The organism is Streptomyces griseobrunneus, assembly GCF_046713465.1.
GTDB lineage: Bacteria > Actinomycetota > Actinomycetes > Streptomycetales > Streptomycetaceae > Streptomyces > Streptomyces microflavus.
On the sequence record NZ_CP177080.1, the window covers coordinates 6,020,187 to 6,133,806 of the forward strand.

103 protein-coding genes, 1 pseudogene and 1 riboswitch (2 of these 105 only partly in view) are annotated in these 113,620 nt (G+C 71.5%); of the genes and pseudogenes, 50 read left to right on the forward strand and 54 right to left on the reverse strand.

Features of this window, described 5'->3' with window-relative positions:
- Positions 1-692, reverse strand: the 5' portion of a protein-coding gene (locus tag ACK8N7_RS27405) for a PDR/VanB family oxidoreductase (protein WP_500444407.1). The gene continues 385 nt to the left of window position 1, outside the view; 692 of the gene's 1,077 nt are visible here — the first part of the coding sequence; its start codon is at positions 690-692; its stop codon lies off the left edge, out of view.
- Between the two features lie 3 nt (positions 693-695).
- Positions 696-1,601 (reverse strand): metal-dependent hydrolase, encoded by a 906-nt coding sequence (locus tag ACK8N7_RS27410; protein ID WP_500444408.1) that lies wholly within the window; start codon positions 1,599-1,601, stop codon positions 696-698.
- A 95-nt stretch (positions 1,602-1,696) separates the two neighbouring features.
- Between ACK8N7_RS27410 and ACK8N7_RS27415 the strand changes: the two genes are divergently transcribed.
- Both ACK8N7_RS27415 and ACK8N7_RS27420 read left to right on the forward strand, forming a co-directional pair.
- Positions 1,697-2,464, forward strand: a complete 768-nt coding sequence (locus ACK8N7_RS27415; RefSeq protein WP_403208729.1) for a class I SAM-dependent methyltransferase — start codon at positions 1,697-1,699, stop codon at positions 2,462-2,464.
- 27 nt (positions 2,465-2,491) lie between these two features.
- Positions 2,492-2,989 carry a hypothetical protein gene (locus ACK8N7_RS27420; protein ID WP_500444409.1) on the forward strand — a complete coding sequence of 166 codons (498 nt, stop codon included), beginning with the start codon at positions 2,492-2,494 and terminating at the stop codon, positions 2,987-2,989.
- Between the two features lie 101 nt (positions 2,990-3,090).
- On the opposite strand, the gene ACK8N7_RS27425 is transcribed toward ACK8N7_RS27420, so the two are convergent.
- The 3 genes from ACK8N7_RS27425 to ACK8N7_RS27435 form a co-directional block, all read right to left on the reverse strand.
- Positions 3,091-4,668, reverse strand: a complete 1,578-nt coding sequence (locus ACK8N7_RS27425) for a DUF1996 domain-containing protein (RefSeq protein WP_500444410.1) — start codon at positions 4,666-4,668, stop codon at positions 3,091-3,093.
- A 157-nt stretch (positions 4,669-4,825) separates the two neighbouring features.
- Positions 4,826-5,473, reverse strand: a complete 648-nt coding sequence (locus ACK8N7_RS27430; RefSeq protein WP_099127858.1) for a LuxR C-terminal-related transcriptional regulator — start codon at positions 5,471-5,473, stop codon at positions 4,826-4,828.
- Positions 5,458-6,726, reverse strand: a complete 1,269-nt coding sequence (locus ACK8N7_RS27435; RefSeq protein WP_500444411.1) for a sensor histidine kinase — start codon at positions 6,724-6,726, stop codon at positions 5,458-5,460. Before ACK8N7_RS27435 ends, ACK8N7_RS27430 begins: the two co-directional genes overlap by 16 nt.
- A 255-nt stretch (positions 6,727-6,981) precedes the next feature.
- Between ACK8N7_RS27435 and ACK8N7_RS27440 the strand changes: the two genes are divergently transcribed.
- Entirely contained in the window at positions 6,982-9,165 is a 2,184-nt protein-coding gene (locus ACK8N7_RS27440) for an MMPL family transporter (RefSeq protein WP_500444412.1), read from the forward strand.
- Between the two features lie 72 nt (positions 9,166-9,237).
- On the opposite strand, the gene ACK8N7_RS27445 is transcribed toward ACK8N7_RS27440, so the two are convergent.
- From ACK8N7_RS27445 to ACK8N7_RS27460, 4 genes are all read right to left on the reverse strand, one after another.
- Positions 9,238-9,903 carry a winged helix-turn-helix domain-containing protein gene (locus tag ACK8N7_RS27445; RefSeq protein ID WP_403208739.1) on the reverse strand — a complete coding sequence of 222 codons (666 nt, stop codon included), beginning with the start codon at positions 9,901-9,903 and terminating at the stop codon, positions 9,238-9,240.
- 398 nt (positions 9,904-10,301) lie between these two features.
- Positions 10,302-11,336 (reverse strand): glutamine synthetase, encoded by a 1,035-nt coding sequence (gene glnII / locus ACK8N7_RS27450; RefSeq protein WP_403208741.1) that lies wholly within the window; start codon positions 11,334-11,336, stop codon positions 10,302-10,304.
- A gap of 195 nt (positions 11,337-11,531) precedes the next feature.
- Complete coding sequence (locus ACK8N7_RS27455; protein ID WP_500444413.1) at positions 11,532-12,671, reverse strand: ARPP-2 domain-containing protein; 1,140 nt, start codon at positions 12,669-12,671, stop codon at positions 11,532-11,534.
- On the reverse strand, positions 12,668-14,143 hold the full coding sequence (locus tag ACK8N7_RS27460) for a hypothetical protein (RefSeq protein WP_403208745.1): 1,476 nt from the start codon (positions 14,141-14,143) through the stop codon (positions 12,668-12,670). The genes ACK8N7_RS27455 and ACK8N7_RS27460 overlap by 4 nt, the downstream gene beginning before the upstream one ends.
- A gap of 228 nt (positions 14,144-14,371) precedes the next feature.
- On the opposite strand from ACK8N7_RS27460, the gene ACK8N7_RS27465 reads away from it, so the two are divergent.
- Complete coding sequence (locus ACK8N7_RS27465; RefSeq protein WP_500444414.1) at positions 14,372-15,307, forward strand: Gfo/Idh/MocA family protein; 936 nt, start codon at positions 14,372-14,374, stop codon at positions 15,305-15,307.
- 31 nt (positions 15,308-15,338) lie between these two features.
- Here the strand turns inward: ACK8N7_RS27465 and pdxR are convergent, their stop codons facing one another.
- Positions 15,339-16,757, reverse strand: a complete 1,419-nt coding sequence (gene pdxR, locus ACK8N7_RS27470) for a MocR-like pyridoxine biosynthesis transcription factor PdxR (RefSeq protein ID WP_403208749.1) — start codon at positions 16,755-16,757, stop codon at positions 15,339-15,341.
- A 50-nt stretch (positions 16,758-16,807) separates the two neighbouring features.
- Between pdxR and ACK8N7_RS27475 the strand changes: the two genes are divergently transcribed.
- Positions 16,808-17,305: a carboxymuconolactone decarboxylase family protein gene (locus ACK8N7_RS27475; RefSeq protein WP_500444415.1), complete on the forward strand. Its 498-nt coding sequence runs from the start codon at positions 16,808-16,810 to the stop codon at positions 17,303-17,305.
- Positions 17,306-17,323: 18 nt separating this feature from the next.
- On the opposite strand, the gene ACK8N7_RS27480 is transcribed toward ACK8N7_RS27475, so the two are convergent.
- Positions 17,324-17,686, reverse strand: a complete 363-nt coding sequence (locus tag ACK8N7_RS27480) for an ArsC/Spx/MgsR family protein (RefSeq protein WP_403208753.1) — start codon at positions 17,684-17,686, stop codon at positions 17,324-17,326.
- 119 nt (positions 17,687-17,805) lie between these two features.
- Between ACK8N7_RS27480 and ACK8N7_RS27485 the strand changes: the two genes are divergently transcribed.
- The 4 genes and pseudogenes from ACK8N7_RS27485 (at position 17,806) to ACK8N7_RS27500 (ending at position 20,162) form a co-directional block, all read left to right on the forward strand.
- On the forward strand, positions 17,806-18,111 hold the full coding sequence (locus ACK8N7_RS27485) for a hypothetical protein (RefSeq protein WP_015608107.1): 306 nt from the start codon (positions 17,806-17,808) through the stop codon (positions 18,109-18,111).
- Between the two features lie 261 nt (positions 18,112-18,372).
- The gene (locus tag ACK8N7_RS27490; RefSeq protein ID WP_500444416.1) at positions 18,373-18,615 is read left to right on the forward strand and encodes a hypothetical protein; all 243 of its coding nucleotides are present in this window, start codon (positions 18,373-18,375) and stop codon (positions 18,613-18,615) included.
- A 111-nt stretch (positions 18,616-18,726) separates the two neighbouring features.
- Positions 18,727-19,449: pseudogene (locus tag ACK8N7_RS27495) on the forward strand (ATP-grasp domain-containing protein); the annotation flags it as partial.
- Between the two features lie 146 nt (positions 19,450-19,595).
- A complete protein-coding gene (locus ACK8N7_RS27500; RefSeq protein WP_403208755.1) occupies positions 19,596-20,162 on the forward strand; it encodes a GNAT family N-acetyltransferase in 567 nt (188 codons plus the stop codon).
- 115 nt (positions 20,163-20,277) lie between these two features.
- On the opposite strand, the gene ACK8N7_RS27505 is transcribed toward ACK8N7_RS27500, so the two are convergent.
- Together ACK8N7_RS27505 and glnA are read right to left on the reverse strand one after the other, a co-directional pair.
- Complete coding sequence (locus ACK8N7_RS27505) at positions 20,278-21,756, reverse strand: hypothetical protein (RefSeq protein ID WP_500444417.1); 1,479 nt, start codon at positions 21,754-21,756, stop codon at positions 20,278-20,280.
- A gap of 399 nt (positions 21,757-22,155) precedes the next feature.
- Complete coding sequence (gene glnA, locus ACK8N7_RS27510; RefSeq protein WP_015608102.1) at positions 22,156-23,565, reverse strand: type I glutamate--ammonia ligase; 1,410 nt, start codon at positions 23,563-23,565, stop codon at positions 22,156-22,158.
- A gap of 280 nt (positions 23,566-23,845) precedes the next feature.
- Between glnA and ACK8N7_RS27515 the strand changes: the two genes are divergently transcribed.
- Positions 23,846-24,253, forward strand: a complete 408-nt coding sequence (locus ACK8N7_RS27515; protein WP_015608101.1) for an RDD family protein — start codon at positions 23,846-23,848, stop codon at positions 24,251-24,253.
- Positions 24,254-24,388: 135 nt separating this feature from the next.
- On the opposite strand, the gene ACK8N7_RS27520 is transcribed toward ACK8N7_RS27515, so the two are convergent.
- The 4 genes from ACK8N7_RS27520 to lipB form a co-directional block, all read right to left on the reverse strand.
- Positions 24,389-25,096, reverse strand: coding sequence for a DUF4191 domain-containing protein (locus ACK8N7_RS27520; protein ID WP_015608100.1), 708 nt, complete (start codon positions 25,094-25,096; stop codon positions 24,389-24,391).
- Between the two features lie 30 nt (positions 25,097-25,126).
- Positions 25,127-25,327 (reverse strand): SCO2195 family GlnR-regulated protein, encoded by a 201-nt coding sequence (locus ACK8N7_RS27525; RefSeq protein WP_403208759.1) that lies wholly within the window; start codon positions 25,325-25,327, stop codon positions 25,127-25,129.
- A gap of 265 nt (positions 25,328-25,592) precedes the next feature.
- Positions 25,593-26,570 (reverse strand): lipoyl synthase, encoded by a 978-nt coding sequence (lipA, locus tag ACK8N7_RS27530; protein WP_032752931.1) that lies wholly within the window; start codon positions 26,568-26,570, stop codon positions 25,593-25,595.
- A 162-nt stretch (positions 26,571-26,732) separates the two neighbouring features.
- Positions 26,733-27,542, reverse strand: a complete 810-nt coding sequence (gene lipB / locus ACK8N7_RS27535; RefSeq protein ID WP_403208761.1) for a lipoyl(octanoyl) transferase LipB — start codon at positions 27,540-27,542, stop codon at positions 26,733-26,735.
- 291 nt (positions 27,543-27,833) lie between these two features.
- Here lipB and ACK8N7_RS27540 point away from each other — a divergent pair, with 291 nt between their 5' ends.
- Entirely contained in the window at positions 27,834-29,588 is a 1,755-nt protein-coding gene (locus ACK8N7_RS27540) for an NsdA family TPR-like regulatory protein (RefSeq protein ID WP_500444418.1), read from the forward strand.
- Positions 29,589-29,636: 48 nt separating this feature from the next.
- On the opposite strand, the gene ACK8N7_RS27545 is transcribed toward ACK8N7_RS27540, so the two are convergent.
- Entirely contained in the window at positions 29,637-31,088 is a 1,452-nt protein-coding gene (locus tag ACK8N7_RS27545) for an FAD-dependent oxidoreductase (protein ID WP_500444419.1), read from the reverse strand.
- 182 nt (positions 31,089-31,270) lie between these two features.
- On the reverse strand, positions 31,271-32,170 hold the full coding sequence (locus ACK8N7_RS27550) for a TIGR01777 family oxidoreductase (protein ID WP_500444420.1): 900 nt from the start codon (positions 32,168-32,170) through the stop codon (positions 31,271-31,273).
- A 96-nt stretch (positions 32,171-32,266) separates the two neighbouring features.
- Between ACK8N7_RS27550 and ACK8N7_RS27555 the strand changes: the two genes are divergently transcribed.
- Entirely contained in the window at positions 32,267-32,809 is a 543-nt protein-coding gene (locus tag ACK8N7_RS27555; protein ID WP_500444421.1) for a GNAT family N-acetyltransferase, read from the forward strand.
- Between the two features lie 69 nt (positions 32,810-32,878).
- Here ACK8N7_RS27555 and ACK8N7_RS27560 read toward each other — a convergent pair whose 3' ends face one another.
- The 8 genes from ACK8N7_RS27560 to ACK8N7_RS27595 all read right to left on the reverse strand — a co-directional run bounded on the left by ACK8N7_RS27560 (position 32,879) and on the right by ACK8N7_RS27595 (position 44,570).
- A complete protein-coding gene (locus tag ACK8N7_RS27560; RefSeq protein ID WP_043971980.1) occupies positions 32,879-33,400 on the reverse strand; it encodes a DUF4240 domain-containing protein in 522 nt (173 codons plus the stop codon).
- A 62-nt stretch (positions 33,401-33,462) separates the two neighbouring features.
- Positions 33,463-34,446, reverse strand: a complete 984-nt coding sequence (locus tag ACK8N7_RS27565) for a helix-turn-helix transcriptional regulator (RefSeq protein WP_388404880.1) — start codon at positions 34,444-34,446, stop codon at positions 33,463-33,465.
- A 168-nt stretch (positions 34,447-34,614) separates the two neighbouring features.
- A complete protein-coding gene (aceE, locus tag ACK8N7_RS27570; RefSeq protein WP_500444422.1) occupies positions 34,615-37,287 on the reverse strand; it encodes a pyruvate dehydrogenase (acetyl-transferring), homodimeric type in 2,673 nt (890 codons plus the stop codon).
- Positions 37,288-37,554: 267 nt separating this feature from the next.
- Positions 37,555-38,178, reverse strand: a complete 624-nt coding sequence (locus ACK8N7_RS27575; RefSeq protein WP_109166061.1) for a GntR family transcriptional regulator — start codon at positions 38,176-38,178, stop codon at positions 37,555-37,557.
- Positions 38,179-38,327: 149 nt separating this feature from the next.
- A complete protein-coding gene (gene sucB / locus ACK8N7_RS27580; RefSeq protein ID WP_500444423.1) occupies positions 38,328-40,199 on the reverse strand; it encodes a 2-oxoglutarate dehydrogenase, E2 component, dihydrolipoamide succinyltransferase in 1,872 nt (623 codons plus the stop codon).
- Positions 40,200-40,261: 62 nt separating this feature from the next.
- Positions 40,262-41,650, reverse strand: coding sequence for a dihydrolipoyl dehydrogenase (lpdA, locus tag ACK8N7_RS27585; protein WP_031122147.1), 1,389 nt, complete (start codon positions 41,648-41,650; stop codon positions 40,262-40,264).
- A gap of 365 nt (positions 41,651-42,015) precedes the next feature.
- Positions 42,016-43,569, reverse strand: coding sequence for a leucyl aminopeptidase (locus tag ACK8N7_RS27590; protein WP_403208776.1), 1,554 nt, complete (start codon positions 43,567-43,569; stop codon positions 42,016-42,018).
- Positions 43,570-43,787: 218 nt separating this feature from the next.
- Complete coding sequence (locus ACK8N7_RS27595; RefSeq protein ID WP_500444424.1) at positions 43,788-44,570, reverse strand: adenosylcobinamide-GDP ribazoletransferase; 783 nt, start codon at positions 44,568-44,570, stop codon at positions 43,788-43,790.
- An 88-nt stretch (positions 44,571-44,658) separates the two neighbouring features.
- On the opposite strand from ACK8N7_RS27595, the gene ACK8N7_RS27600 reads away from it, so the two are divergent.
- Positions 44,659-45,423 carry a hypothetical protein gene (locus ACK8N7_RS27600; protein ID WP_403208780.1) on the forward strand — a complete coding sequence of 255 codons (765 nt, stop codon included), beginning with the start codon at positions 44,659-44,661 and terminating at the stop codon, positions 45,421-45,423.
- Here the strand turns inward: ACK8N7_RS27600 and ACK8N7_RS27605 are convergent.
- The 4 genes from ACK8N7_RS27605 to ACK8N7_RS27620 all read right to left on the reverse strand — a co-directional run bounded on the left by ACK8N7_RS27605 (position 45,363) and on the right by ACK8N7_RS27620 (position 50,460).
- Positions 45,363-46,094 (reverse strand): hypothetical protein, encoded by a 732-nt coding sequence (locus tag ACK8N7_RS27605; protein ID WP_500444425.1) that lies wholly within the window; start codon positions 46,092-46,094, stop codon positions 45,363-45,365. The genes ACK8N7_RS27600 and ACK8N7_RS27605 overlap by 61 nt on opposite strands.
- Positions 46,091-47,890, reverse strand: a complete 1,800-nt coding sequence (locus ACK8N7_RS27610) for a phosphatidylglycerol lysyltransferase domain-containing protein (RefSeq protein WP_500444426.1) — start codon at positions 47,888-47,890, stop codon at positions 46,091-46,093. Before ACK8N7_RS27610 ends, ACK8N7_RS27605 begins: the two co-directional genes overlap by 4 nt.
- A 63-nt stretch (positions 47,891-47,953) precedes the next feature.
- Positions 47,954-49,075: a nicotinate-nucleotide--dimethylbenzimidazole phosphoribosyltransferase gene (gene cobT / locus ACK8N7_RS27615; RefSeq protein ID WP_500444427.1), complete on the reverse strand. Its 1,122-nt coding sequence runs from the start codon at positions 49,073-49,075 to the stop codon at positions 47,954-47,956.
- Positions 49,076-49,257: 182 nt separating this feature from the next.
- Entirely contained in the window at positions 49,258-50,460 is a 1,203-nt protein-coding gene (locus tag ACK8N7_RS27620; RefSeq protein WP_500444428.1) for a bifunctional adenosylcobinamide kinase/adenosylcobinamide-phosphate guanylyltransferase, read from the reverse strand.
- A 78-nt stretch (positions 50,461-50,538) separates the two neighbouring features.
- On the opposite strand from ACK8N7_RS27620, the gene ACK8N7_RS27625 reads away from it, so the two are divergent.
- Positions 50,539-50,748 carry a hypothetical protein gene (locus tag ACK8N7_RS27625; protein ID WP_031122139.1) on the forward strand — a complete coding sequence of 70 codons (210 nt, stop codon included), beginning with the start codon at positions 50,539-50,541 and terminating at the stop codon, positions 50,746-50,748.
- A 68-nt stretch (positions 50,749-50,816) separates the two neighbouring features.
- Here the strand turns inward: ACK8N7_RS27625 and ACK8N7_RS27630 are convergent, their stop codons facing one another.
- The 3 genes from ACK8N7_RS27630 to ACK8N7_RS27640 all read right to left on the reverse strand — a co-directional run bounded on the left by ACK8N7_RS27630 (position 50,817) and on the right by ACK8N7_RS27640 (position 53,409).
- Positions 50,817-51,908, reverse strand: a complete 1,092-nt coding sequence (locus ACK8N7_RS27630) for a S1C family serine protease (RefSeq protein WP_500444429.1) — start codon at positions 51,906-51,908, stop codon at positions 50,817-50,819.
- Positions 51,909-52,030: 122 nt separating this feature from the next.
- Entirely contained in the window at positions 52,031-52,723 is a 693-nt protein-coding gene (locus ACK8N7_RS27635) for a class I SAM-dependent methyltransferase (protein ID WP_403209089.1), read from the reverse strand.
- Between the two features lie 89 nt (positions 52,724-52,812).
- Positions 52,813-53,409 carry a DUF3043 domain-containing protein gene (locus ACK8N7_RS27640; RefSeq protein WP_355088268.1) on the reverse strand — a complete coding sequence of 199 codons (597 nt, stop codon included), beginning with the start codon at positions 53,407-53,409 and terminating at the stop codon, positions 52,813-52,815.
- A gap of 299 nt (positions 53,410-53,708) precedes the next feature.
- Here ACK8N7_RS27640 and ACK8N7_RS27645 point away from each other — a divergent pair, with 299 nt between their 5' ends.
- The 5 genes from ACK8N7_RS27645 (at position 53,709) to ACK8N7_RS27665 (ending at position 60,326) form a co-directional block, all read left to right on the forward strand.
- Positions 53,709-54,491, forward strand: coding sequence for a PspA/IM30 family protein (locus tag ACK8N7_RS27645; protein WP_032752896.1), 783 nt, complete (start codon positions 53,709-53,711; stop codon positions 54,489-54,491).
- 13 nt (positions 54,492-54,504) lie between these two features.
- Positions 54,505-54,783 carry a PspA-associated protein PspAA gene (gene pspAA / locus ACK8N7_RS27650; RefSeq protein ID WP_500444430.1) on the forward strand — a complete coding sequence of 93 codons (279 nt, stop codon included), beginning with the start codon at positions 54,505-54,507 and terminating at the stop codon, positions 54,781-54,783.
- A gap of 160 nt (positions 54,784-54,943) precedes the next feature.
- Positions 54,944-56,257 (forward strand): sensor histidine kinase, encoded by a 1,314-nt coding sequence (locus ACK8N7_RS27655; RefSeq protein ID WP_403208792.1) that lies wholly within the window; start codon positions 54,944-54,946, stop codon positions 56,255-56,257.
- Entirely contained in the window at positions 56,254-56,967 is a 714-nt protein-coding gene (locus ACK8N7_RS27660; RefSeq protein WP_319340711.1) for a response regulator, read from the forward strand. The genes ACK8N7_RS27655 and ACK8N7_RS27660 overlap by 4 nt, the downstream gene beginning before the upstream one ends.
- Positions 56,968-57,170: 203 nt before the next feature.
- Entirely contained in the window at positions 57,171-60,326 is a 3,156-nt protein-coding gene (locus tag ACK8N7_RS27665) for an efflux RND transporter permease subunit (RefSeq protein ID WP_403208794.1), read from the forward strand.
- Between the two features lie 75 nt (positions 60,327-60,401).
- On the opposite strand, the gene ACK8N7_RS27670 is transcribed toward ACK8N7_RS27665, so the two are convergent.
- Together ACK8N7_RS27670 and nadA are read right to left on the reverse strand one after the other, a co-directional pair.
- A complete protein-coding gene (locus tag ACK8N7_RS27670) occupies positions 60,402-62,618 on the reverse strand; it encodes an ATP-binding protein (RefSeq protein WP_500444431.1) in 2,217 nt (738 codons plus the stop codon).
- Between the two features lie 223 nt (positions 62,619-62,841).
- Positions 62,842-64,020 carry a quinolinate synthase NadA gene (nadA, locus tag ACK8N7_RS27675; RefSeq protein WP_403208798.1) on the reverse strand — a complete coding sequence of 393 codons (1,179 nt, stop codon included), beginning with the start codon at positions 64,018-64,020 and terminating at the stop codon, positions 62,842-62,844.
- Between the two features lie 251 nt (positions 64,021-64,271).
- Here nadA and ACK8N7_RS27680 point away from each other — a divergent pair, with 251 nt between their 5' ends.
- Complete coding sequence (locus tag ACK8N7_RS27680) at positions 64,272-64,628, forward strand: HesB/IscA family protein (RefSeq protein WP_403208800.1); 357 nt, start codon at positions 64,272-64,274, stop codon at positions 64,626-64,628.
- An 83-nt stretch (positions 64,629-64,711) separates the two neighbouring features.
- Here the strand turns inward: ACK8N7_RS27680 and ACK8N7_RS27685 are convergent, their stop codons facing one another.
- Both ACK8N7_RS27685 and ACK8N7_RS27690 read right to left on the reverse strand, forming a co-directional pair.
- On the reverse strand, positions 64,712-66,145 hold the full coding sequence (locus ACK8N7_RS27685; protein ID WP_500444432.1) for a hypothetical protein: 1,434 nt from the start codon (positions 66,143-66,145) through the stop codon (positions 64,712-64,714).
- 157 nt (positions 66,146-66,302) lie between these two features.
- A complete protein-coding gene (locus tag ACK8N7_RS27690) occupies positions 66,303-66,509 on the reverse strand; it encodes a hypothetical protein (RefSeq protein WP_403208804.1) in 207 nt (68 codons plus the stop codon).
- A gap of 156 nt (positions 66,510-66,665) precedes the next feature.
- Between ACK8N7_RS27690 and ACK8N7_RS27695 the strand changes: the two genes are divergently transcribed.
- Positions 66,666-67,640, forward strand: a complete 975-nt coding sequence (locus ACK8N7_RS27695; RefSeq protein WP_403208806.1) for a carbohydrate kinase family protein — start codon at positions 66,666-66,668, stop codon at positions 67,638-67,640.
- Here the strand turns inward: ACK8N7_RS27695 and ACK8N7_RS27700 are convergent, their stop codons facing one another.
- The gene (locus ACK8N7_RS27700) at positions 67,641-69,023 is read right to left on the reverse strand and encodes a cysteine desulfurase/sulfurtransferase TusA family protein (RefSeq protein WP_403208808.1); all 1,383 of its coding nucleotides are present in this window, start codon (positions 69,021-69,023) and stop codon (positions 67,641-67,643) included.
- Between the two features lie 271 nt (positions 69,024-69,294).
- Between ACK8N7_RS27700 and ctaC the strand changes: the two genes are divergently transcribed.
- The 4 genes from ctaC (at position 69,295) to ACK8N7_RS27720 (ending at position 73,772) form a co-directional block, all read left to right on the forward strand.
- Positions 69,295-70,263, forward strand: a complete 969-nt coding sequence (gene ctaC, locus ACK8N7_RS27705; RefSeq protein WP_031122126.1) for an aa3-type cytochrome oxidase subunit II — start codon at positions 69,295-69,297, stop codon at positions 70,261-70,263.
- On the forward strand, positions 70,260-71,996 hold the full coding sequence (ctaD, locus tag ACK8N7_RS27710; RefSeq protein WP_015608062.1) for an aa3-type cytochrome oxidase subunit I: 1,737 nt from the start codon (positions 70,260-70,262) through the stop codon (positions 71,994-71,996). Before ctaC ends, ctaD begins: the two co-directional genes overlap by 4 nt.
- Entirely contained in the window at positions 71,993-72,391 is a 399-nt protein-coding gene (locus ACK8N7_RS27715) for a cytochrome c oxidase subunit 4 (RefSeq protein ID WP_403208810.1), read from the forward strand. Before ctaD ends, ACK8N7_RS27715 begins: the two co-directional genes overlap by 4 nt.
- A gap of 127 nt (positions 72,392-72,518) precedes the next feature.
- Positions 72,519-73,772: a L,D-transpeptidase gene (locus tag ACK8N7_RS27720; RefSeq protein WP_403208812.1), complete on the forward strand. Its 1,254-nt coding sequence runs from the start codon at positions 72,519-72,521 to the stop codon at positions 73,770-73,772.
- 60 nt (positions 73,773-73,832) lie between these two features.
- Here ACK8N7_RS27720 and ACK8N7_RS27725 read toward each other — a convergent pair whose 3' ends face one another.
- A complete protein-coding gene (locus ACK8N7_RS27725) occupies positions 73,833-74,234 on the reverse strand; it encodes a DNA-binding transcriptional response regulator (RefSeq protein WP_015608059.1) in 402 nt (133 codons plus the stop codon).
- A 187-nt stretch (positions 74,235-74,421) separates the two neighbouring features.
- Between ACK8N7_RS27725 and ctaE the strand changes: the two genes are divergently transcribed.
- The 6 genes from ctaE to ACK8N7_RS27755 all read left to right on the forward strand — a co-directional run bounded on the left by ctaE (position 74,422) and on the right by ACK8N7_RS27755 (position 81,575).
- The gene (gene ctaE / locus ACK8N7_RS27730; RefSeq protein ID WP_015608058.1) at positions 74,422-75,042 is read left to right on the forward strand and encodes an aa3-type cytochrome oxidase subunit III; all 621 of its coding nucleotides are present in this window, start codon (positions 74,422-74,424) and stop codon (positions 75,040-75,042) included.
- Between the two features lie 55 nt (positions 75,043-75,097).
- The gene (gene qcrC, locus ACK8N7_RS27735; RefSeq protein ID WP_403208814.1) at positions 75,098-75,907 is read left to right on the forward strand and encodes a cytochrome bc1 complex diheme cytochrome c subunit; all 810 of its coding nucleotides are present in this window, start codon (positions 75,098-75,100) and stop codon (positions 75,905-75,907) included.
- Entirely contained in the window at positions 75,904-76,956 is a 1,053-nt protein-coding gene (gene qcrA / locus ACK8N7_RS27740) for a cytochrome bc1 complex Rieske iron-sulfur subunit (protein ID WP_403208816.1), read from the forward strand. The genes qcrC and qcrA overlap by 4 nt, the downstream gene beginning before the upstream one ends.
- Positions 76,953-78,599, forward strand: coding sequence for a cytochrome bc1 complex cytochrome b subunit (gene qcrB / locus ACK8N7_RS27745; protein ID WP_403208818.1), 1,647 nt, complete (start codon positions 76,953-76,955; stop codon positions 78,597-78,599). The genes qcrA and qcrB overlap by 4 nt, the downstream gene beginning before the upstream one ends.
- Before the next feature lie 123 nt (positions 78,600-78,722).
- Positions 78,723-79,787, forward strand: a complete 1,065-nt coding sequence (gene trpD / locus ACK8N7_RS27750; protein WP_403208820.1) for an anthranilate phosphoribosyltransferase — start codon at positions 78,723-78,725, stop codon at positions 79,785-79,787.
- 85 nt (positions 79,788-79,872) lie between these two features.
- Positions 79,873-79,990, forward strand: a riboswitch (SAM riboswitch).
- Between the two features lie 205 nt (positions 79,991-80,195).
- Positions 80,196-81,575, forward strand: a complete 1,380-nt coding sequence (locus ACK8N7_RS27755; RefSeq protein ID WP_500444433.1) for an aminotransferase class V-fold PLP-dependent enzyme — start codon at positions 80,196-80,198, stop codon at positions 81,573-81,575.
- Positions 81,576-81,644: 69 nt separating this feature from the next.
- Here ACK8N7_RS27755 and ACK8N7_RS27760 read toward each other — a convergent pair whose 3' ends face one another.
- Together ACK8N7_RS27760 and ACK8N7_RS27765 are read right to left on the reverse strand one after the other, a co-directional pair.
- A complete protein-coding gene (locus tag ACK8N7_RS27760) occupies positions 81,645-81,926 on the reverse strand; it encodes an Lrp/AsnC family transcriptional regulator (protein WP_003969641.1) in 282 nt (93 codons plus the stop codon).
- Positions 81,923-82,675: a rhomboid family intramembrane serine protease gene (locus ACK8N7_RS27765; protein WP_403208824.1), complete on the reverse strand. Its 753-nt coding sequence runs from the start codon at positions 82,673-82,675 to the stop codon at positions 81,923-81,925. The genes ACK8N7_RS27760 and ACK8N7_RS27765 overlap by 4 nt, the downstream gene beginning before the upstream one ends.
- Positions 82,676-82,869: 194 nt before the next feature.
- Here ACK8N7_RS27765 and ACK8N7_RS27770 point away from each other — a divergent pair, with 194 nt between their 5' ends.
- The 5 genes from ACK8N7_RS27770 to ACK8N7_RS27790 all read left to right on the forward strand — a co-directional run bounded on the left by ACK8N7_RS27770 (position 82,870) and on the right by ACK8N7_RS27790 (position 88,445).
- Positions 82,870-83,112 carry a hypothetical protein gene (locus tag ACK8N7_RS27770; RefSeq protein ID WP_015608051.1) on the forward strand — a complete coding sequence of 81 codons (243 nt, stop codon included), beginning with the start codon at positions 82,870-82,872 and terminating at the stop codon, positions 83,110-83,112.
- Between the two features lie 39 nt (positions 83,113-83,151).
- Complete coding sequence (locus ACK8N7_RS27775; protein ID WP_500444434.1) at positions 83,152-84,513, forward strand: NYN domain-containing protein; 1,362 nt, start codon at positions 83,152-83,154, stop codon at positions 84,511-84,513.
- A gap of 291 nt (positions 84,514-84,804) precedes the next feature.
- Positions 84,805-85,830: a C40 family peptidase gene (locus ACK8N7_RS27780; protein WP_403208828.1), complete on the forward strand. Its 1,026-nt coding sequence runs from the start codon at positions 84,805-84,807 to the stop codon at positions 85,828-85,830.
- A 254-nt stretch (positions 85,831-86,084) separates the two neighbouring features.
- Positions 86,085-87,113, forward strand: a complete 1,029-nt coding sequence (locus tag ACK8N7_RS27785; RefSeq protein ID WP_403208830.1) for a C40 family peptidase — start codon at positions 86,085-86,087, stop codon at positions 87,111-87,113.
- A 63-nt stretch (positions 87,114-87,176) separates the two neighbouring features.
- Positions 87,177-88,445, forward strand: coding sequence for a hypothetical protein (locus ACK8N7_RS27790; protein WP_500444435.1), 1,269 nt, complete (start codon positions 87,177-87,179; stop codon positions 88,443-88,445).
- Here ACK8N7_RS27790 and ACK8N7_RS27795 read toward each other — a convergent pair.
- Positions 88,421-89,698 (reverse strand): glycosyltransferase 87 family protein, encoded by a 1,278-nt coding sequence (locus ACK8N7_RS27795; protein WP_500444436.1) that lies wholly within the window; start codon positions 89,696-89,698, stop codon positions 88,421-88,423. The genes ACK8N7_RS27790 and ACK8N7_RS27795 overlap by 25 nt on opposite strands.
- Positions 89,699-89,799: 101 nt before the next feature.
- Between ACK8N7_RS27795 and ACK8N7_RS27800 the strand changes: the two genes are divergently transcribed.
- Positions 89,800-90,942, forward strand: a complete 1,143-nt coding sequence (locus ACK8N7_RS27800) for a glycosyltransferase family 4 protein (RefSeq protein ID WP_500444437.1) — start codon at positions 89,800-89,802, stop codon at positions 90,940-90,942.
- A gap of 67 nt (positions 90,943-91,009) precedes the next feature.
- On the opposite strand, the gene ACK8N7_RS27805 is transcribed toward ACK8N7_RS27800, so the two are convergent.
- Positions 91,010-92,806 carry an AMP-dependent synthetase/ligase gene (locus tag ACK8N7_RS27805; protein ID WP_403208837.1) on the reverse strand — a complete coding sequence of 599 codons (1,797 nt, stop codon included), beginning with the start codon at positions 92,804-92,806 and terminating at the stop codon, positions 91,010-91,012.
- 288 nt (positions 92,807-93,094) lie between these two features.
- Between ACK8N7_RS27805 and ACK8N7_RS27810 the strand changes: the two genes are divergently transcribed.
- The 6 genes from ACK8N7_RS27810 (at position 93,095) to ACK8N7_RS27835 (ending at position 98,207) form a co-directional block, all read left to right on the forward strand.
- A complete protein-coding gene (locus ACK8N7_RS27810; RefSeq protein WP_403208839.1) occupies positions 93,095-93,904 on the forward strand; it encodes a metallophosphoesterase family protein in 810 nt (269 codons plus the stop codon).
- A gap of 109 nt (positions 93,905-94,013) precedes the next feature.
- Positions 94,014-94,463 (forward strand): SRPBCC family protein, encoded by a 450-nt coding sequence (locus ACK8N7_RS27815; RefSeq protein ID WP_403208841.1) that lies wholly within the window; start codon positions 94,014-94,016, stop codon positions 94,461-94,463.
- Positions 94,464-94,468: 5 nt separating this feature from the next.
- On the forward strand, positions 94,469-95,662 hold the full coding sequence (locus ACK8N7_RS27820; RefSeq protein WP_500445858.1) for an ArsA family ATPase: 1,194 nt from the start codon (positions 94,469-94,471) through the stop codon (positions 95,660-95,662).
- A 167-nt stretch (positions 95,663-95,829) separates the two neighbouring features.
- A complete protein-coding gene (locus ACK8N7_RS27825) occupies positions 95,830-96,315 on the forward strand; it encodes a DUF5304 domain-containing protein (protein ID WP_403208843.1) in 486 nt (161 codons plus the stop codon).
- Positions 96,316-96,434: 119 nt separating this feature from the next.
- Positions 96,435-97,376, forward strand: coding sequence for an ROK family glucokinase (locus ACK8N7_RS27830; protein WP_015608039.1), 942 nt, complete (start codon positions 96,435-96,437; stop codon positions 97,374-97,376).
- 78 nt (positions 97,377-97,454) lie between these two features.
- A complete protein-coding gene (locus ACK8N7_RS27835) occupies positions 97,455-98,207 on the forward strand; it encodes an endonuclease/exonuclease/phosphatase family protein (RefSeq protein WP_500444438.1) in 753 nt (250 codons plus the stop codon).
- A gap of 3 nt (positions 98,208-98,210) precedes the next feature.
- Here the strand turns inward: ACK8N7_RS27835 and ACK8N7_RS27840 are convergent, their stop codons facing one another.
- On the reverse strand, positions 98,211-98,969 hold the full coding sequence (locus ACK8N7_RS27840) for an ICP22 family protein (protein WP_403208847.1): 759 nt from the start codon (positions 98,967-98,969) through the stop codon (positions 98,211-98,213).
- Positions 98,962-99,741 (reverse strand): alpha/beta hydrolase, encoded by a 780-nt coding sequence (locus tag ACK8N7_RS27845; RefSeq protein WP_403208848.1) that lies wholly within the window; start codon positions 99,739-99,741, stop codon positions 98,962-98,964. The genes ACK8N7_RS27840 and ACK8N7_RS27845 overlap by 8 nt, the downstream gene beginning before the upstream one ends.
- Positions 99,742-99,969: 228 nt before the next feature.
- Here ACK8N7_RS27845 and ACK8N7_RS27850 point away from each other — a divergent pair, with 228 nt between their 5' ends.
- The 4 genes from ACK8N7_RS27850 (at position 99,970) to ACK8N7_RS27865 (ending at position 103,856) form a co-directional block, all read left to right on the forward strand.
- Entirely contained in the window at positions 99,970-100,743 is a 774-nt protein-coding gene (locus ACK8N7_RS27850) for a lysophospholipid acyltransferase family protein (RefSeq protein ID WP_500444439.1), read from the forward strand.
- A 32-nt stretch (positions 100,744-100,775) separates the two neighbouring features.
- Positions 100,776-102,026, forward strand: coding sequence for a MacS family sensor histidine kinase (gene macS / locus ACK8N7_RS27855; RefSeq protein ID WP_500444440.1), 1,251 nt, complete (start codon positions 100,776-100,778; stop codon positions 102,024-102,026).
- A gap of 92 nt (positions 102,027-102,118) precedes the next feature.
- Positions 102,119-102,763 (forward strand): response regulator, encoded by a 645-nt coding sequence (locus tag ACK8N7_RS27860; RefSeq protein WP_051104635.1) that lies wholly within the window; start codon positions 102,119-102,121, stop codon positions 102,761-102,763.
- A 97-nt stretch (positions 102,764-102,860) separates the two neighbouring features.
- A complete protein-coding gene (locus ACK8N7_RS27865; protein ID WP_500444441.1) occupies positions 102,861-103,856 on the forward strand; it encodes a 2-hydroxyacid dehydrogenase in 996 nt (331 codons plus the stop codon).
- An 11-nt stretch (positions 103,857-103,867) separates the two neighbouring features.
- Here ACK8N7_RS27865 and ACK8N7_RS27870 read toward each other — a convergent pair whose 3' ends face one another.
- Both ACK8N7_RS27870 and ACK8N7_RS27875 read right to left on the reverse strand, forming a co-directional pair.
- A complete protein-coding gene (locus ACK8N7_RS27870) occupies positions 103,868-105,754 on the reverse strand; it encodes an anthranilate synthase family protein (RefSeq protein ID WP_500444442.1) in 1,887 nt (628 codons plus the stop codon).
- 130 nt (positions 105,755-105,884) lie between these two features.
- Positions 105,885-105,953 carry a trp operon leader peptide gene (locus tag ACK8N7_RS27875; RefSeq protein ID WP_106429850.1) on the reverse strand — a complete coding sequence of 23 codons (69 nt, stop codon included), beginning with the start codon at positions 105,951-105,953 and terminating at the stop codon, positions 105,885-105,887.
- 102 nt (positions 105,954-106,055) lie between these two features.
- Here ACK8N7_RS27875 and ACK8N7_RS27880 point away from each other — a divergent pair, with 102 nt between their 5' ends.
- Both ACK8N7_RS27880 and ACK8N7_RS27885 read left to right on the forward strand, forming a co-directional pair.
- Positions 106,056-107,402, forward strand: a complete 1,347-nt coding sequence (locus tag ACK8N7_RS27880; protein WP_031122101.1) for a class II 3-deoxy-7-phosphoheptulonate synthase — start codon at positions 106,056-106,058, stop codon at positions 107,400-107,402.
- A 175-nt stretch (positions 107,403-107,577) separates the two neighbouring features.
- Positions 107,578-107,877: a (2Fe-2S)-binding protein gene (locus ACK8N7_RS27885; protein ID WP_403208858.1), complete on the forward strand. Its 300-nt coding sequence runs from the start codon at positions 107,578-107,580 to the stop codon at positions 107,875-107,877.
- A gap of 46 nt (positions 107,878-107,923) precedes the next feature.
- Here the strand turns inward: ACK8N7_RS27885 and bfr are convergent, their stop codons facing one another.
- Positions 107,924-108,403, reverse strand: coding sequence for a bacterioferritin (gene bfr / locus ACK8N7_RS27890; protein WP_015608028.1), 480 nt, complete (start codon positions 108,401-108,403; stop codon positions 107,924-107,926).
- 152 nt (positions 108,404-108,555) lie between these two features.
- On the opposite strand from bfr, the gene ACK8N7_RS27895 reads away from it, so the two are divergent.
- Positions 108,556-109,188: a sulfite oxidase-like oxidoreductase gene (locus ACK8N7_RS27895; protein ID WP_403208860.1), complete on the forward strand. Its 633-nt coding sequence runs from the start codon at positions 108,556-108,558 to the stop codon at positions 109,186-109,188.
- 3 nt (positions 109,189-109,191) lie between these two features.
- On the opposite strand, the gene ACK8N7_RS27900 is transcribed toward ACK8N7_RS27895, so the two are convergent.
- From ACK8N7_RS27900 to thiO, 5 genes are all read right to left on the reverse strand, one after another.
- Positions 109,192-110,046 (reverse strand): deoxyribonuclease IV, encoded by an 855-nt coding sequence (locus ACK8N7_RS27900; protein ID WP_403208862.1) that lies wholly within the window; start codon positions 110,044-110,046, stop codon positions 109,192-109,194.
- A 28-nt stretch (positions 110,047-110,074) separates the two neighbouring features.
- Positions 110,075-112,003 (reverse strand): Stk1 family PASTA domain-containing Ser/Thr kinase, encoded by a 1,929-nt coding sequence (gene pknB / locus ACK8N7_RS27905; RefSeq protein WP_500444443.1) that lies wholly within the window; start codon positions 112,001-112,003, stop codon positions 110,075-110,077.
- Between the two features lie 104 nt (positions 112,004-112,107).
- On the reverse strand, positions 112,108-112,848 hold the full coding sequence (locus ACK8N7_RS27910; protein ID WP_388262071.1) for a thiazole synthase: 741 nt from the start codon (positions 112,846-112,848) through the stop codon (positions 112,108-112,110).
- Between the two features lie 56 nt (positions 112,849-112,904).
- Positions 112,905-113,126 carry a sulfur carrier protein ThiS gene (gene thiS, locus ACK8N7_RS27915; protein WP_500444444.1) on the reverse strand — a complete coding sequence of 74 codons (222 nt, stop codon included), beginning with the start codon at positions 113,124-113,126 and terminating at the stop codon, positions 112,905-112,907.
- Positions 113,123-113,620: the 3' end of a glycine oxidase ThiO gene (thiO, locus tag ACK8N7_RS27920; RefSeq protein ID WP_403208866.1), read on the reverse strand. 711 nt of this gene lie beyond the right edge of the window; 498 of the gene's 1,209 nt are visible here — the last part of the coding sequence; the start codon falls outside the window, past its right edge — the gene reads right to left on this strand; its stop codon occupies positions 113,123-113,125. Before thiO ends, thiS begins: the two co-directional genes overlap by 4 nt.

Sequence of the window (113,620 nt, forward strand, 5' to 3'; positions counted from 1 at the left end):
GGGGCGATGTCCGCCAGCGCGGCGGCGGTGTCGGGGTGCCCCGCCTCGTCCTGGGCGACCACGGTCACCCGCCCGCCCTCGGCGCCGAGCTTCTCGATCTCGTCCAGGAACGGCATCGATCCCCGCGACCGGCCCCCGTACAGCAGCTGCCAGTCCGCCCCCCGGGCGGCCAGCGAGCGGAGCATCGGCAGGATCGGGGTGATGCCGATCCCGCCCGCGACGAAGACGTACGCCTCCGCCTCCACCAGCGGGAACCGGTTGCGCGGCCCGCGCACCTCGATCTCCTCGCCCTCCTGGAGCTGCTCGTGCACCTCCCGCGAGCCGCCCCGGCCGCCCTCCATCAGCCGGGTCGCGACCGTGTACGTACCGGGGTCGTCCGGATCGCCGCAGAGCGAGTACTGCCGCACCAGGCCGGACGGCAGCACGAGATCCAGATGTGCCCCGGGCTGCCATCGCGGCAACTGCGCTCCCTCAAGCCGGAGTTGTACGACCCCGTCGGCGACGTGAACCCGCTCGGTGATCAGCAGTCGCCGGATGGTGGTCGGCCGCCGCCGGGAGTGGCCGGAGACCGGTTCCGCCAGGGCGGGCATCGGCCACAGCGGGGACCGGGCGATACGGCGCCTCAGGGCCCGCCGGGTGAGCAGGGCGGCACCGGAGACCAGCACGACGGTACGCAGACGGGGCAGGGCCATGGGTCAGGACGTTCCCGTCGTACGGGCCTCGGCGGCGAGCGCCGCGGGCGAGTGGGCGAGGTAGTCGACGGCCTGGGCCGTGCTGCCCTCCTGCGAGGGGTGGTACGACCGGCTGAGGTAGCTGGGGATGGACAGCAGGATCGCGCCCGTGGTCGGCAGCGTCCCCTGCCTGCCGCTGGCGTGGAACGCCTTGAACGAGGCCTTGCCGTCCAGCAGGCTCGGATCGTTGTCCATGAAGAACCGGGTCCCGCGCTGCCAGAGGAAGACCAGCGCCGAGAAGGCCGCCGCCCAGGTCCGCACCCGCCTCCGGTAGCCGCCGTCGACATGCATGAACACCTCGAACGCCACCGACCGGTGCTCCACCTCCTCCGCCCCGTGCCAGCGCAGCAGGTCCAGCATGGTCGGATCGGCGCCCTTGCGGTCCAGCGCCTCCGCGTTGAGGATCCAGTCCCCGAGGAAGGCGGTGTAGTGCTCGATCGCCGCGATCGTCGCCACCCGCTCCATCAGCCACCACTTCGACGCCCGCCCCGGCGGCAGCGTCCGGTCACCGAGCAGCTTCTCGAAGAACCAGTCGACCTGCGCGGTGTACGGGGTCGGGTCCAGGCCCAACTCCCGCAGGTGCGGCAGCACATCGTCATGCGCCTGCGAGTGCACGGCCTCCTGGCCGATGAACCCGATGACGTCCTCGCGGAGCTGCTCGTCGTGGATGTACGGGAGGACCTGCCGGTACACGTGGATGAACCAGCGCTCCCCGGCCGGGAGCAGCAGGTGGAGCACGTTGATGGTGTGCGTGGTGAACGGGTCGCCCGGCACCCAGTGCAGGGGGGTCTTCTCCCAGGCGAAGGAGACCTTGCGGGCCTTGAGCGGCGTCCGCTCCGACGCGACCGCCGCTGGCTGCGTGTTAGACATGGTGTCAATGTACTGACGGGTACCCGGGGGGACCAGAGGCGTGCAACGGATTTCCCGCCGGCGGTACGGGAGGGGGGCCGGGCCATCATGGAGGGATGACGACGAACTCAGCCCGGGCCCGCTCGTTCGACGCGGTGGCCGCCTCCTATGCCGCCAACCGCCCCTCCTATCCGCCCGCCCTGCTCGACGCGATCGAGGAGCTGTCCGGCCGCCCCCTGGCCGGAGCGCGGGTCGCGGACGTCGGCGCCGGCACCGGCATCGCCACCGCCCTGCTGGACGGCAGGGGCGCCCGGGTCACGGCGGTGGAGCCGGGAGACGGGATGGCCGCGCAGCTCCGCCGGGGCCTGCCGCACGTGCCGGTGGTCCGGGGTGACGGCAACCGGCTGCCGCTGCGGACCGGCTCGCTGGACCTGATCACGTACGCCCAGTCCTGGCACTGGACCGACCCCGCCCGCTCGGTCCCCGAGGCGCGCCGCGTCCTGCGGCCCGGCGGGGCGCTCGCCCTGTGGTGGAACGACTCGGACCCGCGCGTGGAGTGGATCGGCGACCAGCGGCGCCGGGTGCTGGACACTTTCGGCGAGGGCCAGGAGGACCACCACGTGGCGGCCTACGACGCCGACGCCCGGCTCCGGGCCGAGCTCCCCGCCGGGGTCGACTTCCGCACCCGGCAGGTCGAGTGGAGCCGGGAGGTCCCGCTCGACCTCCACCTCGCCAACCTCGCCAGCCACTCCGTCTTCCTGGTCGCGGACCGGGCGGTGGCCGGGGACGTCCTGGAGCGGGAACGGGCTCTGCTCGCCCACGCCTTTCCCGGCGGGACGGTCCGGGAGGCCTATGTCACGAGCCTGGCCGTCGCCCGTACCTGAGACCGGTTTTGGGTGCAGGATGGGCCGATGGCGACAGAACCGGAATGGCGAGTCGGAGCCGGCCCCCGGGCCGCGGGCACCCTCCTGGCAGCGCTGCTGCTCCTGACCGGGTGCAGCGCGGACGGCAAACAGAACACGGCCGACGGCGCCGGGAACGACCGTCCCTCGGCACCGCCGACCGCGACGGGAACCCTGGAGCAGCTGGCCGAGAAGGCCGGCTGCGACCCCAACGTACAGACCGACGCCCAGGAGCTCCGGCAGGCCAACTGCAAGGCATCGAACGGGCGTTATGTGCTGACCACCTTCGCCACCGACCGCGGCCAGCGCGAGTGGATCAACGAGGCCAAGGATTACGGCGGTTCGTACCTCGTCGGCCGGCGCTGGGTCGCCGTCGGTGACGCGAAGGTGGTCGCGGCGCTGCGCGGCCGGCTCGGGGGGACGGTGGAGACCACCTCGCCGCACCACTCGGGGGAGAGCGGTGATGGGGGGAGCGAGGAAGGGCACTCCGGTCACCACGGGAGCTGACCGCGCAGGTCGAGGGGGACGGGCCTTACGGGGGTGGTGCCGGTGCCGAGTCAGCGGCACCGGCACCACCCACCGGCGTAGGTTCCGGTCTCAGTGCCGGATCAGCGGCACCGGCGCCCGTCGTTGATGCACCGCACCACCTTCTTCATCAGCTGCTTGTCGAAGACGTTGATGAAGTCGCCGTGGTCGGTGATCGGTTTGTGCAGCTGCTCGGGGAAGGAGTCGACGGCGAAGCCGGGCCCCGGCGGCACGTCGTACACGATCCGCTGGACCAGCTGCGGAACCGCCCGGAACCCGTTCGGGCACCGCCCATCGGGCTGCGCGAACGCCACATGGGTGCGGTGGTTGGCGCTGTCGGTGTTCTGCCCGTCCCAGCAGTTCTGGAAGGCGAACGTACGGACCACCTGGCTGCCCTCGGGGCAGATCGGGTACTTGTCCTTCAGCTGCCGGTTCTCGAAGCCGGTGCAGCTCCAGGAGGCGTTGGCGTTGGCGTCGCCGTTGGTGAACGCCTTCGCGTCCCCGGTGATGATCCGCAGGAAGCGCGGCATCGCGGTGACCTTGCCGACGGGGGAGCCGACGAACTTCAGGGTCACCTGGGACGGTGTCTGGATCTCGCCGGTGTTCTGGTCCTTGCCGCCGCCGTCGGCGTTGACGTCGGCCTCGTCCTGTCCGTTCTGCAGGCGCAGCACGGGCCAGTAGTAGGTCGACCGGTCGCCCTGGTTGCGGCAGGTGGTGGCGCCGTTCGCCAGGTCGTCGTCGCTGGCGAAGGCGTCGTTGGCCTGGTTGCCGATGTAATCGTGCATATGGTGCGCGCCGTTGCTCACACCGGGCGCGACGATGACGTTGTCCGGGTTGAACTTCCCGTTCTCGTTACGGCCGCAGTCGGTGGTGAAGGTGCCCCGCGAGGAGCCGCGCCGCTGACGGGGGCGGTCGACGTTGGGCTGAACGGACTGGATGTCGGCAAAGTCGGACGCCTCGGGGCCGTTGCCGCCCTGGCCCTGGTCCTGCCCGGGGTCCTGACCGTTGCCCTGGTCATCGCCCTGACCCTGGTCATCACCCTGGCCTTGGTTGTCGCCCTGACCCTGGTCATCACCCTGGCCCTGATTCTGGCCCTGGTCCTGCCCCTGGCCGTCGTCCTGGCCGCCGTTGCCGCCGTCACCCGTATCGCCCGGGTTGCCGGGGGCGCTGTCGTCGGCGCGCAGGCTGCACCCGGCGAGACCTTCGATCCCCGCCGGACGCTGACCGACGCGCTCGATCGCTATGCCGATGCGGTCGAGACTCGCCGTCCGCTTGTTCCGCAACGGGCCGAGCACGGCGTTCTCGGCGAGCCCGGGGTCCTGGGATATCTGCTCCTTCCGGTCGGCGAACTGCTGGTAGGCATCGGTGATCTGGGTATCCATCGCCGCGAGTTCGCGGTCGACCTCGGGGCGGGCCTGTTCGGGCACGTCGGGCAGTTCGTTACCGGCATCGGGACAGTCGATGGTGGACATCTGGCGACCCACGCTCTGGGTGCGGGTGGGTGGCGAACCGGACGGCCCTTCCCCCGCGGAGGCGTAGACATTGACCGCCACCAGCCCGCCCCCGCCCAGGATCAGGGCGGCGGAGGCGGCTATGGCCCGATTGGCCAGGCTGGAGCGTTTCTTGCGGGACGTACGGGGTGTACGTGCTGTGTGTCGCATGGGACTCCTCTGCTTCGAGGGAGAAGCGTGACGTCCCATACGGGCGGACCCGGCAGCCCGTTCAGCTCCCCGGCCGATTCGTGGGAAGCTCCAGCAGGAAAGTGGCCCGAATGCTCAACTGCCGGACGAAAAAGGCCAATACGGCATCAATGGGTGCTCAGTCGTGGTCCAGGTACGCGAGCACCGCGAGGACCCGGCGGTTGTCGTCGTCCGAGGGCGGCAGGCCGAGCTTCCCGAAGATGTTCGAGGTGTGCTTGGCGACCGCCCGTTCCGTGATCACCAGCTGCGCGGCGACGGCGGTGTTGGAACGGCCCTGGGCCACCAGCTCCATCACCTCCCGCTCGCGCGGGGTGAGGCCCCCCATCGGCTTGTCCTGCGAACGCCGCGACAGGAGCTGGGAGATCACCTGCGGGTCCATCGCCGTGCCGCCCGCCGCCACCCGCCGTACGGCGTCGATGAACTGGTCGGCGTCGAAGACCCGGTCCTTCAGCAGATAGCCGATGCCCCCGTCGCCGTCGGCCAGCAGCTCCCGTGCGTACAGCTGCTCCACATGCTGGGAGAGCACCAGCACCGGCAGCCCCGGCCGTGCCCGCCGGGCGGCCAGGGCGCACTGCAGCCCCTCGTCCGTGTGGGACGGCGGGAGCCGTACGTCGACGACCGCGACGTCCGGCTCCAACTCGGCCAGTGCCTTGCTCAGTTCGGGCCCGGTCTCCACCGCTGCGGCGATCTCGAACCCGTACGCCTCCAGCATGCGCACCAGCCCGTCACGCAGCAGGAAGAGGTCTTCGGCTAGGACAACGCGCAAGGCAGCTCCATGGTGACCATGGTGGGGCCGCCCGCAGGGCTGCTGACGGCCAGGACGCCGTCGAATGTACCGAGCCGCCGTTCGATTCCGCTCAGCCCGGAGCCCGATCCGGTCCGCGCGCCGCCCCCGCCGTTGTCCGTCACGGAGATCCGGAGCATCCCCTCACCGTGGTGCAGGTCCACCCAGATCCGGTCGCCCCCGGCGTGCTTCACCGCATTGGTCAGGGCTTCGCTCACCGCGAAGTACGCCGCCGACTCCACCGACGCCTCCGCCCGCCCCGGCAGCTCCACCGTCACCTCCGTGGCGACCGGCAGCCGCAGCGCCAGCGCTTTCACCGCGTCGCCGAGGCCCCGCTCGGCGAGGACCGGCGGGTGGATGCCCCGGACCAGGTCGCGCAGCTCGGTGAGCGCCTCCGCCGACGACTCCCGGGCCATGGCCAGCATCTTCTTCGCCTGCGCGGGATCCTTCTCGATGAGCGCCTCGATCGTGCCCAGGTTCATCCCCATCGCGACCAGCCGCGCCTGCGCCCCGTCGTGCAGATCCCGCTCGATGCGCCTCAGCTCGGAGGCGGCGGTGTCCACCGCCTCGTGCCGGGTCTCGGTGAGCCGGTCCACGCGCTGCGCCAGCGTCTGCTCCGGGGTCGGTGCCAGCAGCGGGCGGGCGATCAGGAAATGCAGCCGCAGCAGCGGCTCCGCGGCCTTCAGCCCGATCGCGAAGATCACGGCCCCGAGCGCCAGCGCGGCCAGTGCCGTCACCTGGCTGTCCACGGGCACGAACCCGTACCAGTACCGCTCGTCCTGGAACACGCGCCACAGCCCCGCCGCCAGCACGAGCCCCTCCACCGGGTAGATCAGCAGGGCGGCGGCCAGCAGCGCCACGACCGGGCCGACCGTCATGTCCACCAGCAGCCACTGCAGGTCCCGCCAGGTCGCCGGGTCCTTCAGCAGCAGCGTGGTCCGCTCCACCTGCCCGGTGACACCCCCGCGCAGGTCCGGCGGGAACGGGCGGTACGGGGCCGATATCCGCACACCGGACCAGTCGGCCGCCCAGAACCGCCGCTGATTCGCATGGCGGCGCACCGCCTGGAGCACCACCGGGGTGGTGAACACCCCGATGCCCAGCAGGACGAAGGCGACCGAGACCACCGCGAGGACGAACAGGACGATGGAGACCGCCAGCCCGTAGACCGACAGGACGAGTCCTCGTCCCGCCGCCAGCATCGGCGGCCGTATCCGTGGAGCGAGTGCGTTCATCGTCGTCCCTCTTCCCTCGCAGGACCCGGACCGGCCCCGCCACGGATCAAGTCTCGCCCCCGCCGGCCCTGTCGCGGCAGCCGGTACGCCACCCACCCGGGGGTGCAGCCAGCACCACCCCCGGACCTCGCCCCACCCCCTCGCGAACGGGGGTTCCGACGGCTGGGGCGGGCGGGCCCCCCCTTCCTAGATTCGAAGAGTTCCGGCGTACGTACTGATCCGACGCCTACATCCGGCATCTCTGGGGGAAACCGCATGAAGCGCAGCCGCGCGAGCCACAACCTCGCGGCACGCATCGGTGTGTGGAGCACACACCACCGCAAGACGGCCGTTCTCGGCTGGTTGCTCTTCGTCGTGCTCGCCGCGGGCATCGGCGGGGCGACCGGCATGGTCGAGATGTCCGACGCGGAGAACGGCGCCGGCGACTCCGCCCGTGCCGAACAGATCCTCCAGGACGCCGGCCTCGCCAAGCCCGCCGGCGAGCTGGTCATGGTCTCCGCCACCGCCCCCGGTGACTGGAGGACGGCCGCCGGAGCCCTGGCCGACGCCGTACGCGACACCGGCGAAGTGCGGGACCTGGCCGCGCCCGTCCCCTCCGAGGACGGCAGGGACGCCCTGATCACGTTCGCGATGCGGGGCGACGCACGGACCGCCCCGGACCGGGTCCAGCCGGTGCTGGACGCCGTCGCCGCCGTGGCGAAGGACCACAGGGGCGTCGAGATCCACCAGTTCGGCGAGGCCAGTGCGGGCAAATGGCTCGGCGATCTGCTGGCCGACGACTTCCGGCGGGCCGAGTTCACCGCCGTACCGCTCGCCCTCGGCATCCTGCTCGTCGCCTTCGGCGCCGTGGTCGCCGCCCTGCTCCCGGTCGGCCTCGCCCTCACCGCGTGCCTGGCCGCCTTCGGCCTGCTCTCCCTCGCCAGCCACCAACTGCACCTGTTCCAGACGACGTACTCGGTGATGTTCCTGATGGGCTTCGCCGTCGGCGTCGACTACTGCCTCTTCTACCTGCGCCGCGAACGCGACGAGCGGGCGGCGGGCCGGGACGCCGAGACCGCCCTGCGGATCGCCGCCGCCACCAGCGGCCGGGCGGTGCTCGTCTCCGGCCTCACCGTGATGGTCGCGATGGGCGGCATGTTCCTCTCCGGGCTCCTGCTGTTCAAGGGGTTCGCCCTCGCCACGATCATCGTCGTGTTCATCGCCATGCTCGGCTCGGTGACCGTCCTGCCCGCGCTGCTCTCCTTGCTCGGCGACCGCGTCGACGCGGGCCGCGTCCCGTTCCTCGACCGCAGTGCCCGCCGCGGCGGCCGGGGCAGTGCCCACGGCGGCCAGGGCAGTCCCCACGGCGGCCAGGGCAGCGGCCGCATCGTGGGCCGGGTGCTCGGCCCCGTACTCGCCCGCCCCCGCCTCTTCGCCGTCGCCGCCACCGTCCTGCTCCTCGGCCTGGCCGCGCCCGCGATCGGCATGAAGACCGAAACCCTGGGTCTGGAGAAGCAGTTCGGCTCCGACTCGCAGCTCTCCGTCGCCCACCGCACGATCACCGGGAGCTTCCCCGGCGGCCCCGCCCCCGCCCTGGTCGTCGTCAGGGCGGCGGACATCACCGCCCCGGACGTCGGCAGGGCCCTCGCGAGCTTCGAGAACGTCACCGTCCACCGTGACCGCGACATCGCCGAGATCGAGGTCCCTCTCCCCGACGGCACCGCCGGCCTCACCGAACTGCGCGTCAAGCGGCTCCCCGCCGCCTTCGACGGGACAGGAGCCGAGGCGTACGTCACGGGGGAGACCGCCGGGTCCGTCGACTTCAACGACCAGCTGCGGCGCGGCATCGTCCCGGTCTTCGCGTTCATCACCGCGGTGACCTTCCTGCTGATGCTGTTCTGCTTCCGGTCCTACGTCATCGCCGTCACCTCCATCGCCCTCAACCTGCTCTCCGTGGCCGCCTCCTACGGGGTGATGACCGCCGTCTTCCAGCACGGCTGGGGCGCCTCGCTGATCGGTTCGGAGGGGGTCGGCGCGATCGAGGCGTGGATGCCGCTCTTCGTCCTGGTGGTCCTGTTCGGCCTCTCCATGGACTACCACGTGTTCGTCGTCTCCCGGATCCGCGAGGCCCGCGGTGCAGGCCTGGACAACCGGGGAGCCATCGAGACCGGTATCCGCCGCACGGCCGGGGCGGTCACCGGGGCGGCCGCGATCATGGTGGCGGTCTTCGCGGTGTTCGGCACGCTCTCCATGCAGGACATGCAGCAGATGGGCGTCGGCCTCGCCGTGGCGGTGCTGCTCGACGCCACCGTCGTACGGATGGTGCTCCTGCCCTCCGTGATGCTGCTCCTCGGCGAGCGCAACTGGCGTACACCGAGGGGCCTCTCGCGGCTGCCGAGCCTGGAGGGCGACGAGCCGGACCCGGGGGCGGACACCACCCCCGTAACGCAGACGGTCTGACACACGGCGGCGGCCCCGGACCACGGTACGAAACCGTGGCCCGGGGCCGCCGGACGCGCGGAGGAGCAGGGATCAGGGCGTGTACTTGTACCCCACCCGGCGGACCGTCTGGATCGAACGGCGGTGCTCCGCACCGAGCTTGCGGCGCAGCCGGGCGACATGGACGTCGACGGTGCGGCCGTCGCCCACGTGCCCGTACCCCCACACCGTCGTCACCAGCTGGTCGCGGGTGTGCACCCGGTGCGGGTGCGCCACCAGGTGGGCCAGCAGCTCGAACTCCAGGTACGTGAGGTCCAGGGCGACCCCGTCGACGGAGGCCGTACGCCGGGTCGAGTCGATCCGGACCGGGCCGGGCGACGGCGCCGCCTCGACCGGCTCCTCCACCGGGTGCTGGCTGAAGGGAGCGCGGCCCTGCCGGTCCGGCTGCTGCCGGTGCTGGGAGGCGGCGACCGCACCGGCGAGCGCCGGCTGCTGGTCGGCCGGCACGAGCACCAGGTAACCGATCATCGGCGGCTGGCCGGGCAGGGCGGGAAGCGTGTGCTGGGGCGCGGGCAGCCAGGTCGCGCCCGGCGGCAGGAAGTCGGCCACATCGGACAGCCGGGCGACCTCGTCACGGTCGACGGCGCGCAGACGGTGCCGGTTGGGGGAGAGGGAGCGGGCGGTGGGGTTGGCCGCAGCGGGCGCCGGGGAGGCTGCGGTGGCAGCGGAAGCGGCGGAGAAAGTACGGGTGTTCGCCATGGAGGGTCAGCTCTTTCGCGCGAGGAGTCGTCGAGGACGGACTTACGTCGTGCGCGCGGACCGAAGGCCGGGTGAGCGGCTTTAGAGGGCCTGCGCGTTCCACGCGCGGCAACACACCCGGTCGAAATCATGGTGCTGACGGGAAGGCCAGAACGGCTCAAGGTCGCTGCGACCCGACGCGATGTACTGGAAGCTGGCCATGGCTCCATTGAAGCAGACATTGCGGCTGTGCATCAGACTCCTCTCACCCGTCGATACGGCCTCTTGGCGTTACCTTCCTCACGCTGCGCTTTATCGCGCTCACTTTTCATTCCCCGCCTCCCGAACGAGCGGGAAAAACACGCGTAAGGGGCCCGCCGGCGAACCGGCGGGCCCCTTACGCGTGTGCGGCGTCGGGATCAGACCTGGTCGGCCTTCTCCAGCGCGGTGCAGCAGGTGTCGACGATGAGCCGCGTGACGACGTACGGGTCGACGTTGGCGTTGGGACGGCGGTCCTCGATGTACCCCTTCTGGTCCTGCTCGACCTGCCAGGGGATACGGACCGAGGCGCCGCGGTCGGAGACGCCGTAGCTGTACTCGTTCCACGGGGCCGTCTCGTGCAGACCGGTGAGCCGGTCATCGATGCCCGCGCCGTAGTTCTTCACGTGGTCCAGCGGCTTGGAACCCTCACCCAGCGACTCGCACGCGGTGATGATCGCCTCGTAGCCCTCGCGCATCGCCCTGGTGGAGAAGTTGGTGTGCGCGCCCGCGCCGTTCCAGTCGCCCTTGACGGGCTTCGGGTCCAGCGTCGCGGAGACGTCGAAGTCCTCGGCGGTGCGGTAGAGCAGCCAACGGGCCACCCACAGCTGGTCGGAGACCTCCAGCGGCGAGAGCGGGCCCACCTGGAACTCCCACTGGCCCGGCATGACCTCGGCGTTGATGCCGGAGATCCCGAGCCCGGCGGCCAGACAGTTGTCGAGGTGCTTCTCCACGATCTCGCGGCCGAAGATCTCGTCCGCGCCGACACCGCAGTAGTAGCCGCCCTGCGCGGCCGGGAAGCCGCCCTCGGGGAAGCCGAGCGGCCGGTGGCCGTCGAAGAAGGTGTACTCCTGCTCGATGCCGAAGATCGGGGCCTGGCCCTCGAACTGCTCGGCGACCGGACGGAGCGCGGCCCGGGTGTTCGACTCGTGCGGCGTCATGTCGATGTTGAAGACCTCGCACAGCACGAGGACGTCGTCACCGCCGCGGATCGGGTCCGGGCAGGTGAAGACGGGCTTCAGTACCCGGTCGGAGGCGTGGCCCTCGGCCTGGTTGGTGCTGGAGCCGTCGAATCCCCAGATGGGCAGATCCGCGACGTCCTGCGACGGCGTGCCGTCCATGATCTTCGTCTTGGAACGAAGCTTCGCGGTCGGCTCGGTGCCGTCTATCCAGATGTACTCAGCCTTGAACGTCACGGACGCCATCCTTTGCGGGTGCAGCGGTCTATGCCGCGCAGCTTGGCAAGACGCCATTTCCCGTCCGTTGCCCGAGTGTGAACCCCGTGTTACCGAGGTTCCCTGCGTTAAAAGGGCGCCTTGTAGGGGCTCGTCACGCGTTGCCCTCAACGCTGACACGTCACCCTCTACTGCTCACACGTCACCCTCTACTGCTCACACGTTGCCCTTGAGGAGCTCCGAGAACCCGGCGGCGCGGATCCGCCGCACCAGCTCCTCCCGGCTCGACCCCAGCACCCCGGCCGCCCGGGACAGCTCCCAGTCGGCGCCCGCGAGGACGTGCAGCAGATAGCCGCGCCGGATCTGGGCGTCGGACAGCCGGAACGTCTTGAGGTAGGCGACCCGCCCCTTGTGGTCGGTGATCGTCTCCCCGATGTGCTGCCCGCTGCCGTCCCGGACGAACGGCGGCAGGAACCGCCACAGCGTGAACGACCCCATCCGGTACACCCGGTCGAAGCCGTACGAGGAATCCAGCTCCCGCGCGAAGAGGGCCTCGTGCGCCTCCCCCCACGCCCGCTCCTGCCCCCGCGCCGCCGCCCGCAGATCGGCGAGCGTACGGATGTCCGCACCGTCCCCGAGGTACGCCCCGAACTCCGCCACCGGGGCCCCGTACAGCGCGTACTGGTGCACCAGTTCTCCGTACAGGTCCTCCACCAGCGAGGCGTGCAGCAGCCGGTAGTCCTCCGGGTGCGGCACCACGAACGCGGCGGCGAGCGCGTCGGAGACGTACACCATCACCCCGCACTGGTCCGGGTGGATCTCGAAGATCCGCAGCGAGTCCCCGAGCCCGCGCACCGACCACCCGAGGTACGCGTCCTCCGCGCGCGGCGAGAGCCCGTCGCGCAGCGCCCGGCGCGACCACTCCTCCCAGGCGGTCGACGGGCCGCCGAAGTGCAAGGCGAGGTAGCCCTCCAGGGCCAGGTGCAGCGGCAGGAACCGCAGCCGGTCGCCGGGGCGCCGCTTGGCCATCCGGTGGTGCGCCGGCCGGGGCAGCCGGACGGTACGCGGCGCGTCCTGCCCGCCGCCGAGCTGCGTCCCGTACGCGGCCGACTGCCTGCAGAAGCCCGGCACTCCGGTCTCCCCGCCGGACCAGTCGGCGACCAGCCCATGGGGGATGTACGAGACGTAGTGGCTACGGGGCCCGAGCTCGACGAGCCCCGCACCGAGACCCTCGTACACCTCCCGGTGCAGCCGGAGCCCCTCCACCGGTGTCTCACGCACCAGCGGTACGAGCCGGACGCCGCCCCACACCTGCGCGGGCCGGGTGGTGAGTCCCGTGAGCTCCAGCCGGTTCACGACACGGTCTCCTTCTCTCCCAGGAACAGCGCCACCCGCCGGTCGAGATACGCGTGCAGCTCCGCCGCCCCGGTCCGGCCCTCCGCGAACCGGGCGATCTCCACCAGCGCGGGCAGATCCTCCGCGTCCCGGATCCCGGCCGTCGGAACCCCCGCCGCGAGCCGCCGCACGTCGAAACCGTCCGCGTCGTATACGGGGTTCACATGCACCACGGCCGTCCGCCGCCCCGGGTCCAGCCGCCTCCGCCACACCCGCAGCACCTCACCCGCAAGACCCGCCGGGGCGTTGTCCCACCCGTCAGACACGATCACCAGCCGCTCCGGCGCCAGGCCACCCGGCCCCGGCTCCAGCGCGTCCAGGACCCGCATCCCCAGCGGCGTCGGCCCCCACGGACGTACGAGAAGGGCGTCGCCCCGGCCCGAGGTCCACAGCGCCCGGTAGGCGCCCGGGGCGGCGAGCGCCTCCAGCAGGTGGTGGCCGGCCAGGGCAACGGCGAGCGGCCGCCGCCGCTTCTGCCCCGACCCGGAGGAGGAGAAGCTGTCGTCCAGCACCGCGTGCACCCGGCCCCAACTCCCGGCGTGCCCGCCCGCGGCCCGGCGCGCGGCCGTGCGCAGGGCACCGGTCAGCTCGGTGCGGCGGGCGGCGCGCTGATCGAAGGGGAGCGAGAGCACGTACAGCGCCAGCCGGGTCAGGGGCATCACGGTCAGATCGATCTCCGGCCGCCGGTCGCCCACCACCCGCTGCTCCTGGGTACGCAGCCGCTCCAGCCGCGTCATCCGGGGCGCTGCCCGCTTCAGGAACACCTCGCGCTTCATCCCGTGCCGGGCCGCGAACCCCTCCGCGACGGTGAACGGCAGCTCGGCCACGGCCCCCTGCTCGTAGTGGGCGCGCCGCCAGGCGTCCAGCAGCCGGTGCTCGTAGCGCGGCAGCCGCCCGGGCCGGAACAGGAAGGCCCCGACCTCGGCCAGCGGCTGAGCCCCCTCGGGGCAGCGCAGATGGATGTGCCGGGCGGCCGTCTTCACCCCGCCGCGATACTTCACCGCGTCGTGCCCCAGGTCCGGCCGGGCCGCCAGCCAGTCCCGCATGATCGCCCGGGTGCGCCGGTTGTTGATCCCGGCCCGGCGCACCTCGCCGAAGAGCCGGTAGACCCGCTGCGGCGGAAGCAGCGCCAGCCGGGCGGCGATCAGCCGGCCCTCGGTGCGCCGCTCCTCGGCGCTCGCCTCGCCCGCGGTCTCCAGAAGACCGAGCACGATGCGGACGGCGTTGTGGTCGTTGATGTCCAGGGCCAGGGAAGAGGCGTACACGCGGCGGTAATTGACCCGTACATACGCGTGGAGAAAGTCCAGGGAAAGCTGCTGGCCGACGGCGTCCGAACGGAACTCGCGCTGTCCGGTGGCGGTGATCGCGGCGTTCACGAAGAGCAGGACGTCTTCGGCGGCGACGAGATCGGCGAGGGTCTCGGACGTGTTCATGAACTTCCCCCGTAGAGACTGCGGACGCCGGCCGGGGAATGGAGGCGCGAACAACGAAATCATCGCTTCAAAGGCAAGTCCCGGTAGTCGCAGCCGGAGTCCCGCGGCCGGCCCGGGAAACGTAACGGGCCATGGCCACCCGCCGCCACCGCATTCCGGCACGGGCACCCGGCCCCATGACGTCCGGCGCCGGGCGCACTGGCCCCGGTACCGGGCACACTGACCCCCATGACGACACCCGCCGACACCTCCACCACCGCTTCCACCCCCACCGCCCCCCTGCGCATCGGCCTCCTCGGCACCGGCCCCTGGGCGCGCAACACCCAGGCCCCCGCGCTCGCCGCCCACCCCGGAGTCGAGCTGAGCGGGGTGTGGGGCCGCCGGGCCGAGGCGGCGGAGGCGCTCGCCGCCGTCCACGGGACCCGGGCGTACACCGGGGAGGCGGGGATCGACGCCCTGCTGGAGACGAGCGACGCGGTGGCGTTCGCGCTGCCGCCCGACATCCAGGCCCCGCTCGCGGTCCGGGCGGCGGAGGCGGGCTGCCACATCCTGATGGACAAGCCGGTCGCCACGACGGTCGAGGGGGCCCGGGCGGTCGCGGAGGCCGTCGCGAAGGCGGAGGTCGCCTCGGTCGTCTTCTGCACGCTCCGCTTCGCACCCGAGACGGCCGTCTGGATCGCCGAACAGGCGTCGGTGGGCGGCTGGTTCACCGCCCGCGCCCTGTGGCTGGGCTCGCTCTACGCCGAGGGTTCGGCCAGCGAGTACGCGGACTCCCCGTGGCGGCGCGAGAAGGGCGGCCTGTGGGACGTCGGCCCGCACGCGCTCTCGGTGCTCATCCCCGTCCTCGGCGAGGTCACGGAGCTGACCGCCGCCCGAGGCCCCGCCGACACCACCCACCTGATCCTGCGCCACACCTCCGGGGCCTCCAGCACGGTCACCCTCGGCCTGAGCGCCCCACCGGCCGCGGCGGGCATGGGCATCGAGCTGCGGGGCGAGCACGGGACGGCCGCGATCCCGGAGTGGGACGGCGCGGAGGCCGCGTTCCGGGGAGCGGTGGACGCGCTGTCCGAAGCGGTACGCACGGGGGTGCCGCACGCCTGCGACGCCCGCTTCGGCCTCCACCTCACGGAGCTGCTGGCGCGGGCGGAGAGCCAGGCGGGCTAGTCACCGGGGGGCCCGGCACAGGGCCTCCGGCTCACCCCGGTGGCTCCGGCGGCGGGAGGGCCCGGCACAACGCCTCCAGCGCCTCCGGGTAGGCGTGTTCGGCGGGGGTCGCGTACCCCACGACGAGCCCGTCCCGCTCGTCCGCCGCCCGCTCCGCCCCCGGGTGCCGGTAGTCGGCGAGCCCCTCCACCGCGAGCCCCTGCCAGGCCGCCGCCCGCACCACCGAACGCTCGGTGCCGGGCGGCAGCTCCACCACCGCGTGCAGCCCCGCCGCGATCCCGGTGACCCGGACGTGCGGGGCCCGCCGCTCCAGGGCCGCCACCAACTGGTCCCGGCGCCGCCGGTGGCGCTGGCGCATCCGGCGTACATGACGGTCGTACGCGCCCGAGTCGACGAAGTCCGCGAGCGTCAGCTGATCGGTGGCGCTGGAGAACTGCTCACGCTCGCCCTTCGCCGCGACGACGGGCGCCACCAGCCGCTCGGGCAGCACCATCCAGCCGATCCGCAGGGCGGGGGAGAGGCTCTTGCTCACCGAACCCAGCAGCACCACATGCTCGGGATCGAGCCCCTGGACGGCCCCCACCGGCTGCCGGTCGTAGCGGAACTCCCCGTCGTAGTCGTCCTCCACGACGAGCCCGCCCGTGGACCGCGCCCAGTCGACCACCGCCGCCCGCCGCGCGGGATGCAGCGGCCCACCGGTCGGGAACTGATGGGCGGGCGTGAGGAGTACGGCCCGGTCGCGACGGGTCAGTTCACCGACCCGGGCACCGTCCCCGTCCACGCCCACCGGCCGGGTGCCGACCCCGTGCGAGGCGAGCAGCCCGCGGTGGAACGGCAGCCCGTACGACTCCGCCGCCCACGGTCCCCCCACCACCTCCGCCAGCAGCCGCAGCCCGTGCGCGGCGCCCGAACAGAGCACGATGCGCTCCGGCGAGGCCCGCACCCCGCGGACCCGGGCCAGATAGCCGGCCAGCGCCCGCCGCAGCTCGGGCCGCCCGTGCGGATCGCCGGGCCCGAACGCGTCGTTGGGGGCCGTGGCGAGCGCCCGCCGTGCGGAGGCCAGCCAGGCGGTCCGGGGGAAGGCCGAAGGGTCCGGCTGCCCCTGGACCAGGTCGTGGACAGGGCGGGAGGGGCGCTCCGGGGTGCGCGGGCGGTGGGCGGGTGTCACGGGCGCGGCCCGCTCGGCTACCCGGGTGCCCGAGCCCTGGCGGGCGGCGAGCCATCCCTCCGCGACCAGCTCCGCGTAGGCGTCGGCGACGGTGTTGCGGGCGAGGCCGAGGTCGGCGGCGAGGGAACGGTAGGGCGGCAGCCGGGTACCGGGGGCGAGCCGCCCGCTGCGGACGGCCTCGCGGAGGGCCCCCATCAGGACGGCCCGGCGGTTGCCCGTCCCGGCGAGCTCCAGCGGCAGATCACTGCCGAGGACCTCCGCTGAATTGACCCATGAATCCATCACCGAAATGCACCCCACTACCGGTCGCCCGTCGCCATAGATTCGTACCCATGACGACGACAGAGATCAAGACGAACGACCGCACGGCCACCTCCGCCCCCACCGCTCGGCTCAATTTCGCGAAGGCGGCCCCGAAGGTCTTCCGGGCCGTGATCGGCCTGGACGCGGCGGCCCGCGAGGGGCTGGACCCGACGCTGGTCGAGCTGGTCCAGATCCGCTCCTCGCACCTGAACCACTGCGCGTACTGCCTCCACATGCACACGACGGACGCGCGGAAGGCCGGGGAGAGCGAGGAGCGGCTGCACATGGTCGCGGTGTGGCAGGAGGCGGCCCACTTCTTCACGGAGAAGGAACAGGCCGCCCTGGCCCTGACCGACGCGGTCACCCGGGTCGCGGACGCGGGCGTCCCGGACGCGGTCTACGACCGGGCGGCGGCCCACTTCGACGAGGAGGAGCTGGCCCGGCTGCTGGCCCTGATCCTGGCCATCAACACCTGGAACCGGATCGCCCTCGCCACGGCCAAGCGCGCGGGCACGGACGAGCGCTGAGGGCTCTGTCCCGGCCGGCTACCGGCGCCCCAGCGCGTCCCGCACGGCTTCCTCACTCCGCGCCACAACAGCCGTCCCGTCCTCGGCGGTGATGATGGGCCGCTGGATCAGCTTGGGGTGCTCGGACAGGGCAGTGACCCACCGCTGCCGCGAACCGGCGTCCCGCGGCCACTCCTTGAGCCCGAGCTCCTTGGCCGCCGCCTCCTGCGTCCGCGTGATGTCCCAGGGCTCCAGCCCGAGCCGGTCCAGGACGGCCCGGATCTCCTCGGGCGAGGGCACGTCCTCCAGGTAGCGCCGCACGGTGTAGTCGGCCCCTTCGGCATCCAGCAGACTCACCGCGCTGCGGCACTTGGAACAGGCCGGATTGATCCAGATCTCCATGGGGCCAAGGTTACGCGAGGGACTGCCGAAAACGCCTCTGGCCAGGGGCGATTGTCAGTGGGGGGCAGTAAAATGGAGGGAGTTCGTAAGGGTTCCACCACCCTGCCAGGAGGATGCCGATGGCCGTTGCCGCAGCCACGACCGAGCCGCTCGACCGACAGCTCCCGATGCCCTTCCACCCGCCGCTTCCCGCCCCTCCGGCGAAGAAGCGACTGCCCGCGGGCCGCCCCCGCGAGTGGTACGTCTCGCACAACCGCCGCCTCAAGGCCATGCGCCTGGCGATCGCCCTGCTCGACAGCGGGGTCTACCAGCCGGCCAGCGCCGGAAACCACAAGATACGGACGACCGCCGAGCGCCTGGGCATGCACCCGCCGTCCGACACCACGTGCCGCATGGTCCGCGCCCTGATCCGCTACGGCCGCTGACTCCACCACCACTCGCCCGTCGATCGCCCTGTGCCCCCGGCCCGAACGGACCGGGGGCACAGGCATCCGCGCACGGACGTCAGGCATCCGCGTACGCCACTCCCCGCCTGGCACTCCCGTACGCACACAATCCATCGTTCTCGGGGGTTTGCCGCCACGATCGCCGATAGCGGCCGGGGGCGAACCGTTCGACATGCCTTACTTCCTCCCAGATGTGGTGATCACCGACGCGCCACCCACCAAGGAGGAGGAACAGGAACGATGGTGACGCCGTACGACCGCACCGTCCGGGTGGGGCAGCCCCCGGTGGTCCTCGACGGAGTCGGCGCCGACGAGGGGCTGGCCCTGCTGGGGGAGCGGGTGGACCACGTGGCCTGGCTGGACCGGTCGGCCTTCCTCACCGCCTCCTTCGGGCACCCGGCCCCCTGGCTCCGCCACGTACCGGTCTCACCTCTGTTGCGTACTGGCCCGGTGCCGTTCTCCAGCGCCGGGAGAACAACCTGATCGGCCGGGGCACCCTGCCGGTCACCGACCCCGCGACCCTGGCGGCGGCCCTTGACGCCTGGCCCGGCCATGAGCTCCGGCTCAGCCGCCTGATCCCGGGGGCTCTCGCTCACGGTGAGCGCCTGCGTCGGCGGCGACCGTACGGTGGTCGCCGACGTCTCCCACCAGCTGGTCGGCCTCCCGGAACTGACCCCCGGCTGGGGCACGCACTGCGGCAACCAGCTGCTCGCCCCCGAGGACCTCCCCGCCGGCCTCTACGAACGCGCCCGGCAGACCGCGTACGACGTCGGCGAGGCGCTGCGCGAGCGCGGCTACCGGGGCGTCTTCGGCCTCGACCTGCTGGAGGACGGCGGTGACGTCCTCGCGGTGGAGATCAACCCCCGCTTCCAGACGGTCTCGTCCCTGGTACAGGCCGCCGAACACGCGGCGGGCCTGCTGCCCACCCTCGGCCTGCACATCCTCGCCTCGCTGCTCCCCGGATTCCCCGCGAGCCGCCCCAGCAGGACACCCGTACCCCGCCTCAGCCAACTCGTCGGCCACGCCGACCGGCACACCACCCTGACGTCCGTCCCGCCCCCCGGCCGCTACCGCCTCACCCCGGACGGCCGCCTGTACGGCCCCGACCCCGAAGGACCCGGCCCGCTCACCACCCTCCGCCCCGACGAGGCACTGTGGTGGCCGCACGCCCTGCGCGGACCGGTCGAGCCGGGGGAGGAACCACTGCTCCTGCAGTTCGGCGACCACCTCTGCGCCCCGACCCCGCGCCCGGCACTCGGCCCCACGGCCCACGCGTGGCGGAACGCCGCGGTGGCGGCCTTCGGCGACGGGTCGTGACGGCGGAGGGGTATTGAGGAGGGCGACACCTAAAAGGCGTCGAGCGCTACGGCTGTTGCCTCTACTGTGACCGGGTTCGAGTTGAAGGGCGGCCCGGGCCGCCCGGCGCGCCCGGACGCAGGGCGAGAGAGACGGGGGAGTGTGCGATGAGCGACCTGTGGACCGGCGAGAGGGTACGCCTGCGGGGCATCGAACCGGCGGACTGGGAGGGCTTCCGGGCCCTGGCCCTGCACACCGTGGACGCCCGCAACGCCGATGTGGTCGAGCCCCCGCGCTCGGACGAGAGCTTCCGAGCCTGGGCCACCGAACGCGCAGGCCGCTCCCCGAACCCCGCCGCGTACCACCTGGTCATCGAGACCCGCTTCGAGCACGCCTTCGTCGGCGCGATATCGGTGGGCGAGACGGACCCCAGGGCCGGCCGCTTCCGTACGGGCATCGAGGTCACCCGGGAACACCGCCGCCAGGGCTACGCGGCCGAGGCCACCGAGCTGGTCCTCACCTACATGTTCGCCGAACAGCGCAGCCACAAGTGCGAGGTGGAGGTCTACGCCTTCAACGACGCCTCCCTGGCCCTGTACCGCAAACTCGGCTTCGTCGAGGAGGGCCGCCTGCGCCAGCACGAGTTCTTCGCGGGTGCTTACCACGACGTGGTCCTGCTGGGCATCACGGCGGACGAGTACTGGGCGGGCCGGGCCCGGCCTTCGCTGCGCTGAGGTCGAGCCGGGCCGGGCCGGTACCGGCGGGGCTCCTCCTGGCGAAGCCGGCCTACGCGTGCTGGATCGGAGGCAACCAGGCATCGCGCAGGCCCCATCCCTGCGCCCGGTGAGATCAATGACCGGAGCGGGAGAGCCGCCGGGTGAGGCCGGCGATGACGGTCATGGACAGAAGCCAACCGGCCATGGCACATCCCCAGGCGACCCACGAGGTACTGCCGGACGGGATGAACGCCTTCTCCTGACCGAGGTCGAGGACGGGAAGGATGAGGTCGAGGGCAAAGACGGCGGGTTGGAAGTCGGGACCCCTGGTACCCGCGGGCTGTGGCGGTAGCGCGGCGAAGATGACGGCCACGCATGAGGTGAGGGTGAGGAGCGAGAGAAGAGCACGTCCGGGGCGGTAGCCGTAGCCGACGGTGAGGTCTTCGAAGACCCCCCACATGCGGGCAGGCATCCTTGATGCGCCTCGTCGTCTTCGGTGGCGGGCGAGCTGCACGGATCGGGCGTCGTCATCGTGACCGAGCTGTCGGTAGTGAGTGGCCAGTCGTTCGTACGGCTGGGGGCTGTAACTGCCGCTGCGTTCGAGCCACGCCAGACGTTGGTCAGCCGGCAGTACCGGGCGGAGGTCTTGATAGACCAGTCCGTCGAGTTTGATCCGCTGTGGCCATGAGGCAGGGGAATCGTCGATACGTCCGATGGATGCAGCGCCCAGGTCGAGCACCGAGGGAAGAGGGCGGAGCGATGCCATGTCCAGAGCGCCCACGGTCGCCCCTTGCAGGTCGACGGCCGATGCGTTGGTGAAAGCGGAGCCGGACAACCGAAGGGTTCCCCTGATCTCGGCACGTGACAGGCCGATGCCTCCTGCTACGGCCGCTCCGCCGCCCAGATCGAGGTTGGCCTCGATGCGTGCTCCTGGTGCACGCAGTGCGGGATGGTGCTGCGATATGAGCGTGGAGCCGGACAGTTCCACTGATTCACCGATTGTGGCCGCGAAAAGATTGATACCGCCATCAACCGCCATACTGCGGCCGTAGAAGCCTCCGTCGATCTTTGCCGAGGGGGCGGCAATTGCCCAACCGGTGTCGTTGCGAATTTCGGCATGGTTGAACCAGCACTGACCGCCGATCGTGGCTCCGAACAGAGAGATGCCACCTCCGTCCACAGATACACCGGTGCACCGAAGATCCTGTGCGAGGTCGAGGCCGTCACAGCGGAGAGCCGCATGCTTGGCGCTGCTCAGCCGACCATCGGTCACCTCGACAGTGAAAGCCTGGGCACCCCATAAGTTGAGTCCGCCGGAGGCCTGCACGGACTGCGCGTACAGCCCGCCCCCGACACGCAACTGGGGTGCATGCATGGCGTAGTCGTCCCCTTCGCCGGTGATCTCGGCGCCGTTGAGCCAGACGTCACCAGCGACGTCAGCTCTGAACAGGGATATCGCACCGCTGACCGTCCGGACGAGTGTCAGATCTCCGTCGATCCGCAGCCGGTCCCCGTTCAGGCCGGGGAGAGAGGACCCAGTCAGGTCAACGGCACGGAGCGAGGAGTCACTCAGCTCAATCGCAGCCTCGAACCGGCAGCCGACGAGAGCCACAGGGACCTCGACCGTTGCGTAGGGCAGTCGAAGCTTCCCCGTGATGGTGGCTCCGATCAGATATAACCGTGAGACCACTCCCGGCTCCGGAGGGGGCGGTTGCAACAGGAGGCAGGCGACGGCCTCCGCTGCGATCTCCCGGCTTGCGGAGCGAGCCACTCGGCCGGTGCTCCCCGGCGCGGGCGCGGCGAGATCCAAGGCAACGCCCCTGCGCATCGCATGCCACAACTGCTGCGCATTCGCTGACCATTGAGCCGGTGGTGTGGGCATACTCCATTGCACCACCACCGGACTGTGCCCCAGCGCGGCTGACAGCACGAGCGAGGGCCGCCACCTCCAGAAGGAGGTGGCGGCCCTCGGTGCCTCAGGCATCAGGCGCAGGTGGGTACGGCCCGCGGCTTAGATGTCGAAGTACAGCTCGAACTCGTGCGGGTGCGGACGCAGCTGGATCGGTGCGATCTCGTGCGTGCGCTTGTAGTCGATCCAGGTCTCGATCAGGTCCGACGTGAAGACGCCGCCCGCCTGGAGGTACTCGTTGTCCGCCTCCAGGGCTTCGAGCACGGCCGGGAGGGACGTCGGGACCTGCTGGACGTTGGCGTGCTCCTCGGGAGCCAGCTCGTAGAGGTCCTTGTCGATCGGCTCGGCCGGCTCGATCTTGTTCTTGACGCCGTCCAGGCCCGCCATCAGCAGCGCAGAGAAGGCGAGGTAGGGGTTGGAGGACGGGTCCGGGGCGCGGAACTCGACGCGCTTGGCCTTCGGGTTCGAACCGGTGATCGGGATGCGCATCGCGGCGGAGCGGTTGCGCTGCGAGTACACCATGTTGACCGGGGCCTCGAAGCCGGGGACCAGGCGGTGGTAGGAGTTCACCGTCGGGTTGGTGAACGCCAGCAGCGACGGGGCGTGCTTCAGGATGCCGCCGATGTAGTAGCGCGCCATGTCCGACAGGCCCGCGTAACCCTGCTCGTCGTAGAAGAGCGGCGTGCCGCCCTGCCACAGCGACTGGTGGACGTGCATGCCCGAGCCGTTGTCGCCGAAGATCGGCTTCGGCATGAAGGTCGCGGTCTTGCCGTTGCGCCAGGCGACGTTCTTCACGATGTACTTGAAGAGCATCAGGTCGTCGGCCGCGGCGAGCAGCGTGTTGAACTTGTAGTTGATCTCGGCCTGGCCGGCGGTGCCGACCTCGTGGTGCTGGCGCTCGACCTGGAGGCCGTTCTTGTCCAGCTCCAGGGAGATCTCGGCACGCAGGTCGGCGAAGTGGTCCACCGGCGGGACCGGGAAGTAGCCGCCCTTGTAGCGGACCTTGTAGCCGCGGTTGTTCTCCTCCGACCCGGTGTTCCAGGCGCCGGCCTCGGAGTCGATGTGGTAGAAGCTCTCGTTCGCCGACGTCTGGAAGCGGACGTTGTCGAAGACGTAGAACTCGGCCTCCGGGCCGAAGTACGCGGTGTCCGCGAAGCCGGTCGAAGCGAGGTAGGCCTCGGCCTTCTTGGCGATGTTGCGCGGGTCACGGCTGTACTGCTCGCCCGTGATCGGGTCGTGGATGAAGAAGTTGATGTTGACGGTCTTGTCGCGGCGGAAGGGGTCCACCCGAGCCGTCGACAGGTCGGCGCGCAGTGCCATGTCGGACTCGTGGATCGCCTGGAAACCGCGGATCGACGAGCCGTCGAAGGCGAGTTCCTCGGCCGGGTCGAAGGTCGCTGCCGGGATCGTGAAGTGCTGCATCACCCCGGGCAGGTCGCAGAACCGGACATCGATGAACTTGACGTCGTTGTCCGCTACGTACTTCTGCACTTCGTCGGCGTTCTGGAACATCCAACTCCTCCTACTCCCGGCCCGGGAGGGACGGGGTTGTAGCTCGTGGTGCGGCCAGTGCGGTGGCACACGCTGGACCCGACCATAGGCAGACGGGATTTCTCAAGCATGACCCATTTGTTTCGCCCAAGTTAACCGGGGCGGGGGTGGGTGGCATCTCAGCAGCTGTTTCCGTGCCCCGCCCGGCCAGGCCCAAACCTGGGCGCAGTACCGTGGACGGGTGGACAACAGGCAAGCAATCGGATCGTGGCTCTCGGGGCCCCGCGCGGCCGCCGAAGAGATGGGCGCCGACTTCGGCTACCGCGGCAAGAGGCTCGGGCTGCCCGAGGAGGGGCCGGGGGCGATCGCGCCGCTCGGCCGTCGTTTCGGGGCCATCTTCATCGACTGGTCGATCTGCATGGTGATCGCATACGGGCTGCTCGCTCGCGGTGACCAGCAGGCGGCGGGGAACTGGGCGCTCGGCGTCTTCCTCCTGATGAGCGCCCTCACCGTCGGCACCATCGGCTGCACCCCCGGCAAGCGCCTCCTGGGGCTCCGCGTGGTCTCCGAGGACGGCGGCCGCCTCGGCTTCGGGCGCGTCCTCGTACGGACCGTCCTGCTCCTGCTCGTCATCCCCGCCCTCGTCTGGGACCGCGACGGGCGTGGCCTCCACGACCGCCTCGGCCGCGCCGTACAGGTCCGGATGTAGCCACAGAGCCCGGCGATGTAGCCACAGAGCCCGGAGGAGCACAGCGGCCCCGGACCGTAGAGCCCGGAGAACGCGGCGGCCCCGGACCGTTCCTCGGTCCGGGGCCGTCCGTCTGCGTCGCGTACGCCTCCGCGGTCAGCGCATCTTTCCGCCGCGCGGCATCCGCATGCCCTTGGGCATGGGTCCCTTCGGCAAGGGCATGTTGCTCATCAGGTCGCCCATCGCGCGCAGCCGGTCGTTGGTGGTGGTCACCTGCTGGCCGGTGAGGACGCGGGGGAGCTTCAGCATCTTGGTGCGGACCTTCTTCAGGGGCACCTGACCCTCGCCGTCGCCGACGATGATGTCGTGGACCGGGACGTCCACCACGATGCGGGCCATCTTCTTCTTCTCGGACGCCAGCAGGCCCTTCACCCGGTTCGGATTGCCCTCGGCGACCAGGACGATGCCGGCCTTGCCCACCGACCGGTGCACGACGTCCTGGCTGCGGTTCATCGCCACAGCGGGGGTCGTGGTCCAGCCGCGTCCGATCCGGTCCAGGACGGCGGCCGCCGCGCCGGGCTGGCCCTCCATCTGCCCGAAGGCCGCTCGTTCGGCCCGTCGTCCGAAGACGATCGCCATCGCGAGGATGGCCAGGACGAAGCCCAGGATGCCCAGGTAGACCGGGTGACCGATCACGAAGCCGATGCCGAGGAGGACACCGAACGTGGCGATTCCCACGCCCGCGACGATGAGCCCGATCTTGCTGTCGGACCGCCTGGTCATCTTGTAGGTCAGGGCGATCTGCTTGAGCCGCCCTGCGTTCTCGGCGCTGTCCGCGCCTTCAGTTTTTGCCTTCCTCGCCATGTACCGAAGTTTACGTGGCGTGGAAGCGACCTAGGAACGGTGGTCGGCCACCGCATCCAGTACGTACGGGGACTCCACCCGGTCCTTGGCCCGGCGGCGGTCCTCCAGGACGGCCGTCCAGGCGTTGCGGCGGGCGGTGCGCTGGCCGCTGCTCAGCAGCAGCGACTCGACGGCGCGCAGGGCGGTGGTGACGGACGGAATGGCGTGGGCGCGGACCGGTGCGGCCTGCATGGTGTTCCCCCTCGGAGTGGATGCGCCACCCAGGGCGCGGACTGAGTACGGGAAGCAGTGACGGCGGCGGCGAGAGCCGCCGCTGCACGTGTACCTAGGGTCACTGCTCGGTGTTACCAGCGCGTGACCGGTCGGTCAAACACCAATGAACCCTTCATTCCGGAGCCCCGCACGCGGAGGCGGCCCATACGCGTCCCTCACCTGCGGGGAGCGTACGGGCCGCCTCGGTCGTGCGGTTAGTGCTCGGTGGACCGGGTGAGCGGACTCACACGGCCTGGGCGGTCGGCACAGCGGTGGCGGCCGCGCCGCGCGCCTCCATCGCCTGCTGGAAAAGACGGCCCGCGCGGTACGAGGAACGCACCAGCGGCCCCGACATCACGCCGGAGTAGCCGATCGCGTCGGCCTCGTCCTTCAGCTCGACGAACTCCATCGGCTTCACCCAGCGCTCGACCGGGTGGTGCCGCAGGGAGGGGCGCAGGTACTGCGTAATCGTGATGAGCTCGCAACCCGCGTCGTACAGGTCCTGGAGTGCCTCGCTGACTTCCTCGCGGGTCTCGCCCATGCCGAGGATCAGGTTCGACTTGGTCACCAGACCGGCCTCGCGGGCCCGCGTGATGACTTCCAGGGACCGCTCGTAGCGGAAGCCGGGGCGGATGCGCTTGAAGATGCGCGGCACCGTCTCCACGTTGTGCGCGAGCACCTCGGGGCGCGAGGAGAAGACCTCGGCGAGCTGCTCGGGCTCGGCGTTGAAGTCGGGGATCAGCAGCTCGACCTTGGTCGCGCCCGCCTCCCGCTCCGCCGTCAGCGTGTGGATCTGGCGCACGGTCTCCGCGTACAGCCAGGATCCGCCGTCCTCCAGGTCGTCGCGGGCGACGCCGGTGATGGTGGCGTAGTTCAGGTCCATCTTGACGACGGACTCGCCGACCCGGCGGGGCTCGTCACGGTCCAGCGCCTGCGGCTTGCCCGTGTCGATCTGGCAGAAGTCGCAGCGCCGCGTGCACTGGTCCCCGCCGATGAGGAAGGTGGCCTCGCGGTCCTCCCAGCATTCGAAGATGTTGGGGCAGCCCGCCTCCTGGCAGACCGTGTGCAGCCCTTCCCCCTTCACCAGCTGCTGCAGCTGCTTGTACTCGGGGCCCATCTTCGCCCGCGTTTTGATCCACTCGGGCTTGCGCTCGATGGGGGTCTGGCTGTTCCGGACCTCCAGGCGCAGCATCTTGCGCCCGTCGGGTGCGACAGCGGACACTCCGGCACTCCCCTTTGCTTTCTGCTGCGTGGGATTCGCATGGGATTCTTCGGCGAACACCAGGGTACGCCCGTAAATCAAACGCCCTTACGTCTGGCCAACCTGCGGCCGACAGGGCCTATTCCCCGGCCGGTGGTGGCGGCCGGAGGCTACTGACCGGTACTACGCCGGGGCCGCGGTCTTCGGCTGCTCGACCACCCGCGGGGCGAGCTCCGCGTTCTCCAGGATGTCCCGCAGGTGCTTCTCGGCGACCGGCAGCACCTCCTCGATGGTGATCTCCCGGCCCAGCTCGTTGGAGAGCGAGGTGACCCCGGCGTCGCGGATGCCGCACGGCACGATCCGGTCGAACCAGGTGTTGTCCGGGTTCACGTTGAGCGCGAAACCGTGCATCGTCACGCCCTTGGCGACCCGGATGCCGATCGCGGCCAGCTTGCGGTCCTCGCGGCGCTGGCCGGCGTTGGACGGGGCGTACTCCGGGCCGTTCAGCCGCGGGTCGAACTCCTCGTCCTGGAGCCTGGGGTCGAAGTCCAGCGAGAGCCCGCCGAGCGCGCGGCGCTCCTCGACCGGGTCGCCGAGCACCCAGACACCGCTGCGGCCCTCGACCCGCGAGGTCTCCACCCCGAAGTCGGCGGCCGTACGGATCAGCGCGTCCTCCAGGCGGCGGACGTGCGCTACGACGTCGACCGGACGCGGCAGCTTCTGGATCGGGTAGCCGACGAGCTGCCCGGGACCGTGCCAGGTGATCTTGCCGCCCCGGTCCACATCGATGACCGGGGTGCCGTCCAGCGGGCGTTCGCTCATCGCGGTACGGCGGCCCGCCGTGTAGACGGGCGGGTGCTCCAGGAGCAGGCAGGTGTCCGGCACCAGGTCCTCGAACCGGGCCGCGTGCACCTCACGCTGCTTCTGCCAGGCTTCCTGGTACTCGACCGCCTCCGCGCCGAAGCCCAGACGGACGAACCGCAGCTCGCTCACGACAGATGCCTCCCTAGGTCGGGTGCCGTGTGCCCCAAGGGGTGTCCCCGGGGATGACGGCACCCTGCACTGATCGCGCCCGCAACCACTGTACGACCGCCACCCGGCCGGCCCACCGGCAGGTCGGGAGCGCATGGGTATCCCGATCGCCGCCGTCAGCTCGGTTCGCAATCCTCACACGATCGGATGAACGTGGAGCAAAGGGTGTCTCCGACCGCCCCGGCGGACGCTAAGTTCGCGCCGTTCCCCAGGGGCTGCCCGGGCCCCCGAAGGCAGGAGACCGTACAGCTGATGTCGGAACGACCCCCGCAGCGCACGCCCAACCGCCGCCTCGCCTCACTCATCGCGGAAGCCGGGTTCTCCCATGCGGGTCTCGCCCGCAGGGTCGACCAGCTCGGCCTCGAACACGGACTGGACCTGCGGTACGACAAGACCTCGGTCACCCGCTGGCTGCGGGGACAGCAGCCGCGCGGCACCACCCCCGCCCTGATCGCCGAGGTCTTCACCCGGCGCCTCGGGCGGCGGCTCTCCGCTCAGGACCTGGGTCTCGACGCCTGCGCGCCCGTCTACGCGGGGCTGGAGTTCGCGGCCACCCCCACCGAGGCCGTCGACATCGTCAGCGGCCTCTGGCGGAAGGACTCGGGCACCCACACGGAGCTGCGCAAGATCGCCTTCACGCCCGCCGGCCTCGTCGTCCCCAGCCGGGACTGGCTGATCGGCCGCGCCGACGAGTGGGTGGCCCGCGACGGCGGGGCGGCCCAGCCGCCCGCCCCGCACCGCAGGGGAGGTGCCGGGGCCGCCGGTGGGGCCCCGGCACCCGGCCGCACGGAGACACCTGGCCGCACGGAGACACTTGGCCGTACGGAGGCACCTGGCCGGGGTCCGGAGACATCCGGCCGTACGGACGGGGCCCTGCGCACCGACCTCCGCGGTATGCCCCGCCCCGGCGGAGCCCTGCGCCCGCCGGGACGGCCCGCCCAGCCGTCCGGCCACCCCGTCCCGGCCGCCGCCCAGCCGTCCGCGACGGACCCGGTGGGCGCGGTCCGCCCCGGGACGGGGCCCCTGCCCGGCGTCGGAGCCTCAGCCGGTACGGAAGCGCTCCCCGTGGTCCCGCGCCAGCGGCAGACCGAGCGCGGGCCCGGCCAGCGGGTCGGCAGCGGGGACGTCGCGGCGCTGCGCTCGGTCGGCGAGCTCTTCCGCACCCTCGACCATGCCTACGGCGGCGGCCACGCCCGCCAGGCCCTCGTGCGGTATCTGGAGCACGAGGCCGAGCCGATGCTCCGCGGGAGTTACGGCGAAGCCACCGGGCGCCGCCTCTTCGCCGCGGCCGCCGACCTGACCCGGCTGGCCGGCTGGACCTCGTTCGACATCGCCGCCCACGGCCTGGCCCAGCGGTACTTCGTCCAGGCGCTGCGGCTCGCCCAGGCCGCCGGGGACCGCGGCTACGGGGCGTACGTCCTGATCACCATGAGCCGCCAGGCCGTCTACCTCGGGCACGGCAGGGAGGCCGTACAGCTTGCCCGCGTCGCCCAGCAGGGCATCGGCTCCGCCGCCCCGCCCCTCGTCCAGGCCCTGCTCCACTCGGTCGAGGCGCGCGGCCACGGGATCCTCGGCGAGGCGCGGGCCTGCACCGCCGCGCTGACCCGGGCCGAACACGCCCTGGAGATCGCGCGCCCCGGGGACGAGGCGCCGACGTGGGCCCGCCCCTTCGACGAGGCCGAGCTCGCGCACGAGCTCGGCCACTGCCACCGCGACCTCCAGCAGTACCGGGCCGCCGCCCAGCACGCGGAGCGCTCGCTCCAGCTGCGCGCTCCGGCGTACGCCCGCAGCCGGCTGTTCTGCCGGGTGGTGCTCGCCTCCGCCCGGCTGGGCCTCGGCGAGCTGGAACAGGCCTGCCGGCTGGGGGCCGAGGCGGCCCAGCAGGCGTCGGAGATGCGCTCGGTCCGGGCCGCCGAGTACGTACGCGCCTTCGAGCGCAGCCTGGAGCCGTACCGGGACGCCGCCCCCGTCCGCGGCTACCGCGAACGGGTCGCCGCGCTCGGCTGACTGTCGCGCGGGCTCCGTAGTCGACAGACCGTGGAGCCCGCGCACGCCCTACGCCGCCTCCGACAGCCCCACGCCCCCCAGATGCGCCGGTGCCACTCCCAGGTCCGTCAGGATCGCCCCGGCCGCCCGGCGCCCCGAGTGCAGCGCGCCCTGGACGCTGCTGGTGTCCCGGTGGTCGCCGCAGACGTACAGCCCGGCCAGCACCCGCACCGGCCGGCGCGGGTCGTGCGGGGCCTCCATCGCGGGCACGGCCTCCGGGTCGTGGTGGGCGGCCAGCAGCTCCCAGTCGTCCGTCGGGGTCCCGTACAGCGCCGCCAGATGCGTGCGTACGGAGCGGTCCAGGTCCGGCGGCGGGGTTCCGAGCACCGTCGAGGTGATCAGCGTCCGGCCCTCCGGGGCGCGCGATGGATCCACCTCGCTCATCACCGCCGTGTACGCCACCGGACCCGACCGGTCCCCGTCCAGCACCAGCGACCTGCCGGTCGGCGGCGGTGCGGGCGCCGTGTGGTGAAGGACCGTCACCGGGCGGAACGCCGGCACCCGCAGCCCCGGCAGCAGCTCGGCCGCGGCCCCCGCGCCGGTCGCCAGCAGCAGGGATCGGCAGCCCAGTTCGCCGTGTTCCTTCGTGCGTACGGTGGTGATGTCGGCGGCCGTGACATGCACCCCGGTCCGTACCGTGCCGGGCGGCAGCGAGGCCGCCAGCAGATCCGGCAGCGTCCCCGAACCCCCTGCCGGGACGCAGAGCCCGCCCCGCGCGTAGTCCCGCAGCGCCAGATCCGCGCATCGGCTCGACGTGGTGAGGCCGGGGTCGCCGAGCAGTGCGGAGAGCAGCGGGCGCAGGACGCCGTCCACCGTACGGGCGGGCATCTGGCCCGCCGTCAGGGCCGCGAGCGCCGTCCGCTCGGGGCGGGCCAGGAGCCGGGCCGTCGGGGTGGCGGCCAGCCGGGAGAGCGCGGCGCCGAGCCGGGCCCGGTCGATCGCCTCGGAGACCGTGCCGCTGCTCCTGAGGCCGGTGGTCCTGAGCCCTGCGCCTCGGACTCCTGTGCCTTTGAGTCCTGTGCCTTTGAGGCCTGCGTTCTTGGCGCCGAGGCCGGCCCGCGACACGGTCCGCAGCTGGTTCCCGTACCCGCCCGGCGAGGGCTGGGGGGCGCTCGACCGGGTGCGTACGGCTCTGAGTGCGCCCCTCGCGCTCCGTATGTCGCCGGTGCGATGGCGGCGGCCGTCACTGTGCACCAGCACCCCGGGCGCGAACTCCCGCAGCTCCGGGGTGCCGAGCCCCGGGGTGGAGGTCAGCTCCGGCCAGGAGGTGCAGAGCAGGGGGCCGAGCTGGTCGAGACGGAAGCCGTCCACCTCGTGGGTGGCCAGCCGGCCGCCCACGGTGGAGGCCGCCTCCAGAACACTGACGCCGACTCCGGCGCCGGTCAGCAGATGGGCCGCTGAAAGGCCGGCGATCCCGGCCCCGATGATGATCACGTCCGCGTGGTGTGCCGTGCTGCGCACAAGCCCCTCCCCGAGTCGGTGCGACTGGTGGGGGCTTCTTGCCCCCAACAGGTCCCCGGAATGCCGGAGTTCGCATCGAGGCTAGGAGGATGGCTGATACTGCATCAGACGCGCGTGCCCGGGGGCACCGGGGCACGGGGTCGCACACGTCACCACCGCGTGGCCGCGCGTGCGGGTACGGCTCAGCGCAGCGCCGCGCGGATCGCCGCGTTGATGCCGGGGAACGCGAACGAGAAGCCGGAGTCCAGCAGCTGCCCGGGGATCACCCGCTGGCTGCCCAGCACATCGCCGGCGAACTCCCCGAGCGCGACCCGCAGCGCGGGCGCGGGGGCCGTGAACAGGGTCGGGCGGCGCAGCACCCGGCCCATCGCGGCCGTCACCTCGGCGTTGGTGACCGGGTCGGGCCCGGTCAGGTTCACCGGGCCGGTCAGCGACTCGGTGTCCAGGATGTGGCGCAGGGCCGAGACATGGTCGTGCAGCGCGATGAAACTCCAGTACTGCCGGCCGCTGCCCAGCCGCCCGCCCAGCCCCGCCTTGAACAGGGGGAACAGCCGCCCCCACGCCCCGCCCTCACGGGCCACGACCAGTCCGGTGCGGGCGTGCACCGTGCGGATGCCCCGCTCCTCTGCGGCGGCCGTCGAGGCCTCCCACTCCTCGCACACGGAGGGCAGGAAGCCGTCCCCGGGCGGCGCGCTCTCGTCCACGGCGCGGTCTCCCGTATCGCCGTAGAAGCCGATGGCCGACCCGGAGAGCAGCACCTTCGGCGGGGTGTCGAGCGAGGCCACGGCCTCGGCGATCGTGGCGGTGCCCAGCACTCGGCTCTCGCGGATCTCCCGCTTGTAGTCGTCGGTCCAGCGGTGGTCGCCGACCCCGGCCCCGGCGAGGTGGACGACCGCGTCGCAGCCCACCAGACCGGCCACGTCCACGTAACCCCGCTTGGGGTCCCACTCCACCTCGTCCCCGGACCTGGCGGGCCGCCGCACCAGGCGGGCCACCTCGTGCCCGTCGGCGCGCAGCGAGCGCACGAGCGCCGCTCCGATGAGTCCGGACGATCCAGTGACGGCGATTCGGGAGGTCGGCATGGTGCCATCCTGCCCCACGGATTACGGGAAACACGGCAGCGGTCACGGGGGAAAACACCATGGATCGCGCGGAACCCGGCATGGGACAGTGACGTCATGCCCGCCACCACCCTCCACTCCGTCTCCGTCCGTCCCGCCCTGCCCGCCGACGAGGAAGCGCTCGGTGAGCTCGACCGGTCCACCTGGTCGACGCTCCACGCGGTGATGCCCCGGCCCCGGCCTCCGTACGACCCCTTCTTCGACGAGCGGCACCGGCCCGGGGATTTCCTGGTGGCCGAAGCCGCGACGGAGGCCGGGGCCCCGGCCGGTTCCAGCGGGACGCGTATCGCCGGGTACATACGCCTGGTCCCGCCCACCCCGCTCGCCTGCAACGCCCATGTACGCCAGATACAGGGCCTCGCCGTGGCGGCCTGGGCGCGCGGGGCCGGTGTCGGACGGACCCTGCTGCGGGCAGCGTGCGCCGAGGCGCGGCGCCAGGGCGCCAACCGGATCACGCTGCGGGTGCTCGGGCACAACACCCCCGCCCGGGCGCTCTACGCCTCCGAGGGGTTCGCCGTGGAAGGGGTGCTGAGCGGGGAGTTCTTCCTGCACGGGCGCTATGTCGACGATGTGCTGATGGGGCGCTCGCTGGCCCCCTGAAGACCGACGACGTCCTGATGGGGCGCTCGCCGGCCCCCTGACCGCCGCCGGCCCCTGACCACTGGAGTCTCAGCGCGGTGCGAAACGGTCCGAGAGGTCCGGGTAGCGGGCGGCCAGTGCCGCCTCGTCCTCGAAGTCGACCGGGGACCCGAGCGGCTCGGTGGGCTGCGGCGGCAGTCCCAGATCGGGCGCGACCACACCCGTGAGCTGCTCGTACGCCTCGTCGGCCGCGTAGCCCAGCTCCTCGCCGTCCCCGTCGATCTCCTCGTCGAAGTCGTCCAGCAGCTCGGCCAGACCGTCCGGGTCGTGCAGCGCGCCCTCGAAGACCTCCCGGCCCTGGCCGATCAGCCAGCACCGGAAGTAGTCGAAGGCGTCGTCGCTTGCCCCACCGAGCAGCACGGCGGCCGCGCCCCACAGGTCCCAGCGGTAGGCGCGGTTGTAGCGGGCCTCGAAGTGCCGGGCGAAGTCCAGCACGGAATCGGGGTCGAGCTGCACCAGCCGTTCCACGAGCAGATCGGCCTGCTCCTCGGGGTCGCCATCGGCGGCCTCGCGGGTGCTGTCGATGATCTCCCAGAATTCCGTCTCGTCCATCACGGGTCCAGCATCCAGCCTGCCGGGACCCCCCGCACGCCCAGACGGCGAAAAGAAGCCTTTCAGCGATACAGATCACTCAGGCGTTCGACCGCCCCGGCGAACCGGCTCCGCAGCTCCTCCGGTGCCACGACCTCCAACTCGGGACCCAGCGAAAGGAGCTGGCCGTAGGCGACGTCCAGTGACTCCACGGGAAGGGTGACCGTGCGCCACCCGTCCGGACCGGCGGGAGGGGCCTTCGCGAGGGCCTCCGCGGCGGCCGCCCGGTCCCCGGTGTACGCGAGCTGCCGGGCACCGCTCTCGGACACCCGTACGGTCACCTCGGTACGGAGGAGGGACCGGGCGAACTCGGCGGCCCGCGCCTCCCAGAACGCGGGCAGGTCGAAGGTCTCGTCCCGCTCGAAGCGCTCGTCGGCCGGCTCCACCGAGGTGAACCGGTCGATCCGGTAGACCCGGAAGTCGTCCGCGACCTTGGCGCAGAGGTACCAGACCCCGGCCTTGAGGACGAGGCCGTACGGAGCGAGCTCCCGCGCCACCTCCGTACGCCGGTGCTCGCGGCCCCCGCCCTTGCGGTAGCGGACCCGCAGCAGGCGGTCGTCCCAGACGGCGTCGGCGACGACGGGCAGCAGCCCGGGGGGCTCCGGCTCGTGGTACCAGGAAGGGGCGTCCAGGTGGAAGCGCCGGGCGGCGGAGGCCGAGGCGTCACGCAGGGAGGGCAGCAGCGCGGCCGACACCTTGAGGCGGGCCGCCGACGCCGCGTCCTCCAGCCCCATCTCGCGCAGCGCGGAGGGCAGCCCGGAGAGGAACAGCGCCTCCGCCTCGCCCCGGTCCAGGCCGGTCAGCCGGGTGCGGTAGCCGCCGACGAGCCGGTAGCCGCCCGCCCGGCCGCGCTCCGCCCACACCGGGACGCCCGCCTCGGAGAGCGCCTGCGCGTCCCGGGTGACCGTACGCTCCGACACCTCCAGCTCCGCCGCCAGCTCGGCGGCGGTCATGGCGGGGCGGGACTGCAGGAGCAGCACCATCTTGATCAGCCGGGCAGCACGCATGCGCCCATTGTGGCGGCAGCGAAAACCCCGGGCCGCCCACGCCGTGACGTCCGGACCGCGCATGCCGTGACCCTCCGGCCGCCCACGCCGAAACCCCGGCCGCCGGGGCGGGCGCGTTGTCGGACGCGTCCGCCCCGGTGACCGGGGGTCTCGAAACCGTACGGGAGATCAGAGGCCGTACCGCTCCCGGGCCTCCTTGACCGCCGAGGCCGGGACCTCGCCGCGCTTGACCAGCTGGGCCAGCGCAGCCACCACGATCGACTGGGCGTCGACCCCGAAGTGGCGGCGGGCCGCCGCGCGGGTGTCGGAGAGGCCGAAGCCGTCCGTGCCGAGCGAGGACCAGTCCTGCTCCACCCACTGGCTGATCTGGTCCGGGACCTGGCGCATCCAGTCGCTGACCGCGAGGACCGGGCCCGGCGCACCGGAGAGCGCCTGGGTCACGTACGGGACCTGCACCTCACCGCGCAGGAGCGCCTCGTCGGCCTTCAGCGCGTCGCGGCGCAGCTCGCCCCACGAGGTGGCGGACCAGACGTCGGCCGTGATACCCCAGTCGGCGGCCAGCAGCTCTTGGGCCTCCAGGGCCCAGTGGATCGCCGTGCCGGAGGCCAGCAGCTGCAGGCGCGGCGCGTCCGCCTTCGCGGGCGTGCCCTCCTTGAAGCGGTAGAGGCCCTTGACGATGCCCTCCTCGACGCCCTCGGGCATCGCGGGCTGGGGCTTCGGCTCGTTGTAGACCGTCAGGTAGTAGAAGACGTCCTCGGCGTCGGGGCCGTACATCCGCCGCAGACCGTCCTTGACGATCACCGCGACCTCGTACGCGAACGCCGGGTCGTAGTTGAGCGAGGCCGGGTTGGTGGCCGCGATCAGGTGCGAGTGGCCGTCCGCGTGCTGGAGGCCCTCACCCGTCAGGGTCGTGCGGCCCGCCGTGGCGCCGACGATGAAGCCCTTGCCGAGCTGGTCGGCGAGCTGCCACATCTGGTCGCCGGTCCGCTGCCAGCCGAACATCGAGTAGAAGATGTAGAACGGGATCATCGTCTCGCCGTGCGTCGCGTACGACGTGGAGGCGGCGATGAAGTCGGCCATGGCCCCGGCCTCGGTGATCCCCTCGTTGAGGATCTGGCCGTCCTTGGCCTCCTTGTAGTACATCAGCTGGCCGCGGTCGACCGGGTCGTACGTCTGGCCCAGCGGAGAGTAGATGCCGGCGGACGGGAAGAGGGACTCCATCCCGAAGGTACGGGCCTCGTCCGGGACGATCGGCACCCAGCGTTTGCCGGTCTCCTTGTCCCGCATCAGGTCCTTCACCAGACGGACGAACGCCATGGTGGTGGCCATCTCCTGCTTGCCGGACCCCTTGTACAGGGCCTTGAACGCGCGCTCCTCCGGCTGCGGCAGCGGCGCGGAAGCGTGTATCCGGCGGGCCGGGGCGGGACCGCCCAGGGCGGCCCGTCGCTCCTGGAGGTAGCGGACCTCGGGGGAGTCGACGCCCGGGTGGCCGTAGGGGACCAGCCCGTCCTCGAAGGCGCTGTCGGGGATCGGGAGGCCGAGCAGCTCGCGCATGCCCTTGAACTCGTCGATCGACAGCTTCTTCATCTGGTGGTTGGCGTTCTTGGACTCGAAGCCCTTGCCGAGCGTGTAGCCCTTGACCGTCTGGGCCAGGATCACGGTCGGCGCGCCCTTGTGCTCGACGGCCGCCTTGTACGCCGCGTACACCTTGCGGGCCTCGTGGCCACCGCGCGAGGTGTAGAAACACTCGGCGATCTTCGCGTCGGTGAGCAGCTTCGCCAGCTCGGCGAGGGCGGGCTCGGCGCCGAAGAAGTGGTCGCGGATGTAGGCCACGTCACGCGTCGCGTACGTCTGGAACTGGGCGTCCGGGACCTCGCGCAGGCGGCGCAGCAGCGCACCCGTGGTGTCCAGCTGGAACAGCTCGTCCCAGGCGTTGCCCCAGAGCGTCTTGACGACGTTCCAGCCGGCCCCGCGGAACTGCGCCTCCAGCTCCTGGACCACGCGGAAGTTGGCGCGGACCGGGCCGTCGAGGCGCTGCAGGTTGCAGTTGATGACGAAGGTCAGGTTGTCGAGCTGCTCACGGGCCGCCAGCGCGAGGGCCGCGGTCGACTCGGGCTCGTCCATCTCGCCGTCGCCCAGGAAGGCCCAGACGTGCGAGTTGGCGGTGTCCTTGATGGAGCGGTTGGCCAGATAGCGGTTGAAGCGCGCCTGGTAGATGGCCGAGAGCGGGCCGAGGCCCATCGACACGGTGGGGAACTCCCACAGCCAGGGCAGCCGCCGCGGGTGCGGGTAGGAGGGCAGACCCTCGCCGCCCGCCTCCTGGCGGAAGTTGTCGAGCTGCTGCTCGCTGAGCCGGCCGTCGAGGAAGGCGCGGGCGTAGATGCCGGGGGAGGCATGGCCCTGGATGTAGAGCTGGTCGCCGGAGCCGTCCCCCTCCTTGCCGCGGAAGAAGTGGTTGAAGCCGGTCTCGTAGAGCCAGGCCGCCGAGGCGAAGGTGGCGATGTGGCCGCCCACCCCGTACCGGGCGCCACGGGTCACCATCGCGGCCGCGTTCCAGCGGTTCCACGCGGTGATCTTCGACTCCATCTCCAGGTCACCGTCGAACTCGGGCTCGGCGGCGGTCGGGATGGAGTTGACGTAATCGGTCTCCAGCAGCTTGGGCAGCGCGAGACCGGCGCCCTCGGCGTGCTGCAGCGAGCGGCGCATCAGGTACGCGGCGCGGTGCGGGCCGGCGGCCTTGGTGACGGCGTCCAGGGAGGCCGCCCATTCGGCGGTCTCCTCGGGGTCACGGTCCGGGAGCTGGTCGAGCTCGCTCGGAAGCTTTCCTACGGGGTCGGTCATGATCGCCGCCTTCCGGAGAGGAGGGGGGTGGAGAAGGCTCTATCTGGCAGGACAGAGCGATGGGGCCGGTGGGCCCGCGGAGTGAACTGTAAGTCGCTGATCGATGATCGATCAAAGGATTGAAGGCAAAACTTCTCGATACGAAGAAAAGTGGCATGGGGTGCCTCGAAACAGGGCACGGAGTGACGCGAAAAAGGCCGCAAAAAGGGCGCTGACCTGCACGGAAGAGCAGGTCACACGCCAGATGATCGGAGCTCGCGGAGAAGCTCAGGCCCGGGGCGCGCAGCCCAGCACATGAGCCTTCACCAGGGACCCGATCTGCGGGTCCCCGGCGAGGAACGCGTCGATGAGGGCCTGGTGCTCCTCCGCGTACGACTTCTGCACCGTGCCCAGCCAGCGGATCGACAGGGCCGTGAACACCTCGATGCCCAGCCCCTCCCAGGTGTGCAGCAGCACCGCGTTCCCGGCCGCCCGGACCATCTCCCGGTGGAAGCCCACCGTGTGCCGCACCTGCGCCTCGCCGTCGGCCAGCCGGTCCGCCTCGTACAGCGCGGCCACATGCGGGGCCAGCGCCGAGCAGTCCTGGCCCAGCAGCGGGGCCGCCAGCTCCGCCGCGATCTGCTCCAGGCCCGCCCGCACCGGATAGCTCTCCTCCAGGTCGGCCGCGGTGAGGTTGCGGACCCGCACGCCCTTGTTGGGGGCCGACTCGATCAGCCGGAGCGTCTCCAGCTCGCGCAGCGCCTCGCGCACGGGCGTCTGGCTGACCTCCAGCTCGGTGGCGATGCGGCGCTCCACGATCCGCTCACCCGGCTTCCAGCGCCCGCTGACGATCCCCTCCACGATGTGCTCGCGGATCTGTTCGCGCAGCGAGTGGACGACGGGCGGGGTCATGAGGTGCTCCTTAGGGGGCAGACCGGTGGTGCCTACATCATCACGGTGGCGGGTGGCTGCCCGTGGTGTTTAGACAATACGGCGGCGCCCCCGCCCGGAAGAGTTCCGGACGGGGGCGCCGCTGGTGAGGCTGGTTACAGCCGGAGCGTTCAGAGGCCGAGCTCGACCTCGAACTCACCGGCCTCCAGGATCGCCTTGACCGCCGTCAGGTAACGGGCGGCGTCCGCGCCGTCCACCAGACGGTGGTCGTAGGAGAGCGCGAGGTACGTCATGTCGCGCACCGCGATGGTCTCGCCGAGGTCCGGGTGGTCGATGACCACCGGGCGGCGGACCGTGGCGCCGATGCCCAGGATGGCTGCCTGGTTCGGCGGCACGATGACGGTGTCGAACAGCGCACCGCGCGAACCGGTGTTGCTGATGGTGAAGGTGGCACCGGACATGTCGTCCGGGGTCAGGCCGCCACCGCGGGCCTTGCCGGCCAGCTCGGCGGTCTTCTTCGAGATACCGGCGATGTTCAGGTCGCCCGCACCCTTGATGACCGGGGTCATCAGGCCCTTCTCCGCGTCCACGGCGATGCCGATGTTCTCCGCGTCGAAGTACGTGATGGTGCCTTCGTCCTCGTTGATCCGGGCGTTGATGACCGGGTGGGCCTTCAGTGCCTGGGCCGCCGCCTTCACGAAGAACGGCATCGGGGACAGCTTGACGCCCTCACGGGCGGCGAAGGAGGCCTTCGCCTGGTTGCGCAGCTTCATCAGCTTGGTGATGTCGACCTCGACGACCGAGGTCAGCTGGGCCTGCGAGTGCAGCGCCTTCATCATGTTGTCGCCGATGACCTTGCGCATGCGGGTCATCTTGACCGTCTGACCGCGCAGTGGGGACGCCTCCAGCTTCGGCGCTGCCTTGGCGGCGGCCGGAGCGGCGGCGGGCGCCGGGGCAGCGGCGGCGGCCTTGGCGGCCTCCGCGGCGGCGACGACGTCCTGCTTGCGGATACGGCCACCGACGCCGGTGCCCTTGACCGAGCCCAGGTCCACGTTGTTCTCGGACGCGAGCTTGCGGACCAGAGGCGTGACGTAGGCGCCGTCGTCACCGGAGGGCGCGGCCGGAGCGGCCGGTGCCGGGGTGACGGGGGCGGGCTGCGCCGGAGCGGGGGCCGGGGCGGCCGGAGCCGCCGGGGCCTGGGCGACCGGGGCGGGAGCGGCCGGAGCCGCCGGAGCCGGTGCCGGAGCGGCGGGGGCCGCCGGGGCCTGGGCGACCGGGGCGGGAGCCGCGGGGGCCTCCTGCTTCGGAGCCTCGGCCTTGGGGGCCTCCTGCTTCGGAGCCTCGGCCTTGGGGGCCTCGGCCTTCGGGGCCTCCTGCTTGGGGGCCGCGCCCGGAGCACCGATGACGGCGAGCTTGGCGCCGACCTCGGCGGTCTCGTCCTCGGCGACCACGATCTCCAGCAGCACACCGGCGACCGGGGCGGGGATCTCGGTGTCGACCTTGTCCGTGGAGACCTCAAGGAGGGGCTCGTCCTCCGCGACCTCCTCGCCGACCTCCTTCAGCCAGCGGGTGACGGTGCCCTCGGTGACGCTCTCGCCGAGCGCCGGGAGGGTGACGTCGGTGCCCTCGGCGGACGAACCGCCGGTGGCGGCCTCGGCGGTCGGGGCCTCGGCCGGAGCCTCGGTCTCGGTCGACGGGGCGGTGGGCGCCTCTTCGGCCGCCGGAGCCGGGGTGGCGGCCGGCTCGGTGGACGCGGCCGGCTCGGTGGACGCCGCCGGGGCCTCGGCCTCGGCCGGAGCGCCGGAGCCGTCGTCGATGACGGCCAGCTCGGCGCCGACCTCGACGGTCTCGTCCTCGGCGACCTTGATGGAGGTCAGAACACCGGAAGCGGGGGCCGGGATCTCGGTGTCGACCTTGTCGGTCGAGACCTCGAGCAACGGCTCGTCGGCCTCGACGCGCTCGCCCTCGGCCTTCAGCCAACGGGTGACAGTGCCCTCGGTGACGCTCTCGCCGAGCGCCGGAAGGGTTACGGAAACCGACATGGTTTCAGTTGCTCCTTACGAAAATGCGGAAGTGGTCGGTCGTCGCGCCCGGGACCGGGGGATCAGTCGTGCGAGTGGAGGGGCTTGCCGGCCAGCGCCAGGTGAGCCTCGCCCATCGCCTCGTTCTGCGTCGGGTGGGCGTGGATGAGCTGGGCGACCTCGGCGGGCAGCGCCTCCCAGTTGTAGATCAGCTGGGCTTCGCCGACCTGCTCGCCCATGCGGTCGCCCACCATGTGGACGCCGACCACGGCACCGTCCTTGACCTGGACGAGCTTGATCTCGCCCGCGGTCTTCAGGATCTTGCTCTTGCCGTTGCCCGCGAGGTTGTACTTGAGGGCGACGACCTTGTCCGCGCCGTAGATCTCCTTGGCCTTGGCCTCGGTGATACCCACGGAGGCGACCTCGGGGTGGCAGTACGTCACCTTCGGCACGCCGTCGTAGTCGATCGGGACGGTCTTGAGACCGGCGAGACGCTCCGCCACCAGGATGCCCTCGGCGAAGCCGACGTGGGCGAGCTGGAGGGTCGGGACGAGGTCGCCCACGGCCGAGATGGTGGGAACGTTGGTCTGCATGTACTCGTCGACCAGGACATAGCCGCGGTCCATCGCGACCCCGGCCTCCTCGTAGCCCAGGCCCTGCGAGACCGGGCCGCGGCCGATCGCGACGAGCAGCAGCTCCGCCTCGAAGGTCTTGCCGTCGGCGAGGGTGACGCGGACGCCGTCCTGCGTGTACTCGGCCTTCTCGAAGAACGTACCGAGGTTGAACTTGATGCCGCGCTTGCGGAACGCGCGCTCAAGAAGCTTCGAGCTGTTCTCGTCCTCGACCGGGACGAGGTGCTTGAGACCCTCGACGATGGTGATCTCGGTGCCGAAGGACTTCCACGCCGAGGCGAACTCGACGCCGATGACGCCGCCGCCCAGCACGATCGCGGACTTCGGGACGCGGTCCAGCTTCAGCGCGTGGTCCGAGGAGATGATGCGGTTGCCGTCGATCTCCAGGCCGGGCAGCGACTTCGGCACGGAGCCGGTCGCCAGCAGCACGTGGCGGCCCTGGATGCGCTGGCCGTTCACGTCGACGGAGGTGGGGGAGGAGAGCTTGCCCTCACCCTCGATGTAGTGGACCTTGCGCGAGGCGATGAGACCCTGGAGACCCTTGTACAGGCCCGAGATCACCTCGTCCTTGTACTTGTGGACGGCCTCGATGTCGATGCCCTCGAAGGTCGCCTTGACGCCGAACTGGCCCGCCTCGCGGGCCTGGTCGGCGATCTCGCCCGCGTGCAGCAGCGCCTTCGTGGGGATGCAGCCGTTGTGCAGGCAGGTGCCGCCGACCTTGCCCTTCTCGATCAGGGCGACGTCCAGGCCCAGCTGCGCTCCGCGCAGGGCCGCGGCGTAACCGCCACTGCCACCGCCGAGGATCACTAGGTCGAAAACGGTGCTGGCGTCGTTCGCCACGTCACGTCCTCCATGCATGTGCGCCGTACGCCGGGCCCCGTCGCTGGGGTGTGACCGGCCGGTCGGCTGGTGTTCGGCCGCTTTTGTCATTCGGCCCTGTGGTGGGGGCCCTGTCCTGCCGAGAACCCATCTTCGCACTTGTTGACGGTGGGCGGGACGGGGGGCCCGGGTCCGGGACGGATGATCATCCGTCCCGGTGGGTTACTGCTGCGTAGTTACCTACGGATTCCGTCGATGTTCGTCGAGAGCGAAACCCTGTCTTTCCTTGCCGCTTCGGAAACGAGTCTTGCCGCTTTTGCTGCGTCAACACGTACGGCCCCGGACCTATGCCCGGGGCCGTCAGAGGTGTCCGGCGCGGCGGTCGGTCAGCCCAGGTCGCCGTCGGCGGTCCGCTCGGCGAGGCGCACCAGGGTGCGGACCGCGGAGCCGGTGCCGCCCTTGGGCGTGTAGCCGTACGGAGCGCCCTCGTGGAAGGCCGGGCCCGCGATGTCCAGGTGCGCCCAGGCGATGCCCTCGCCCACGAACTCCTTGAGGAACAGGCCGGCCACCAGGCCGCCGCCCATGCGCTCGCCCATGTTGGCGATGTCGGCGGTGGGGGAGTCCATGCCCTTGCGGAGGTCGGCGGGGAGCGGCATCGGCCAGGAGGCCTCGCCGACCTCCTCGGCGATCTCGTGGATCGACGTACGGAAGGCGTCGTCGTTGGCCATGATCCCGAAGGTGCGGTTGCCGAGCGCCAGCACCATCGCGCCGGTCAGGGTCGCCACGTCGACGATCGCGTCCGGCTTCTCCTCCGAGGCGCGGGTCAGCGCGTCACCCAGGACGAGCCGGCCCTCGGCGTCGGTGTTGAGGACCTCGACGGTCTTGCCGCTGTACATGCGCAGCACGTCACCGGGGCGGGTGGCGTTGCCGGACGGCATGTTCTCGGCGAGCGCCAGCCAGCCGGTCACGTTGACCTTCAGGCCGAGGCGGGCGGCCGTGACGACGGCGGCGAACACGGCGGCGGCGCCGCTCATGTCGCACTTCATCGTCTCGTTGTGGCCGGCCGGCTTGAGCGAGATGCCGCCCGAGTCGTAGGTGATGCCCTTGCCGACAAGGGCCAGGGTCTTCTCCGCCTTCGGGTGGGTGTAGGCGAGCTTCACCAGGCGCGGGCCGTTCGCGGAGCCCTGGCCGACCCCGAGGATGCCGCCGAAGCCGCCCTTGACCAGAGCCTTCTCGTCCAGCACCTGGACCTTGATGCCGTGCTCCTTGCCCGCGGCGGTGGCCACGGCGGCGAAGGACTCGGGGTAGAGGTCGTTGGGCGGGGTGTTGATCAGGTCGCGGGCGCGGTTGATCTCCTCGGCCAGGGCCAGGGAGCGCTCGACGGCCGCCTTGTAGGCCTTGTCGCGCGGTTTGGCGCCGACCAGGGCCACCTCGGCGAGCGGCAGCTTCGGGCCGCTGTTCTTCGCGTCCTTGGGGGCGAGCTTGTTCTCGCCGCCCTGGTAGGCGGTGAAGGCGTACGCGCCGAGCAGGGCGCCCTCGGCGACGGCCGCGGCGTCCTCGACGGACGCGGCGGGCAGCGCGAAGCCGGCCTTCTTGAAGCCGGACAGCGCACGGGCGGCGGTGCCCGCGGCGCGGCGCAGGGTCTCCGCGTCGTACGCGTCCTCCTTGTCCGGGACCGTACCGAGCCCGACCGCGATGACGACCGGGACCTTGAGGCCGGACGGCGCGGGCAGCTTGGTCAGTTCGCCCTCGGCACCCACGGCCCCCAGGGTCGCGAGAACGGCGGCGAGCTTTCCGTCGAACGCCTTGTCCACGGCCTCGGCGCCCGGTGCGAGGACCAGGTCCCCCGACTTGGATCCAGCGCCCTTCGCGACGCCGACGACGAGTGCGTCGGCGCGCAGCGTCGCCGCACCGGCAGTGCTGAGAGTGAGAGCAGTCACGGTGGTGAAATCTCGCTTCCGTTGAGTTCGAGTTCGGTCGAGGGGTGGGCCGACCGTGCCCGGCGCATCGTAGACGCCTCCGCAATGCGCCGGGAATGAGCCTACGCGCGCCGTTCGCCGGGGGTTACGGCGGCGGGCCGTTCCCGACCGGTAAGGCGGTCGGTTCCGGCCGTACGGAGACCGTTCCCTCCGGTGTCGGGTGCGCGGCCGGGGGACGGTCAGGGGCCGAGCGCCAGCGCCACCAGGGCCGCCGTCGCCGCCGTCTCCGCCAGTGCGCCGAACACATCCCCGGTCACCCCGCCGAACCGCCGTACGCAGTGGCGCAGCAGGAGTTCGGCGGCGGCCAGGGCGGCCGCCACCGCGAGCGCGTGGTGCAGCGCCCCGTACGGGCCGGACACCGCACCGGCCGCCGCGCACAGCGCCACCGTCACCACCGCCGTGAGCAGCGCCCACCCGGCCGGGACCGTTGAGGCGACCACCGCGCCGAGGCCCTCCGGCCGGGCCGCCGGGACGCCCTGACGGGACGCCAGGGTGAGGGCGAGCCGGGCGGCGACGGCCGAGACGACGGCCCCGAGCGCCCCGTGCGCCCAGCCCTCCCCGTACAGCTCGAAGAGGACCGCGACCTGGGCCGGCAGGACCAGCAGGAGCGTGATGACACCGAACGGCCCAATGTCGGACTGCTTCATGATCCGCAGTGCGTCCTCGGCCGGTTTCCCGCTGCCGAGGCCGTCCGCCGTGTCGGCGAGGCCGTCCAGGTGCAGCCCCCGGGTGAGGGCGGCGGGCACCGCGACGGAGGCGACCGCCGCGAGCAGCGGCCCCGAACCGGCCAGCAGGGACAGCGAGCCGAGGGCGGCGGCGAGCAGGCCGACGACGAGCCCGGCGAGCGGGGCGCAGAGCATCCCGGAGCGGGCGGTCGCGCGGTCCCAGCGGGTCACGCGGACGGGCAGCACGGTCAGGGTGCCGAAGGCGAAACGGAGGCCGTGGCTGTTCAGGGAGGTCACCGCGGGCAGGTTAGCCGCTCCCGTGCGCGGATAGATTGGCTGAAACGTCAGAAAAGCCGCAGAGCTGAGCAGATCGGGAGCGGGTGGCATGGGTAACTGGTGGCACACCAACATCGTCGAGCCGGGCAAGCTCCCCCTGCTCCTCGCGCTGGCCGCCTTCGTCCTGACCTTCGCCATCACCCGCACCATCACGCGGATGATCCGCGCGGGGAAGGGCCCGTTCCGCAACATCGCCCCGGGCGGGGTGCACATCCACCACGTGGTGCCCGGGGTCGTGCTGACCGTGATCGGCGGATTCGGCGCGGTGGCCGCCGGCCGGCAGGGGATCGCCGCCGGGGTCTGCGCGGTGATCTTCGGGGTCGGGGCCGGTCTGGTGCTGGACGAGTTCGCGCTGATCCTGCATCTGGACGATGTGTACTGGACCGAGGAGGGCCGCCAGAGCGTGGAGGTCGTCGTCCTGACCGTCTCCCTGGTGGTGCTGGTCCTGGCGGGGTTCTCGCCGCTCGGCGTCGACGACGTGGACGCCGAGGAGCAGCAGAGCAGGCTCGGCGTCATCGCCTCGTACGCCGTCAACTTCTGCTTCGTCCTGATCGCACTGTTCAAGGGCAAGACCCGGATGGCGGTGCTGGGCACCCTCGTCCCGTTCGTCGCGCTGATCGGCGCCCTGCGCCTGGCCCGCCCCACCTCGCCCTGGGCCAAGCGCTTCTACCGCAACCGCCATCGCGCCCGCTCCAGGGCGGTGCTGCGCGCCTACCACCACGATGTGCGCTGGGCGGGCCCGCGCCGGAAGTTTCAGGACCTCATCGGCGGCGCCCCGGACCGGGTCCCGCTGCCGCCCTCCCGCAAGCCCTGACCCCGGCCCTCGTGCCGCCGCCCGAGCCACTCCCGTACGGCACACACCACCAGCACGGCGGCGATGGAGGCCAGATGTTCCCGGCCCGCCAGGTTGTCCTTGACGAGGACCTCCACCACCATCGCGACGACCACCAGCGCCCCGGTGAACCAGGCCCGGTAGGCGTGGCACACGTAGACCGCGAGCCCCACCACCGCCGCCGAGGGGCCGGTGTCCACCACCTGCGCGTCCGAGGCGGGCAGCCCGAGGAACGCGTCCGGGCCGAGCGCGATGCCGACCCGGGCGTACAGCGTCCCCGCCAGCGTGGCGACGTACGCGACCGCGAGCGTGCGCCACCGCCCCAGGCACACCTCCGCGATGCCGAACACCAGCAGGATCTGCGCCAGCGCACCCCACACCGGCAGGTCGAGCGCGGGCACGAACAGCGACAGCGGTGTACGCAGCAGGGCGAGCCACACCGGGTCCTCGGCCCGCACCGCCCCCAGGTCCTGCACCGGCCCGTAGCCCCACGCCTGGTTCTGCACCACCTGGACGGCCGCGGTCAGCGCCACCGCCGTCCACGTCAGCGCGAGCGCCCGGACGCCGTGGTCGCGGAGCCCGTTCCGTACGGTGGTGACGAGCGGGCCCCACTCCCGCCGCGCGGCCCGGCGCAGCGCCGGGAGGCGGCTCATCCATGCGCGCCGAGACGCGCGCGGTGCAGCCACTTCGGCAGCCCCGGCGCTTCCAGGAACCCTTCGGCGCGGCCCGCCGCGATGGAGATGCGCGCCAGGTCGGCGCTCTTCTCGAACAGCATGAAACGTGGCTCCCAGATCGGTCGGTACTTGGCGTTGGCCCGGTAGAGCGACTCGATCTGCCACCAGCGCGAGAAGAAGCTCAGCAGCGCACGCCACAGCCTCAGCACCGGTCCCGCGCCGAGCCGCGATCCCCTCTCGAAGACGGACCGGAACATGGCGAAGTTGAGCGAGACCTGAGTGATCCCGATCTCGTCGGAGCGCTGGAGGAGCAGGATGGCCATGAACTCCATGAGGCCGTTCTCCGCCTCCCGGTCACGGCGCATCAGGTCCAGGGAGAGGCCGTGGGGGCCCCAGGGGACGAAGCTGAGGACCGCGCGGAGTTCGCCGGGCGCCCCGGCCTCGTTCCCGGCCGCGTTCCGGCACTCCAGCGTCACGCACTGCCCGTCCGCCGGGTCGCCGAGCCGGCCGAGCGCCATGGAGAAGCCGCGCTCGGTCTCCCCGTCGCGCCAGTCGTCGGCGCGACGGACCAGCTCGGCCATCTCGGCCTCGGGGATGTCGGAGTGGCGCCGGATCGTCACCTCGTAGCCGGCGCGCTCGACCCGGTTGTAGGCCTGGCGCACCCCGCGCATCGCCCGTCCGTCGAGCGTGAAGTCCGCCGTCTCGACGATCGCCTCGTCACCCAGCTCCAGCGCGTCCATGCCGTGCCGGGCGTAGACCGTGCCCGCCTCCTCGCTCGCGCCCATCACGGCCGGGATCCAGCCGTGCTCCCGGGCCTCCGCCAGCCACGGCTCGATCGCACCCGGCCAGCCGTCCGGGTCACCGATCGGGTCGCCGGAGGCCAGGGAGACCCCGCCGACCACCCGGTAGACCACGGCGGCCTTCCCGGTCGGCGACCACACGGCGCTCTTCTCCCGGCGCAGCGCGAAGTAGCCGAGCGAGTCCCGGTCGCCGTGCTTGTCCAGCAGGGCGCGCAGCTTCGCCTCGTCCTCGGGGGTGAGCGCGTCGACGGCCCGGCGGGAGCGGAACGCGGCGTACACGACGGCGATCAGCAGCAGCGTCGAGAGGATGTTGATGACGACGTCGACCCAGCCCGGGGTGGTGATCCCGGGGAAACGCGAATCGTCGGCGGCGACCGAGACCAGCCGCAGCGCCCCGTAGCGCCAGCGGTCCAGGAAGGTGGAGCGGTAGTCGTCGTGGGCGGTGTTGCTGACGGTGACCAGGGCCGTCGCGATCAGCGAGGTGACCAGCAGCCCCACCACGGCGACCAGGGCCGCCAGTCTGGGGTTGGAGCGGTCGCCCTTGGCGTAGAACTCCCGCCGCCCCAGCAGCAGGGCCACGACGAAGGCGGCCGTCAGCGCCATCGAGACCCAGTTCTGGGCGTGCTGCCGGATCTCCGCGAAGAAGAACGCGAGGACCAGCGCGATCAGGACGAGCCCGCCCAGGACCAGGTTCACGATCCACGCGGCCCGCTTGCGCCGCCGCATGGTGACCGCCAGGAACAGGGCGATCACCCCGGAGGAGAACCCCGCGGTGAGCAGGTAGGGCGTGAAGTAGTTCTCGGCGTTGTGGCGCCGCAGGTCCTGGCCGAGGGTGACCCAGACCGCGCTCAGGAAATTGATGAACGAGACGACGCGCAGGTACCAGATGGCGAACGCCGCGCTGCGCCGGGACCGGACGGCACTGCGCCGGGCTGTCTCTTCGGCCGATGAGCCTCTCCCATGAGAGGTGATCATATGGTGCATTACGGACACGGGGGCGGCGGGTGTGAACCGTGGTCCCGCACCGCCCCCGGCCGCTCAGGTCGCGTCGAGCGCCTTCACGTCGGCCTCGGCCCCGTCCTCGGCTGGTGTCTCCGCCTCGTCCTCGTCCTCGGCCGCCACCGGCGCACGCTCCGGCAGCTCCGCCGCGAGCGCGGCCGCCGCCTGCACCAGCGGCAGGGCCAGCAGCGCACCGGCTCCCTCGCCCACCGTGACCCCGTGGTCCAGCAGCGGGGTCAGCGCCATCCGGTCCAGCGCCTTCGCCTGGGCGGGCTCCCCGCTGACCTGCCCGGCCAGCCACCAGTCCGGCGCCCGGAACGCCGCCCGCTGTGCCACCAGCGCACAGGCCGCCGCGACGACTCCGTCCAGGATCACCGGCATCCGGCGCACCGCCGACTGCAGCAGGAACCCCGTCATCGCGGCCAGATCGGCGCCGCCCACCGTGGCCAGCAGTTCCAGCTGGTCACCCAGCACCGGCCGGGCCCGGCGCAGCGCGTCCCGGATCGCCGCGCACTTGCGCATCCACGCCAGGTCGTCGATGCCCGCACCGCCGCGCCCGGTCACCACCGAGGCGTCCGTACCGCAGAGCGCCGCGACGAGGGTGGCCGCGGCCGTGGTCCCGCCGACGCTCAGGTCGCCGAGCACCACCAGATCGGTGCCGGAGTCGGCCTCCTCGTCGGCGATCGCCATGCCCAGACGGACGGCCTGCTCGGCCTCCTCGGCGGTCAGGGCGTCCTCGATGTCGATGCGCCCCGAACCCCGCCGCACCCGGTGACGTACGACGGACTCGGGCAGCAGCTCCGGGTCGCAGTCGATCCCGGCGTCCACGATCCGCACCGGCACCGAGAAGCGCCGGGCCAGCACCGCGACCGGGCTCGCCCCGTCGAGGGCGGCCCGGACCAGCTCGTGGGTGCTGCCCGCCGCGCGCCCGGAGACGCCCAGCTCCGCCACCCCGTGGTCACCGGCGAAGAGCACCACCCGCGGCTGCCCGACGGCCTTGACCGGTACGGACTGCTGCGCGGCGCTGAGCCACTCACCGAGCTCGTCGAGCCGGCCCAGCGCCCCCGGCGGGACGATCAGCCGCTCCCGCCGTTCCTCGGCGTCGCGCCGGACACCCCCGTCGGGGCGTTCGATCAGGTCGGAGAAGTCGTCCAGGTTCACGGAGGTCTGCCTCGCGGGTCGTCACGTCGGGTTCCGGTCCGGGAACCCGGCGGCGGGTCCCTGCCGGGAACAGTACCGGTCGGCCCGGACGGACCGGGGCCCCGAGTACTGACGCCCCCTCACCCCGCAGCACGACCACGACGGCTCCCCTCACCCCCGCACCATGACCAAGGCGGCCCCCCTCACCCCCGTACGACCACCGTCTGCCCCGCCACCACCAGCAGCACCTCTTCGCACTCGGCCGCCACCGCCGCGTTCAGCCGTCCCAGCTCGTCCCGGAACCGCCTCCCCGCCGGGGTCGCCGGGACCACCCCGGACCCCACCTCGTTGGTCACCAGCACCACCTGGCGCCGGGTCCCGCGCACCGCGCCGACCAGCTCCGCGACCCGCGCCCGCAACGCCGTCTCGCCGCCCTCCCGCCACCGCACGTCCTCCCAGGCGTCCACCCGGTCCATCGCGTCGGTCAGCCACAGCGACAGGCAGTCGATCAGCAGCGGCGGCCCGTCCGCGCCCAGGAGTCCCGCGACCTCGCAGGTCTCCTCCGTCCGCCACGCGCCCGGCCTGCGCTCCCGGTGCAGCCCCACCCGGGCCGCCCACTCCGGATCCCCGTCGCGCCGCCCGCCGGTCGCCACGTACACGACCTCCGGGAACGTCTCCAGCCGCTGTTCGGCCTCCAGCGACTTGCCCGACCGGGCGCCGCCCGTCACCAGCACCCGGCGCGGCACGTCCGGCAACACCGGGTACTCGCCGACCACCAGCGTCGTCCCGTCCGGCATCGCCCGCGCCCCGGCGGCCGCGAGGCGCCGCTCCAGTGCCGCGCCCGGCGGGGCGTCGTGGTCCAGGTGGACCGCGATCACCTCGGTGGCCGGACCCACCGCGCCGACCGCCCGCAGCCGTGCCACCGCGTCGGGCCGCCCGATCACATCGCAGACGATGAGGTCGTACGGCCGCTCCGCCCGCCCGTCGAGACCGGAGGGTGCGGCCCCGGGCGGCAGGTACAGCAGCCGCTCGCCGTCCGTGGAGCTCACCTCGTAACCGGTCCCCGGCGCGTCCATCGGCACCGCCCGCACCCGGTGCCCGCTGATCAGCGTCAACACCTGGCCGTCCGGCACCCGCCCGGCCGGCGGCAGCGTGGGCGGCAGCTCGACGGCGGGCCCGTCGTGCGGATGGGTCAGCAGCACCTGGCGCACCGCGCCCAGCGAATGCCCCGCGCGGGCGGCCGCGAACACCGCTCCCGGGGTCAGGTCGAGGAGCAGCGCGTCGTCGACCAGCAGGGCAGTCGCGGCCCGCGCCCATGGGCCGCGGGCCGTCGCACAGGCCGCACAGGGGCAGGAAGGGCGCGGCAGCCCGTCGGGGGCTCCGGTGCCGAGCAGAGTGAGTTCCACACCTTGATCCTCCCGCGTCCCCCCGCGCGGTGCGCGCCCGGCTAGGCTTCGGGCAGCAACGTGACCCAGGAGGCGGACATGGCGTGGACGTGGCGGTTCGAGAAGTCCGACGGTACGGAGACGGAGCCGGCCCTGCAGCCGGAGGAGTTCACCACCCAGGGCGACGCGGAGTCCTGGATCGGTGAGTACTGGAAGGAGCTCCTGGAGGGCGGTGCCGCCCAGGTGACGCTCTTCGAGGACGCGACCAAGATCTACGGCCCGATGAGCCTGCAGGCCGACGGCGCCTAGGACGAAGAAGGAGGGCGGGCGGTACGGGACTCCCCGTACCGCCCGCCCTCCTTCTGTCTCCGGGCCCCTCAGATCTCCCCGAGCGTGACCTCGGCCGTCCTGCTGTCGTCGTCCCGCGTGTACGTCACGGTCGCCTTGTCGCCCGGCTTGTCGCTCGCCAGGGCCTCGGAGAGCGAGGTGATGGTGGTGACCCCGGTGTCGCCGATCTTCGTGATGATGTCCCCGGCCCGCAGTCCGGCCTCGTCGGCCGCGCCGCCCCGCTCCACGCTGACCAGCGCCACCCCGGCGGGCCGGTAGGAGTCGTCGACGACCGTACGGCCGGTGATGTTCAGTGCCGCCCGCCCCGAGTCGGTGACCCGGCCGTCCTTGATGATCTGGTCGGCGACCGTCCTCACCATCGAGACGGGGATCGCGAAGCCGATGCCCGGCGCCGCGCTGTCGCCCATCTGCGGGTCGGTCGCCGCGAGGGTCGGGATGCCGATCACCTCGCTGTCGAGGTTGACCAGCGCCCCGCCGCTGTTGCCCGGGTTGATGGCCGCGGAGGTCTGCACCATGTTGGCGATCGTCGCGCCCGTGCCGCCGCCGGCCCGGCTCTCGCTGACGGTGCGGCCGAGCGCCGAGACGATGCCCTGGGTGACGCTGCTGGAGAGGCCGAGCGGCGAGCCCATCGCCATCACGATCTGCCCCACCTCGACCTTCTCCGCGTTGCCGAACTTCGCGGGCTTCAGTCCGTCGGGCACCTCGTCCAGCTTGATCACGGCCAGGTCCTGCTCCGGGTAGGAGGAGACCAGCGAGGCGTTGAGCACGGCTTCCCCGGTGGCGACGGTGACCTTGAACTTCTTCTCGTCGCCGATCACATGGGCGTTGGTGACGATATGGCCCCTGTCGTCGTAGACGACCCCGGAACCGAGGCCGTCCGACGCGTCGATCTGCACCACCGAGGGCAGCACATCGTTGATGACGGCCTGGTAGGCGCTCTCCAGATCGGTGGTGGCACGGGTCGCGGAGCCCTGGGCCGTACCGGAGGGGCTGGCCTCCGGGGCGGGTGCTGCCGCCGGGTTCGCGCCGGAGCAGCCGGCCGCCAGGGCGAGCGCGCAGGCACCCGCGGACAGGGGGAGCAGCAGGCGCCGCACGGAGCGGCGGGAGGGGGATGCGTCCATATCCGGAGTCTGGTGCCACCACCCTTTCGGGTGCCTGTACTGATGGGCCGAACGAGGGCGCACCTGTACGTACGACACGTACGACGTCCGGCTGCCCGTACGGCACGTACGACATCCGGCTGCTAGCCGCGCACCCCGCACAGATGCAGCAGTGCCGCGACGGAGCGGTACGGATCGGTCCGCCCTGCCCGGTCCTCCAGGGTCAGCACCCGCTCCAGCTCCTCGGCGGGCAGCTCGGTCCCGTCGGCAACGTTGTCCGTGAAGACCCGCACGCCGTACCAGGCGTGCAGCGGGGCGGCGATCCCGGCCAGGGTGGCCCTCAGCGCTTCGAGCCGGTCGGCACGGACCGTGAGGCCGCGCCGGTCGGTGTACGTGGCCGTGTCGAAGGCCTCCAGCGCCGCACCGAAGTCACCGGTGAGCCCGGGGCGCATCGCGAGGGCGTCCGCGTTCCGTACGAGCAGGGAGAGCAGACCGCCCGGCGCCAGCATCCGGGCCAGCCCGGCCAGCATCGGGTCGGGCTCCTCGACGTACATCAGGACGCCGTGGCAGAGCACCACGTCGAAGCTGCCCGGCAGGAAGTGGACGCCGGTCTCCCGGCCCTCGCCCTCGACCAGCTTGACCCGCGCCCGGATGCCCTCGGGCTCGGTCGCCAGAGCCTCGCGGGCCGTACGCAGCAGCTCGCCGTCCGACTCCAGACCGGTCACCGAGTGACCGGCCCGCGCGAGGCGCAGTGCCTGGACGCCCGAACCCGTCCCGACGTCCAGGATGCGCAGCCGCTGACCGACCGGGAACCGCCCGGCTATCTGCTCGTCCAGCTGCCGGGCGACGAGCTCCTGGCGGACCGTGTCACGCACGCCGCCCGGGCTCGCCGGACAGACCCCGGTGGAGCCGGAGGTTTCCGTGCTCAGGGCCGCTCTCCGCGCTTGACCTGCGGCTTCGGGAGCCGCAGACGGCGCATCTGGAGTGTGCGCATCAGGCCGTAGGCGACGGCGCCGCGCTTGGGCGTGTCCGGGAAACGCTCCCGCAGCTGCTTCTTCAGACGGATCGACAGACCGATCGAGTCGATCACGATCAGGATGATCACACCCATCCAGAGCAGCAGCGAGATGCTCTGGATGTTCTGCACCTGGATCACGCTGAGGATCAGGATGACCACGGCGAGCGGCAGGAAGTACTCGGCGATGCAGAAGCGTGAGTCCACGAAGTCCCGGACGAAGCGCCGCACCGGGCCCTTGTCGCGGGCCGGGAGATAACGCTCGTCGCCCGAGGCGAGCGCCTCACGCTGCCTGGCCAGGTCGGCGCGGCGCGCTTCGCGCTGGCGCTTCGTGGCCGCCTTGCGGTCGGTCGGCGCGCTGGAGGCACGCCGGCGCTGCGTCTGGGCCTCGCTGCGCTTGGGGGTGGGGCGGCCCTTGGGAGACTGCGGGTCGCGGGGATGCTTGGAGAGGTCCGCCGTCACCTTGTCGGTGGGGACCTTCTCTTCCTTGGCACGGCTACGGAACACAAAACCCAAGGGTACGGGGTCGGCGGACGGGCTCGTGGACCCGGGCGGGAACGATCCGGCAACGGACCGCCTGCCGAGAAGCGCCCCGACAGGGGCAGAAGGGGCGTTTACCGCCGGTTTCCCCGACCGTCACCTACACCCTGGGCGGGAGCGACGACGGGGTGCAGTCGTCCTTGGGGAGGAGCACATCGGGACTCGAACAGTGCGGTAATAGAGACAGGGCCCGTACTGTGGGTTCTATCGGGAGTGCTGGAGCTCAGTCCGTCAGAAGGGGGCGCGCGAAGCCCATGAGCGGTGTCATGAAGCGTATGGGGATGCTTTTCCGCGCGAAGGCAAACAAGGCCCTTGACCGGGCCGAGGATCCGCGCGAGACCCTGGATTACTCGTACCAGAAGCAGCTGGAGCTGCTTCAGAAGGTGCGACGCGGCGTCGCCGACGTGGCGACGTCCCGCAAGCGGCTGGAGTTGCAGCTGAACCAGCTGCAGGGCCAGTCGTCCAAGCTGGAGGACCAGGGCCGCAAGGCGCTGGCACTGGGCCGCGAGGACCTGGCGCGTGAGGCGCTGTCCCGGCGTGCCGCCCTTCAGCAGCAGGTCACCGACCTGGAGACGCAGCACACGACGCTGCAGGGCGAGGAGGAGAAGCTCACCCTCGCGGCCCAGCGGCTGCAGGCCAAGGTCGATGCCTTCCGCACCAAGAAGGAGACCATCAAGGCGACCTACACGGCCGCCCAGGCGCAGACCCGGATCGGCGAGGCCTTCTCCGGCATCTCCGAGGAGATGGGCGATGTCGGCCTGGCGATCCAGCGGGCCGAGGACAAGACGCAGCAGCTCCAGGCGCGAGCCGGCGCCATCGACGAGCTGCTCGCCTCCGGCGCCCTGGACGACCCGACCGGCACGGCGAAGGACGACATCGCCGCCGAGCTGGACCGGATCTCCGGCGGTTCGGACGTGGAGCTGGAGCTGCAGCGTATGAAGGCCGAGCTGGCCGGCGGCTCCTCGTCCTCGCAGCAGGCGATCGAGGGCGGTGCCCAGGACGGCACGCCGCAGTCGCAGCAGTCTCCGCACAAGTTCGACAAGCAGTAGTGAGGGCGGCGTCATGATCGTACGGATCATGGGGGAAGGCCAGGTCGAGCTGGCCGACAGTCACGTCGTCGAACTCAACGAGCTCGACGACGTCCTGCTCAAGGAGATGGACAGCGGGGACGGCCCCGGCTTCCGCACCACGCTCCACGCGCTCCTCGACAAGGTGCGCGAGCTCGGCACTCCGCTGTCCGACGACTCCCTGGAGCCGTCGGAGCTGATCCTGCCGGGGCCCGACGCGACCCTCGAAGAGGTGCGCGCCATGCTCAGCGACGACGGGCTCATCCCGAACTAGACGTACCTGCTCCACCAGCACTCGCACACCTGTGCCCCGCGTCCGGCCCGCCGGTGCGGGGCATCGTGCTGCGTGCCCCGCCCTCCCCGCAGGGCTCTGTGGTCGTATCGGCACACCGCGGAGACCGATCCGTACGCGACACGCCGTACCGTTGCTGGACGTGACCACCCTCCCCTCCGGGTTCGCGCGCGCCCGCCGCTGGCTTCGGGACCACCCCCTCGCGTTCGACGCGACCCTGGCGTTCTGTGTCCTGATCGCGATGATCTGCGGCTCGTTCGCGGACCCGGGCAAGGGCCACGGGCCGACGTTCGGGACCCGCACCCCCGAGGTCTTCAGCGTGCTGCTGATGGTCCTGGCCGCCTCGGCCCTCGTCCTGCGCCGGCGCCACCCCATGGCGGTCCTCGCGGTGACCGGCGGCCTCACGGCCACCGAGTACATCTTCATGGACCCGCCGGCCCCGGTCGTGATGAGCACCGTCATCGCGCTGTACACCGTCGCCTCGCGCACCGACCGCCCCACCACCTGGCGGGTCGGCCTGCTGACCATGGGGGTGCTGACGGTGGCCGCGATGGTCTTCGGCTCGACGCCCTGGTACAGCCAGGAGAACCTCGGCGTCTTCGCCTGGACCGGGATGGCGTCGGCCGCCGGGGACGCCGTACGGAGCAGGCGCGCGTTCGTCGACGCGATCCGGGAGCGCGCCGAGCGGGCCGAGCGCACCCGCGAGGAGGAGGCCCGCCGCCGCGTCGCCGAGGAGCGGCTGCGGATCGCCCGGGACCTGCACGACGTCGTCGCCCACCACATCGCCCTGGTCAACGTCCAGGCCGGGGTCGCCGCCCACGTCATGGACAAGCGCCCCGACCAGGCGAAGGAGGCGCTCGCCCACGTACGCGACGCCAGCCGCTCCGCACTCAACGAACTCCGCGTCACCGTCGGGCTGCTGCGCCAGTCCGGCGACCCCGAGGCCCCCACCGAACCGGCCCCCGGTCTCGCGGTCCTGGACGAGCTGGTGGCCACCTTCCGCAACGCCGGGCTCCCCGTCGAGGTGGCCGGCGCCGACCGGGGCCCGGGGCTCCCCGCCGCCGTCGACCTGGCCGCGTACCGGGTCATCCAGGAGGCCCTGACCAACGTACGCAAGCACGCGGGCGCCGGGGCCAGGGCCGAGGTGAGCGTCGTACGGGTGGGAGTCACCGCCGAGATCACGGTGCTGGACAACGGCCGGGGGAGCGCTGCCCGGCGCCCGGGGACGGAGAGCGGCGGCGGCGACCCGGAGGACGGCACCGGCACCGGCGCCCCGGACGGCGGAGGCCACGGTCTTCTCGGCATGCGGGAACGGGTCACCGCCCTCGGGGGCGCCCTCACGGCGGGACCTCGCTACGGAGGCGGGTTCCGGGTCCATGCGATCCTGCCCATCGAAGCCCGCACGGGCGAACCGGAACCGCCCGGCCCGGCGGCCGCGACGGGGGAACGCCGATGACACAGTCCGCAGAGACGACGCAGCCACCCATCAAGGTGCTGCTCGCCGACGACCAGGCCCTGCTGCGCAGCGCGTTCCGGGTGCTGGTGGACTCCGAACCCGACATGGAGGTCGTCGGCGAGGCGGCCGACGGGGCCCAGGCGGTGGAGCTGGCCCGGGCGACCGGCGCCGACGTGGTGCTGATGGACATCCGGATGCCGGGCACGGACGGGCTCGCCGCCACCCGCATGATCAGCGCCGACCCGGCGCTGGCCGCGGTCCGGGTGGTCATGCTCACCACCTTCGAGGTCGACGAGTACGTGGTCCAGGCCCTGCGCGCCGGGGCCTCCGGCTTCCTCGGCAAGGGGGCCGAGCCGGAGGAGCTGCTCAACGCGATCCGGATCGCCGCAGCGGGCGAGGCGCTGCTCTCCCCGGCGGCGACCAAGGGGCTCATCGCCACCTTCCTGGCCCAGGGCGGCAGTTCGGGGGAGGGGCCGGACAGCGCGGAGTACGCCGAACGGCTGGCCGCGCTCACCGTGCGGGAACGGGAGGTGCTCGTGCTGGTCGCGGGCGGGCACTCCAACGACCGGATCGCCGAGCGGCTCCAGGTCAGCCCGCTCACCGTCAAGACCCATGTGAACCGGGCGATGGCGAAGGTGGCGGCCCGGGACCGCGCCCAGCTGGTCGTCATCGCCTACGAATCGGGCCTGGTACGCCCTCGGGTGGAGTGACGGGGGGCCGCAGGACGCGGAGGGTGGAGAGACGGCGTACTCCACCTGCGGTATGCGCGGCATAAGAAAGCAGCCCGGGGACCGACGTCCGGGCGGACCGGGTCGGAGATCGTATAAGCGGGCGGTATGTGTCCCCCGCGCGGACCTCAGCTCCCCGCTTTCCCGCCCATCCGTCTCGCACGCCACAGAAGAGAGACCCACCCATGTCCTGGCTGTCCAGATTCAGCCTCGCGCAGCGGGCCCTGATCGGGCTGATCTCGATCGTCGCGCTCGTCTTCGGCGCGATTGCGATCCCGCAGCTCAAGCAACAGCTGCTGCCCACCATCGAGCTCCCGATGGTCTCGGTGCTGGCCTCCTACCCGGGTGCGTCTCCCGATGTGGTGGAGAAGCAGGTCGTCGAGCCGCTGGAGAACTCCCTCAAGGCCGTCGACGGCGTCGAGGGCATCACCTCCACCGCCAGCGAGGGCAACGCCCTCATCATGGCCACCTTCGACTTCGGCGACGAGGGCACCAAGCAGCTCGTCGCGGACATCCAGCAGGCGGTGAACCGGGCCCGCGCCCAGCTGCCCCCGACCGTCGACCCGCAGGTCATCGCCGGTTCCACGGACGACATCCCGACCGTGGTCCTCGCCGTCACCTCCGACAAGGACCAGCAGGCGCTCGCCGCCCAGCTGGACCGCACGGTCGTCCCCGCCCTCCAGGACATCGAGGGCGTCGGCCAGGTCACGGTGGACGGGGTGCAGGAGCTCCAGGTCTCCGTCGTCCCCGACGACAAGAAGCTCGCCGAGGCGGGTCTGAACGCGGGCGCGCTCTCCCAGGCACTCCAGGCGGGCGGCGCCACGCTGCCGGCCGGCTCCTTCTCCGAGGCGGGCAAGAACCGCACCATCCAGGTCGGCGGCGGTTACACCTCCCTGAAGCAGATCGAGGACCTCCAGGTCGTCGCCAAGGACCCGGCGGGCGCCTCGGACGGGCCGGCGAAGCCGGTGCGGCTCGGCGACGTGGCCGAGGTGAAGCAGGAGCCGTCCACCGCGGTCTCCATCACCCGTACGAACGGCAAGCCGAGCCTCGCCGTGATGGCCACGATGGACAAGGACGGCAGCGCCGTCGCCATCTCGGACGGGGTCAAGGACAAGCTCCCCGACCTCCGTAAGGACCTCGGAGCGGGCGCCGAGCTGACGGTCGTCTCCGACCAGGGCCCGGCCGTCTCCAAGTCGATCTCCGGTCTCACCACCGAGGGCGCGCTCGGCCTGGTCTTCGCGGTCCTCGTGATCCTGGTCTTCCTCGCCTCGATCCGCTCGACCCTGGTCACCGCGGTCTCCATCCCGCTCTCGGTCGTCCTCGCGCTCATCGTGCTCTGGACCCGCGACCTGTCGCTCAACATGCTCACGCTCGGCGCGCTGACCATCGCGATCGGCCGGGTCGTCGACGACTCGATCGTGGTCCTGGAGAACATCAAGCGGCACCTCGGATACGGCGAGGAGCGCCACGAGGCGATCACCACCGCGGTCAAGGAGGTGGCCGGAGCGGTCACCTCCGCCACCCTCACCACGGTCGCCGTGTTCCTGCCCATCGGCCTGGTCGGCGGCATGGTCGGCCAGCTCTTCGGCTCGTTCTCGCTGACCGTCACCGCCGCGCTCCTGGCCTCGCTGCTGGTCTCGCTCACGGTCGTCCCGGTCCTCTCGTACTGGTTCCTGCGCGCCCCCAAGGGCACCCCCGAGGACGCGGCGGAGGCCCGCCGCCTCGCGGAGGAGAAGGAAGCCGCCAGCAAGCTCCAGCGCATCTACGTCCCCGTCCTGCGCTTCGCGACCCGCCGCCGGGTCACCAGCCTGGTGATCGCCGCCGCGGTGCTGCTGAGCACCTTCGCCATGGTGCCGCTGCTCAAGACCAACTTCTTCGACGCGGGCGAGCAGGAAGTGCTCACCGTCAAGCAGGAGCTGGAACCCGGCACCAGCCTCCAGGCCGCCGACGAGGCGGCCCGCAAGGTCGAGCAGGTCCTCACCGACGACAAGGGCGTCAAGGACTACCAGGTCACCGTCGGCTCCTCCGGCTTCATGGCGGCCTTCGGCGGCGGTACGGGCTCCAACCAGGCGTCCTACCAGGTCACGCTGAAGGACGCGGCGGACTACGAGGACGCCCAGAACCGTATCGACGAGGCCCTCGGCAAGCTCGACGGCATCGGTGACACCACCATCGCCGCGGGCGACGGCTTCGGCTCCCAGGACCTGAGCGTCGTGGTCAAGGCGTCCGACGGGGACGTCCTGAAGAAGGCCGCCGAGGCGGTCCGCACCGAGGTCGCCACGATCAAGGACGTCACCGACGTCCAGAGCGACCTGGCGCAGAGCGTCCCGCGGATCTCCGTCACGGCCAACGACAAGGCGGCCGCCGCCGGGTTCGACTCCACCACCCTGGGCGGGATCGTCGCCGGAGCCGTACGCGGCACCCCGGCCGGCACCGCGATGCTGGACGACACCGAGCGCGACATCGTCATCAAGTCCGCCCGCCCGGCCGCCACCATGGCCGAGCTGAAGGCCCTGCCGCTCGGCCCGGTGAAGCTCGGCGACATCGCCGCGGTCGAACTGGTCCCCGGCCCGGTCTCGATGACCCGCATCGACGGCCAGCGGGCGGCGACCATCACCGCCAAGCCCGTCGGCGACAACACCGGCGCGGTCAGTACCACCCTCGCATCGAAGATCGACGCACTGGACCTCCCCGAGGGCGCCACCGCCACCATCGGCGGCGTCAGCGAGGACCAGAACGAAGCCTTCATGCAGCTCGGCCTCGCCATGCTGGCGGCCATCGCGATCGTCTTCATGCTGCTGGTGGCCACCTTCCGGTCGCTGATCCAGCCGCTGATCCTGCTGGTCTCGGTCCCGTTCGCGGCGACCGGCGCCCTGGCCCTCCTGCTCATCACGGGCACCCCGCTGGGCGTCCCCGCGATGATCGGCATGCTGATGCTGATCGGCATCGTGGTCACCAACGCGATCGTGCTGATCGACCTGATCAACCAGTACCGCGACCGGGGCCTCGGCATCGTGGAAGCCGTCATCGAGGGCGGCCGCCACCGCTTCCGCCCGATCCTGATGACGGCGCTCGCGACCATCTTCGCCCTGCTCCCGATGGCGCTGGGCGTCACCGGCGAGGGCGGCTTCATCTCGCAGCCGCTGGGCGTCGTGGTGATCGGCGGCCTGATCAGCTCCACGCTGCTGACGCTGCTGCTGGTCCCGACGCTGTACGCGATGGTCGAGCTCCGCAAGGAGCGCCGCGCCAAGAAGAAGGCCGCCAAGCGCGCGGCCAAGGCTGGCGTCCCGTCCCAGCCGGAGCCGGAGGAGGTCCGGGAGACGGAGCCCGCGAAGGCCTGACACGACGACGAGGAAGGGGCCTGTCCCACGCACCCGCGTGGGACAGGCCCCTTCCGTTTCCCGTACGCGCGAGCCTCAGGCGTCCCCGCCGAGGGCCCGGATGATCCGGAGCCATGTCTCCCCGTGCGGCTCGGGGTGGCGGAGGCTCAGGGCGGCGGTCTCCCTCACCAGCCGGGCGCGGGTCTCCTCGTCGGCCTTGTGCAGGAGTGCGGTCAGGTCGTCCGGGTCGAAGCCCTCGGTCTCGCCCGAGAGCACCAGGGCCACCTGGGCGTGGGTGAGGGAGGAGAGCCGGTCGCGGAATACCTGGCCCTCGATGCCTCCGCCGTGCATCAGCGCGGTGCCGTCCCCGGTCTCCAACGCCCGGTCCACGTAAGCCTGGAGGGCGTCACGGTCCTGCACGAGGCGGTAAGCGGCGTCCAGGCCCTCGGTGCGGCCGATGTCGAGCATGGCGACGTGGGCCAGCGGGGTGGCGTCGGGCGGCTGGACGGTCAGGAGGCGCGGGTGCTCCTCCAGGTAGGCCCGCGACTCCGTCCAGTCCGCGCACTCCAGCCACTCCGCCAGCTGCTCCGACAGGATCAGCGGATCGTAGGCGGCGGTCACCCCGTGGGCGAGGACGGCGGCGCGGAGCAGGGCGTGCCGCTGGGCGCCGTGCGGGTCCAGGATCGCCAGTTCTTCGAGGGCCACCGCCGTCTCCTCGCCGCCGAGGACATCGGCGTTCCGGGACCAGAAGTCGCGTGACCGGGGCCAGTTCGGCGCGAACATCCAGGAGCTGACGAGATCCAGGGTCTCCGGCGGCAGGGCGAGCCAGTCCGGTACGGAGGTGAAGGTCTCCTCCTCCCAGGCCGTGTGCACCGCCTCGATGTCACCGTACGAACGCAGCGCCTGCCGGGCCCGTACGGTCACGGTGTCCGTGCTCCCGGTCCCTTCCCCGGGCTCGTCCTCGTCGAGCCGGTTCACCAGCTCGGCCACCCCGGTCGCGGGCCAGGGCGCGGGGCAGCGCAGCAGGAAGGCGCTCCGCTCGACGCCCAGGCGCCGGGCGGTCGCCGGGTCCACCGCGGCGAACTCCTCGACGGTCTCGTCGAACTCCTCGATCGCCGCCGCGTGCTCGCCGGTGAGGGCGAGGGCCCGGGTCAGGTCGTCGAGGGCGGAGACCAGGGAGGCGCCGTAGGTGCCGGGGCTCTCCAGCGCCAGGGACCTGTGGAGGGCCACCGCCTCCCGGAACGCCTCCACGGCCCCCTCGGCATCGCCGTTCCGCTCCAGGTGGGTGCCGAGCGCCTGGAGGGAGTGGGCAAGGTCGGGCAGGAAGGCGTCCCCCTGTTCCCGCAGCAGGTCGACGGCCTCCCGCGCCGGGGGCAGCGCCTCCTTGGGCCCGCCGGTGGAGGCCAGGCTCCGGGCAAGGGTGCGGAGAGCGGCGGCGAGGCCCGGGCGACAGGCCTCGGGGTGCTGTGCGGCCGGCTCGCGGTGCAGGGCGACGGCTTCCTCCGCCGCGCGGAGCCCCGCCGCCACGTCGCCGGCCTTGTCGAGGTGACCGGCCAGGCCGTCCAGAGCCGTGGCCAGCTCCGGACGGAAGGCGCCCGGCCGCCGCGCGGCGAGTTCGCGGAAGCGGCCGCATGCTTCCTGGGCCGCCTCGACCGCCCCGGAGGTGTCGCTCACCGTCGCACGATGGCCGCCGAGGCCGTGGAGGGCGGCGGCGAGCCGGGGGAGGAAGGCCTCCGGATCCTCCTCGGCGAGGCGCCGGAGGAGACCGACCGCCTCCTCGGCCAGGGGCACGGCCTCCACAGCCTCCCCGGCACCCGCCAGATGCCCGGCGTAGCTCAGCAGGTACTCCGCGAGCGCCGGCACGGACGCCCCCGGCTGCTCCTCCTCGACCAGTTCCCGCTGGAGCCGTACGCACTGCTTCGCGAACGGCACGGCGGTCGCCCGGTCCCCGGTGCCGGCGATCCGGTCGCCCAGGGCCCCCATGGCCTGCGCCAGCTCCGCCTGGAAGCGGTCCGGGCGCTTCATGCCGAGCTCGGCGTAGATCCGCGCGGCCTCCTTCGCCGGGGCCAGCGCCCCTTCCCGGTCCCCGGCCTCGGCGCGGAGCGCGGAGAGCTCACCCAGGACGGCGGCCAGGCCGGGCAGGCCGGTGGCGGGGTCACGTTCGGCGTCGCTGCGCCGGCTCCGTACCTCTTCCTCCACCTGAGGCAGACCCCGGCCGGCCACGGCCCCCACCCCCGCACCTCGCGCCTCGTCGCCCATGCCCGCCCCACGGTCCTCGTAACTCATGCCCGCCCCACCGTCCTCGCCGTACATTCCGGTCAGCCTTGTCGGTACCACCCGCGTGAACGTTCGCTGCGGTGAGTAGCAGCGTAGTTACGGGGAGGAGGGGTGTGGGTCGTACGGCGAAGAATCCCTCCGCCCGAAAGGGGCCGGAGGGGCCGTTAAGCAGCGAAAAGCCCCGGTATGCCGACCTGTGGCATACCGGGGCTCCCAAGGCTCCCAGGGCGTCCGGGACTCCCGGCGGGACACGGCACCGCTACGGCAGCGCCAGCATCCGCTCCAGCGCGAGCTTCGCGTACTTCTCCGTCTCCGGGTCGACCTCGATCCGGTTGACCAGCTTGCCCTCGGCCAGCGACTCCAGGGTCCAGACCAGGTGCGGCAGGTCGATCCGGTTCATCGTCGAGCAGAAGCAGACGGTCTTGTCGAGGAAGACGATCTCCTTGTCCTCCGCGGCGAAACGGTTCGCCAGGCGGCGGACCAGGTTCAGCTCCGTGCCGATGGCCCACTTCGATCCGGCCGGGGCCGCCTCCAGGGCCTTGATGATGTACTCCGTCGAGCCGACGTAGTCCGCCGCGGCCACGACCTCGTGCTTGCACTCCGGGTGCACCAGCACGTTGACCCCGGGCATCCGGGCGCGTACGTCCTCGACCGACTCGACCGAGAAGCGGCCGTGCACCGAGCAGTGGCCGCGCCACAGGATCATCTTCGCGTCGCGCAGCTGCTCGGCGGTGAGGCCGCCGTTCGGCTTGTGCGGGTTGTAGAGGACGCAGTCCTCCAGGGTCAGCCCCATGTCCCGCACTGCCGTGTTGCGGCCCAGGTGCTGGTCGGGGAGGAAGAGGATCTTCTCGCCCTGCTCGAAGGCCCACTCCAGGGCCCGCTTCGCGTTGGACGACGTACAGATCGTGCCGCCGTGCTTGCCGGTGAAGGCCTTGATGTCGGCGGAGGAGTTCATGTACGAGACGGGCACCACCTGATCGGCGACCCCGGCCTCGGTCAGCACGTCCCAGCACTCGGCGACCTGCTCGGCGGTGGCCATGTCGGCCATCGAGCAGCCCGCGGCCAGGTCCGGCAGCACGACCGCCTGGGCGTCCGTGGTCAGGATGTCCGCCGACTCGGCCATGAAGTGCACACCGCAGAAGACGATGTACTCCGCCTCCGGGCGCGCGGCCGCGTCACGGGCGAGCTTGAACGAGTCGCCGGTGACGTCCGCGAACTGGATGACCTCGTCGCGCTGGTAGTGGTGGCCGAGGACGAAGACCCTGTCCCCGAGCTTCTCCTTCGCCGCACGGGCGCGTGCGACCAGGTCCGGGTCGGAGGGGGAGGGGAGGTCGCCGGGGCACTCGACGCCCCGCTCGCTCCTCGGGTCGGCCTCCCGGCCGAGCAGCAGCAGCGCGAGGGGTGTCGGCTGTACGTCCAGGGGCTGGGCCGTGGTCACGTCACGCACCCTTTCTTCTCTGCGTTCTGCTCTGCGCTTCTGCGAACGCGCCTTTTCGTCTATTTGACGCTATCTATCATAGCTCCTTCGTGTCACTTTGACGATGCCGATAGCGTCGATGTGACGCATCCCCCGGGCGGCCGGGTGTGCGAGCATGAAAAGGAACAGACAAGCGCTTGGCCCGGAATGAATCCGCGGCGCAGGCGGTTGAACCGTCGGCAAGCAGTCCGTACAACCCGGGAGAGAAGCAGATGTCCGTATCGGACGAGACCACCACCGTGAGCGACGGCATCCTCCTGTCCGACGCCGCCGCAGCCAAGGTCAAGGGCCTGCTGGAGCAGGAAGGCCGCGAGGACCTGGCACTGCGCGTCGCCGTCCAGCCCGGCGGTTGCTCGGGCCTGCGCTATCAGCTCTTCTTCGACGAGCGTTCGCTCGACGGCGATGTCGTCAAGGACTTCGAGGGTGTCAAGGTCGTCACCGACCGCATGAGCGCCCCGTACCTGGGCGGCGCCTCCATCGACTTCGTCGACACCATCGAGAAGCAGGGCTTCACGATCGACAACCCCAACGCCAGCGGCTCCTGCGCCTGTGGCGACTCGTTCAGCTAACCGCTGCGAGCAGGGCATACGAGGGCGGCCCCGGGATCGATTCCCGGGGCCGCCCTCGTATGCCCGTCCTGACCCGTTCCGCGTCAGCTGCGCGGCACCGTCGCCCCGCTCGCCGCGTCGATCACCGTGCGGTCACCCAGCGGAGCATCCAGCGTCACCGTCCGCTTCAGCTCCTTGGCGATCATGATGCAGGCGCCGTCCTTCTGCGACTTCTCCGCGATGGAGATCCGCACCTGCCCCGGGCTCTCCTCGGCGCTCGCCGTGTACGTGGAGCACACACCGCCCCAGAAGGTCACCTCAAGGGTCCGGCCGTCGGCCGCGTACGAGGTCGTCCTCCGGTCGCCCGAAGGTGTCGGCGCCGCGGGCTTCTCGACGAACTCCGGCGCCACCGCGATCTGCGTGACCGTGCTCTCCGGCCCGCCCGCCCCCTGGCGGACGCTGAACAGCCACGACGGTACGAGGGTCTGCCGGCCGTCGACGTAACTCAGGGCCAGACCGAACACCGCGCCCTCGACCGTCTGCGTCACCGGGGCCCGGTTGCCGTCCGGCGGCACGCACTCCGGGACCGAGGGCTTCGGCTCACCCTCCAGGGGTACTGGAGTGGCGCAGCCGCCGATGTCCTTGCCCCCGTCCCCCCTGGCCCCGCTCGCCTCGTTGAGCTGCTTCAACGCCTCGTCGGCCCCGATCGCCGGGTAGGTGTCCCCCTTCTCCAGCGCCTTCAGCTGACCGCTGCCCCCGGCCACCTTGCCGTCCGGGCCGATCTGCACCCCGGTCGACCAGCCGTACGTGGGCAGCCCGTCCACCTTCGGATCGGCGTTCACCACGCGTACGTCGCCCATGAGCTGGCCCGCGTTCAGCGCCGCGTCGTCCTGGCCGACGGCCTTGAGCACGGGTGCCGCCGCGGCCTTCGCGGCCTTCTCGCTCACCGGCTGCCCGTCCGCCTCCGGCGGGCTCTGGTTCGCACACATCGTCCCCTGCTCACAGGGCTTCACGGGGGTGGCGCGGGCGAACGTCCAGGTGCCCGGGGCCTGCTTGGTGACCTTCAGGAGCGCACCGGGCCCGTCCTCGTCACCGACCACCCAGGAGGCGCCCTCGGTGCGCGGGGTCCCCGGAACGCCGAGCACCTTCGCCAGCCGGGCGACCTCCGCCGGGGCGACCGTGCCCGTGGCCCGGTGGACCGCCGCCTCGTCCGGGCCGTCGGGGAGCTGGCCCGCCGCCCGGTAGACCACCGGCGGACCGCCCGGGTCCGGTTCGCCCGGTGCGATGCCCGGGGGAGGTGTGCTCGGGTCGCCGGGCGTGGCCGGACCCGCCTCGGCGGCGTCCAGCGCCAGTACGGGGGCCTTGCCGCGGGCGGCGGCGGAGCTCTCCGCCGCGCCGCCGTCATCGGACGCGGTGGAGGCCCAGTAGGCCCCGCCGCCCCCGGCCAGCAGCACCGCTGCCGCCACCGAGGCCACCGCGAGCGGCGGACGTCGCCGCCGGGGGCCGGTCACGTCGTTCTCGGGTCGCTCGGTGCTCACCGGATCGCTCCTTCGACTGCGTTGCCGTCGCGTCCACTACCGCGTGCCCCCGGACGGGGACACCGGTGGGACGGAGCGGAGGAGCATGCGGTTCCCGCGCGACGGCGAACGGGGCGCGGAGCCCGTACGGGTCAGGCCGAAAAACGCGCCGAAGTGGTCAGTCCCCGTACTCCGACATCGCGTCGATCAGCCGCGCCGACGCGGGCGGCACCGTCACCCCGTGGATCAGCGACGGCTTCACCGGTGTGGCGGCGGTCTTGACGGGGGCGGCCCAGTGCGGAGCCATGCGCGCGCAGTCCCCGCGCAGCTCGGCCAGGCTCACTTCGGACTCTCGGGACTCTCGCGATGCGGTGTGCTTCGACATATCCGCACCGTAACCACGGTCACGCTCAGGTAGAAAGACCTACTATCGGGTAGTTTTCCCTTTTCCCGGCCGGAGAGCTCACCCGGTAGCGTGAACTGTCACGCCGTCCCGGAGGGCGCACCTCGGCCCTTCGCCTTCCGCAGGAGAAGCCTCCCCGTGCGTATTGCAGTCACCGGCTCCATCGCCACCGATCACCTCATGACCTTCCCCGGCCGCTTCGCCGACCAGCTGGTCGCGGATCAGCTGCACACGGTCTCCCTCTCCTTCCTGGTCGACAACCTCGATGTGCGCCGGGGCGGTGTCGCCGCCAACATCTGCTTCGGCATGGGTCTGCTCGGCACCAAGCCGATCCTCGTGGGCGCCGCGGGATCCGACTTCGACGAGTACCGCGCCTGGCTCGACCGGCACGGCGTCGAGACCGGCTCGGTCCGTATCTCCGAGGTGCTGCACACCGCCCGCTTCGTCTGCACCACCGACTCCGACCACAACCAGATCGGCTCCTTCTACACGGGCGCGATGAGCGAGGCCCGGCTGATCGAGCTGAAGAGCGTCGCAGACCGCGTCGGCGGCCTCGACCTCGTCTCGATCGGCGCGGACGACCCGGAGGCGATGCTCCGCCACACCGAGGAGTGCCGCTCGCGGAACATCCCGTTCGCCGCGGACTTCTCGCAGCAGATCGCGCGGATGAACGGCGACGAGATCCGCATCCTGCTGGACGGCGCCACGTATCTCTTCGCCAACGAGTACGAGAAGGGGCTCATCGAGTCCAAGACCGGCTGGACCGACGAGGAGATCCTTTCCAAGGTCGGCCACCGGGTGACCACGCTCGGCTCCCGCGGTGTGCGGATCGAGCGGGTCGGCGATCCGGTCATCGAGGTCGGCTGCCCCGAGGAGGACACCAAGGCCGACCCGACGGGCGTCGGCGACGCCTTCCGCGCCGGGTTCCTCTCCGGTCTCGCCTGGGGCGTCGGCCTGGAGCGCGCCGCCCAGGTCGGCTGCATGCTCGCCACGCTCGTCATCGAGACGGTCGGCACCCAGGAGTACACCCTGCGCCGCACCCACTTCATGGACCGCTTCACCAAGGCGTACGGCCACGAGGCCGCCGCCGAGGTCCAGCAGCACCTGGTGTGATCAGCTGAGCCGGCGGACCACATAGGCCGAGCCGCGGTCCGCCGGCTCCTCGCCCACGTACTCCTGCTCGCGCATCTCGCACCAGGCGGGGATGTCGAGCCGCGCCGCCTCGTCGTCGGCGAGCACCGTCACCGTGGCGCCCACCGGTACCTCCCCGATCACCTTTGCGAGCTCGATCACCGGGATCGGGCAGCGCCGGCCGAGCGCGTCGACCACCAGGGACGCGACGGGCGCGGGGGAGGGGGGAGCGGAGACCGGGGCGCCGAGCCGCTCCCGCACCTCCGCGACCACCCCGGGCAGTACGTCGAGGAACCGGTCCACGTCCGCCTCCGCCGTGCCCATCGGCAGCGAAACCCGGACGTTCCCCTCCGACAGCACGCCCATCGCCTTGAGCACATGGCTCGGCTCCAGGGTGCTGCTCGTGCAGGACGAACCGGACGATACGGAGAATCCGTGCCGGTCCAGCTCGTGGAGGAGAGTCTCTCCGTCGACATAGAGACAGGAGAAGGTGACCAGATGCGGCAGCCGCCGCTCCGGATCACCGACCACCTCGACATCGCCCACCCGCTCGGCCACGACCGACCGGATTCGGCCGACCAGGGCCCGCAGCCGCACCGCCTCGGCCGCCGCCTCGTCCCGTACCGCGCGCAGCGAGGCCGCCGCCGCCACGATCGCCGGCAGGTTCTCGAACCCCGGCGCCCGGCCCGACTCCCGCTCCCCGGCCGGGCCTTGCGGGGCGAACCGCACCCCCTTGCGTACCGCCAGCAGCCCGACGCCGGCGGGCCCGCCCCACTTGTGCGCGCTCGCCGTCAGCACCGACCAGCGGCCCGCCACCGGCCCCCAGCCCAGCGACTGGGCGGCATCCACCAGAAGCGGGATCCCCGCTTCGGCGCAGAGCGCGGCCACCTGCTCCACCGGCTGCTCCGTGCCCACCTCGTGGTTGGCCGACTGGAGGCAGGCGAGCGCGGTGTCCGCCCGCAGCGCTCCGGCGTACGCCGCCGGGTCCACCGCCCCCGACCGCTCCACCGGCACCTCGGTGAACGATCCGCCCGCCGCCTCGTGGGCCGCCGCCGAATGGAGCACCGAGGAGTGCTCGACCGCGGAGAGGGCCAGATGGCGGCCGACACGCCGACGCCCCGAAAGAGCCCCGGCGATTCCAGCGTGCACGGCGGCCGTCCCCGAAGAGGTGAAGACCAGCTCGTCCGGACGGCAGCCGACCGCCTCCGCCGCGGCCTCCCGGGCGGCGTCCAGCAGCAGCCGGGCGCGGCGCCCCTCGCGGTACAGGCGGGCGGGGTCGGCCCAGCCCTCGTCGAGCGCGGCAAGCAGCGCTTGGCGTGCGACGGGGTGCAGGGGGGCGGCGGAGGCGGTGTCGAAGTAGGGCACGCCGCCACGCTAGCCCGCGGCCGGTCTCGCCCCGGCGCCCGGCTGCCCGCCCGGCCGGGAGAGAGGGCGTCAGATGGCCCCCGGAGGCCCGGATTCCACCCCTTCGGGGAGTCGGGCGGCGCGTTGGGCACCCTCCCCGCGCGACCCCAAATAGCGTCCAGTAGGGTTTGGTCCGCATAAACATCCAAACCCCTGCCCGCGACAGGGACGGCGACCGACCAGAGAGACGGGCGCGCCGACCGTGCGGGCGAGACTCTCGGGAAGGCGCTACGTGAGTCCCAACGGCTCCGACCGCTCGTCGCGGCGCCCGATGCGGCGGAAGCTGCCGCAGGTGCTGACTGCGGGCCTGGTCCTGGCGACGGCCTCCGGTTGTTCATACAACTGGGAGGATTTTCCCCGCCTCGGTATGCCCACCCCGGTAACGGAAGAGGCCCCTCGGATCCTCTCCCTCTGGCAAGGCTCGTGGGCGGCAGCGCTCGTCACGGGTGTCCTTGTCTGGGGGCTGATCCTCTGGAGCGTCTTCTTCCACCGGCGTAGCCGGACCAAGGTGGAGGTACCTCCGCAGACCAGGTACAACATGCCCATCGAGGCGTTGTACACAGTGGTTCCGCTCATCATCGTCTCGGTGCTCTTCTACTTCACCGCGCGTGATGAGTCGAAGCTCCTCGAGCTCTCCGACAAGCCCGCCCACACCATCAACGTGGTCGGCTACCAGTGGAGCTGGGGCTTCAACTACATCGAGAAGGTGGAAGGCCAGCCCGCTGCGGGCAGCGAGGTCCCCAAGGAGCTCGCGGCCATCCCGGACAAGTTCCAGAAGGACTTCCCGCAGGACGCCACCGGCGTCTACGACGCGGGCATCCCCGGTACCCGGAACCCCCAGAACGGCAACCCGGGTCCGACCCTGTGGCTGCCGAAGGGCGAGAAGGTCCGCTTCGTCCTCACTTCGCGTGACGTCATCCACTCCTTCTGGGTGGTGCCGTTCCTCATGAAGCAGGACGTCATCCCGGGCCACACCAACGTATTCGAGGTCACTCCCAACAGGGAGGGCACCTTCATGGGCAAGTGCGCCGAGCTCTGTGGCGTCGACCATTCCCGGATGCTCTTCAACGTCAAGGTCGTCTCCCCGGAGCGTTACCAGCAGCACCTCAAGGAGCTGGCTGAAAAGGGTCAGACGGGCTACATGCCGGCGGGCATCGAGCAGACGGACCCGGCCAGGAATGCGGAGAAGAACCAACTGTGAGCATCCTCAACGAACCTCAGGGTGCCGCTCCAGCAGACGACTCGTACGAGGACGAGCTGCCGGTTCGGCGCAAGCAGCCGGGAAACGTCGTCATCAAGTGGCTGACCACCACTGACCACAAGACGATCGGTACGCTCTACCTGGTCACGTCGTTCGCGTTCTTCTGCATCGGCGGACTCATGGCGCTCTTCATGCGCGCCGAGCTGGCCCGTCCCGGCACGCAGATCATGTCGAACGAGCAGTTCAACCAGGCGTTCACGATGCACGGCACGATCATGCTGCTGATGTTCGCGACGCCGCTGTTCGCCGGGTTCGCGAACTGGATCATGCCGCTGCAGATCGGCGCGCCCGACGTGGCGTTCCCGCGGCTGAACATGTTCGCCTACTGGCTGTACCTCTTCGGCTCGCTCATCGCGGTGGCCGGCTTCCTCACGCCGCAGGGCGCCGCCGACTTCGGCTGGTTCGCCTACGCGCCGCTGAACGACGCGGTCCGCTCGCCGGGCATCGGCGCCGACATGTGGATCATGGGTCTGGCCTTCTCCGGCTTCGGCACGATCCTCGGCTCGGTCAACTTCATCACCACGATCATCTGCATGCGCGCCCCCGGCATGACGATGTTCCGCATGCCGATCTTCACCTGGAACGTCCTGCTGACCGGTGTCCTGGTCCTGCTGGCCTTCCCGGTTCTCGCCGCCGCGCTGTTCGCGCTGGAGGCGGATCGGAAATTCGGGGCACATATCTTCGACTCCGCCAATGGCGGCGCGTTGCTGTGGCAACACCTCTTCTGGTTCTTCGGGCACCCAGAGGTGTACATCATCGCCCTGCCGTTCTTCGGGATCATTTCCGAGGTCATCCCGGTATTCAGCCGCAAGCCGATGTTCGGCTACATCGGTCTGATCGCCGCGACGATCGCCATCGCCGGTCTCTCGGTGACGGTGTGGGCGCACCACATGTACGTGACGGGCGGCGTGCTGTTGCCGTTCTTCTCGTTCATGACGTTCCTGATCGCGGTGCCGACCGGGGTGAAGTTCTTCAACTGGATCGGCACGATGTGGAAGGGCTCGTTGTCCTTCGAGACACCGATGCTCTGGGCCGTCGGCTTCCTGATCACCTTCACCTTCGGTGGTCTGACCGGCGTCATCCTGGCCTCGCCGCCGATGGACTTCCACGTCTCGGACTCGTACTTCGTCGTCGCGCACTTCCACTACGTCATCTTCGGCACCGTGGTCTTCGCGATGTTCTCCGGATTCCACTTCTGGTGGCCGAAGTTCACCGGCAAGATGCTGGACGAGCGGCTCGGCAAGATCACCTTCTGGACGCTGTTCGTGGGCTTCCACGGCACGTTCCTGGTGCAGCACTGGCTCGGTGCCGAGGGAATGCCGCGTCGTTACGCGGACTACCTCGCCGCCGACGGCTTCACCGCGCTGAACACGATCTCCACGATCGCTTCCTTCGTGCTCGGCCTGTCGATGCTTCCGTTCTTCTACAACGTCTGGAAGACCGCCAAGTACGGCAAGAAGGTGGAGGTCGACGACCCGTGGGGTTACGGCCGTTCGCTGGAGTGGGCGACCTCCTGCCCGCCGCCGCGCCACAACTTCATCACCCTGCCGCGGATCCGCTCCGAATCCCCGGCGTTCGACCTGCACCACCCGGAGATCGCGGCGCTCGAACAGCTTGAGCACCACTCCGAGTCGGACAAGGCCCTCGCCGGCGGCAAGGAGGCAGGCAAGTGAAGATCCAGGGACAGCTGTTCATCTGGCTGAGCGTCTTCATCCTCGGCATGGCCGTCGTGTACGGCGTGTGGTCGAAGGAGCCGGTCGGCACCACGGCACTCTTCCTGGCCTTCGGGCTCTCGGTCATGATCGGCTTCTACCTGGCCTTCACGGCCAACCGGGTCGACGCCATGGCCCAGGACAACAAGGAAGCCGATGTCGCCGACGAGGCGGGCGAGCTGGGGTTCTTCGCCCCGCACAGCTGGCAGCCGCTCTCCCTGGCCGTCGGTGGCGCCTTCGCCTTCATGGGCGTCGTATTCGGCTGGTGGCTGCTGTACTTCTCGGCTCCGCTGCTCCTGATCGGCCTCTTCGGCTGGGTCTTCGAGTACTACCGGGGTGAGAACCGCACCCAGTGACACCCGCCGGTGGGTGACACCGCACTACCCCACGAGGGGCCCGCGTCGCAGTAGGCGACACGGGCCCTTCGCTCGTTTGCAGTCACAGAACGCGCTGGAACGGATGAATCTTCTTAGCGTGGGCTGTATGAACCACACGCCGCGCATGCGCACCGTAGTGAGCTGCACCCTGCTGGTCGTGACCCTCGCAGCGGGTGCGACCGCCTGTGGCTCGCCCGACGGCCACCCGCTCTCGACGAAGCCGTACGACGCGGGCGACCAGGTCTCCTTCAACGGCCCGTCCAAGAACCAGAAGGCCGACCCGGACAAACCACTGGAAGTCACCGTCAAGGGTGACGACGGCCGCATCACCGACGTGAGCGCCGTGGACACGGGGGGCCGCCACCTGGCGGGCGAGCTCTCCGCCGACGGCAGGCGGTGGCGCTCCACCGCCCCGCTGGCCGCCGGCACCGGATACACCGTCAGGGTCTCCACCGAGAACGGGGACGGCGCTCCCGGCACCCGTACGCTCTCGTTCGACACCTCCTCGCCCAAGAAGCTGCTGAAGGTCGCCTTCGGCCCGGAGACGGGCACCTACGGCGTCGGACAGCCCATCACGGCGGAACTCAGCGCTCCGGTCACCGGCAAGGCCTCCAGGGCCACCGTCGAGCGCGCCCTGAAGGTCCGCTCCACCCCGGCCGTCACCGGCGCCTGGTACTGGGTCGACGACAAGAATCTCCACTACCGGCCCCAGGAGTACTGGCCCGCCAACGCCACCGTCGAGGTCCGCTCCAACCTCACGGGCATCAAGGTGACCAACGCCCTCTACGGGGCCGAGGCCAAGCCCCTGAAGATCACCACCGGCGACCGGGTCGAGGCCCTCACCGACGCCTCGACCCACACCATGACGGTCCTGCGCAACGGAGAAGTGATCAATACCATTCCGGTCACCACCGGCAAGCCCGGCTTCTCCACCCGCAACGGCGTCAAGGTGATCCTCGCCAAGGAGCAGTTCGTACGGATGCGCGGGGAGAGCATCGGCATCGCGGCCGGCTCGTCGGAGTCGTACGACCTGCCGGTCTACTGGGCCACCCGGGTGACCTGGAGCGGCGAGTACGTGCACGCCGCGCCCTGGTCCACCGGCTCCCAGGGCAACGCCAACGTCAGCCACGGCTGCACCGGGATGAGCACCGGCAACGCCGAGTGGTTCTTCGACACCGTGCGCCAGGGCGACATCGTGAAGGTCGTCGGCAGCGCGGGGGAGACCATGACGCCGTTCGACAACGGGTTCGGCGACTGGAACCTCTCCTGGGAGAAGTGGCAGAAGGGCAGCGCCCTCAACGAAGGGGTGCCGGACAGCCCGCAGACGCTCCAGGCCGCACGGCTGCGCCCGCACGTCTGACGGGGCACAGAAGGAGCGCCCCGCAGTGCGGGGCGCTCCTCACGGGCTCACAGGGCCTTCTCAGGCCTCCACGGCGAGCCGGGCGCGCAGCAGCGCCGCCAGCGCGTCGGCGAACTCCACCGGGTCCACCGGCAGCGTCACCGCGGCCTCCGCCCGGCTCCAGGTGGCCAGCCACGCGTCCTGCGGGCGGCCGATCAGCAGGAGGACCGGGGGGCAGTGGAAGATCTCGTCCTTGATCTGCCGGCAGACGCCCATGCCGCCGATGGGAGCCGTCTCGCCGTCCAGGACGCAGACGTCGACCCCGCCGGCGTCCAGCGCCGCCAGGACGGCCGGAAGCGTCGCGCACTCCAGGAACCGCACCGGTGGCACGTCGGCGGCGGGCCTGCGGCCGGTCGCCAGCTTCACCTGCTCGCGGATGTTGGCGTCGTCGCTGTAGACCAGGACCGTGGCGGTCGCCTGCATTGTTCCTCCGTGACATCTGTGTCTTCGGGGCTCTCGGGGCATGAACCGATGCGCGGATCGTACTCCGCCCGACCGGCCGTCAGCACCGGTAAGGACACCGATTCGATGGGCCGTTCGGGCAGGACACACGGGACTGACACACCGAACGGCACCCCCCGGAGTGAGGGCGGGATAAGCGACCGACATAATGTCGGTCGTGGCGACAGCAACGACAGTAGAAACCGGGCACGCGCACCCGTCGGTCAATCGGCCGAACCTCACCAGCGTCGGAACCATCATCTGGTTGAGTTCCGAGCTGATGTTCTTCGCGGCCCTCTTCGCGATGTACTTCACCCTGCGATCGGTGATGGGACCCGATTACTGGAAGGAGATGGCCGGTCATCTGAACTTCCCGTTCTCGGCCACGAACACCACGATCCTGGTGCTCTCCTCACTCACCTGCCAGCTCGGCGTCTTCGCCGCCGAGCGGGGCGATGTGAAGAAGCTCCGCACCTGGTTCATCATCACCTTCGTGATGGGTTCGATCTTCATCGGCGGCCAGGTCCTGGAGTACACCGAGCTGGTCAAGGACGCGGGGCTCTCCCTGTCGTCCGACCCGTACGGCTCGGTGTTCTACCTGACCACCGGCTTCCACGGCCTGCACGTGACGGGCGGCCTCATCGCCTTCCTGCTGGTACTCGGCAGGACATACGCAGCCAAGAGGTTCACCCACGACCAGGCCACCGCAGCCATCGTCGTGTCCTACTACTGGCACTTCGTGGATGTGGTGTGGATCGGCCTGTTCGCAACGATCTACATGATCAAGTAACCGGGCTCGCACCCACCCACCATCGACGCAGAAGATCCTGACACCGGGGTAATCCGTGAAAAAGCTCTCCGCACGACGACGCCATCCGCTGGCGGCGGTCGTCGTACTACTCCTCGCGCTGGCGGCTACCGGGGGGCTGTACGCCGCGTTTGCGCCTGCGGGCAAGGCGCAGGCCGATGAAACCGCCCAGTCCCTCGCCATCGACGAGGGCAAGAAGCTCTACACCGTAGGCTGCGCCAGCTGCCACGGAACCGGCGGTCAGGGCACCACCGACGGGCCGTCCCTCGTGGGCGTGGGCTCCGCCGCCGTCGACTTCCAGGTCGGTACGGGCCGTATGCCCGCGCAGCAGCCGGGCGCCCAGGTACCGAAGAAGAAGGTCATCTACACACAGGCGGAGATCGACCAGCTCGCGGCGTACGTCGCGTCGCTCGGCGCCGGTCCGATCACGCCGACCGACAAGCAGGTCGACCCGGCCGGCGCGGACGTCGCCAAGGGCGGCGAACTGTTCCGCAACAACTGCGCCCAGTGCCACAACTTCACGGGCAAGGGCGGTGCTCTCACCAAGGGCAAATACGCCCCTGACCTCGAAGGTGTGAGCCCGAAGCACATCTACGAGGCCATGCAGACCGGCCCGCAGAGCATGCCCTCCTTCCCCGACACGACGATGCCGGAGCAGCAGAAGAAGGACATCATCGCGTACATCCAGACCGTGAACGGCGAGGAGACGGCGAGCCCCGGTGGCCTCGAGCTCGGCGGTCTGGGTCCGGTCAGTGAAGGCCTGTTCGCCTGGATCTTCGGACTCGGCGCCCTCGTCGCCATCGCCATTTGGGTCGCGGCCCACACCGCTAAGGCCAAGAAGTCATGAGTAGCCAACAGATTCCAGAAGACAACCTGCCCGTGGTGCAGGAGACCGCGCACGGCGCGGTGGAGGGTACGGACGACCCGTTCGCCGACCCGGGGCTGCCGGCCCACAAGCCGCGCATCCAGGACCTCGACGAACGCGCCGCGAACCGCTCCGAGCGGGCCGTCGCGTTCATGTTCGTCCTCTCGATGCTGTCGACGGTGGGCTTCATCGCCGCCTACGTCATCTTCCCGGTGGACAAGATCGTCTACATCTGGCCCTTCGGCCATGTGAGCGCGCTCAACTTCTCCCTGGGAGTGACGCTCGGCTTCGCCCTCTTCTTCATCGGCGCGGGCGCCGTCCACTGGGCGCGCACCCTGATGTCCGACGTCGAGGTCCCGGCCGACCGCCACCCGATCGAGGCGACGCCCGAGGTCAAGGCCCAGGTCCTGGCCGACTTCGCGGCCGGTGCCGAGGAGTCGGCGCTGGGCCGTCGCAAGCTCATCCGTACCACCCTCTTCGGTGCGCTGGCCCTGGTGCCGCTCTCCGGTGTGGTGCTGCTGCGCGACCTCGGTCCGCTGCCGGAGAAGAAGCTCCGGTCCACCCTGTGGGCCAAGGGCAAGCTGCTCGTCAACATGAACACGATGGAGCCGCTGCGCCCCGAGCACGTCGCCGTGGGCTCGCTGACCTTCGCCATGCCCGAGGGCCTGGAGGAGGACGCGCACGACTTCCAGTCGCAGATCGCCAAGGCGGCCCTGATGATCATCCGCATCGAGCCGGACGACATCAAGGACAAGCGCCAGCGCGACTGGGCCCACGAGGGCATCGTCGCCTTCTCCAAGATCTGCACCCACGTCGGCTGCCCGATCAGCCTGTACGAGCAGCAGACACACCACGTGCTCTGCCCGTGCCACCAGTCCACCTTCGACCTCTCCGACGGCGCCCGCGTCATCTTCGGTCCGGCCGGCCACCCGCTTCCGCAGCTGCGGATCGGTGTGAACAGCGAGGGCAACCTCGAAGCGCTCGGTGACTTCGACGAGCCCGTCGGCCCGTCCTTCTGGGAGCGCGGATGAGTACTGAGACAACCAACCCGCCCGCCGGCCAGGCGGGACAGCGCAAGGCACCCGCGGGCGAGCGGGTCGCCGACTGGGCTGACGGCAGGCTCGGCATCTACGGCCTGGCCAAGGCCAACATGCGCAAGATCTTCCCGGACCACTGGTCCTTCATGCTCGGTGAGGTCGCGCTCTACAGCTTCATCATCATCATCCTCACGGGTGTGTATCTGACGCTGTTCTTCCAGCCGAGCATGAACGAGGTCGTGTACCACGGCCCGTACGAGCCCATGCAGGGCATCCGGATGTCGGAGGCCTACGCCTCCACGCTGAAGATCAGCTTCGAGGTCCGCGGTGGTCTGCTCGTGCGGCAGATCCACCACTGGGCCGCGCTGATCTTCCTGGCCGGCATGTTCGTGCACATGATGCGCGTCTTCTTCACGGGCGCCTTCCGCAAGCCGCGCGAGGTCAACTGGCTGTTCGGCTTCCTGCTCTTCGTGCTGGGCATGTTCACCGGCTTCACCGGCTACTCCCTCCCGGACGACCTGCTGTCCGGTACGGGTGTCCGCTTCACCCAGGGCGCGATCCTGTCCGTGCCGATCGTCGGTACGTACATCTCGATGTTCCTGTTCGGCGGCGAGTTCCCCGGCCACGACTTCGTGGCCCGGTTCTACTCGATCCACATCCTGCTGCTGCCGGGCATCATGCTCGGGCTGCTGGTGGCCCACCTGATCCTGGTCTTCTACCACAAGCACACGCAGTTCGCGGGTCCCGGCCGGACCAACAAGAACGTCGTCGGCATGCCGCTGCTGCCGGTCTACATGGCGAAGGCCGGAGGCTTCTTCTTCCTGGTCTTCGGCATCATCGCGATCATCTCGGCCATCGCCACGATCAACCCGATCTGGGCGCTCGGCCCGTACCGCCCGGACCAGGTGTCCACCGGCGCCCAGCCCGACTGGTACATGGGCTTCGCCGAGGGTCTGGTCCGTGTCATGCCGGGCTGGGAGATCGTCTTCTGGGGTCACACGCTCAACCTGGGTGTGTTCATCCCACTGGTCCTCTTCGGCCTGGTGCTCTCGCTGCCCGCGGTCTACCCGTTCCTCGAGTCCTGGATCACCGGGGACAAGCGCGAGCACCACATCCTGGACCGCCCGCGCAACGCCCCGACCCGTACGGCTCTCGGCGTCGCCTGGATCACGGCGTACTTCATCGGCCTCGTCGGCGGTGGTAACGACCTGTGGGCCACGCACTTCCATCTGTCGCTGAACGCCATCTCGTGGTTCGTCCGGATCTTCTTCTTCGCCGGACCGGTCATCGCGTTCATCGTCACGAAGCGGATCTGCCTGGGCCTCCAGCGCCGTGACCGGGACAAGGTGCTGCACGGTCGCGAGACCGGCATCATCAAGCGCCTGCCGCACGGTGAGTTCGTGGAGATCCACGAGCCGCTCTCCCCGGGGCAGCTGCACACGCTCACCGCGCACGAGCAGTACAAGCCGGTCGAGCTCGGCCCAGAGGTCGACGAGAACGGCGTCAAGCGCAAGATCTCCCCGGTCCAGAAGGTCCGGGCCAAGCTCAGCAAGGGCTACTTCGGCGAGGACAACCAGATCGCCAAGCCCACCGCGGAGGAGTACAAGGAGATCAGCGAGGGCCACGGCCACCACTGATCGTCCGAACTGTTCGCCACAGCGGGAGCCCCGTCCATTCGATGGACGGGGCTCTTCGCGGTCCCGGCGGCTGGATAGGGTGGAGCCGACTCTTTACCGGCTGTGGACCCCCTGGAGCGGACCATGAACGTTGTGACCCCGAGCGGCGGCGACAGCGTGGCGGACCGTTCCTGGCCCGGCCTGCTGAACCCCCTGCTGCGCGGCGAGAACCTCTCCTCCGACGAGACCGCCTGGGCGATGGACCGCATCATGAGCGGCGAGGCGACCGACGCGCAGATCGCCGGCTTCGCGGTGGCGCTGCGGGCCAAGGGCGAGACCGTCGAGGAGGTCACCGGTCTGGTGCGCGCGATGTACGCGCACGCCAACACCATCCATGTGCCGGGCCGCACCGTCGACATCGTCGGCACCGGCGGCGACCTCGCCAAGACGGTCAACATCTCGACCATGTCCGCGATCGTCATCGCCGGGACCGGCGCCAAGGTCGTCAAGCACGGCAACCGGGCCGCCTCCTCGGCGAGCGGCTCGTCCGACGTACTGGAGAAGCTCGGCGTCAACCTGGAACTGACCCCGCAACGGGTGGTCGAGGTCGCCGAGGCGGCGGGCATCACCTTCTGCTTCGCCGTGAAGTTCCACCCCGCCCTGCGGTACGCCGCCAAGGCCCGCAGGGAGCTCGGGGCGCAGACCACGTTCAACATCCTGGGCCCCCTCACCAACCCGGCCCAGGTGCGCTCCCAGGCAATCGGGGTGGCCGACGCCCGGATGGCGCCCATCGTGGCGGGCGTCCTCGCGGAACGCGGCAACTCGGCGCTGGTCTTCCGCGGGGACGACGGGCTCGACGAGCTGACCACCACCGCCACCTCGCGGGTCTGGGTGGTCCGTGACGGCACGGTGCGCGAGGAGCCCTTCGACCCGCGCGACGTCGGCCTCCCGCTGGTCCCCGTCGAGGCGCTGCGCGGCGCCGACGCCTCGTACAACGCCGATGTGGCCCGCCGCCTGCTGGACGGCGAGGGCGGCGCGGTACGCGAGGCTGTGCTGCTCAACTCGGCGGCGGCGCTGGTCGCGCTCGACCCGGGACCGGGCACGCTGACCGAGCAGATCGCGGCGAAGATCCTCGTCGCGGCCGAGGCCGTCGACTCCGGGGCGGCCAAACGGGCCCTGGACCGGTGGGTGGCGGCCAGTAACGCCTGAGGGACGCAGAGTGTGACGCAGGGCGCAGTCCGGATGCCGGACTGCGCCCTTGCGCGTCTGCATACATATGGCAAGATGCTGCGCAGGTCATGAGTGACAGCGACTACGGCCCCGGCCCGCTGTCCGGCAACCCTCCGTCCGTGGCGGGGTGCCCCGGGTGAAGACCAGGCCGTAGGCAGCGAGGTCTGCGGCAAGCGCGGGCCCCTCGGCGTCCAGTGGACGCCAGCCCCCGGGGTCCTGGTCCCTAGGGAGCCTCTTGTGAGCAAGCGAATGCGTTAGGGCTCGTCCCAGGGCTTTTCGTGCCCTTGGCTGAACGCCCTCCTTCAGCGCACCCTTTTCCTTCCTTCTCCTGCGCTGCCGCGTACCCGCCGGCGCACGGATTTCGCCTGCCTTTTACGGGAGTTCGCCATGCCTGTCTCCACCGCTGCCATCGACCCGTCGGTTTGTGCCCCGCTGCCCGTTCTGGGCCAGGATGTCACCGTTCCGCTCGTCACCGGCGGTGAAGTCACCTACGCCGCGCTCGACTACGCCGCCAGCGCCCCGGCCCTCCAGCGGGTCTGGGACGACGTCGCCGCGTACGCCCCGTACTACGGCAGCGTCCACCGCGGCGCCGGATACCTCTCGCAGCTCTCCACCGACCTCTTCGAAAACAGCCGCCGCACCGTCGCGGAGTTCCTCGGCTGCCGCGCGGACGACCAGGTGGTCTTCACCCGCTCGACGACCGACTCCCTCAACCTGCTGGCCGCCGCGATCCCGGCCGGCTGCCAGGTCTTCGTCTTCGAGACCGAGCACCACGCCTCTCTGCTGCCCTGGCGCGATGCCCAGGTCACCTACCTCAACGCACCCCGCACCCCGGCCCAGGCCGTCGAGACCCTGGAGCGCGCTCTCGCCGACCGCGACCCCTACGGCCCCGCCCTGGTCTGCGTCACCGGCGCCTCCAACGTGACCGGCGAGCTGTGGCCGGTGAAGGAACTGGCCGCCGCCGCCCACGCGCACGGTGCCCGGATCGTCCTGGACGCCGCCCAGCTCGCCCCGCACCACCCCGTCTCCATCGCCGAACTGGACGTCGACTGGGTCGCGTTCTCCGGCCACAAGCTGTACGCGCCCTTCGGATCCGGCGTCCTGGCCGGCCGCTCCGACTGGCTCCTGGCGGCCGAGCCGTACCTCGCCGGCGGCGGCGCCTCCCGCAAGGTCGCCCGGCGCGCCGACGGCGGCGTGGACGTCGACTGGCACACCACGGCCGCCCGCCACGAGGCCGGCTCGCCCAACGTGATCGGCGTCTACTCCATCGCCTCCGCCTGCAAGGCCCTGACCGAGGCGGGCTTCGACAACCTGGTCGCCCGGGAGCAGGAGCTGGTGAGCCGGGTCCGCGAGGGGCTCGCCGCGGTCCCCGAGGTCCAGGTGCTCTCGCTCTTCGGCGACGACGCCCCCCGGGTCGGCGTCATCTCCTTCGTGGTGCGCGGCTGGAACAGCTCGCACTTCGCCGCCGCCCTCTCCGCGGAGTACGGCATCGGCGTCCGCGACGGCCTCTTCTGCGCCCACCCGCTGGTGCGCACCCTTCTCGGCAGCGACCCGCAGGATCCGGGCGAGTGCGGCGCCCCCGAGGCCGAGCCGGGCGAGCGGTCCCTCAACGCGATCCGGGTCAGCTTCGGCGCCGGTACCCCGGACGAGCACATCGAGCGGTTCCTGCGCGCGGTCTCCGAGCTGGTCAGCGAGGGCGCCCAGTGGAAGTACCGCACCGAGGACGGCCGTTGCGTCCCGGACCGGGGCACCGCCGCCCAGGTCTGAGGACGGACGTACGGAAACACCTCGGCCGGGGACGGGCGCACTGCCCCTCCCCGGCCGAAAGGTGTGGCCCTACGCGTCCAGGCCGATGGCGAACGCCGCTTCCAGGTCGTGCTGGGAGTACGTACGGAACGCCACATGCGTGTCGGTGCCCTCGACGCCCGGGATCTTGCTGATCCGGCCGGGGATGACATCGGCGAGGTCGTCGTGGCGGGCGACCCGGACCATGGCGATCAGGTCGTAGGTGCCGGTGACGGAGAAGACCTCGCTGACACTGTCCAGCGCGGCGATGGCCTCGGCGATCTCCGGAATCCGGTCCACGCTGGTCTTGATGAGCACGATCGCGGTGATCACGGCTGTCTGTCTCCCTCGGTCGCCGTGGCTGGAACCTTCACTCTAGCCCTCCGCCCATACCGCCCCCAGGCGTAGAGGAACCCGGCGGCGAACCCCGCCACATGCGCCAGATACGCCACCCCCGGCCCGGCGTCCGCGGCCTGGGCCGCCGCCCACTGGAGCCCGAACCAGAAGACCAGCACGATCCAGGCGGGGAAGCGCAGCGGCAGGAAGAAGAGGAACGGGAACAGGCTGGTCACCCGGGCCTTGGGGAACAGGTACAGGAACCCGCCGAGCACCGCCGAGATCGCGCCCGACGCGCCGACCAGCGTCTGGCCGGAGTCCGCGTGCACCGCCGCGTAGCAGACCAGGGCCAGGTAGCCGCACCCCACGTAGAAGAGGGCGAACTGCACCCGGCCCATGCGCTCCTCGGCCATCGCCCCGAACACGTACAGGAAGAGCAGGTTCCCCAGCAGGTGGAGCCAGCTGCCGTGCACGAACAGCGCGGTGAACGGCATGAGCAGGGCGCGCGCCGAGCCCTCCCACAGCTCGGCCGGGATCACCCCCCACCGCTCGAAGTACCCGGCCTGCGCGGCGAGCAGCGCGTCCTGGCTCCCGTAGGAGGCGCCGCCGAACCCGGAGAGCGGGCTGATCAGGAAGACCGCGCAGCACAGGGCGATCAGCCCGTACGTCACCGGGGCCCCGCCCGCCGCGCTGTCCCGGACCTTCCCGGCCGTGGCCCGCCAGTCGAACTGCCGCCCGTCGATCATGTACAGAGCATGACGTACCGGGGGAGAACGTGACGGAGCGCCTCGCCGTGCCGATGCCTATACGCGAGGCCGTAGGGTTACGCCAGGAATTCCGCAGTTCGACGGCGCACCGCGAGATCCTTGACGTACGACAGGAAGAGACGCGGCGGCGCGCCCGGCGCGCTCTCCGCCAGACGACGAAAGAGGACGCAACGATGACGACGGTTCCCCTGCCGACCGACGGGACCCGCTGGCGCTGCACCCTGTGCGGCAATCTCACGCGCTTCGACGTGACGCGCTCCTCCAAGGTCGTGGAGTACGTCCATCTCGACCTGGCCGGTGAGTCCAGTGTCGAGGAGCGGGAGGTGGTCAGTGAGACCATCGAGTCGGTCCGCTGCCGTTGGTGCAACGCGGTGGACCAGATCGAACTGGTGGACAGGCCGGGTGCCGCCTCCTGAGGGAGCGCACCGACAGACATATCTATGGGGTGACGGACGGTGGATCAGCCGACCAGCGGCGCCGAACCGGCCGATGCGGCCGACGGCGGTGCAGAGGCGCTCGACCGCCCGCTGCCCGAAGGTGTACGACGGCGGGTCGTCGCCCTGGTCTCGGACGCCTTCGGCGGCCTCACCGTCGCCGAACTCCCCGCCCAGTTGCGGCAGTATGCCCGGTTCACTCCGACCCGGCGGGCCAAGTTCGCCGGGAACGCGATGGCCGCCGCCCTGGAGAGCGACCCCCTCTTCCGGCAGCGCATCGGTGAGCGGCTGAGCCAGACCCAGCCGGAGCTGGCCGGTGCGCTGGAGGCGGGTTCGCCGCCCGCGGCCGCCGACCCCGTCGATGTGGCCGCCGCCGCCTATGTGCTGCGCCCGACGGGCTGGGTCAAGCTGGTCGAGGCGGCCGGCGAGGAGGTCCAGCGCGCCGACGCGGAGCGGGTGGACGAGGAGAGCCGGCGCGAACTGGTGCAGCTGCGCGAGGAGCTGGAACGGGCGCGCGCCCACACCCGCAGCGAGACCGAGCGGCTGCGCACCGAGCTGGACGCGGCCCGCAAGGAGTCCGAGTCGCTCCACCGCAAACTGCGCTCCGCGCTGAGCGAGGTGAAGCGGGGGGAGGCCGCCCTGCGCCGCAGCACCGCCGAGGCCGACGCCCAGCGGGCCGAGGCGTCCGCCCAGCTCTCCGCAGCCGAGAGCGAGTCACGCCGGCTCAAGAGCAGGCTCGGTGAGGCCGAGGCGGCCCTGGAGGCGGGCCGCAGGGCCTCCCGCGAGGGGCGCTCGATGGAGGACATGCGGCTGCGGCTGCTGCTCGACACGGTCCTGGACGCGGCCTCGGGGCTCCGCCGCGAGCTGGCCCTGCCCCCGGTGACGGCCCGCCCGGCCGACAGTGTGGACGCGGTGGAGCCGGGCCGGATGTCGCCCAAGGACATTGCCGCCAGGGCGCTTTCGGACACCGATCCGGCGCTGCTCGACCAGCTGCTGGCGCTCCCGCAGGCGCATCTCATCGTGGACGGCTACAACGTCACCAAGACCGGCTATCCCCAGATGCCGCTGGAGAAGCAGCGGCTGCGGCTGCTGGGCGGTCTCTCGGTGCTCGCCGCGCAGACCGGCGCCGAGATGACCTGTGTCTTCGACGGCGCCGAACTGGCCGCTCCGGTGCTGCTCGCCCCGCCGCGCGGGGTGCGGGTGCTGTTCAGCAAGGCGGGGGTCACCGCGGACGAGCTGATCCGTCAACTGGCCCGCGCGGAACCGCCGGGACGGCCCGTGGTGGTCGTCTCCACCGACCGAGAGGTGGCGGACGGGGTGGCCAAGGCCGGCGCCCGGCCCGTCGCGTCCGTCTTGCTCCTGAAGCGCCTTTCGCGCGTCTAGAAACAGATGTGCGACATGTGTGGCATGCCGGATTTTTGGGAACGTACCGTCAAGTCATCGCTACACGTGGTGCGGTGAGAGTAAAGAAGTGCCTGCTGTGACAAGAAAAATCCTGTGAGGATTTGAACTGATCACAAGATGGTCACTAGGGTCAGGGCTCGAACCTTCGCACGGTAGATCACCCATCCGGGGTGGCAGCGAAGGAACCGCCTAGTCCGTGATGTGTACGGAGCCGGGGATCTCGTCCCCCACAGCCCGGTAGGCGGCTCGAGGAAGAAGGAGCTCGCCTTCGTGGCGTCCCACCGTCGTCCCAAGCAGGCGAGCCGCACCCGCGTGACCGTGCTCACCGCGACCGCCGCCGCGGCCGTGGCCCTGTCCTCCCAGGCCGCCCACGCCGACCCCAAGCCGAGCAAGAGCGAAGTCAAGGCGAAGGTCGACAAGCTCTACCACGAGGCCGAGGCGGCCACCGAGAAGTACAACGGGGCCAAGGAGCAGCAGGACAAGCTCAAGAAGCAGGTCGACGCGCTGCAGGACAAGGTCGCCCGCGGCCAGGACGAGCTCAACAGCCTCCGCGGCGAGCTGGGTTCGATCGCCACCGCGCAGTACCGCTCCGGCGGTATCGACCCCTCGGTCGCCCTCTTCCTCGCCTCGGACCCGGACAGCTTCCTCGACCAGGCCTCCGCGCTCGACCAGCTGACGGTCAAGCAGACGGAGTCGCTGCAGAAGATCCAGTCCAAGCAGCGCACCCTGGCCCAGCAGCGCCAGGAGGCCCAGGACAAGCTCGGCGACCTCGCCGACGTCCGCAAGGCGCTCGGCGAGAACAAGAAGAAGTACCAGGGCAAGCTGGCCGACGCGCAGCGGCTGCTCAACAGCCTGACGCAGGCCGAGCGGGCGAAGATCCAGCAGGAGGAGAACCGCGCCAGCCGCGCCTCCAACGAGCGGGTCGAGCTCGGCAACGAGGCCCCCGCGTCCAATCGCGGTGCCGCCGCCCTCAGCGCCGCCGCCACCCAGCTCGGCAAGCCGTACGTCTCCGGCGGCTCGGGCCCCAACTCCTACGACTGCTCCGGGCTGACCCAGTGGGCCTTCGCCCAGGCCGGCGTCAACATCAGCCGGACCACGTACACCCAGCAGAACGACGGCGTGAAGATCGGCCGCAGCCAGCTCAAGCCGGGCGACCTGGTCTTCTTCAACGGCCTGTCGCACGTCGGCTTCTACGCCGGCAACAACCAGATCCTGCACGCCCCGAAGCCGGGCACCGTCGTCCGTTACGAGTCGATGGACTACATGGGCACCTTCCAGTTCGGCGTCCGCATCTGACGCCACGCCCGCCGAGACGACGCCCGAACGAGGGAATAGCCTCACCCCACGCTGACGCCCTGCCCCGCCGGAGACCGAGGTCACCGGCGGGGCAGGGCTGTTCGACGCCTCTTCCGCCACCGGCGAGGTCTTTGGCCGCCCGGTAGTCGTCCGATTACTGTCTGGCTGCTGTGCGGCTCCCGCTCATCGGTCCGCCCGTCCCGGGCGGCAGGGGTCGCGCGTTACTGCGTCAGCGGAAGGGAGTGCGGCTTCCTGTGGTGTCCCATCGCCGTCCCACACAGTCCGGCCTCAATCGGAGCGTCCGCGTCACGGTCATCTCGGCGGCAGCCGCCACCGCGGCCGCGACGCTGACCGGGGCCCCGGCGAGCGCCGACCCGAAGGACACCCGCGAGAGCGCCAAGGCCGCCGTCGACCGGCTCTACGGCGAGGCCGAGCAGGCCACCGAACTCTTCAACGAGGCCGGGGAGCGGGTGGAGCGGCTGCGCGGCGAGGCGGACCGCGCCCAGGACGCGGCGGCCCGCGGCCAGGACTCCATCAACCGGATGCGCAACTCCCTCGGCGCGATGGCCGGCGCCCAGTACCGCACCGGCTCCATCGACCCGGCGCTCGCACTGCTGCTCTCCTCCGACCCGGACACCTACCTGGAGCGGGCCGCCGCCCTCGACCGGGCCGGCGCACGCCAGGCGCTGACCCTGGACAAGCTCCGGCACACCCAGCGCAAGGTCGCCCAGACCCGCTCCGAGGCCACCCGCGCCCTCACCGAGCTGGAGCTCAACCGGGCCGCAGTGACCCGTCACAAACGCGCCGTCGAGGCCAAGCTCCGCCAGGCCCGGCAGCTGCTGAACTCGCTGCCCGCCGAGGACCGCGCCTCCTTCGACCGGGCCTCGCGCTCCGGCCGCGACGGCGCCCCCGACCTCTCCGGCGTCGCCCCGGGATCGGCCCGGGCGATGTCCGCCGTGGCCGCCGTCCGCCAGGCGCTCGGCAAACCGTATGTCTGGGGCGCCAACGGGCCCTCCGGCTTCGACTGTTCCGGGCTCATGCAGTGGGCCTACGCCCAGGCCGGGGTGAGCCTGCCCCGCACCTCGCAGGCCCAGCGGCACGCGGGCCGCATGATCCCGCTCTCCCAGGCCCAGCCCGGCGACCTGGTCGCCTACCGCGCCGACGCCAGCCACATCGGCATGTACGTGGGCAACGGCCAGGTCATCCACGCCCCCTATCCGGGCGCCCCGATCCGCTACGACCCCGTCGGGATGATGCCCGTCTCCTCGGTCACCCGGATCTGACCACCGCCCGGATCCGGCCGCCGTGCAGACCGCCCGCCCGGATCTGACCGTACGATCGGCAGGGTGGCCGAACGAGGACGACGTGGTGCGCGGGGGAGACGCCCCCATCGGCGTCGGCGTGCGGCGGGCCCGGTGCTCGCCGCCCTGCTGACCGCCTCCGCCTGTGTGGCCCCGGCGGACCATCGGGACGCCGCCACCTCCCTCACCGTCCGGGAGATCGACGCCACCCTGGAGCGCCGCGCCGCCGCCGTCCTCGCCCGGGACCCGGCGGGCTACCTCGACACCATCGCCCCCGACGCCGTGAAGCTGCGGGCCGTCCAGCGCACCGAGCTCGCCAACCTCGCCGACGTACCCCTGAAGTCCTGGACGTACGAGGTCAAGGGCATCACCGAGCAGGACGGCGAGTGGGCCACCACCGAGGTGGAGCTGCGCTACCGGATCGACGGGTACGACACCGCGCCCATCGCCACCCGCCGCACCCTGGAGCTGATGCGGGACGGCGAGCGGTGGTACGTCAGCGCCGACCGGCCCGCCGAGGGCGCCTCCGACCAGCTCTGGCACCAGGGGGAGGTGGAGGTCGTCCGGGGCGCCCACAGCCTGGTCCTGGGCGTCGGACGGCCCGAGGAGGAGCTGCGCCAGGTCGCGGACACCGTGGACCTCGCCGTACCCGCCGTGTCGGACGCCTGGCCCCGGACCTGGGCCCGCCGGGTGGTCGTGCTCGTCCCGGACTCCGTGCAGTCCATGGCGGGACTCCTGGGCTCCCCGGGGACCAGCTACCGGGGGATCGCCGCCGTCACCACCGGCGAGGCCGGCGCCACCGGGAAGCGCCCGGCCCTCGCGGACCGGGTGATCGTCAACCCGCAGGCGTACGCCTCGCTCGGCAGCTTCGGCCAGCGGGTCGTCCTGACCCATGAGACGACCCATGTCGCCACCCGGACCAGCACCTCCACGGCCACCCCGGTCTGGCTCTCCGAGGGGTTCGCCGACTGGGCCGCCTACCGGGGGGAGGACCGCACCCCCGACCTCATCGCCCCGGAGCTGACGCGCGCGGTCCGGGCCGGTGACGTACCCGCCGGACTCCCCGTCGACAAGGACTTCGGCTTCGACGGCGACCCCGCCGAGCTCGCCCGGGCCTACGAGAGCGCCTGGATGGCCTGCGAGCTCATCGCGGAGCGGTGGGGCAAGGAGAAGCTGACCGCCTTCTACGCGGCCGTCGGGGCCCATCCGGGGCGGGACGGGGCGGTGGAGCAGGCGATGGGATCGGTGCTCGCCACGACGCCCGAGGAGTTCACCGTTGACTGGCGCGACTACCTGAGCGCCCGGCTCGGCTGATCCCCGCGCGCCGGACGCGCTCCGGCGCCCGGCCCGGACCGCGCCCCCGGCACCGTCTCCCGCCACAGCTCCCGCGCGGCGAGCAGGGAGGCCGCCACCAGCAGCCCGTTCCGTACGAACAGGAGAGTCACGCCCCACGCGTCGCTCGCCACCACCTCGGCGAAGTACACCGGGAACTCCAGCACCGTCACCCCCGCCGCGACCAGCACCAGCACGGCGGGCCGGACCATCCCACCGCCCCGGAACGCCAGGCAGACCGCCGCGAGCCCGACCAGCCACACCACGTACTGCGGGCTGATCACCCGGCTCGTCGTGGTGAACAGCAGCACCGCCGTGAACGCGGCCTGCGCCGGGGTGTGGGCGGCGAACGCACGGGCCCGCAGCCGCCACACCAGCAGCCAGCCCAGGGCCAGCGCGGCGAGCCCCAGGGCCAGCGTCGAGGCCAGCTCCACGTGCGGGCCGAGGAACTCCATGGAGCCGTAGTGCAGCTCCACCCGCCCCTCCCACCCGAACTGCCGCGCCACATGGAAGACCAGCGCGCCCAGCGACTCGATCTCGGTGCCCCGGTCCCGCTGGAAGGCCAGGAACGCGAACGCTCCCGGCATCCACAGCGCGAAGCCCACACCGAGCCCGGCCGCCGTCAGCGCCGCCGCCGACCAGGCCGCGCGGGTCGGCCGCCCCCGCCGGATCCCCACCAGCACCAGCGCCGGCCACACCTTCAGCAGCGCCCCGAACGCGGCCAGCACCCCCAGCACCCGGGGATGGCGCACCCCCGCCAGCAGCGCCGCCACCGCGACCGCCGTCACCATCAGGTCGTAGCGGGCGTACACGGTCGGCCCCAGCAGTGGCACCCCCGCGATCCACACCCACGCGCCCGCCGCCCTTATCCCCGGCCGCCGCCCCGCGTACAGGAGCAGCCCCAGCACCAGCGCGTCGCAGAGCAGCACGAGGGCGTAGAAGGCGCTCGCGTACTCCCAGAAGGGCAGCAGGGCGGGGGAGAGGACCGCGAGGGCGGCGCCGGGCGGGTACTGCCAGGTGACGTCGTGCAGCGGGTACGTGCCGGAGAGCAGCACCTCGTACCAGCCCCGGTAGATCACCGACACGTCCACCGTGACATCCGGGCCGGGCACGGACAGCACACCGGAAACGCCGAACACGCAGAGCAGCAGCGCCGCCCGGGTCAGCGCCCAGGCCGCGCACGGCAGCAGCCCGTACGGCAGCAGCCGTACGCCGGTGGGTGCCCGTCCCGTCATCGCCGCCGCCCTCACCGTTCCGACCTGGGTCCGGCGGCCCATGATGCCGGGGAGGGAGGGCGTCAGCGGTGAAGCGCGGCCGTTCGGTACTGTCAGCCGCGATGGACAAGACCTTGATCGTGACCAACGACTTCCCGCCCCGCCCCGGTGGCATCCAGGCGTTCCTGCACAACATGGCGCTGCGCCTGGACCCCGACCGGGTCGTCGTCTACGCCTCCACCTGGAAGCGCGGCGAGGAGGGCACGGCGGCCACCGCCGCCTTCGACGCCGAGCAGCCGTTCACCGTGGTCCGCGACCGGACGACGATGCTGCTGCCGACCCCGCGCGTCACCCGCCGGGCCACCGCCCTGCTCCGCGAACACGGCTGCACCTCCGTCTGGTTCGGCGCCGCCGCCCCGCTCGGCCTGATGGCCCCCGCGCTGCGCCGCGCGGGCGCGAAGCGGCTGGTGGCCACCACCCACGGCCACGAGGCCGGCTGGGCCCAGCTGCCCGCCTCCCGGCAGCTGCTGCGGAGGATCGGCGAGGGCACTGACACGATCACCTATCTGGGGGAGTACACCCGCTCCCGGATCGCCGCCGCCCTCACCCCGGACGCAGCCGCCCGCATGGTGCAGTTGCCGCCGGGCGTCGACGAGAAGACCTTCCACCCGGCCTCCGGCGGCGACAAGGTCCGCGCCCGCCTCGGGCTCTCCGACCGCCCGGTGGTCGTCTGCGTCTCGCGCCTGGTCCCGCGCAAGGGCCAGGACACGCTGATCCTGGCCATGCCCGCGATCCTGGCGCAGATCCCGGACGCGGTGCTGCTGATCGTCGGCGGCGGCCCGTACGCCAAGGACCTGAAGCGGCTGGCGGTGGAGACCGGGGTGGCGGACTCGGTGCGGTTCACCGGGCCCGTGCCGTGGGCGGAGCTGCCCGCGCACTACGGGGCCGGGGACGTCTTCGCGATGCCGTGCCGCACCCGGCGCGGCGGGCTCGACGTGGAGGGCCTCGGGATCGTCTACCTGGAGGCGTCGGCGACCGGGCTGCCGGTGGTGGCCGGGGACTCGGGCGGCGCGCCGGACGCGGTGCTCGACGGCGAGACCGGGTGGGTGGTGCGCGGCGGCAGCGCCGAGGAGTCGGCGGACCGGATCGTGACGCTGCTCGGCGACCCGGAGCTGCGGCGGCGGATGGGGGAGCGGGGCCGCGCCTGGGTCGAGGAGAAGTGGCGCTGGGACCTGCTGGCGGAGAAGCTCAAGACCCTGCTGTGAGTACGGAGAAGGGGCCCGCGCCATCCATGGCGCGGGCCCCTTCTCCGTACGTTCCGCTCCACACCGCTCAGGCGCGGTAGATCGACTCCACCTCGTCCGCGAAGTCCTTCGCCACCACGTTCCGCTTCAGCTTCAGCGACGGCGTGATGTGGCCCGCCTCCTCGGTGAACTGGGCGGGCAGGATCCGGAACTTGCGTACGGACTCGGCCTTCGAGACCGCCGCGTTGCCGTCGTCCACCGCCCGCTGCACCTCGGCCAGCAGCTCCGCGTCCTCGCGCAGCGACAGGGCGGTCGACCCGGCCGGCTTGCCGTGCTCCTCGGCCCAGCGGCTCAGGAACTCCTCGTCCAGGGTGACCAGCGCGCCGACGAACGGGCGGCCGTCGCCGACCACCATGCACTCGGCGACCAGGGCGTGGGCGCGGATACGGTCCTCGATCACCGCCGGGGCGACGTTCTTGCCGCCCGCCGTGACGATGATCTCCTTCTTGCGGCCGGTGATCGCGAGGTAGCCGTCCTCGTCGAGGGTGCCGATGTCCCCGGTGTGGAACCAGCCGTCGGCCAGCGCCTCGGCGGACGCCGACTCGTTCTTCCAGTACCCGGTGAACAGGTGCTCGCCGTGGAGCAGCACCTCGCCGTCGTCCGCGATCCGCACCACCGAGCCGGGCAGCGGCTGGCCGACCGTGCCGATCTTCTGCCGGTCCCACGGGTTGAACGCCGTCGCCGCACACGTCTCGGTCAGGCCGTAGCCCTCCAGGACCGTGAAGCCGATGCCCCGGTAGAAGTGGCCGAGCCGCTCGCCCAGCGGGGCACCGCCGGAGATCGCGAACTCGCCCCTGCCGCCGAGGACCGCGCGCAGCTTGCCGAAGACCAGCTTGTCGAAGAGCCTGTGCTTGAGCTTCAGCCCCAGCGAGGGACCCTGCGGGGTGCTCAGCGCCCGGCTGTAGGCGATCGCCGTGTCGGCGGCCCGGTCGAAGATCTTGCCCTTGCCGTCCGCCTGCGCCTTGGCGCGGGCCGCGTTGTAGACCTTCTCGAAGACCCGGGGCACCCCGAGGATCAGCGTCGGCCGGAACGAGGCCAGCTCGTCGGTGAGGTTCTTGATGTCGGGGACGCAGCCGAGCTTGATCGGGGCCATCACCGACGCCACCTCGACCAGTCGGCCGAAGACGTGCGCGGCGGGCAGGAACAGCAGCACCGAGCACTCGCCCGTACGGAACAGCGGCTTCAGCCGCTCCACCACGTTGCCGCACTCCGCGAAGAAGCTGCGGTGGGTGAGGACACAGCCCTTGGGGCGGCCCGTGGTGCCGGAGGTGTAGACGATGGTCGCCGGGTCGTCCGCCTTGGCGCTGACCATCCGCAGGTCCATGGTCTCGTCCGAGACCTCGGCGCCCGCCTTGCCGAGGGCGTCCACCGCGCCCGCGTCGATCTGCCAGACGTGTGCGAGTTCCGGCAGCGCCTCCCGTACGGAGGCCACCGACGCCGCGTGCGCGTCGCTCTCCACGAGCACCGCCACCGCGCCGGAGTCACCGAGGATCCACTGGACCTGCTCGGCGGAGCTGGTCTCGTACACCGGCACGGTCACCGCGCCCGCGCTCCAGATCGCGAAGTCCAGCAGCACCCACTCGAAACGGGTGCGCGACATCAGGGCGACCCGCTCGCCGGGCTGCACGCCCGAGGCGATCAGACCTTTGGCGGCGGCTCTCACCTCGGCCAGGAACTGGGTGGCGCTGACATCCGTCCAGGCACCGGCCACCTTGCGGCTCATCACCGCGACATCGGGATGCTGAGCGGCGTTGCGGCGGATCAGATCCGTCAGATTGCCGTCCGTCGGGACCTCGTACAGGGCCGGAAGGCTGAACTCGCGCAAGACTGCTGCTCCTCATCGGGCTCCGGTGCCACGGCTCTGTGTGACGCACCGGCTGCGGTCCAAGAATGGCGGGTGCTCAGTGGGGTGAGCACGCTGGACTGCCCGGACGTTACCCACCGGTACTAGGTTCCCGATAGGGGGTTCCGGCCAGATGTCTTATGCATCACACATATAAATGGCCCTTTCGCGCACAGTAGTCCACCGGCGCGACGACTTGGAAGTAACCGCAGGTCCGGCCGGTTCACCCGCCTCTACCCGCGCGGGGGCGGGCGCTTTAGGGTGATCCGCATGCGAGGCAGCGAAGCGGACGGGCCGGCGCCGGGCGCACAGCGTTCCACCCGGATCCACGTGGTCAGCGATGTGCACGGCAACACCGAGGCCCTGGCCCGCGCCGGGGACGGCGCCGACGCCCTCGTCTGCCTCGGTGACCTGGTGCTCTTCCTCGACTACGCCGACCACTCGCGCGGCATCTTCCCCGACCTCTTCGGCGAGGCGAACGCCGACCGCATCGTCGCGCTGCGCACCGCCCGCCGCTACGACGAGGCCCGCGCCTTCGGCCGCGAGCTGTGGGCGGGCCGCGACCGCAACGCGGAGATCCTCGGCGCGGTACGCAGGCAGTACGCCGAACTCTTCGCCGCCTTCCCCACCCCGACGTACGCCACCTACGGCAACGTCGACGTCCCCCACCTGTGGCCCGAGTACGCCCGCCCGGGCACCACCGTGCTGGACGGCGAGCGGGTGGAGATCGGCGGGCGGGTCTTCGGCTTCGTCGGCGGCGGCCTCAGGACCCCGATGAACACGCCGTACGAGATCAGCGACGAGGAGTACGCCGCCAAGGTCGAGGCGCTCGGCCCGGTCGACGTCCTCTGCTCGCACATCCCGCCCGAGGTTCCCGAGCTGACGTACGACACCGTCGCCCGCCGCTTCGAACGCGGCAGCCGCGCCCTCCTGGAGGCCATCCGCACCACCCGCCCCCGATACGCGCTTTTCGGCCATGTTCACCAGCCGTTGGTCCGCCGTATGCGTATCGGTGCCACCGAGTGCGTCAACGTCGGTCACTTCGCCTCCACCGGGACGCCCTGGGCGCTGACCTGGTGACCGGAAGGGCCCGGGGCGTGGACCGGAGCGCGGCGGGCACGCGATAGCCTGCACAGCGGCAGGCTTCTGCCGAACGCGACCGGTTACACCGCACTGGAGGGCCACGGCGATGGCTGAACACACCAGCTCGAGCATCACGATCGAGGCGGCACCGGCCGACGTCATGGGCGTGATCGCCGACTTCGCCCGCTACCCGGAGTGGACCGGCGAGGTGAAGGAGGCCGAGGTGCTGGCCACCGACGACCAGGGCCGCGCCCAGCAGGTCCGCCTCGTCCTGGACGCCGGAGCCATCAAGGACGACCACGTCCTGTCGTACACCTGGCTGGGCGACAAAGAGGTCAGCTGGACCCTCGTCAAGTCCCAGATGCTGCGCTCCCTGGACGGTACGTACGCCCTCGCGTCGCTGGCCGGCGGAGAGCGCACCGAGGTCACCTACCGGCTCGCCGTAGACGTCAAGATCCCGCTCCTGGGCATGATCAAGCGCAAGGCCGAGAAGGTCATCATCGACCGTGCGCTCGCCGGTCTGAAGAAGCGCGTCGAATCCGTCCCGCAGAGCTGATGCCGATGCGTACGGTCCTGGTCACCGGTCCCGGCGGCGCAGGCCGTACGACCGTCGCCGCGGCCACCGCCCTGGCCGCCGCCGCGAGCGGCAGCCGCACCCTCCTGGTCTCCGCCGAGTCCATACCCGGCTTCCCCGCCGGCACGGAACCGGCCCCGGTCACCGACCGCCTCGACCACGCCCGGATCGACTCCGGCGAGCACTTCCGCGCCGAACTCACCGATCTCCAGAAGCGCGCGTCCAGCGTGCTGGACCTGGTCGGAGCCGGGCGCCTCGACGGCGAGGAGCTCACCGAACTCCCCGGCTCCCCGCAGCTCGCCCTCCTGCACACCCTCCACCGCGCCGCCGCGGGCGACTGGGCCGCCGGCGGCTACGACACCCTCGTCGTGGACCTCCCGCCGCTCGGCGAGGCCCTCGCCCTGCTGGCCCTCCCCGAACAGCTCCGCCGCTACCTGCGCCGGCTGCTGCCCGCCGAACGCCAGGCCGCCCGCGCCCTGCGCCCGGTCCTCGCCCAGCTCGCCGGGGTCCCGATGCCCGCGCAGTGGCTGTACGAGGCCGCCGCCCGCAAGGACGAGGAGCTGGCCGCCGTCCAGGCCCTGATCGAGGACGGCGCCACCACGCTGCGCCTGGTCGCCGAGCCCGGACCCGCCGCCGAGGACGCCCTGCGCACCGCCCGCACCGGCCTCGCCCTGCACGGGCTCCGCGCCGACCTGCTGGTGGCCTCCCGGGTCCTGCCCCGCCACTCCTGCGACCCCTGGTTCGCCGGTCTCGCCGCCCAGCAGGAGAAGTGCCTGAGCCACTGGTACGAGGAGCGGTCCCCGCACGTCCCCGTCCACGAGGCCGCCCACCTGGGCCGCGACCCCCGGTCCGCCGACGACCTGGCCGCGCTCGCCGTGCCCGCGCCGGACGTGCGGGAGCCCGGCCGGGTGGACGACCCCTGGTGGATCGAGGAGGAGCCGGGCGAGGAGGGCCGCCCGTCCGTGCTGGCCTGGTGCCTGCCGCTGCCCGGCGCGACGAAGGAAGACCTGCGCCTGGTCCGCCGGGGCGAGGAACTGCTCCTGACCGTGGGCCCGTTCCACCGCATCGTGCGGGTCGCCTCCGCCCTGCGCCGCTGCACCGTCTCGGGCGCGGCCCTCACCGACGACGTCCTGCGGGTCCGCTTCACACCCGACCCCGGACTCTGGCCGCGTACGTCCTGAACGGCCTGGGACTTCGGCCGCGTACGTCCTGAGGGGCCCGTGGCCTCCGCCGCGTACGCCCCGGTTCCTGAACGGTCCGCGGCCATTCGGGTAACGTCGGTGGTACGAGTTACGAGTCCGGCCGGCCGGGAGCCGGCGGCCGGCACCCCGCGTCGCAGGAGTCCGCCATGAGTGAAGCCACCGATCGTCCCGTAGACGGCGACGCGTGGGCCGACGCCTGCGCCGAGGACCTCGCGGCGGAGAAGGCCCGCCGCCGGGACCGGTACGGCCCGCAGCCCGGCTCCGCCGCCGAGGAGCTGCGCAAGCTGGTCGACGCGGTCGCCGACAAGGTCTCCTCGCTCCAGTCGCCGCTGCTCGGCGTCGCCGCCCAGGGAGCGGTCCAGCAGGCCATCCGGCAGGCCAAGTCCGCCGTGGAACCCGTCATCGAGCGCAACCCGCAGGTCTTCGACCACCTCGCCGCCGCGGGCAACGAGCTGCTGGCCGCCTACCGCTCCGCGGTGGAGGGCCAGGAGAGCCGCTGGACCCGCACCGCCGCCGATCCCGCGAAGTCCGCCGGGAAGAGCACGGAGGAGGCCGCCGCCGACCCGTCCGACCCGCGCGACGAAGGCCGTGACGAAGGCCCCTCGGGCACCGAACGCATCGACCTGGACTGACCGGACACATCGGCCGGGAGCGCGTTGCGCACCGGCCGGGACCGACCGGTCCCGGCCAGGCCGGGCCCTGCCTCGGGTACGGTTGCCCCTAGCGGGGCTCGACCGAAACTGAGGGATTCATGGGACTCACCATCGGCGTCGATATCGGCGGCACGAAGATCGCGGCTGGAGTGGTCGACGAAGAGGGCCGGATCCTCTCGACGTTCAAGGTGGCGACGCCCCCGACGGCCGAAGGCATCGTCGACGCGATCTGCGCGGCGGTGGCCGGGGCGAGCGAGGGCCACGAGGTGGAGGCCGTCGGCATCGGCGCCGCCGGTTACGTCGACGACAAGCGCGCCACCGTACTGTTCGCGCCCAACATCAACTGGCGCCACGAACCGCTCAAGGACAAGGTCGAACAGCGTGTCGGCCTGCCCGTCGTCGTCGAGAACGACGCCAACGCGGCCGCCTGGGGCGAGTACCGCTTCGGCGCCGGCCAGGGCCACGACGACGTCATCTGCATCACGCTCGGCACCGGCCTCGGCGGCGGCATCATCATCGGCAACAAGCTGCGCCGCGGACGCTTCGGCGTGGCCGCCGAGTTCGGCCACATCCGGGTCGTCCCGGACGGCCTGCTCTGCGGCTGCGGCAGCCAGGGCTGCTGGGAGCAGTACGCCTCCGGCCGCGCGCTGGTCCGGTACGCGAAGCAGCGCGCCAACGCCACCCCCGAGAACGCCGCCACCCTGCTCGGTCTCGGTGACGGCACGGTGGAGGGCATCGAGGGCAAGCACATCAGCGAGGCCGCCCGCCAGGGCGACCCGGTGGCCATCGACTCGTTCCGTGAGCTGGCCCGCTGGGCCGGCGCCGGACTGGCCGACCTCGCCTCGCTGTTCGACCCGTCCGCGTTCATCGTCGGCGGCGGCGTCTCGGACGAGGGGGAGCTGGTCCTCGACCCGATCCGCAAGTCGTTCCGGCGCTGGCTGATCGGCGGCGAGTGGCGCCCGCACGCCCAGGTGCTCGCCGCCCAACTCGGCGGCAAGGCAGGGCTCGTGGGCGCTGCCGACCTGGCCCGCCAGGGCTGAGTACCACCTCGTACGACGCACGGACGCCCGTCGCCGCCCTCCGGGGCAGCGGCGGGCGTCCGTCGTATCGTGACCCGCATGGACCTGACGCCCCTGCCCGACTCCCGTACCGAGCCGGACGGTTCAGCCGTGATCCGTGTGCTCAGCTACAACGTCAGGTCGATGCACGACGACACCGAGGCCCTGGCCCGGGTCATCCGCGCCTGCGCGCCCGACCTCGTCCTCGTCCAGGAGGCACCGCGCTTCTTCCGCTGGCGCAAGGCGGCCGCGAGGCTGGCCAAAAGCAGCGGCCTGGTGGTCCTCAGCGGGGGCGCGACCGCCGCCGGACCGCTGCTGCTGTGCTCGCTGCGCGCGTCCGTCGAGCGGACCGAGGACGTCCTGCTGCCCCTCACCCCGGGACTGCACCGCAGAGGCTTCGCCACCGCCGTCGTCAGGATCGGCGGGGTCCGGCTCGGGGTGCTGAGCTGCCACCTGAGCCTCCAGCGCGACGAGCGCCTCGCCCAGGCGGATCTTCTGCTGGAGCGGCTGGCGTCCATGGGGGTCGAGCACGCCGTGGCGGGCGGCGACCTCAACGACGTACCGACCGGGAAGGCGTTCACGCACCTGGCCGGGCAGCTCCAGGACTGCCGGGCGGTCGCCCCGTGGGGAGGCGAGCTGACGTTCCCGCCCGATGAGCCCCGCAAGCGCATCGACGCCGTCTTCGCGACCCCGGGCATCGAGGTGCTCGGCTGCGGTGTGCCCACCGGGTTCCCCGGGGTGAGCGGAGCAGACCTGAGGGCGGCCACCGACCATCTGCCGGTCCTGGCCGCCCTCAGAGTCCCCGCGGTATGACGGTCACACGACCGCGCCGCGCCCCGGATCGCCGTAGGTGTCGTCATCGTCGTCGTGCGGCATCCGGGCCACCAGGGTGGCGAAGCCGCCCAGGAAGCCCCCGATGCAGAGCGTGGTGAGCCACCACGTCATCTCCCACTGCAGCAGCACCGCCAGCAGCATCAGGACCGGCCCGCCGATCACCGCGAGCCAGGCGAACTTCGCCGTGACGTCGGCCTCCGGCAGCGGCGGCGGCTCCGGGGGCACGAAGTGGCCCTCCTCGCCCTCGTCCGGCTCGTCGATGCCGTCGTCCTTGGACTCGGGCAGCTCGTAGTCGCGGGGACCGGCGACGCCGGGCGCGAAGACGACGGAGCTGCCGAGCGGCTTCTTCTCCGGCGGCTTCGGGGGCGTCTTCGCCGACCCCTTGTCCGCCGGGTCCCCGGCCCGGCCGTTGTCCGGCCCCACCACATTGCGCTGGTCGTCCTCCAGCAGGGCGAGGTCCTCGATCGACTTGAAGGGCTTGGCGCCCGGCGGGTCCGGGGGCTCCTCCCCGTACCCCGCGACGATCGCGGCCCAGGCCGCTTCCTCGTCGATCGCCCGCTCCTCCTCCGGCCGCTTCTCCGGTCCCGCGCCGTCCGGTCCCGCGCCTTCGGCGCCCGTACCCTCGGCTCCCGCGCCCTCCGGGACAGCGGCCTTCGTCCCCTCAGGGACGGCCGCGCTCTCCGTGGGGCGCGGTTCGCGCTCCTCGTCGCTGCCTGTGCGTTCCGCGTCGTGCTCAGCCACCGGACGTGCTCCCCTTCATCCCGACGCTCGGTGCGAGACGGCCGATGAACCGGTAGCTCTCATCGAAGATCCGCTCCGCATCATGGTCCAACGTCGCCACGTGGTAGCTCTGTTCCAACAAGATCTCCGAGACATCCGTGGAGGAGACCCGGCTCAGGATCCGCGCGCTGTCCGCAGGCGGTACGACATGGTCCTGCGGGCTGTGCAGCACCACCAGCGGCTGGGTCACCTGGGGCAGTTCGCCGTCGACCAGCCGGAAGAACCTCCGCACCGAGTGGGCGGCGTGCAGCGGCACCCTGTCGTAACCGACCTCGTGCGAGCCCGGCAGCGCGATGTCGTCGGCGAGCCCCTTGGTCGTCCGCACCAGATGGCGGGCGACCGGCAGCGCGTACGCGGAGAGGCCGTGCACCTTGTTCGCCGGGTTCACCAGCACCAGACCGCTGATCGCGTCCCCGTGCTTGGCCGCCAGCCGCAGGCTCAGCGCACCGCCCATGGAGAGCCCGAAGACGAAGACCTGGTCGCACTTGTCGCGCAGCACCCGCAGCTCGCGGTCCACCTCCGCGTACCAGTCCTGCCAGCCGGTGACCGCCATGTCCTCCCAGCGGGTGCCGTGGCCCGGCAGCAGCGGCAGCGAGACGGTCAGCCCGCGCTCGGCGAGGAAGTCGGCCCAGGGACGGAGCGACTGCGGCGATCCGGTGAAGCCATGACAGAGGAGGACGCCGACCTCTCCGCCCTCGTGGCGGAACGGCTCGGCTCCAGGGAGGACCGGCACCGGGGTCTCCTGTTCGTGAGGTGAGGCGGGGGCGGGGCGCGCACCGGGGGCGTGCTTGACGGATGACTTCACCGTACGCGACCGGACCGACACCGACCAGGGCCGTCACGGCCCCCGGGGCCCGCCCCCGCACGGCCCGTCGGGCCATGGCCGCGCCCCGTGCCTGGCCCGGGGCGCGGCAGGCGCACAGGTTAAGGTCTGACCGACAGCACACAGGAGGCACCACAGTTGATCTACGGCGCAATGAAGTTCTCCATCGGCGGGTCCCTGAAGCTCGCCTTCCGGCCGTGGGTGGAGGGCCTGGAGAACATCCCCGAGCGGGGGCCGGCGATCCTCGCGAGCAACCATCTCTCCTTCTCCGACTCGTTCTTCCTGCCGGCTGTCCTGGACCGCAAGGTCACGTTCATCGCCAAGGCCGAGTACTTCACGGCCCCCGGAGTGAAGGGCAAGCTCACCGCCGCCTTCTTCAAGGGCGTCGGCCAGCTCCCCGTCGACCGCTCCGGAGCCCGAGGCGCCGGTGAGGCCGCCATCAAGGCAGGCATCCAGGTCGTCGAGAGCGGCGGCCTCTTCGGTATCTACCCCGAGGGCACCCGCTCGCCCGACGGCCGCCTCTACCGGGGCAAGCCCGGCGGCCTGGCCCGGGTGGCCCTGGCCACCGGAGCCCCCGTCATCCCGGTCGCGATGATCGACACCGAGAAGATCCAGCCGCCCGGCCAGGTGATGCCCAAGCTGATGCGCCCCGGCATCAGGATCGGCAAGCCGCTGGACTTCAGCCGCTACCAGGGCATGGACGGAGACCGCTTCATCCTGCGCTCGGTGACCGACGAGGTCATGTACGAGATCATGAAGCTCTCCGGCCAGGAGTACGTGGACATCTACGCCACCGCCGCCAAGCGCCAGATCGCCGACGAGGCGAAGGCGAAGGCGGAGGAGGCCAAGCGCGCCCAGAAGCAGGCACAGGCGGCGGGCGACGAGGACGGAACGGAACGGTCCGGCGCCTAACAGCGTCGTGGACCGTCGGGGGGTGGGGCGGAATGGCCAAGCGTGAGCGGGTCGTACGGATGTCGGTCGAGCAGCCGCTGTGGCGTGCGCTGACGGGCTACCGCGTACTGACGATGGTCTACGCGGTGCTGCTCGCGGTCTTCGGGAAGGACAACTTCGGCCGGGAGAGGTTCGAGCGGCCCTGGGTGGCCTTCGCGTACCTCGCGTTCCTCCTCGTGTGGACGCTCGCCACCCTGCCCAAGGTCCGCTCGGCGGCGGCCTGCACCAAGCGCTTCCTCGGCGCGGACCTCGTCGTCGCGCTGACCGGGATCATGCTCACCCCGCTCGCCGACGTCCACTCCCAGACCTTCGACGGCCCGACGCTGCCGTCGATCTGGACGGCCGGAGCGGTCCTCGCCTTCGCCATCAAGGGCGGCTGGCGGTGGGCTGCCTTCGCCTCCACCTTCGTCGCCGCCGCCAACATCATCCAGCGCGGCGAGCCCAGCCGGGACACCTACCACAACGTCCTGCTGGTCTGGGTCGCCTCCATCGCCATCGGGTACGTCGTCGAGGTCGCCCGCGCCAGTGAACGCACCCTGGCCCGCGCCCTGGAGATCGAGGCGGCGACCCGTGAACGCGAACGGCTCGCCCGGGACATCCACGACAGCGTCCTCCAGGTGCTCGCGATGGTGCAGCGCCGGGGCACCGCGATCGGCGGGGAGGCGGCCGAGCTGGGCCGGATGGCCGGGGAGCAGGAGGTCGCCCTGCGCACCCTGGTCTCCAGCGGCCTGGTCCCGCCCACCCGGGTCTCCGAGGACGCCGCCGAGGGCGCGGTCGTCCGCACGGTCGACGTGGACGAGGAGAGCCCCGGCGACGGGGCCACCTGCGACCTGCGCGCCCTGCTCGCCCCGTACGCGGGCTCCCGCACCAGCCTCGCGGAGCCGGGCGCTCCGGTGGTCCTGCCCGCCGAGGCCGCCCGCGAGCTGGCCGCCGCCGTCAGTGCCGCCCTGGACAATGTGCGGGTGCACGCCGGAGCGGAGGCCCAGGCCTGGATCCTGGTCGAGGACGAGCCCGGCGGGGTGATCGTCACCGTCCGGGACGACGGCCCCGGCATCCCGGAGGGGCGCCTCGCCCAGGCGGAGGGCGAGGGGCGGATGGGGGTCGCGCTCTCCATCCGGGGCCGGCTGCGCGATCTCGGCGGCACGGCCGAGGTGATCTCGGTGCCGGGACAGGGCACCGAGGTCGAGTTGAAGGTTCCGAAAGCACCGAAGGTTTCCCGGGGGAAGGCAGGATCGGCCCGATGAGCACGCAAGAAGCACCACAGAACGCACCACAGAACGCACCGCTGAACGCACCGCAGGACGAGCGGGAGGCCGCCGACCGGCCCATCAGGGTCATGGTGGTCGACGACCACCCCATGTGGCGCGACGCGGTCGCCCGCGACCTCGCGGAGTCCGGCTTCGACGTCGTCGCGACCGCCGGGGACGGCCCGCAGGCGGTCCGCAGGGCCAAGGCGGTCAACCCGGACGTCCTGGTCCTCGACCTGAACCTGCCCGGTATGCCCGGCGTCCAGGTCTGCAAGGAGCTGGTCCCCTCCCACCCCGGACTGCGCGTCCTGGTCCTCTCCGCCAGCGGCGAGCACGCCGACGTCCTGGAGGCGGTCAAGTCCGGCGCCACCGGCTATCTGCTGAAGTCGGCCTCCACCCAGGAGCTGACCGACGCCGTCCGCTCCACCGCCAACGGCGACCCGGTCTTCACCCCGGGCCTCGCCGGCCTGGTCCTCGGCGAGTACCGAAGGCTCGCCTCCGACCCCGTACCCGCCGCGTCGAACGAGCCCAAGGCCCCGCAGCTCACCGACCGGGAGACCGAGGTGCTGCGGCTGGTCGCCAAGGGACTCTCGTACAAGCAGATCGCCGAACGCCTGGTCATCTCGCACCGCACCGTCCAGAACCACGTGCAGAACACCCTCGGCAAGCTCCAGCTGCACAACCGGGTGGAGCTCGTGCGGTACGCGATCGAGCGCGGCCTCGACGACGTCTGATCCAGGCCCTCCTGCCAGTGACGACCGGGACCTGTGGCCGGGAGGGCCGGGCCGTCCGGCCCCTGCGCACCCGGGGGCGGAGCCGTATATTCGCGCTATGGAGATCCTGGCGTTCGGTGTGCAGTCAGACGAGAAGCCCCTGATCGAGAAGGCCTTCCAGGGGCTGCATGAGGTCCGCTGCCTGGACGTCTTCCTCAACCGGGACACCGCCCCCATCGCGGCGGGGTACGAGATCATCTCCACCAGCGTCAACGCCAACCTAGGCTCCCCGGTGCTCCAGACCCTCGCCACCGGCGGCACGCAGATGATCGCCCAGCGCTCCACCGGTTTCAACAACATCGACCTGGACGTCGCCGAACGGCTCGCCCTGACCGTCTCCCGGGTCTCGTACTACTCGCCGTACTCGGTCGCCGAATTCGCCTGGACCCTGGCCATGGCGGTGAACCGGCGCATCATCCGGGCCGCCGGCCGCACCCGCGACTTCGACTTCCGCCTCGACGGGCTGCTCGGCCGCGACATGCACGGGCGGACCGTCGGCGTGGTCGGCACCGGCAAGATCGGCGAGGCGTTCACCCGGATCGCCCACGGCTTCGGGATGAAGCTGCTCGGCTGGGACGTCGTGGAGAACCCGGCCTGCGTCGAGCTCGGCATGGAGTACGTGGAGAAGGAGCGGCTCTTCGCCGAGGCCGACCTCATCAGCCTCCACGTCCCGCTGCTCCCCGCCACCCAGCACCTCATCAACGAGGCCGCCCTCAAGTCGATGAAGGACGACGCGATCCTGGTCAACTCCAGCCGCGGCGGCCTCATCGACACCGCCGCCCTGGTCACCGAGTTGCGCGCCGGGCGCTTCCTCGGCGTCGGACTCGACGTGTACGAGGCGGAGGCCGGGCTCTTCTTCCTCGACAAGTCCCTGGAGGGCGTCGACGACGACACCCTGGCCCGGCTCGTCACCTTCCCCAACGTCATCGTCACCTCCCACCAGGCGTACTACACCGAGGACGCGGTGGGCCAGATCATCGACGCGACGGTGCAGAACGTCACCGACTACCTGGCCCGCCGCACCAGCGAGAACGTGCTCGTGCCGCGTAGGTGAACCGGAGGGGTTCAGCTCAGCACCGGCAGCCCCGCCAGCAGCTCCGTCACGATCGCGGACCCCCGCACGGTCAGCACCGACTCCGGGTGGAACTGCACCGAGGCGAACCCGCTCCCGCGCAGCGCGTGCAGCTCACCGCTCTCCTCGTCCCGGCTCACCTCGATGCCGTGCGCGGCCAGCTCCACGGCGGCCGGGGAGTCGCAGCGGGCGGTGAAGCTGTTGTAGAAGCCCACCGTCTCCGGCCGCCCGAACAGCTCGATCCTGGTCTGCGCCCCCTGGTACGGCACCGCCTTGCGCACGATCTCCATGCCCAGCTCCGCCGCGATCAGCTCATGCCCGAGGCCGACCCCCAGCAGCCCGTACCGGTGCTCCCGCACCAGCTCCGCCGTCAGCTCCCGCAGCAGCCGCATCTTCGGGTCACCGAGATCGCCCGGATTCCCCGGCCCCGGGCCCAGCACGACCGGCCCCCGGTGCGCCCGCACCACCTCACGCAGCCCCGGCTCGTCGTACCGGCGCACCGAGACGTCGAGCCCGGAGGAGCGCAGCAGGTGGGCCAGCATCGCGGTGAACGTGTCCTCGCCGTCCACCATCAGCGCGTGCCCGGCCAGCTCCTCGGTGCGCTCCTGCATCCGCAGCCAGAACGGGGCGAGAGAGCCGCGCCGGTCGTCCAGCGCCGCCTGCACCCGGGGGTCGGAGGCCAGCTGCGGACGGCCCGCCTCCGCCTCCGGCCGCCCCGGCCGCACGCCCAGCGCCGCCAGCACCCCGGCGGCCTTGGCGTGCGTCTCGGCGACCTCGTTCTCCGGGTCGGAGTGGCGTACGAGGGTGGCGCCGACCGGCACCTCAAGCGTGCCGTCAGGGGCGATGTCGGCCGTCCGGATCAGGATCGGCGAGTCCAGCGTCTGCGCCCCGCTGGCGTCCCGGCCCAGCAGGGCCAGCGCCCCCGCGTAGTAGCCGCGCCCGCCCTGCTCGTACCGTTCGATGACCCGGCAGGCGTTCTGCACCGGGGAGCCGGTGACGGTGGCCGCGAACATGGTCTCGCGCAGCACGTCCCGCACATCCAGCGAGGACCGGCCGCGCAGCTCGTACTCCGTATGGGCGAGGTGGGCCATCTCCTTGAGCCGAGGTCCGACCACCACCCCGCCCATGTCGCCGACCGTGCACATCATCTTCAGCTCCTCGTCGACCACCATGGACAGCTCCTCGCTCTCCTTGCGGTCCCCGAGGAACGCCAGCAGGCTCTCGGCGGTGGGCCCCCCGTTCGGGTAGCGGTAGGTCCCGCTGATCGGGTTCATCACGACCGTCCCGCCGGACATCCGTACGTGCACCTCGGGGCTCGCGCCGACCAGCGTCCTGTCGCCGGTGTGCACGACGAACGTCCAGTACGCGCCCCGCTCGCCCGCCAGCAGCCGCCGGAACAGCGCCAGCGCGTCCGCCCGCCCGAACCCCGGGATCTCACCCCGGAACGTCCGCCGGATCACGAAGTTCGCGCCCTCGCCCTGTCCGATCTCGTCCCGGATCACCCGGCGGACGATCTCCGCGTACTCCCCGTCCGGCACATCGAAACCCCGGTCCTCCACCCGCACGTCATGGGCGGGCAGCGCCGCCAGCACCTCCGCCAGCCCCAGCTCGTGACTCTCGTCCGCGACCAGCACGCTCAGCGGGGTCCCGTCGTCGCGCACGTCGAAGCCGCGCTCGGCGATCTGCCGGAACGGCACCAGGGCCAGCGCGGGCGACGCGCCCACCGGCAGATCGGCCAGCCGCTCCGCCTCCCGCACCCCGCCGACCAGCACTTCCACGTGATCGTGGTCACGGCCGGGCGTACGCCGGCGCAGCAGGGCGAACGGCGGGGCGTCGTCGGCCAGCAGCTGGCGGACGAGGTCAAAGGCGGTACGGGACATGGGAGCGGGTTCCTTCCGGACGGGTCCGTACGAGGGCTTCGTACGGGATTCACGGTGGAGAGGAACGGCTCCGCAACGCAGAAAAGGCCGCCCCTCGGGCGGCCTTCGCGAAGTGTGTCAGCGCGATGATTCAGCGGGCCGCCGGATGAGCGGTCCACCACCAGTTCTGGATCGAGATCTGGATCTGTTGCGTCGACATGCTGCGACCCTAGCGGACGTTCCGGGCATCGGAGCGGGTGTCTCAACCTTTGAGCGCTCGAATGGACGCCCCCCGCGACCCCGTAATGTTGTCCACGTGACCGTGAACGCCAATACCTCCGTCGCCGGTGGCAACACCTGGCGAGACCTTCCCGCGGCGCAGCAGCCCGAGTACCCCGACTCCGAGGCCCTGCGCGATGTACTCGCGGACCTCGCGTCGTATCCGCCGCTCGTCTTCGCGGGCGAGTGCGACCAGCTGCGCGCCCGCCTGGGAGCCGTCGCCAAGGGCGAGGCGTTCCTGCTGCAGGGCGGCGACTGCGCCGAGGCCTTCGACGCCGTGTCCGCCGAGCACATCCGGGCCAAGCTGAAGACGCTGCTCCAGATGAGCGCCGTCCTGACCTACGCGGCCTCCGTGCCCGTCGTGAAGGTCGGCCGGATCGCGGGCCAGTACTCCAAGCCGCGCTCCAAGTCGACCGAGACCCGCGACGGCATCACCCTGCCGACGTACCGCGGCGACTCGGTGAACGGCTTTGCCTTCACCGAGAAGGCCCGGATCCCGGACCCCGAGCGGCTGAAGCAGATGTACCACGCATCCGCCTCCACGCTGAACCTGGTCCGCGCCTTCACCACCGGCGGTTACGCCGACCTGCGCCAGGTGCACGCCTGGAACCAGGACTTCGTGAAGTCGTCCCCCTCCGGCCAGCGCTACGAGGCCCTGGCCCGTGAGATCGACAACGCGCTGAACTTCATGAAGGCGTGCGGCACGGACCCGGCCGAGTTCAAGGCGGTCGAGTTCTACGCCTCTCACGAGGCCCTGCTGCTGGACTACGAGACGGCGCTGACCCGCACCGACTCGCGCACCGGCGAGCTGTACGACACCTCCGGCCACATGGTCTGGATCGGTGAGCGCACCCGCCAGATGGACGGCGCGCACATCGAGTTCGCCTCGAAGGTCCGCAACCCGATCGGCATCAAGCTCGGCCCGACGACCACCGTCGACGAGGCCCTCGGCTACGTCGACCGCCTGGACCCCGAGCGCGAGCCCGGCCGGCTGACCTTCATCGTCCGCATGGGCGCCGACAAGGTCCGCGACAAGCTCCCCGAGCTGGTCGAGAAGGTCACCGCATCCGGTGCCACCGTGGCGTGGGTGACGGACCCGATGCACGGCAACACCTTCGAGGCCGCCTCCGGCCACAAGACGCGCCGCTTCGACGACGTCCTGGACGAGGTCAAGGGCTTCTTCGAGGTCCACAAGGGCCTCGGCACCCACCCGGGCGGCATCCACGTCGAGCTGACCGGCGACGATGTCACCGAGTGCGTGGGCGGCGGCCACGAGATCTTCGTGGACGACCTGCACCAGCGCTACGAGACGGCCTGCGACCCGCGGCTCAACCGCAGCCAGTCGCTCGACCTGGCCTTCCTCGTCGCCGAGATGTACCGCGACCAGTAGGCACCCCTGGCGGGTATTCCCGCCGGACGCACTGTGGGGCACGGATCGATGTGATCCGTGCCCCACAGTGCGTCTCCGGGCTTTTGCACGCCTCGCCGGGCGGGTAAGGTTAGGTTAGCCTCACCGACGAAGACGGGGACGGCACCAGCGACCGGCCCGCAGGGAGGTGAATCGCATGTACGTCTGCTCCTGCTTCGGCATCACCGAGGCGCAGGTCAAGAAGCATGCGGACGCCGGGGCGTGCACGCCCCGCCAGATCGCCTCGGCCTGCAAGGCCGGCACGGACTGCGGCGGCTGTGTCCGCCGGATCCAGGCCCTGCTGGGGCGCGACTGCTCGCGCCACGACCTCGTGAACCGGCAGGCGGAACCCGCGGCGGCGTCCGTCACCCACCAGGCCACCGCACCGGTGGCGACCCCGGTCGCAGCGGTCGCCCTGGCCACGCTCCGGGACGTCCGGCTCTCCGACGCGGCCTGACCCATCCCTCGTGACGCGCCCTGGTCCACTCTCGTAGCGCGTCGGCTCAGCTCTCCGGCTGCTCGATCAGCTGCGCGATGTAGAGCGCCTCACCGAGCTTCTCCACCAGCTCCAGCTGGGTGTCGAGGTAGTCGATGTGGTGCTCCTCGTCCTCCAGGATGGACTCGAAGATGTTCGCCGAGGTGATGTCACCCTTGGTGCGCATCACCTCGATACCGCGCTTGAGGCGGTCGATCGCCTCCACCTCGACCTGGCGGTCCGCCTGGAACATCTCGGTGACCGTCTGGCCCACCCGGACGTGGAAGAGCCGCTGGTAGTTGGGCAGCCCGTCCAGGAACAGGATCCGGTCGGTGAGGACCTCGGCGTGCTTCATCTCGTCGAAGGACTCGGCCCGGGTGTACTTGGCGAGCTTGGTCCAGCCGAAGTTCTCCTGCATCTTCGCGTGCAGGAAGTACTGGTTGATAGCGGTCAGTTCGGCAGTCAGCTGTTCATTGAGGAACTCAAGGACCTCGGGGTCGCCCTGCATCGCAGAGGCTCCTTCCAAGCGTGATCGACAAGGTGGCCGCATCCTCGCACTGCGCCCACCGGCCGTCCAGTAAGTGCACGCTTAGTACGAGTTGACCCCATGAGGGTCTGCCCTGGTCATGACCACCCCTGGCTGTCTGTCACCATGGAGGCATGGGTCAGCCGGAAAGCCGGGAATACCGCGAATCAGAGCAGTCCGAGCTTCCGCCGGGACAGCGACTGCAGCGCGGATGGCCGGTCACCCACTACGGGCCCGTTCCCAAGTTCAAGTCCGAGCGCTGGGAGTTCCGGGTCTTCGGGGCCACCGCCGACGGCGACAAGCACTGCTGGAACCACCAGGACTTCTCGGCGCTGCCGTTCTCCTCGGTCGTCGCCGATCTGCACTGCGTGACGAAGTTCAGCATGATCGGTGCCGAATGGGGTGGGGTCCTCGCCCGTACGGTGCTCGACCTGGCACCGCCCGCGCCCGAAGTCACCCATGTGATGGTCTGGGCCGAGTACGGCTTCTCCTCGAACCTGCGCCTGGACGACTTCGCCGGTGAGCGGACCCTCTTCGCCACCCACAAGGACGGCGATCTCCTGACCGCCGAGCACGGCTTCCCGCTCCGCCTCGTCGTCCCTCACCTGTACGCCTGGAAGGGCCCGAAATGGGTCCGCGGCGTCGAGTACATGACGGCCGACCGGCGCGGATTCTGGGAGGAGCGGGGCTACCACAACATCGGTGACCCCTGGAGCGAGCAGCGCTACTCCTACCAGGAGGAGCCCGGTGACGGCCCCGAGCTCTAGACCCTAGAGCCCCCGGAGTTCTTTCAGCCGGGCCACGTCCGCCGCGTGCCCCTCCTTACCGCCGGGCGTCTCGATGATCAGCGGTACGCCCTCGGTCGCCGGGTGCGCGAACAGCTCCCGGAAGGGCTCCGCCCCGATGTGACCTGCCCCGATGTTCTCGTGCCGGTCCTTGTGGGCGCCCACGACGTCCTTGGAGTCGTTGGCGTGGATCAGCTTCAGCCTCCCCTCACCCACCGTCTCCACCAGCAGGTCGAGCGTCTGCCGCATCCCCGAGGGGCCGGTCAGGTCGTGTCCCGCCGCGTAGATGTGGCAGGTGTCCAGGCAGATGCCCAGCTTGGGGTGGGAGTCCAGCGCCTCGAAGTACGGCCCGAAGTCCCACGTACGGGAGCAGAGCGAGGAGCCCTGGCCCGCGGTGGACTCCAGCAGCAGATACGGATCGTCGTCGTGGGTCAGCTCGTCCAGCAGCGGCCGCATGTGCTCCCGCACCTGGGCCAGCGCCTCGGCGCGCGGCCTCCCGCCCGTCGCCGAACCGGTGTGCACCACCACGCCGAGCGCACCGATCTCCCGGGCCCGCCGCAGCGAGTGGCGCAGGGAGTCCACGGACTTCTCGACGGTCGCCTCGGTGTGCGAGCCGAAGTTGATCAGATACGGGGCGTGGACGTACGCCGGTATCGACGCGGCCGCGCACTCCGAGCGGAACAGCTCGTCCTGGGCCGGGTTCCCGGCGGGCGTCGCCCAGCCGCGCGGGTTGGCGACGAAGACCTGCACGGTCTCGGCCGCCAGCTCCCGGGCGTAGGAGAGGCCCACCTTGGCGAGACCGCCGGCCACCGGGACATGTCCGCCTACGGGGTTACGCATATATCGCTTCCGGCTTTCGCATGTCGTCCTAGAACCCCTTGGTCCTGATGGTGACGGTGGAGCCCTCGGGGGCCTGCTCGCCGCCCTCCACGGACTGGCTCGCGATCGTGTTGCTGAAGGAGAGGAACGGCCGGTCGACCTTCACCTCGAAGCCCGCCTCCTCCAGGGTGGTCCTGGCCTCGTCGACATCCCGGCCGGTGACGTCGGGGACGTCCAGCATCCGGGGACCCTTGGAGACGGTCAGCTCGATCGTGTCACCCTCCGCCGCCTCGGCGCCCGCGCCCGGGGACTGCTGGGCGATGTCCCCGGCCGCCTCGGAGGAGTTGACCCGGCCGGGCAGCACCTCGACCTTCAGCCCCTCCCCTTCCAGCTCCGCGGTGGCGTCCTCGGCCGAGAGGCCGGTGACGTCCGGGACGTCGATGGGGCTGCCCTTGCTGACGACCAGGGCCACGGCCGTGTCGGGGTTCCGGTCGGTGCCCGCGCGGGGCTCCGTACGGATCACCTCGCCACGCGCCACGTCCTCGCTGAACTCCCTGGTCACCATGCCGGGGGCCAGGCCCACCTTCTTCAGGGAGCGCCGGGCGTCCGCGAGGGAGGCCCCCGCGACATCCGGGACCCGGACGATCTCCGGGCCGCGCGAGACGACCAGCTTCACCGAGCCGTTGCCCCGGATCCGGTCGCCGGACGCGGGGTCGCTGCCGACCACCGAGCCCCGCTCGACGGTGTCGCTGAAGACCCGCTCCACGCCCTTCAGCCCGAGCCCCTCGGCCGCGAGCCGCTGCTCCGCCACCTTCTGGGTCTGGCCGAGCAGCGAGGGGACCTGGGTGAACTGGCCGGAGTTGATGTACCAGACGCCCGCCCCGACGCCGAGGGTGAGGAGTACGGCGGTGATCACCGCGATCAGCCTGCGGTGCGGCCCGCCGAACGGGCCGCGCCGGCCGGCCCGGCGCCGGGGCCCGGAGACCGGCGGCGGAACCTCCAGGCGGCTGGTTCGGTGCACGCCGCCCCCGTCGCCGTCCGCCGGAAGGGCCCGGGGGATCACGCTCGTACGGTCCTGCGCGCCGTCGTGCGTGTCCGACAGCGCCTGCGGCGGTACGGCGTCCAGCTCGGCCCCGGTCAGCCCGGCGCGGGCCTCCCGGGCCTCGGCCAGCAGCAGCACCGCGTCGTGCGGGCGCACCTCGGGACTGCGGGCCGTCGCGCTCGCCACCAGGCTGTCCAGCGCGACCGGGAGCCCCGGCACGACGGCGGACGGGGCCGGGACGTCGGTGTTGAGGTGCTGGTAGATGACCTGGGCGGCGTTCTCACCGGTGTGCGGCTTGGCGCCGGTCAGCATCTCGTACAGCACGACCCCGCAGGCGTACACATCACTGCGGGTGTCGGCCGTGCCGTGCTCGATCTGCTCGGGCGCCAGATACGACACCGTGCCCAGCAGCGAACCCGTGGTGTCGGTGGCCGTGCCGACCGCCCTGACCAGGCCGAAGTCGGCGACCTTGACCCGGCCGTCGTCCCCTATCAGGACGTTCTCCGGCTTCATGTCGCGGTGCACGAACCCCGCCCGGTGCGCGGCGCCGAGCGCGGCGAGGACCGGCTCCAGGATGTCCAGGGCCGCCCGGGGCTGGAGGGCGCCTCGCTCGCGCAGCACGTCACGCAGGGTGCAGCCCGCCACGTACTCCATCGCGAGGTAGACGTACGCGCCCTGGGCGCCCTGGTCGAAGACCGCGACGACGTTGGGGTGGGCGAGCCGGGCCACCGACTTGGCCTCGCGGATGAACCGCTCGACGAAGGCCGCGTCGACGGCGAGCGCCGGGTGCATCACCTTGAGGGCGAGCACCCGGTCCAGGCGGGTGTCCACGGCCCGGTAGACCGTGGCCATCCCGCCGACGGCGATGCGCGCCTCAATGCGATACCGGCCGTCGAGCAGCTGCCCGACGAGAGGGTCCTGGAGGGTCGTGTCCACCCCGAGAGTCTACGAGCCGCCACCGACACCCCGGACGGGTCGGTCCGGACCCGGGGCAGTTCTACAACCGATCCGTGACACGGGACACGCCCCAGGCGGGGGCGTCAGAACGCCGGGCGCTCCGGGTCGAGCGCCGCCCGCCCGTCCACCGGCGACGAGGCCTCGGCGAAATGGCGGCGCGGAATGCGGCCCGCCCGGTACGCGAGGCGCCCGCCGTCCACCGCGTGCCGCATCGCGGCGGCCATCAGCTCCGGCTCCTGGGCCCGGGTCACCGCTGAGGCGAGCATCACAGCCGCGCACCCCAGCTCCATCGCCAGCGCCGCGTCCGACGCGGTCCCGGCCCCCGCGTCCAGGATCACCGGCACCCCCGCCCGTTCCACGATCAGCTCGAAGTTGTGCGGGTTGCGGATGCCGAGCCCGGAGCCGATGGGGGAGCCGAGCGGCATGACCGCCGCGCACCCCACGTCCTCCAGCTTCCGGGCCAGGACCGGGTCGTCGTTGGTGTACGGCAGCACGGTGAAACCGTCGTCGACCAGGATCTCGGCCGCGTCCAGCAACTCGATCGGGTCCGGCAGCAGCGTCCGCTCGTCGGCCACCACCTCCAGCTTGACCCAGTCGGTGCCGAGCGCCTCCCGGGCCAGCCGCGCGGTCAGCACCGCCTCGCCGGCCGTGAAGCAGCCCGCCGTGTTCGGCAGCACCTGGATGGAGAGCCGCTCCAGCACGGAGAGGACCGATCCCTGCACGGTCGGGTCGAGCCGGCGCATGGCGACGGTGGTCAGTTCGGTCCCGGAGGCGATCAGAGACCGCTCCAGCACCTCCAGGCTCGGCGCCCCGCCGGTGCCCATGATCAGCCGGGAGCCGAAGGTGGCGGGCCCCAGGGTGAAGACGTCGTCGGACACGGTCAGCCTCCCTGCACGGCGGTCAGGACCTCGACGCGGTCGCCCTCGCCGAGCGTGGTGGCGGCCCACCGGCCGCGCGGCACGACGCACTCGTTGACGGCGGCGGCGACCCCGGAGGGCGCGGTGGTCAGGACGGCGACGAGCCGGTCCAGCGCGGTGCCCGCGTCGAGGGTGCGAGGCTCCCCGTTGACCGTCACGGATACGGGCGGGTTCGACGTGCTCATACGGGCTGCTCCTGGAGTACGGGGGCGGCGACGGCGGACGTGAACCGGCCCGGGGCGAAGGGGCGGGCCACCTCGGGCAGCTCGCCGGTGGTCAGCGCGTGCGCCATCGCGTCGCCCGTGACGGGCGTCAGCAGGACGCCGTTGCGGTGGTGGCCGGTGGCGAGGAGGAGACCGGGCAGGGCGGTCGGGCCGAGCAGCGGGGCGTTGTCGGGGGAGGCGGGGCGCAGACCGGCCCGGGTCTCGGTGAGCGGCAGCTCGGTGATGCCGGGCACCAGTTCGTGGGCGTCGCGCAGCAGCTCGTACACCCCGCCGGCGGTGACCGTCGTGTCCCAGCCCATCTCCTCGCTGGTGGCGCCGACGACCAGCTCGCCGTTCTCCCGCGGTACGAGATAGATGTGGCCGCCCCGGACCACGGCGCGCACGGTCCGGCTGAGGAAGGGGGCGTACGCCCGGGGCACGGTCAGCCGCAGGACCTGGCCCTTGACCGGGCGGAC

Coding starts and splice junctions, on each gene's coding strand:
- ACK8N7_RS27690 (WP_403208804.1), bottom strand. CDS start 66,509: ATGTCGAAGCACACCGCATCGCGAGAGTCCCGAGAGTCCGAAGTGAGC.
- ACK8N7_RS27520 (WP_015608100.1), bottom strand. CDS start 25,096: ATGGCGAGGAAGGCAAAAACTGAAGGCGCGGACAGCGCCGAGAACGCA.
- ACK8N7_RS27800 (WP_500444437.1), top strand. CDS start 89,800: ATGGACAAGACCTTGATCGTGACCAACGACTTCCCGCCCCGCCCCGGT.
- bfr (WP_015608028.1), bottom strand. CDS start 108,403: ATGCAGGGCGACCCCGAGGTCCTTGAGTTCCTCAATGAACAGCTGACT.
- ACK8N7_RS27725 (WP_015608059.1), bottom strand. CDS start 74,234: ATGCAGGCGACCGCCACGGTCCTGGTCTACAGCGACGACGCCAACATC.
- pdxR (WP_403208749.1), bottom strand. CDS start 16,757: ATGGATTCATGGGTCAATTCAGCGGAGGTCCTCGGCAGTGATCTGCCG.
- ACK8N7_RS27575 (WP_109166061.1), bottom strand. CDS start 38,178: ATGACCCCGCCCGTCGTCCACTCGCTGCGCGAACAGATCCGCGAGCAC.
- ACK8N7_RS27755 (WP_500444433.1), top strand. CDS start 80,196: ATGCCTGTCTCCACCGCTGCCATCGACCCGTCGGTTTGTGCCCCGCTG.
- ACK8N7_RS27600 (WP_403208780.1), top strand. CDS start 44,659: ATGGGTAACTGGTGGCACACCAACATCGTCGAGCCGGGCAAGCTCCCC.
- ACK8N7_RS27485 (WP_015608107.1), top strand. CDS start 17,806: ATGGCCGTTGCCGCAGCCACGACCGAGCCGCTCGACCGACAGCTCCCG.
- ACK8N7_RS27445 (WP_403208739.1), bottom strand. CDS start 9,903: ATGGCGAACACCCGTACTTTCTCCGCCGCTTCCGCTGCCACCGCAGCC.
- ACK8N7_RS27895 (WP_403208860.1), top strand. CDS start 108,556: ATGGGTCAGCCGGAAAGCCGGGAATACCGCGAATCAGAGCAGTCCGAG.
- ACK8N7_RS27885 (WP_403208858.1), top strand. CDS start 107,578: ATGTACGTCTGCTCCTGCTTCGGCATCACCGAGGCGCAGGTCAAGAAG.
- qcrA (WP_403208816.1), top strand. CDS start 75,904: ATGAGTAGCCAACAGATTCCAGAAGACAACCTGCCCGTGGTGCAGGAG.
- ACK8N7_RS27665 (WP_403208794.1), top strand. CDS start 57,171: ATGTCCTGGCTGTCCAGATTCAGCCTCGCGCAGCGGGCCCTGATCGGG.
- ACK8N7_RS27870 (WP_500444442.1), bottom strand. CDS start 105,754: ATGTCCCGTACCGCCTTTGACCTCGTCCGCCAGCTGCTGGCCGACGAC.
- ACK8N7_RS27815 (WP_403208841.1), top strand. CDS start 94,014: ATGGCTGAACACACCAGCTCGAGCATCACGATCGAGGCGGCACCGGCC.
- sucB (WP_500444423.1), bottom strand. CDS start 40,199: ATGTCGGTTTCCGTAACCCTTCCGGCGCTCGGCGAGAGCGTCACCGAG.
- ACK8N7_RS27550 (WP_500444420.1), bottom strand. CDS start 32,170: ATGCCGACCTCCCGAATCGCCGTCACTGGATCGTCCGGACTCATCGGA.
- ACK8N7_RS27440 (WP_500444412.1), top strand. CDS start 6,982: ATGAAGCGCAGCCGCGCGAGCCACAACCTCGCGGCACGCATCGGTGTG.
- ACK8N7_RS27525 (WP_403208759.1), bottom strand. CDS start 25,327: ATGCAGGCCGCACCGGTCCGCGCCCACGCCATTCCGTCCGTCACCACC.
- ACK8N7_RS27910 (WP_388262071.1), bottom strand. CDS start 112,848: ATGGGCACCGGCGGGGCGCCGAGCCTGGAGGTGCTGGAGCGGTCTCTG.
- ACK8N7_RS27810 (WP_403208839.1), top strand. CDS start 93,095: ATGCGAGGCAGCGAAGCGGACGGGCCGGCGCCGGGCGCACAGCGTTCC.
- ACK8N7_RS27865 (WP_500444441.1), top strand. CDS start 102,861: ATGGAGATCCTGGCGTTCGGTGTGCAGTCAGACGAGAAGCCCCTGATC.
- ACK8N7_RS27720 (WP_403208812.1), top strand. CDS start 72,519: ATGAACCACACGCCGCGCATGCGCACCGTAGTGAGCTGCACCCTGCTG.
- ACK8N7_RS27420 (WP_500444409.1), top strand. CDS start 2,492: ATGGCGACAGAACCGGAATGGCGAGTCGGAGCCGGCCCCCGGGCCGCG.
- trpD (WP_403208820.1), top strand. CDS start 78,723: ATGAACGTTGTGACCCCGAGCGGCGGCGACAGCGTGGCGGACCGTTCC.
- thiS (WP_500444444.1), bottom strand. CDS start 113,126: ATGAGCACGTCGAACCCGCCCGTATCCGTGACGGTCAACGGGGAGCCT.
- ACK8N7_RS27670 (WP_500444431.1), bottom strand. CDS start 62,618: ATGTACGGCGAGGACGGTGGGGCGGGCATGAGTTACGAGGACCGTGGG.
- ACK8N7_RS27560 (WP_043971980.1), bottom strand. CDS start 33,400: ATGGACGAGACGGAATTCTGGGAGATCATCGACAGCACCCGCGAGGCC.
- ACK8N7_RS27645 (WP_032752896.1), top strand. CDS start 53,709: ATGAAGCGTATGGGGATGCTTTTCCGCGCGAAGGCAAACAAGGCCCTT.
- ACK8N7_RS27680 (WP_403208800.1), top strand. CDS start 64,272: ATGTCCGTATCGGACGAGACCACCACCGTGAGCGACGGCATCCTCCTG.
- ACK8N7_RS27770 (WP_015608051.1), top strand. CDS start 82,870: ATGACGACGGTTCCCCTGCCGACCGACGGGACCCGCTGGCGCTGCACC.
- ACK8N7_RS27540 (WP_500444418.1), top strand. CDS start 27,834: ATGTCGGAACGACCCCCGCAGCGCACGCCCAACCGCCGCCTCGCCTCA.
- ACK8N7_RS27825 (WP_403208843.1), top strand. CDS start 95,830: ATGAGTGAAGCCACCGATCGTCCCGTAGACGGCGACGCGTGGGCCGAC.
- ACK8N7_RS27435 (WP_500444411.1), bottom strand. CDS start 6,726: ATGAACGCACTCGCTCCACGGATACGGCCGCCGATGCTGGCGGCGGGA.
- ACK8N7_RS27830 (WP_015608039.1), top strand. CDS start 96,435: ATGGGACTCACCATCGGCGTCGATATCGGCGGCACGAAGATCGCGGCT.
- ACK8N7_RS27500 (WP_403208755.1), top strand. CDS start 19,596: ATGAGCGACCTGTGGACCGGCGAGAGGGTACGCCTGCGGGGCATCGAA.
- pspAA (WP_500444430.1), top strand. CDS start 54,505: ATGATCGTACGGATCATGGGGGAAGGCCAGGTCGAGCTGGCCGACAGT.
- ACK8N7_RS27490 (WP_500444416.1), top strand. CDS start 18,373: ATGGTGACGCCGTACGACCGCACCGTCCGGGTGGGGCAGCCCCCGGTG.
- ACK8N7_RS27515 (WP_015608101.1), top strand. CDS start 23,846: ATGGGCGCCGACTTCGGCTACCGCGGCAAGAGGCTCGGGCTGCCCGAG.
- ACK8N7_RS27460 (WP_403208745.1), bottom strand. CDS start 14,143: ATGAACACGTCCGAGACCCTCGCCGATCTCGTCGCCGCCGAAGACGTC.
- glnA (WP_015608102.1), bottom strand. CDS start 23,565: ATGTTCCAGAACGCCGACGAAGTGCAGAAGTACGTAGCGGACAACGAC.
- ACK8N7_RS27900 (WP_403208862.1), bottom strand. CDS start 110,046: ATGCGTAACCCCGTAGGCGGACATGTCCCGGTGGCCGGCGGTCTCGCC.
- ACK8N7_RS27605 (WP_500444425.1), bottom strand. CDS start 46,094: ATGAGCCGCCTCCCGGCGCTGCGCCGGGCCGCGCGGCGGGAGTGGGGC.
- ctaE (WP_015608058.1), top strand. CDS start 74,422: ATGTCGGTCGTGGCGACAGCAACGACAGTAGAAACCGGGCACGCGCAC.
- ACK8N7_RS27415 (WP_403208729.1), top strand. CDS start 1,697: ATGACGACGAACTCAGCCCGGGCCCGCTCGTTCGACGCGGTGGCCGCC.
- qcrB (WP_403208818.1), top strand. CDS start 76,953: ATGAGTACTGAGACAACCAACCCGCCCGCCGGCCAGGCGGGACAGCGC.
- ACK8N7_RS27795 (WP_500444436.1), bottom strand. CDS start 89,698: ATGACGGGACGGGCACCCACCGGCGTACGGCTGCTGCCGTACGGGCTG.
- aceE (WP_500444422.1), bottom strand. CDS start 37,287: ATGACCGACCCCGTAGGAAAGCTTCCGAGCGAGCTCGACCAGCTCCCG.
- ACK8N7_RS27630 (WP_500444429.1), bottom strand. CDS start 51,908: ATGGACGCATCCCCCTCCCGCCGCTCCGTGCGGCGCCTGCTGCTCCCC.
- ACK8N7_RS27625 (WP_031122139.1), top strand. CDS start 50,539: ATGGCGTGGACGTGGCGGTTCGAGAAGTCCGACGGTACGGAGACGGAG.
- ACK8N7_RS27765 (WP_403208824.1), bottom strand. CDS start 82,675: ATGATCGACGGGCGGCAGTTCGACTGGCGGGCCACGGCCGGGAAGGTC.
- ACK8N7_RS27820 (WP_500445858.1), top strand. CDS start 94,469: ATGCGTACGGTCCTGGTCACCGGTCCCGGCGGCGCAGGCCGTACGACC.
- ACK8N7_RS27660 (WP_319340711.1), top strand. CDS start 56,254: ATGACACAGTCCGCAGAGACGACGCAGCCACCCATCAAGGTGCTGCTC.
- ACK8N7_RS27465 (WP_500444414.1), top strand. CDS start 14,372: ATGACGACACCCGCCGACACCTCCACCACCGCTTCCACCCCCACCGCC.
- ACK8N7_RS27555 (WP_500444421.1), top strand. CDS start 32,267: ATGCCCGCCACCACCCTCCACTCCGTCTCCGTCCGTCCCGCCCTGCCC.
- macS (WP_500444440.1), top strand. CDS start 100,776: ATGGCCAAGCGTGAGCGGGTCGTACGGATGTCGGTCGAGCAGCCGCTG.
- ACK8N7_RS27480 (WP_403208753.1), bottom strand. CDS start 17,686: ATGGAGATCTGGATCAATCCGGCCTGTTCCAAGTGCCGCAGCGCGGTG.
- ACK8N7_RS27835 (WP_500444438.1), top strand. CDS start 97,455: ATGGACCTGACGCCCCTGCCCGACTCCCGTACCGAGCCGGACGGTTCA.
- ACK8N7_RS27860 (WP_051104635.1), top strand. CDS start 102,119: ATGGTGGTCGACGACCACCCCATGTGGCGCGACGCGGTCGCCCGCGAC.
- ACK8N7_RS27565 (WP_388404880.1), bottom strand. CDS start 34,446: ATGCGTGCTGCCCGGCTGATCAAGATGGTGCTGCTCCTGCAGTCCCGC.
- ACK8N7_RS27425 (WP_500444410.1), bottom strand. CDS start 4,668: ATGCGACACACAGCACGTACACCCCGTACGTCCCGCAAGAAACGCTCC.
- ACK8N7_RS27475 (WP_500444415.1), top strand. CDS start 16,808: ATGACGACGACAGAGATCAAGACGAACGACCGCACGGCCACCTCCGCC.
- ACK8N7_RS27610 (WP_500444426.1), bottom strand. CDS start 47,890: ATGATCACCTCTCATGGGAGAGGCTCATCGGCCGAAGAGACAGCCCGG.
- ACK8N7_RS27410 (WP_500444408.1), bottom strand. CDS start 1,601: ATGTCTAACACGCAGCCAGCGGCGGTCGCGTCGGAGCGGACGCCGCTC.